At 66.8% G+C, this 108,539-nt stretch carries 106 protein-coding genes, 1 tRNA gene and 1 pseudogene (1 of these 108 running past the window's edge); 57 read left to right on the forward strand and 51 right to left on the reverse strand.

The genetic code is table 11. The features are described from left to right. The 4 genes from dmeF to ACFZCE_RS19410 all read right to left on the reverse strand — a co-directional run. Window positions 1-303, reverse strand: partial view of a CDF family Co(II)/Ni(II) efflux transporter DmeF gene (dmeF, locus tag ACFZCE_RS19395; protein ID WP_390941972.1) — the 5' portion only. The gene continues 618 nt to the left of window position 1, outside the view; 303 of the gene's 921 nt are visible here — the first part of the coding sequence; the start codon lies at window positions 301-303; its stop codon lies beyond the left edge, outside the window. Next, on the reverse strand, window positions 300-575 hold the full coding sequence (locus ACFZCE_RS19400) for a metal-sensing transcriptional repressor (protein ID WP_390941974.1): 276 nt from the start codon (window positions 573-575) through the stop codon (window positions 300-302). The genes dmeF and ACFZCE_RS19400 overlap by 4 nt, the downstream gene beginning before the upstream one ends. Before the next feature lie 79 nt (window positions 576-654). Next, window positions 655-1,026, reverse strand: coding sequence for a copper homeostasis periplasmic binding protein CopC (copC, locus tag ACFZCE_RS19405; RefSeq protein ID WP_390941976.1), 372 nt, complete (start codon window positions 1,024-1,026; stop codon window positions 655-657). After that, window positions 1,011-3,074, reverse strand: coding sequence for a TonB-dependent copper receptor (locus tag ACFZCE_RS19410; protein WP_390941978.1), 2,064 nt, complete (start codon window positions 3,072-3,074; stop codon window positions 1,011-1,013). The genes copC and ACFZCE_RS19410 overlap by 16 nt, the downstream gene beginning before the upstream one ends. A gap of 247 nt (window positions 3,075-3,321) precedes the next feature. Here ACFZCE_RS19410 and ACFZCE_RS19415 point away from each other — a divergent pair, with 247 nt between their 5' ends. From ACFZCE_RS19415 to ACFZCE_RS19425, 3 genes are all read left to right on the forward strand, one after another. Further along, window positions 3,322-3,834 (forward strand): sigma-70 family RNA polymerase sigma factor, encoded by a 513-nt coding sequence (locus ACFZCE_RS19415; protein WP_390941980.1) that lies wholly within the window; start codon window positions 3,322-3,324, stop codon window positions 3,832-3,834. Continuing rightward, window positions 3,828-4,739, forward strand: a complete 912-nt coding sequence (locus tag ACFZCE_RS19420; protein ID WP_390941982.1) for a FecR domain-containing protein — start codon at window positions 3,828-3,830, stop codon at window positions 4,737-4,739. Before ACFZCE_RS19415 ends, ACFZCE_RS19420 begins: the two co-directional genes overlap by 7 nt. 202 nt (window positions 4,740-4,941) lie before the next feature. Next, window positions 4,942-7,278 (forward strand): TonB-dependent siderophore receptor, encoded by a 2,337-nt coding sequence (locus ACFZCE_RS19425; protein WP_390942168.1) that lies wholly within the window; start codon window positions 4,942-4,944, stop codon window positions 7,276-7,278. 40 nt (window positions 7,279-7,318) lie between these two features. On the opposite strand, the gene ACFZCE_RS19430 is transcribed toward ACFZCE_RS19425, so the two are convergent. Further along, a complete protein-coding gene (locus ACFZCE_RS19430; RefSeq protein ID WP_390941984.1) occupies window positions 7,319-7,639 on the reverse strand; it encodes a hypothetical protein in 321 nt (106 codons plus the stop codon). A 257-nt stretch (window positions 7,640-7,896) separates the two neighbouring features. Between ACFZCE_RS19430 and ACFZCE_RS19435 the strand changes: the two genes are divergently transcribed. Continuing rightward, the gene (locus ACFZCE_RS19435) at window positions 7,897-8,997 is read left to right on the forward strand and encodes a nucleoside hydrolase (RefSeq protein WP_390941986.1); all 1,101 of its coding nucleotides are present in this window, start codon (window positions 7,897-7,899) and stop codon (window positions 8,995-8,997) included. Between the two features lie 384 nt (window positions 8,998-9,381). Here the strand turns inward: ACFZCE_RS19435 and ACFZCE_RS19440 are convergent, their stop codons facing one another. The 5 genes from ACFZCE_RS19440 to ACFZCE_RS19460 form a co-directional block, all read right to left on the reverse strand. Next, window positions 9,382-11,799: a membrane-bound PQQ-dependent dehydrogenase, glucose/quinate/shikimate family gene (locus ACFZCE_RS19440; protein ID WP_390941988.1), complete on the reverse strand. Its 2,418-nt coding sequence runs from the start codon at window positions 11,797-11,799 to the stop codon at window positions 9,382-9,384. 214 nt (window positions 11,800-12,013) lie between these two features. Further along, window positions 12,014-13,405: an MmgE/PrpD family protein gene (locus ACFZCE_RS19445; protein WP_390941990.1), complete on the reverse strand. Its 1,392-nt coding sequence runs from the start codon at window positions 13,403-13,405 to the stop codon at window positions 12,014-12,016. A gap of 18 nt (window positions 13,406-13,423) precedes the next feature. Continuing rightward, window positions 13,424-14,101, reverse strand: coding sequence for an ABC transporter permease subunit (locus ACFZCE_RS19450; protein ID WP_390941992.1), 678 nt, complete (start codon window positions 14,099-14,101; stop codon window positions 13,424-13,426). 2 nt (window positions 14,102-14,103) lie between these two features. Continuing rightward, the gene (locus tag ACFZCE_RS19455; RefSeq protein WP_390941994.1) at window positions 14,104-14,880 is read right to left on the reverse strand and encodes an ATP-binding cassette domain-containing protein; all 777 of its coding nucleotides are present in this window, start codon (window positions 14,878-14,880) and stop codon (window positions 14,104-14,106) included. Then, complete coding sequence (locus ACFZCE_RS19460; protein WP_390941996.1) at window positions 14,877-15,668, reverse strand: transporter substrate-binding domain-containing protein; 792 nt, start codon at window positions 15,666-15,668, stop codon at window positions 14,877-14,879. Before ACFZCE_RS19460 ends, ACFZCE_RS19455 begins: the two co-directional genes overlap by 4 nt. Before the next feature lie 96 nt (window positions 15,669-15,764). On the opposite strand from ACFZCE_RS19460, the gene ACFZCE_RS19465 reads away from it, so the two are divergent. Next, a complete protein-coding gene (locus ACFZCE_RS19465) occupies window positions 15,765-16,652 on the forward strand; it encodes a LysR substrate-binding domain-containing protein (RefSeq protein WP_390941998.1) in 888 nt (295 codons plus the stop codon). A 50-nt stretch (window positions 16,653-16,702) separates the two neighbouring features. Here ACFZCE_RS19465 and alkB read toward each other — a convergent pair whose 3' ends face one another. Beyond that, window positions 16,703-17,359, reverse strand: a complete 657-nt coding sequence (gene alkB, locus ACFZCE_RS19470) for a DNA oxidative demethylase AlkB (RefSeq protein WP_390942000.1) — start codon at window positions 17,357-17,359, stop codon at window positions 16,703-16,705. A gap of 8 nt (window positions 17,360-17,367) precedes the next feature. Further along, the gene (locus ACFZCE_RS19475) at window positions 17,368-19,902 is read right to left on the reverse strand and encodes a penicillin acylase family protein (protein WP_390942001.1); all 2,535 of its coding nucleotides are present in this window, start codon (window positions 19,900-19,902) and stop codon (window positions 17,368-17,370) included. Window positions 19,903-20,101: 199 nt separating this feature from the next. Between ACFZCE_RS19475 and ACFZCE_RS19480 the strand changes: the two genes are divergently transcribed. The 6 genes from ACFZCE_RS19480 (at window position 20,102) to ACFZCE_RS19505 (ending at window position 25,721) form a co-directional block, all read left to right on the forward strand. Beyond that, on the forward strand, window positions 20,102-20,347 hold the full coding sequence (locus ACFZCE_RS19480; protein ID WP_390942002.1) for a hypothetical protein: 246 nt from the start codon (window positions 20,102-20,104) through the stop codon (window positions 20,345-20,347). 191 nt (window positions 20,348-20,538) lie between these two features. Further along, on the forward strand, window positions 20,539-20,880 hold the full coding sequence (locus ACFZCE_RS19485; protein ID WP_390942004.1) for a ribonuclease E inhibitor RraB: 342 nt from the start codon (window positions 20,539-20,541) through the stop codon (window positions 20,878-20,880). Window positions 20,881-21,240: 360 nt separating this feature from the next. After that, window positions 21,241-22,650, forward strand: coding sequence for a circularly permuted type 2 ATP-grasp protein (locus ACFZCE_RS19490; RefSeq protein ID WP_390942005.1), 1,410 nt, complete (start codon window positions 21,241-21,243; stop codon window positions 22,648-22,650). 42 nt (window positions 22,651-22,692) lie between these two features. Next, entirely contained in the window at window positions 22,693-23,643 is a 951-nt protein-coding gene (locus tag ACFZCE_RS19495) for an alpha-E domain-containing protein (protein WP_390942007.1), read from the forward strand. Continuing rightward, complete coding sequence (locus tag ACFZCE_RS19500; RefSeq protein ID WP_390942008.1) at window positions 23,640-24,428, forward strand: transglutaminase N-terminal domain-containing protein; 789 nt, start codon at window positions 23,640-23,642, stop codon at window positions 24,426-24,428. The genes ACFZCE_RS19495 and ACFZCE_RS19500 overlap by 4 nt, the downstream gene beginning before the upstream one ends. Before the next feature lie 579 nt (window positions 24,429-25,007). After that, the gene (locus ACFZCE_RS19505) at window positions 25,008-25,721 is read left to right on the forward strand and encodes an amidotransferase (protein ID WP_390942009.1); all 714 of its coding nucleotides are present in this window, start codon (window positions 25,008-25,010) and stop codon (window positions 25,719-25,721) included. Between the two features lie 18 nt (window positions 25,722-25,739). Here the strand turns inward: ACFZCE_RS19505 and ACFZCE_RS19510 are convergent, their stop codons facing one another. From ACFZCE_RS19510 to ACFZCE_RS19520, 3 genes are all read right to left on the reverse strand, one after another. After that, a complete protein-coding gene (locus ACFZCE_RS19510) occupies window positions 25,740-26,711 on the reverse strand; it encodes a CorA family divalent cation transporter (RefSeq protein ID WP_390942011.1) in 972 nt (323 codons plus the stop codon). Window positions 26,712-26,741: 30 nt separating this feature from the next. Next, window positions 26,742-27,485, reverse strand: a complete 744-nt coding sequence (locus tag ACFZCE_RS19515; RefSeq protein ID WP_390942013.1) for a 1-acylglycerol-3-phosphate O-acyltransferase — start codon at window positions 27,483-27,485, stop codon at window positions 26,742-26,744. Window positions 27,486-27,560: 75 nt separating this feature from the next. Further along, complete coding sequence (locus tag ACFZCE_RS19520; RefSeq protein WP_390942015.1) at window positions 27,561-28,256, reverse strand: crotonase/enoyl-CoA hydratase family protein; 696 nt, start codon at window positions 28,254-28,256, stop codon at window positions 27,561-27,563. A gap of 201 nt (window positions 28,257-28,457) precedes the next feature. On the opposite strand from ACFZCE_RS19520, the gene ACFZCE_RS19525 reads away from it, so the two are divergent. The 3 genes from ACFZCE_RS19525 (at window position 28,458) to ACFZCE_RS19535 (ending at window position 31,182) form a co-directional block, all read left to right on the forward strand. After that, window positions 28,458-28,547: transfer RNA gene (locus ACFZCE_RS19525), tRNA-Ser, on the forward strand. Between the two features lie 273 nt (window positions 28,548-28,820). Next, the gene (locus ACFZCE_RS19530; RefSeq protein WP_390942170.1) at window positions 28,821-29,549 is read left to right on the forward strand and encodes a gamma-glutamyl-gamma-aminobutyrate hydrolase family protein; all 729 of its coding nucleotides are present in this window, start codon (window positions 28,821-28,823) and stop codon (window positions 29,547-29,549) included. A gap of 190 nt (window positions 29,550-29,739) precedes the next feature. Further along, a complete protein-coding gene (locus ACFZCE_RS19535) occupies window positions 29,740-31,182 on the forward strand; it encodes a sodium:solute symporter family protein (protein ID WP_390942017.1) in 1,443 nt (480 codons plus the stop codon). Here the strand turns inward: ACFZCE_RS19535 and ACFZCE_RS19540 are convergent. The 4 genes from ACFZCE_RS19540 to ACFZCE_RS19555 form a co-directional block, all read right to left on the reverse strand. Beyond that, a complete protein-coding gene (locus ACFZCE_RS19540) occupies window positions 31,172-31,351 on the reverse strand; it encodes a hypothetical protein (RefSeq protein WP_390942019.1) in 180 nt (59 codons plus the stop codon). The two genes, ACFZCE_RS19535 and ACFZCE_RS19540, sit on opposite strands and share 11 nt — an antisense overlap. A gap of 80 nt (window positions 31,352-31,431) precedes the next feature. Then, a complete protein-coding gene (locus ACFZCE_RS19545; RefSeq protein ID WP_390942021.1) occupies window positions 31,432-31,812 on the reverse strand; it encodes a hypothetical protein in 381 nt (126 codons plus the stop codon). A gap of 140 nt (window positions 31,813-31,952) precedes the next feature. Next, window positions 31,953-33,443, reverse strand: a complete 1,491-nt coding sequence (gene glpK / locus ACFZCE_RS19550; RefSeq protein ID WP_390942023.1) for a glycerol kinase GlpK — start codon at window positions 33,441-33,443, stop codon at window positions 31,953-31,955. A gap of 47 nt (window positions 33,444-33,490) precedes the next feature. After that, window positions 33,491-34,339, reverse strand: a complete 849-nt coding sequence (locus tag ACFZCE_RS19555) for an MIP family channel protein (RefSeq protein ID WP_390942025.1) — start codon at window positions 34,337-34,339, stop codon at window positions 33,491-33,493. A 220-nt stretch (window positions 34,340-34,559) separates the two neighbouring features. Here ACFZCE_RS19555 and ybaK point away from each other — a divergent pair, with 220 nt between their 5' ends. Both ybaK and ACFZCE_RS19565 read left to right on the forward strand, forming a co-directional pair. Beyond that, a complete protein-coding gene (ybaK, locus tag ACFZCE_RS19560; protein ID WP_390942027.1) occupies window positions 34,560-35,030 on the forward strand; it encodes a Cys-tRNA(Pro) deacylase in 471 nt (156 codons plus the stop codon). A gap of 59 nt (window positions 35,031-35,089) precedes the next feature. Continuing rightward, window positions 35,090-35,875 carry a PhzF family phenazine biosynthesis isomerase gene (locus ACFZCE_RS19565; protein ID WP_390942029.1) on the forward strand — a complete coding sequence of 262 codons (786 nt, stop codon included), beginning with the start codon at window positions 35,090-35,092 and terminating at the stop codon, window positions 35,873-35,875. 8 nt (window positions 35,876-35,883) lie between these two features. On the opposite strand, the gene ACFZCE_RS19570 is transcribed toward ACFZCE_RS19565, so the two are convergent. Beyond that, on the reverse strand, window positions 35,884-36,909 hold the full coding sequence (locus ACFZCE_RS19570; RefSeq protein ID WP_390942031.1) for an ATP-binding cassette domain-containing protein: 1,026 nt from the start codon (window positions 36,907-36,909) through the stop codon (window positions 35,884-35,886). After that, entirely contained in the window at window positions 36,906-37,826 is a 921-nt protein-coding gene (gene argF / locus ACFZCE_RS19575) for an ornithine carbamoyltransferase (protein ID WP_390942033.1), read from the reverse strand. Before argF ends, ACFZCE_RS19570 begins: the two co-directional genes overlap by 4 nt. A 383-nt stretch (window positions 37,827-38,209) precedes the next feature. Here argF and ACFZCE_RS19580 point away from each other — a divergent pair, with 383 nt between their 5' ends. Both ACFZCE_RS19580 and grxD read left to right on the forward strand, forming a co-directional pair. Further along, the gene (locus ACFZCE_RS19580; protein WP_390942035.1) at window positions 38,210-38,506 is read left to right on the forward strand and encodes a hypothetical protein; all 297 of its coding nucleotides are present in this window, start codon (window positions 38,210-38,212) and stop codon (window positions 38,504-38,506) included. An 89-nt stretch (window positions 38,507-38,595) separates the two neighbouring features. After that, window positions 38,596-38,934 carry a Grx4 family monothiol glutaredoxin gene (gene grxD / locus ACFZCE_RS19585; protein WP_390942037.1) on the forward strand — a complete coding sequence of 113 codons (339 nt, stop codon included), beginning with the start codon at window positions 38,596-38,598 and terminating at the stop codon, window positions 38,932-38,934. Between the two features lie 78 nt (window positions 38,935-39,012). On the opposite strand, the gene bfr is transcribed toward grxD, so the two are convergent. Then, window positions 39,013-39,492, reverse strand: coding sequence for a bacterioferritin (gene bfr / locus ACFZCE_RS19590; protein ID WP_390942039.1), 480 nt, complete (start codon window positions 39,490-39,492; stop codon window positions 39,013-39,015). A gap of 201 nt (window positions 39,493-39,693) precedes the next feature. After that, window positions 39,694-39,915 carry a (2Fe-2S)-binding protein gene (locus ACFZCE_RS19595; RefSeq protein WP_390942041.1) on the reverse strand — a complete coding sequence of 74 codons (222 nt, stop codon included), beginning with the start codon at window positions 39,913-39,915 and terminating at the stop codon, window positions 39,694-39,696. A gap of 211 nt (window positions 39,916-40,126) precedes the next feature. Here ACFZCE_RS19595 and ACFZCE_RS19600 point away from each other — a divergent pair, with 211 nt between their 5' ends. After that, entirely contained in the window at window positions 40,127-40,945 is an 819-nt protein-coding gene (locus ACFZCE_RS19600) for an RHS repeat-associated core domain-containing protein (RefSeq protein ID WP_390942043.1), read from the forward strand. Between the two features lie 4 nt (window positions 40,946-40,949). Here the strand turns inward: ACFZCE_RS19600 and rnt are convergent, their stop codons facing one another. Then, complete coding sequence (rnt, locus tag ACFZCE_RS19605) at window positions 40,950-41,624, reverse strand: ribonuclease T (protein WP_390942044.1); 675 nt, start codon at window positions 41,622-41,624, stop codon at window positions 40,950-40,952. Next, window positions 41,621-42,667: a dihydroorotase gene (gene pyrC, locus ACFZCE_RS19610; protein WP_390942046.1), complete on the reverse strand. Its 1,047-nt coding sequence runs from the start codon at window positions 42,665-42,667 to the stop codon at window positions 41,621-41,623. The genes rnt and pyrC overlap by 4 nt, the downstream gene beginning before the upstream one ends. 127 nt (window positions 42,668-42,794) lie before the next feature. On the opposite strand from pyrC, the gene ACFZCE_RS19615 reads away from it, so the two are divergent. Together ACFZCE_RS19615 and ACFZCE_RS19620 are read left to right on the forward strand one after the other, a co-directional pair. Continuing rightward, window positions 42,795-43,781 (forward strand): OmpA family protein, encoded by a 987-nt coding sequence (locus ACFZCE_RS19615; protein ID WP_390942048.1) that lies wholly within the window; start codon window positions 42,795-42,797, stop codon window positions 43,779-43,781. Window positions 43,782-43,886: 105 nt separating this feature from the next. Then, window positions 43,887-45,104 carry an argininosuccinate synthase gene (locus tag ACFZCE_RS19620; RefSeq protein WP_390942050.1) on the forward strand — a complete coding sequence of 406 codons (1,218 nt, stop codon included), beginning with the start codon at window positions 43,887-43,889 and terminating at the stop codon, window positions 45,102-45,104. Between the two features lie 41 nt (window positions 45,105-45,145). Here the strand turns inward: ACFZCE_RS19620 and ACFZCE_RS19625 are convergent, their stop codons facing one another. After that, complete coding sequence (locus ACFZCE_RS19625; RefSeq protein ID WP_390942052.1) at window positions 45,146-45,511, reverse strand: hypothetical protein; 366 nt, start codon at window positions 45,509-45,511, stop codon at window positions 45,146-45,148. Window positions 45,512-45,869: 358 nt separating this feature from the next. Between ACFZCE_RS19625 and ACFZCE_RS19630 the strand changes: the two genes are divergently transcribed. Beyond that, window positions 45,870-46,499: a response regulator gene (locus tag ACFZCE_RS19630; RefSeq protein ID WP_390942054.1), complete on the forward strand. Its 630-nt coding sequence runs from the start codon at window positions 45,870-45,872 to the stop codon at window positions 46,497-46,499. On the opposite strand, the gene ACFZCE_RS19635 is transcribed toward ACFZCE_RS19630, so the two are convergent. From ACFZCE_RS19635 to metG, 4 genes and pseudogenes are all read right to left on the reverse strand, one after another. Beyond that, window positions 46,496-46,675 (reverse strand): PA3496 family putative envelope integrity protein, encoded by a 180-nt coding sequence (locus tag ACFZCE_RS19635; protein WP_390942056.1) that lies wholly within the window; start codon window positions 46,673-46,675, stop codon window positions 46,496-46,498. The genes ACFZCE_RS19630 and ACFZCE_RS19635 overlap by 4 nt on opposite strands. A 104-nt stretch (window positions 46,676-46,779) precedes the next feature. Continuing rightward, a complete protein-coding gene (nth, locus tag ACFZCE_RS19640) occupies window positions 46,780-47,418 on the reverse strand; it encodes an endonuclease III (RefSeq protein WP_390942058.1) in 639 nt (212 codons plus the stop codon). A 21-nt stretch (window positions 47,419-47,439) separates the two neighbouring features. After that, window positions 47,440-48,189, reverse strand: a pseudogene (locus tag ACFZCE_RS19645) (RnfABCDGE type electron transport complex subunit B); the annotation flags it as partial. 70 nt (window positions 48,190-48,259) lie between these two features. Continuing rightward, complete coding sequence (gene metG / locus ACFZCE_RS19650; protein WP_390942060.1) at window positions 48,260-50,296, reverse strand: methionine--tRNA ligase; 2,037 nt, start codon at window positions 50,294-50,296, stop codon at window positions 48,260-48,262. A gap of 141 nt (window positions 50,297-50,437) precedes the next feature. On the opposite strand from metG, the gene apbC reads away from it, so the two are divergent. The 9 genes from apbC to ACFZCE_RS19695 all read left to right on the forward strand — a co-directional run bounded on the left by apbC (window position 50,438) and on the right by ACFZCE_RS19695 (window position 60,431). Continuing rightward, entirely contained in the window at window positions 50,438-51,532 is a 1,095-nt protein-coding gene (gene apbC, locus ACFZCE_RS19655) for an iron-sulfur cluster carrier protein ApbC (RefSeq protein WP_390942062.1), read from the forward strand. Between the two features lie 160 nt (window positions 51,533-51,692). Further along, window positions 51,693-52,610, forward strand: coding sequence for a myo-inosose-2 dehydratase (gene iolE, locus ACFZCE_RS19660; protein ID WP_390942064.1), 918 nt, complete (start codon window positions 51,693-51,695; stop codon window positions 52,608-52,610). 18 nt (window positions 52,611-52,628) lie between these two features. Further along, window positions 52,629-53,645, forward strand: coding sequence for a Gfo/Idh/MocA family oxidoreductase (locus tag ACFZCE_RS19665; RefSeq protein WP_390942066.1), 1,017 nt, complete (start codon window positions 52,629-52,631; stop codon window positions 53,643-53,645). 48 nt (window positions 53,646-53,693) lie between these two features. Further along, window positions 53,694-55,253 (forward strand): ATP-binding cassette domain-containing protein, encoded by a 1,560-nt coding sequence (locus tag ACFZCE_RS19670; protein ID WP_390942068.1) that lies wholly within the window; start codon window positions 53,694-53,696, stop codon window positions 55,251-55,253. 27 nt (window positions 55,254-55,280) lie between these two features. Then, a complete protein-coding gene (locus ACFZCE_RS19675) occupies window positions 55,281-56,303 on the forward strand; it encodes an ABC transporter permease (RefSeq protein ID WP_390942070.1) in 1,023 nt (340 codons plus the stop codon). A 16-nt stretch (window positions 56,304-56,319) separates the two neighbouring features. Beyond that, window positions 56,320-57,432 carry a Gfo/Idh/MocA family oxidoreductase gene (locus tag ACFZCE_RS19680; protein ID WP_390942072.1) on the forward strand — a complete coding sequence of 371 codons (1,113 nt, stop codon included), beginning with the start codon at window positions 56,320-56,322 and terminating at the stop codon, window positions 57,430-57,432. Window positions 57,433-57,463: 31 nt separating this feature from the next. Then, on the forward strand, window positions 57,464-58,285 hold the full coding sequence (locus ACFZCE_RS19685; protein WP_390942074.1) for an oxidoreductase: 822 nt from the start codon (window positions 57,464-57,466) through the stop codon (window positions 58,283-58,285). A gap of 11 nt (window positions 58,286-58,296) precedes the next feature. Continuing rightward, on the forward strand, window positions 58,297-59,451 hold the full coding sequence (locus ACFZCE_RS19690; protein WP_390942075.1) for a phytanoyl-CoA dioxygenase family protein: 1,155 nt from the start codon (window positions 58,297-58,299) through the stop codon (window positions 59,449-59,451). A 56-nt stretch (window positions 59,452-59,507) separates the two neighbouring features. Next, window positions 59,508-60,431 carry a substrate-binding domain-containing protein gene (locus ACFZCE_RS19695; RefSeq protein ID WP_390942076.1) on the forward strand — a complete coding sequence of 308 codons (924 nt, stop codon included), beginning with the start codon at window positions 59,508-59,510 and terminating at the stop codon, window positions 60,429-60,431. Here ACFZCE_RS19695 and ACFZCE_RS19700 read toward each other — a convergent pair. Continuing rightward, window positions 60,415-61,476: a substrate-binding domain-containing protein gene (locus ACFZCE_RS19700; protein WP_390942078.1), complete on the reverse strand. Its 1,062-nt coding sequence runs from the start codon at window positions 61,474-61,476 to the stop codon at window positions 60,415-60,417. The genes ACFZCE_RS19695 and ACFZCE_RS19700 overlap by 17 nt on opposite strands. 186 nt (window positions 61,477-61,662) lie before the next feature. Here ACFZCE_RS19700 and ACFZCE_RS19705 point away from each other — a divergent pair, with 186 nt between their 5' ends. From ACFZCE_RS19705 to ACFZCE_RS19720, 4 genes are read left to right on the forward strand one after another with little or no spacing between them, the layout of a single operon-like run. Next, window positions 61,663-62,745, forward strand: a complete 1,083-nt coding sequence (locus ACFZCE_RS19705; protein WP_390942080.1) for a fatty acid desaturase — start codon at window positions 61,663-61,665, stop codon at window positions 62,743-62,745. After that, window positions 62,742-63,083: a MocE family 2Fe-2S type ferredoxin gene (locus tag ACFZCE_RS19710; protein ID WP_390942082.1), complete on the forward strand. Its 342-nt coding sequence runs from the start codon at window positions 62,742-62,744 to the stop codon at window positions 63,081-63,083. Before ACFZCE_RS19705 ends, ACFZCE_RS19710 begins: the two co-directional genes overlap by 4 nt. A gap of 10 nt (window positions 63,084-63,093) precedes the next feature. Continuing rightward, window positions 63,094-64,329 carry an FAD-dependent oxidoreductase gene (locus ACFZCE_RS19715; protein ID WP_390942084.1) on the forward strand — a complete coding sequence of 412 codons (1,236 nt, stop codon included), beginning with the start codon at window positions 63,094-63,096 and terminating at the stop codon, window positions 64,327-64,329. Further along, window positions 64,322-65,173, forward strand: a complete 852-nt coding sequence (locus tag ACFZCE_RS19720) for a TIM barrel protein (protein ID WP_390942085.1) — start codon at window positions 64,322-64,324, stop codon at window positions 65,171-65,173. The genes ACFZCE_RS19715 and ACFZCE_RS19720 overlap by 8 nt, the downstream gene beginning before the upstream one ends. Before the next feature lie 59 nt (window positions 65,174-65,232). Here ACFZCE_RS19720 and ACFZCE_RS19725 read toward each other — a convergent pair whose 3' ends face one another. Continuing rightward, the gene (locus ACFZCE_RS19725; RefSeq protein ID WP_390942087.1) at window positions 65,233-65,442 is read right to left on the reverse strand and encodes a cold shock domain-containing protein; all 210 of its coding nucleotides are present in this window, start codon (window positions 65,440-65,442) and stop codon (window positions 65,233-65,235) included. Window positions 65,443-65,701: 259 nt separating this feature from the next. Here ACFZCE_RS19725 and dcd point away from each other — a divergent pair, with 259 nt between their 5' ends. Together dcd and ACFZCE_RS19735 are read left to right on the forward strand one after the other, a co-directional pair. Continuing rightward, window positions 65,702-66,268 (forward strand): dCTP deaminase, encoded by a 567-nt coding sequence (gene dcd / locus ACFZCE_RS19730; protein WP_390942089.1) that lies wholly within the window; start codon window positions 65,702-65,704, stop codon window positions 66,266-66,268. A 75-nt stretch (window positions 66,269-66,343) separates the two neighbouring features. Next, complete coding sequence (locus ACFZCE_RS19735) at window positions 66,344-66,577, forward strand: hypothetical protein (protein ID WP_390942091.1); 234 nt, start codon at window positions 66,344-66,346, stop codon at window positions 66,575-66,577. A gap of 46 nt (window positions 66,578-66,623) precedes the next feature. On the opposite strand, the gene pdeM is transcribed toward ACFZCE_RS19735, so the two are convergent. The 9 genes from pdeM to ACFZCE_RS19780 form a co-directional block, all read right to left on the reverse strand. Further along, window positions 66,624-67,283 (reverse strand): ligase-associated DNA damage response endonuclease PdeM, encoded by a 660-nt coding sequence (pdeM, locus tag ACFZCE_RS19740; RefSeq protein WP_390942092.1) that lies wholly within the window; start codon window positions 67,281-67,283, stop codon window positions 66,624-66,626. Further along, window positions 67,280-69,748, reverse strand: coding sequence for a ligase-associated DNA damage response DEXH box helicase (locus ACFZCE_RS19745; RefSeq protein WP_390942094.1), 2,469 nt, complete (start codon window positions 69,746-69,748; stop codon window positions 67,280-67,282). The genes pdeM and ACFZCE_RS19745 overlap by 4 nt, the downstream gene beginning before the upstream one ends. Window positions 69,749-69,842: 94 nt before the next feature. After that, window positions 69,843-70,607 carry an ATP-binding cassette domain-containing protein gene (locus ACFZCE_RS19750; RefSeq protein ID WP_390942096.1) on the reverse strand — a complete coding sequence of 255 codons (765 nt, stop codon included), beginning with the start codon at window positions 70,605-70,607 and terminating at the stop codon, window positions 69,843-69,845. A gap of 13 nt (window positions 70,608-70,620) precedes the next feature. Continuing rightward, entirely contained in the window at window positions 70,621-71,736 is a 1,116-nt protein-coding gene (locus tag ACFZCE_RS19755; RefSeq protein WP_390942098.1) for a succinylglutamate desuccinylase/aspartoacylase family protein, read from the reverse strand. Window positions 71,737-71,745: 9 nt separating this feature from the next. Beyond that, window positions 71,746-72,456 carry a histidine ABC transporter permease HisM gene (locus ACFZCE_RS19760; RefSeq protein ID WP_390942100.1) on the reverse strand — a complete coding sequence of 237 codons (711 nt, stop codon included), beginning with the start codon at window positions 72,454-72,456 and terminating at the stop codon, window positions 71,746-71,748. Beyond that, window positions 72,453-73,181 carry a histidine ABC transporter permease HisQ gene (locus tag ACFZCE_RS19765; protein WP_390942102.1) on the reverse strand — a complete coding sequence of 243 codons (729 nt, stop codon included), beginning with the start codon at window positions 73,179-73,181 and terminating at the stop codon, window positions 72,453-72,455. Before ACFZCE_RS19765 ends, ACFZCE_RS19760 begins: the two co-directional genes overlap by 4 nt. 69 nt (window positions 73,182-73,250) lie before the next feature. Then, complete coding sequence (locus tag ACFZCE_RS19770) at window positions 73,251-74,033, reverse strand: transporter substrate-binding domain-containing protein (protein WP_390942103.1); 783 nt, start codon at window positions 74,031-74,033, stop codon at window positions 73,251-73,253. 234 nt (window positions 74,034-74,267) lie between these two features. After that, the gene (locus ACFZCE_RS19775) at window positions 74,268-75,959 is read right to left on the reverse strand and encodes an ATP-dependent DNA ligase (RefSeq protein ID WP_390942105.1); all 1,692 of its coding nucleotides are present in this window, start codon (window positions 75,957-75,959) and stop codon (window positions 74,268-74,270) included. Between the two features lie 33 nt (window positions 75,960-75,992). Continuing rightward, window positions 75,993-77,225 carry an acyl-CoA dehydrogenase family protein gene (locus tag ACFZCE_RS19780; RefSeq protein ID WP_390942107.1) on the reverse strand — a complete coding sequence of 411 codons (1,233 nt, stop codon included), beginning with the start codon at window positions 77,223-77,225 and terminating at the stop codon, window positions 75,993-75,995. A 191-nt stretch (window positions 77,226-77,416) separates the two neighbouring features. Here ACFZCE_RS19780 and ACFZCE_RS19785 point away from each other — a divergent pair, with 191 nt between their 5' ends. Both ACFZCE_RS19785 and ACFZCE_RS19790 read left to right on the forward strand, forming a co-directional pair. After that, window positions 77,417-77,815, forward strand: coding sequence for a nucleotidyltransferase domain-containing protein (locus ACFZCE_RS19785; RefSeq protein WP_390942109.1), 399 nt, complete (start codon window positions 77,417-77,419; stop codon window positions 77,813-77,815). Further along, on the forward strand, window positions 77,805-78,218 hold the full coding sequence (locus ACFZCE_RS19790; protein WP_390942111.1) for a HepT-like ribonuclease domain-containing protein: 414 nt from the start codon (window positions 77,805-77,807) through the stop codon (window positions 78,216-78,218). The genes ACFZCE_RS19785 and ACFZCE_RS19790 overlap by 11 nt, the downstream gene beginning before the upstream one ends. A gap of 205 nt (window positions 78,219-78,423) precedes the next feature. Here ACFZCE_RS19790 and ACFZCE_RS19795 read toward each other — a convergent pair whose 3' ends face one another. From ACFZCE_RS19795 to arsC, 7 genes are all read right to left on the reverse strand, one after another. After that, a complete protein-coding gene (locus ACFZCE_RS19795; protein ID WP_390942113.1) occupies window positions 78,424-79,470 on the reverse strand; it encodes an HlyD family efflux transporter periplasmic adaptor subunit in 1,047 nt (348 codons plus the stop codon). Then, the gene (locus tag ACFZCE_RS19800) at window positions 79,467-81,557 is read right to left on the reverse strand and encodes a TolC family protein (protein WP_390942115.1); all 2,091 of its coding nucleotides are present in this window, start codon (window positions 81,555-81,557) and stop codon (window positions 79,467-79,469) included. Before ACFZCE_RS19800 ends, ACFZCE_RS19795 begins: the two co-directional genes overlap by 4 nt. A gap of 33 nt (window positions 81,558-81,590) precedes the next feature. Continuing rightward, entirely contained in the window at window positions 81,591-82,919 is a 1,329-nt protein-coding gene (locus ACFZCE_RS19805; protein ID WP_390942117.1) for a glycosyltransferase, read from the reverse strand. Further along, window positions 82,919-84,295 carry a diguanylate cyclase domain-containing protein gene (locus tag ACFZCE_RS19810; RefSeq protein WP_390942119.1) on the reverse strand — a complete coding sequence of 459 codons (1,377 nt, stop codon included), beginning with the start codon at window positions 84,293-84,295 and terminating at the stop codon, window positions 82,919-82,921. Before ACFZCE_RS19810 ends, ACFZCE_RS19805 begins: the two co-directional genes overlap by 1 nt. A 378-nt stretch (window positions 84,296-84,673) precedes the next feature. After that, window positions 84,674-85,345: a DNA-3-methyladenine glycosylase I gene (locus ACFZCE_RS19815; RefSeq protein WP_390942121.1), complete on the reverse strand. Its 672-nt coding sequence runs from the start codon at window positions 85,343-85,345 to the stop codon at window positions 84,674-84,676. After that, window positions 85,345-85,944, reverse strand: coding sequence for an NAD(P)H:quinone oxidoreductase (gene wrbA / locus ACFZCE_RS19820; protein ID WP_390942123.1), 600 nt, complete (start codon window positions 85,942-85,944; stop codon window positions 85,345-85,347). Before wrbA ends, ACFZCE_RS19815 begins: the two co-directional genes overlap by 1 nt. Continuing rightward, window positions 85,941-86,294: an arsenate reductase (glutaredoxin) gene (gene arsC, locus ACFZCE_RS19825; RefSeq protein WP_390942125.1), complete on the reverse strand. Its 354-nt coding sequence runs from the start codon at window positions 86,292-86,294 to the stop codon at window positions 85,941-85,943. Before arsC ends, wrbA begins: the two co-directional genes overlap by 4 nt. A gap of 71 nt (window positions 86,295-86,365) precedes the next feature. Between arsC and ACFZCE_RS19830 the strand changes: the two genes are divergently transcribed. From ACFZCE_RS19830 to ACFZCE_RS19900, 15 genes are all read left to right on the forward strand, one after another. Continuing rightward, window positions 86,366-86,830 (forward strand): redoxin domain-containing protein, encoded by a 465-nt coding sequence (locus ACFZCE_RS19830; RefSeq protein ID WP_390942127.1) that lies wholly within the window; start codon window positions 86,366-86,368, stop codon window positions 86,828-86,830. A gap of 105 nt (window positions 86,831-86,935) precedes the next feature. Further along, entirely contained in the window at window positions 86,936-87,448 is a 513-nt protein-coding gene (locus ACFZCE_RS19835; protein WP_390942129.1) for a sigma-70 family RNA polymerase sigma factor, read from the forward strand. Window positions 87,449-87,775: 327 nt separating this feature from the next. After that, window positions 87,776-89,167: a diaminobutyrate--2-oxoglutarate transaminase gene (locus ACFZCE_RS19840; protein ID WP_390942131.1), complete on the forward strand. Its 1,392-nt coding sequence runs from the start codon at window positions 87,776-87,778 to the stop codon at window positions 89,165-89,167. A gap of 49 nt (window positions 89,168-89,216) precedes the next feature. After that, window positions 89,217-90,977 carry an IucA/IucC family protein gene (locus ACFZCE_RS19845; RefSeq protein WP_390942172.1) on the forward strand — a complete coding sequence of 587 codons (1,761 nt, stop codon included), beginning with the start codon at window positions 89,217-89,219 and terminating at the stop codon, window positions 90,975-90,977. Next, complete coding sequence (locus ACFZCE_RS19850; protein WP_390942133.1) at window positions 90,970-92,166, forward strand: alanine racemase; 1,197 nt, start codon at window positions 90,970-90,972, stop codon at window positions 92,164-92,166. Before ACFZCE_RS19845 ends, ACFZCE_RS19850 begins: the two co-directional genes overlap by 8 nt. Beyond that, window positions 92,163-93,572 carry a DHA2 family efflux MFS transporter permease subunit gene (locus tag ACFZCE_RS19855; protein WP_390942135.1) on the forward strand — a complete coding sequence of 470 codons (1,410 nt, stop codon included), beginning with the start codon at window positions 92,163-92,165 and terminating at the stop codon, window positions 93,570-93,572. The genes ACFZCE_RS19850 and ACFZCE_RS19855 overlap by 4 nt, the downstream gene beginning before the upstream one ends. A gap of 13 nt (window positions 93,573-93,585) precedes the next feature. Continuing rightward, window positions 93,586-95,430: an IucA/IucC family protein gene (locus ACFZCE_RS19860; RefSeq protein ID WP_390942137.1), complete on the forward strand. Its 1,845-nt coding sequence runs from the start codon at window positions 93,586-93,588 to the stop codon at window positions 95,428-95,430. Continuing rightward, the gene (locus ACFZCE_RS19865; RefSeq protein WP_390942139.1) at window positions 95,417-96,208 is read left to right on the forward strand and encodes an aldolase/citrate lyase family protein; all 792 of its coding nucleotides are present in this window, start codon (window positions 95,417-95,419) and stop codon (window positions 96,206-96,208) included. The genes ACFZCE_RS19860 and ACFZCE_RS19865 overlap by 14 nt, the downstream gene beginning before the upstream one ends. Continuing rightward, a complete protein-coding gene (locus ACFZCE_RS19870; protein ID WP_390942141.1) occupies window positions 96,195-98,063 on the forward strand; it encodes an IucA/IucC family protein in 1,869 nt (622 codons plus the stop codon). Before ACFZCE_RS19865 ends, ACFZCE_RS19870 begins: the two co-directional genes overlap by 14 nt. After that, the gene (locus tag ACFZCE_RS19875; RefSeq protein ID WP_390942143.1) at window positions 98,056-98,970 is read left to right on the forward strand and encodes an ABC transporter substrate-binding protein; all 915 of its coding nucleotides are present in this window, start codon (window positions 98,056-98,058) and stop codon (window positions 98,968-98,970) included. Before ACFZCE_RS19870 ends, ACFZCE_RS19875 begins: the two co-directional genes overlap by 8 nt. Continuing rightward, the gene (locus ACFZCE_RS19880; RefSeq protein ID WP_390942145.1) at window positions 98,967-99,956 is read left to right on the forward strand and encodes an iron chelate uptake ABC transporter family permease subunit; all 990 of its coding nucleotides are present in this window, start codon (window positions 98,967-98,969) and stop codon (window positions 99,954-99,956) included. The genes ACFZCE_RS19875 and ACFZCE_RS19880 overlap by 4 nt, the downstream gene beginning before the upstream one ends. Further along, on the forward strand, window positions 99,949-100,980 hold the full coding sequence (locus tag ACFZCE_RS19885) for an iron chelate uptake ABC transporter family permease subunit (protein ID WP_390942147.1): 1,032 nt from the start codon (window positions 99,949-99,951) through the stop codon (window positions 100,978-100,980). Before ACFZCE_RS19880 ends, ACFZCE_RS19885 begins: the two co-directional genes overlap by 8 nt. 11 nt (window positions 100,981-100,991) lie before the next feature. After that, window positions 100,992-101,783, forward strand: a complete 792-nt coding sequence (locus ACFZCE_RS19890; RefSeq protein WP_390942149.1) for an ATP-binding cassette domain-containing protein — start codon at window positions 100,992-100,994, stop codon at window positions 101,781-101,783. Further along, window positions 101,780-102,559: an IucA/IucC family C-terminal-domain containing protein gene (locus ACFZCE_RS19895; RefSeq protein WP_390942151.1), complete on the forward strand. Its 780-nt coding sequence runs from the start codon at window positions 101,780-101,782 to the stop codon at window positions 102,557-102,559. Before ACFZCE_RS19890 ends, ACFZCE_RS19895 begins: the two co-directional genes overlap by 4 nt. Next, window positions 102,556-103,167, forward strand: coding sequence for an RraA family protein (locus tag ACFZCE_RS19900; protein ID WP_390942153.1), 612 nt, complete (start codon window positions 102,556-102,558; stop codon window positions 103,165-103,167). Before ACFZCE_RS19895 ends, ACFZCE_RS19900 begins: the two co-directional genes overlap by 4 nt. A gap of 13 nt (window positions 103,168-103,180) precedes the next feature. On the opposite strand, the gene ACFZCE_RS19905 is transcribed toward ACFZCE_RS19900, so the two are convergent. Continuing rightward, complete coding sequence (locus ACFZCE_RS19905; protein WP_390942155.1) at window positions 103,181-103,720, reverse strand: cytochrome b/b6 domain-containing protein; 540 nt, start codon at window positions 103,718-103,720, stop codon at window positions 103,181-103,183. Between the two features lie 69 nt (window positions 103,721-103,789). Further along, window positions 103,790-104,974: a 4-hydroxybenzoate 3-monooxygenase gene (gene pobA / locus ACFZCE_RS19910; RefSeq protein WP_390942157.1), complete on the reverse strand. Its 1,185-nt coding sequence runs from the start codon at window positions 104,972-104,974 to the stop codon at window positions 103,790-103,792. Between the two features lie 141 nt (window positions 104,975-105,115). Here pobA and ACFZCE_RS19915 point away from each other — a divergent pair, with 141 nt between their 5' ends. Beyond that, complete coding sequence (locus ACFZCE_RS19915; RefSeq protein ID WP_390942158.1) at window positions 105,116-106,018, forward strand: helix-turn-helix domain-containing protein; 903 nt, start codon at window positions 105,116-105,118, stop codon at window positions 106,016-106,018. Here ACFZCE_RS19915 and gcvA read toward each other — a convergent pair. Beyond that, entirely contained in the window at window positions 105,979-106,869 is an 891-nt protein-coding gene (gene gcvA, locus ACFZCE_RS19920) for a transcriptional regulator GcvA (protein ID WP_390942160.1), read from the reverse strand. The two genes, ACFZCE_RS19915 and gcvA, sit on opposite strands and share 40 nt — an antisense overlap. 202 nt (window positions 106,870-107,071) lie before the next feature. Between gcvA and ACFZCE_RS19925 the strand changes: the two genes are divergently transcribed. Beyond that, window positions 107,072-107,923, forward strand: coding sequence for a DUF2242 domain-containing protein (locus ACFZCE_RS19925; protein ID WP_390942162.1), 852 nt, complete (start codon window positions 107,072-107,074; stop codon window positions 107,921-107,923). Window positions 107,924-108,294: 371 nt separating this feature from the next. Then, window positions 108,295-108,539, forward strand: a 245-nt coding sequence (locus ACFZCE_RS19930) for a hypothetical protein (RefSeq protein ID WP_390942164.1), incomplete at its 3' end; no start/stop codon positions are given.

Raw genomic sequence — 108,539 nt, forward strand, 5'->3', positions numbered from 1 at the left:
CGAGGCAAAGCCGCCGAGGTCACCCACCTTGCCGGTGCCGAAGCTGAAGCGCGGGCTGCTGGCGTGGCGCTTGGCGAAGGCATAGGCGGCCGCGGCGATGCCCAATGCGCCAGCGTGGGTGGCCATGTGGAAGCCATCGGCGAGCAGGGCCATGGAACCGGTGAGGTAGCCGGCGGCGATTTCGCCGGCCATCATCACCACGGTCAGGGCCACTACCCACAGGGTGCGGCGGGCGTTTTGCTCGTGAGCCGCGCCGAGAAACACGTGGCTGTGGGTATGGGTGCTGGAGAGCGGCGGGTTCATTTGGCGTACCGGCGGATGGCTTCGAGCAATTCTTCAACGCCCTGGTTGCGTTGCTCGGGGGTGAGGGCCGGGTCGGCCACGTGGGCGCGGGCGTGCTCTTCGATGATTTCGTCCATCAGGCCGTTGATGGCGCCACGGGTGGCCGCCACCAGGTGCAGGGTTTTCGCGCAGTCGGCGCCGGTGTCGAGCGCGCGCTCGACCGCCTGGATTTGCCCGGCGATGCGCCGCACGCGCTTGAGCAAGTCATCCCGATTGGCTGCAACATGGCCCATACCATACTCCCCCTACCTATAATGGGCGGCATCATACGCATACCCCACCCCCCTATACAAGGGGGTAGGGCCGGGTGGCTCAGTCTTTCACGGTAAAGCTGTAGCGGCCCTCGCTTTTGTGGGTATCGACCGACACCACGCGCCATTGCACGCTGTAGTTGCCGGCGGCCAGTGGCTTGGCCGGGGTGACCAGCAGCACGGTCAAGTCGTTGGGCGCGGTGGTGACCTTGCTCACCTCAACCGGCTGGCCGTTCAGGCTGAGGTTTACGCTGGAGAAGCTCGCTTCGACGCCCTCGGAAAACTTCAATTGCAGGGCGGCGGGGCTGGGCACCGTGGCATTGGCCGCGGGGCTGGCGCTGGCCAGATGGGCGTGGGCCCAGGCGCTGTTGGCGAACGCCAAGGCGCTGAGCAGGGCAGTGGTGGCAATAAGGTTTTTTACGGCAGCGGGCATGCGCTTGGCCTCTTGGTTATAACAGCGAAAGGGTTCAGAAGGTGAAGTCCACCCTTGCTCCAGAGTGTGCGGCCCGGCTCGTTCAGCGGGGTGCCCGCGGGGTAGCCGAAGGCGGCGTTGCCGGCCAGGTTCAGGTGCTCGGTATAGCGCTTGCCCAGCAGGTTATCCACCCCGGCGCTGAGCTTCCAGTGGCGATCGACCCGGTAGGCGGCATTGGCCGAGAGCACGCCGAAGCCGGCCGAGGGGCCGAAGTCCTGGCCGACCACGTTGCCGCTGCCCACCGCCACCCGGTGTTGCGCCGCCACCAGGCGCCAGAGCACACCGCTGCTCCAGCGCTCGCGGCTGTAGTGCAGGCCAAGCCGCGCCTCCAGCGGTGGCTGTTGCGCCAGGGCGCGGTGGTCGGTGCTGTTGCGGCCCCAGGCGTAGGCCAACGTGGCGTCGCCGTTAACCTGCTCGGTGAAGCGATAGCTGGCGCCCAGCTCGCCGCCCCAGATGTGCGCGTCGACGTTGCGCGCCTGGCTGCCGGGGTTGTAGCTGAACAGGATGAAGTCCCGAACCACCCCGGCATAGGCCGACACCCAGGCCTCGAGGTGTTCGCCGCGGTACTGGGCGCCGGCGTCCAGTTGGGTGGTTTTCTCCGGCTGCACGCCGCTGAAGGCGTTGGCCGTGCCATCCGGCCCGCGGCGGGCGGAGAACAGCTCCCAGTAATCCGGGAAGCGCTGCACATGGCCCAGGCCCGCGTACAGCGTGGCGCTGCCGAGGTCGTGTTCATAGCGGGCAAAGCCACTGGGCAGGGTGCTGGCGCGGCGCTGGCCTGCACCGGCGGTGGGCCGGTAATCGGTGGTGTCGGCGTGGTCCAGGCGCACGCCGCTGACTATTCGGCCCTGGGGGCTGGCGTGCCAGGTGCTTTCGGCGAAGGCGCCGTAGTTGTGCATCGTGGCGTCGTGCAGCCAGGGGAAGTGGCCGCTGCCGGTGTAGGCGCCGCTCACAGGGTTATACGCCGACGCGCGCCGGCGGTGCTCGCTGCGCAGCGCGTCCATGCCGGCGACCAGTTGCCAGTGCTCGCCCTCGAAGGTTGCCGCCAGGCGCCCGCCACTGGTGCGGCGGTCTACTTCCGACGCCCGCGGGTAGGCCCCGGGCGGGGTGTTGCGCAGGCGGAAGTTGTCCATCACATGGTGGGCGTAGTTGTAGTACAGCTGGCCTTCGAGTGTATGCAGCAGGCCGCCCGAGAAGCCCTGCTCGGCGCGCAGGCCGAAGCTGTCACGGGCGAAGCGGCTGCCGTCCATGCCACGCGCGCCGTAGCGGGCTTCACCGTTGCCCTTGCCGGCACTGAGTTCCAGCAGGGTATCCGGCGCGGGCGCCCAGCCCAGGGCGAGGTCGCCGTTCCACTTGCGCCAGCGCGAGGGCACCGGCTGGCCGGCACCGTCGCGGTAGTCGTCGGCCTGGGCCTGGTTGCCGACCAGCCGTAGGTAGCCCTCGGGGCCGCCCAGGGCGCCGTCGAGCACCCGGTCGAAACGGCCGTTGCTGCCCGCCAATACACTGCCGGCCAGGCGGCTGCCGGATTGCTCGAAGGCCTCGCGCTCGCGTTCGAACAGCACCGTGCCAGCCGAGGCGCCGGGGCCCCACAGCACGCTTTGCGGGCCTTTGATCACGGTGAGGGTGTCGAAGGTTTCCGGGGCGATGTAGGCGCTGGGGGCGTCCATGCGCCCGGGGCAGGCGCCGAGCAGCAGCCCGCCGTTGGTGCGCAGGTTCAGCCGCGAGCCGAATTGGCCGCGCAGCACGGGGTCGCCGTTGCTGCCGCCGTTGCGGATGGCGTTGAAGCCGGCGAAGGTTTTCAGGTAGTCGGCGCCATCGCTGGCCGGCACCGGCTGGCGCGCCTCTTTGGGGAGGGTGGTGAAGGTCAGTGGTGACTGCGGCGCCACCGCGGTGATCACCGTGGGGCCGAGGGTAAGCGGGCTGCCCGTGAGGGGCTCGGCAGCGCCCAGCGGGGTGGCGAAACCCAGGAGGGCGCAGAGCGGCCAGCGGGCGGAACGTGACGCAGTGTGCATGAGGGTGTTCTTTTTTTAGGCAATAAGCCGCCCCACAGCGGGGTGCCGTGTGCAGCGAAAAGGGTTTGGGCAGCCGATGGCCCGGCTTCGAGCGCGGAAACTACCACCCAGGGCAAACCCTGCCTACGCGGCTTTTGTAACAGCGCTTGGCTGCCGTTGTCCGGGGGCTTATGGGGTGAAAGGGTAGTGTTACAAAGCTTATATAAAATATAATCGATCTCATTACGCATTTGCATGGGGCAAACCGATGGCTGAACAGGCGGCAACCGAGGCGCGGGCGTTCCACGCCCTGTACCAGGCCAACCGTGGCTGGCTCGAGCAGTGGCTGGCGCGCCGCCTGGGCAGCGCCTGGGATGCCGCCGACCTCAGCCAGGATGCCTTCATGCGGGTGCTCGGCAGCACCCAGCGGATCACCGAGCTGCACGAGCCGCGCGCCTACCTGAAAACCATCGGCAAGCGCTTGCTGGTCAACTTCTACCAACGCCGCAGCCTGGAACAGGCCTACCTCGACGCCTTGGCGCAATTGCCCGAGGCCTGCGCGCCGTCGCCCGAACAGCGCTGGCTGTTGCTCGAAACCTTGCAGGCGCTGGACGAACTGCTCGGCGGCTTGCCGCCGCGGGTGCGCCGGGCATTTTTGCTGAGCCAGCTCGAGGGCCTGGGCTACCGCGAGATCGGCGAGCGCCTGGGGGTGAGCGAGCGCAGCGTGAAACGCTACATGGCGCTGGCCTACGAACACTGCCTGTTGGTGGAACTGTGCTGAGCCCGGAGGTCGCCCGGGCGGCGGCGCGCTGGCAGGTGTTGGTCGAATCTGGCGGCGCCAGTGAGCGCGACCTCGCCGCGCTGCAGCGCTGGCGGGCCGCCAGCGAGGCCCACGAGCAGGCCTGGCATGCCTTGCAGCGCTTGCATGGGCGCTTCGAGGGGCTGCCGGCGCCACTGGCGATGGCCAGCCTCGACCGCCCCGAAGCGGGGCGCCGGCAACTGCTCAAGGGCATGTTGGGGCTGGCAGTGGCGGCCCCGGCCGCCTGGGTGGCCTGGCGCGAGCTGCCACTGGCGGCCTGGCGCGCCGACTACAGCACCGGTACCGGTGAGCGCCGGCGGGTGGTGTTGGCCGATGGCAGCCTGCTGCAGCTGAACACCGCCTCCGCGGTGAACGTGCGCGCCCAGCAGCTGCGTTTGCTGCGCGGGGAAATCGCCCTGCGCCTGGGCGCCGCCGCGCCTTGGCGGGTGGACACCGCCCTGGGCCGCGCCACCTTGGCCAGTGGTGAGTTGTGTGTGCGCGAAGACGCCAGCGGCTGCGAGTTTGCCCTGCTCAGCGGCCAGGCGTTGATCGAAGCGGGTGGGCAAAACCGCCTGGCGCTCAGCGCCGGCCAGCGGGTGCGGCTCGAGGCGGGTGGCTTTGGCCCGGTCAGCCTGTTCGACACCAGGCAGCCCGGCTGGCGCGACGGGGTGATCGTCGCCCTCAACCAGCCCTTGGGCGACTTTTTACGCGACCTCGACCGCTACCGCCCAGGCCTGTTGCGTTGGGCCCCTGAGCTGGAGCCATTGCGAGTGACCGGCAGCTTTCGCCTCGACAACACCGACCAGGTGCTCGAATTGCTCGCCGCCAGCCTGCCGCTGCGGGTGCAGTGGCGCACGCGTTATTGGGCCACGTTGTTGCCGGCATGACCTGCGGGCCCTTCCGGCTGGGGCCGGGCGAAGGGCCAAAAAAAGGCTCAGCGGGCTGTCCCCTTTTTTCCACTCGCCTGTCATGGGTAACAAGCCCACTTCGATAGAGAGCGCGTCAATGCCCGTTTCGTACCGCCCCCGCCTGCCCGCGCTGTTGCCGGGCCGCACCCTGTGCCTGAGCCTGCTGCTCGGCTGTGGCGCCATGGCGCCGCCACTGGCGCTGGCCGAGGCCGAGCCCCGCGGCTTCAATGTGCCCAGTGGGGACCTCGCCGCGGCGCTGACCCGCTTCGCCAGCCAGGCCGGCGTGAGCCTGTCGCTGGACCCCGCCCTGGTCAGCGGCCGGCGCAGCCCCGGGCTGGCCGGCAACTATAGCGTGGAGGGCGGTTTCGCCCAGTTGCTGCAAGGCAGTGGCCTGCAACTGCGCCCGGTCGGGCCGGGCGCCTATACCCTGATGGCCAGCCCCCAGGGCGCTGGGGTGCTGGAAATCGCCCCCACCACCATCACCGGCACCCACACCGCCTTTGCCGATGACGAAGGCCAGGCCTATGCCGGCGGCCAGGTGGCGCGGCGCAGCTCCCAGGGCCTGCTCGGCTCGCGGGACTTCATGGACACCCCGTTCAGCCTCACTACCTACACCAGCCAGGCGGCGAAGAACCAACAGGCACGCACCCTCGGCGACCTGGTTGCCAGCGACCCGGCGGTACGCGCGACCAACCCGGCCGGCGGGCGTTACGAGCAGTTCACCATTCGCGGCTTCAGCCTGTTCAACAGCGATGTGGCCTACAACGGCCTGTACGGCATCCTGCCGACCTATTCGATTGACATGGAAATGGCCGACCGGGTCGATATCCTCCGTGGCCCCAGCCAGTTGATCAACGGCATTTCGCCGCGCGGCAGTGTGGGCGGTGGCATCAACGTGGTGCCCAAGCGCGCCACCGACAAACCGATCACCGAGTTCACCGGCAGCTATGCCTCGAACAACCAGATTGGCGGCGCCGTGGACATCGGCCGGCGCTTTGGCGACAGCAACCAGTTCGGCCTGCGCTTCAACGGCGTGAAGCAAGGCGGCGACACCGAATGGGACCACCAGAGCGTCGACCGCGAGATGGCCGTGCTCGGCCTGGACTTTCGCGGTGAGCGGCTGCGTTTGTCTACCGACATCGGCCACACCGAACGGGCCACCGACGCGCCGCAGGAGCGTGTGCAGATCGGCGCCGCGGCCAAGGTGCCCAACGCCAACGACGTGCACAGCAACTACGCCCAACCCTGGAGCAAGGCGCGCACCCACGACACCTTCGGCGCCATCAATGGCGAGTTCGACGTGAGCGACGCGGTGATGGTCTACGGCGGGGTAGGGGCGCGCAAAAGCAACCATGACTTCCTTCGCCACGGGGTGCCGATCACCAACGACGCCGGTGATTTCATCGTTTCCCCGCGCGACTTCACCCGCGATGAAAACGTGCGCACCGCCAACTTCGGCATTCGCAACTGGTTCCAGACCGGCCCGGTCAGCCATGAGCTGAACCTGGCCGCCAGCTACTTCTACATGGACTTCACCAACGGCGGCGCACGCTATGCCACCGCGCCGAGCAACCTCTACGACCCGGTGACCACCCCCACCCCCAGCAACCCCACCCGCCAGGACGCCAAGGTGTACACCGAAAACCGCTTCAGCGGCGTGGCGTTGTCTGACACTTTGGGCTTTTTCGAAGACCGCCTGCTGGTCACCCTCGGCGGCCGTTGGCAGCGGGTGAAGGTGGACGACTGGAGCGACGGTGTCAAAGGCGAGACCAACTACGACGAAGAGAAACTCTCACCCTCGGTGGGCGCGCTGTACAAGGTTACCGACCAGTTCTCGGTGTACGCCAACTACATGGAAGGCCTGAGCCAGGGCAAGATCGCGCCGTCTACTTCGAACAACGAAGATGAGATCTTCCCGCCGTTCATCAGCCGCCAAGTCGAAGTGGGCGCCAAGTACGACTTCGGTGTGCTCGCGCTGACCGCGGCGGCGTTTCAGATCAAGCAGCCGGCCTATGAGACCAACAGCACCACGCGGCTTTTTGGCCCCAACGGCAAGCGAGTCAACCGCGGCGTGGAGCTGAGCGTGTTCGGCGAGCCGCTCAAGGGCGTGCGGGTACTGGGTGGGGTGATGTACATCGACAGCGAACTGACCGGCACCGTGGGCGGCGCCAATGATGGCAACCGCGCCCCGGCCACGCCCAAGTATAACGTTAACCTGGGCGCCGAATGGGACGTACCGGGTTTGGCCGGGGTGACCCTCACCGGGCGTGGGATTTACTCCAGCTCGCAGTACCTGGACCAAGCCAATAGCAAGCAGATCGACGCTTGGGAGCGCTTTGACGTGGGCGCGCGCTACGCCTTCAAGGTTGATGGAAAAGACGTGACTTTGCGTGCTTCGGTGGAGAACGTACTGGACAAACGCTACTGGGCTTCGGCCGGTGCCTCGGATGACAGCGAGCCGGGGCTGACCCTCTCCACGCCGCGCACCTACTTGTTGTCTGCCACCGTGGGGTTCTGATCGCGGCGCGCCGTGGGCGCCGGCGGCGAGGCCCCGGCGCTCAGCAGGCCTTGCCCAGCGGCAGGGCGGCGAATGGCGTGGCGCGGGGCAGCGGCAGCGGCGTGTCGCCGGCGCGGCGGCAGGGCGCCAATGGCGCCGGCTCGGGTAATTCGCGGGCCTGCAGCTCTTCGAGGTAATGCTCACCGCGGCGGGTCAGCGACAAGCGGGTCTTGCCCGGGTGGCCGGGTACCGCCTTGGCCGAGAGAAAACCACCATAAACGAAGGCACGCAGCAGGCCTTCGTCTTCGCTGTTGAACGCACCCCAGCGTTGCTGGGCCACCAGCGTCAGCAAACGCTCATGATCATCGCGATAGTGCGGCATGGTGCATCCTTGGCGAGCCGTACGGCGGCTCACTATAGCGGAGTTCGGTTGGGGTTTAAGAGCACCGCTGATCGCAACAGCGCCGGGGGTGCGAGATTTTCAGACAGCAGTAATACGGCAAAGTGCTATACCCGCCGCTGGCGGCCGGCGCGATCATGGGCAATAGTCACTGCAACCGCTTTGCAATGCGGCTGCAACGCGGGTTGGCCAAGCTGCTGCCCCTTCCATGACCGTTACAGGATAGACAAGGAGTGCGTGTGCGCCATTCTTCCCCCCTGCCGCCGTTGGCGCGGTGGCTCGCTGTGTGTGCAATGGCCGTGTTGGCCTGTGTGGCCCAGGCCGCGGAACCCAAGCGCAAGGTGATCGTCGACCAGGATGCCCTCGGGCCGGCGGGTTCGAACCTTAAATCCTTGCTGATGCTGCTCAATTCGCCAGATGTCGACGTGCTTGGCTTCACCGTCACCAGCGGCGATGGCTGGCGCGACGAGAACGTCGCCAGCCTGCTGCGCCTATTGGAGGTGGTGGGGCGCACGGACATCCCGGTGTACGCCGGCGCGGTGTTCCCGCTGGTCAACAGCCAGGCGCGCACCCAGCGCTGGGAAGCCCAGTACGGCGCGCTGGTGTACAAGGGCGCCTGGAGCCAGGGCGTGCCCGGCAAGCACCCCGATACCCCGTTCGAAGTCCCGGCCTTCGCCCAGGGCCTGCCGAAAACCCCGGTGGCCAGCCTCAACGCTTCGCAGTTCATGGTGCAAACGGTGCGCAAGTACCCGGGGCAGGTGACCATCTGGGCGGGCGGCCCGCTGACCAACGTGGCCCTGGCGGCGCGGCTCGACCCGCAGTTCGCCAGCCTGGCCAAGGAGCTGGTGTTCATGGGCGGCAGCTTCCTGCCGCAGGCGGCGGACAACCCCTTCGCCGCCGAATACCGGCTCAACCCGCGGCTGGAATTCAACATGCGCTTCGACCCCGAGGCCGCCTCGCTGGTGCTGCATGAGCCGTGGCGGCGCATTACCCAGGTGCCGGTAGACCCTTCCACCGCCACCCTGTGGACCAAGGCCGACATCGCTGACATCGCCCGCAGCGGCTCGAAGCTGGGGCAGTACCTGGAGCACTACGACGAATCGCTGCCGATGTGGGACGAAATCGCCGCGGCGGTGTGGCTCGACCCCACGGTGGTCAAGCACCACAGCACCTTGCTGGTGGATGTCGACACCTCGCCCACCGCCGGCTACGGCAACACCCTGGCCTGGCAGCCGGGCAAGGGCCCGGGGCTGGGCGAGCAGGCGGTGGATGTGGTGAGCGAGGTGGATGTGCCGGTGTTGATGCAGCGGGTGAAGGGGTTGTTGTTGAAGAGCCGTTAGGGTTGAGGCCGGCAAAGCCCTAATGCTGTTCACTGAAGCCATTTTACGGCTTCGTGGAAGGATCAATCTGTGAGCTCTGCCGATTCTGTGCATGACCTGACTGGCCTATCGCCCGGCCCAGCCGGCCTCCCACGGGTTTTGTGTTGCCTAGGAAATCAGGGACCACACAGGTCTGGCGGGAGGCCGTGGTCCGGCACTCCGGCTGTGCCGGGCGATGGGCCAGTCAGGTCATGCGCTCAGTAAAACCATTTGAGAAATCAGGAGCTTTTTACCCTCGATTTAACGCGCTGGTTGCTTAAGTGAACAGCATTCCGCTAAACCCCACCCATAAAAAAACCGCTGCCACCCTCGCGGGCGCAGCGGTTTTTCATCTTGCGCTGAAGCTTACTTGTCGCCAGGCAACGCGTAGGCAATCACGTAGTCACCGCGGTCAGGCGACTGGCGGGCGCCACCGGCGGTGATCACCACGTACTGCTTGCCGGTCTTCGGCGAAACGAAGGTCATCGGGCCACCCTGGCTGCCGACAGGCAGGCGGGCTTTCCAGATTTCGTCACCGTTGGCGGTGTTGTAGGCGCGCAGGTAGTAGTCCTGGGTGCCGGCGATGAACACCAGGCCGCCCTGGGTCGACAGCGTACCGCCGAGGGTCGGCATGCCGATCGGCAGCGGCAGGTGCATTTTCACGCCCATCGGGCCGGTGTCTTGCACGGTACCGACCGGTACTTGCCAGGCGATCTTCTGGGTTTTCATGTCGATCGCCGACAGGGTGCCGAACGGCGGCGCCTGGCACGGAATGCCGGCTACCGACAGGAAGCGGTTCTTGTTCACCGCGTACGGGGTGCCCTTCAGCGGTACAGCGCCCATGCCGGTGTTGATCGACTCACCGCCAGACGAGGTTTTCGCGTCTTTCTGCTGGGGGACCATCTGCACCCACAGGCCCAGGCGCATGTCGTTGACGAAGATGTAGCCGTGGACTGGGTCCGTCGAGATACTGCCCCAGTTCATGCCACCGAGCGAGCCCGGGAAGCTCAGCGAAAGGTCGGTACCCGGTGCGGTGTACAGGCCTTCGTAGCGCATTTTCTTGAAGGCAATGCGGCAGAGCATCTGGTCGAACGGGGTGGCGCCCCACATGTCCGACTCGGTCAGGGTTGGCGCGCCGATCTGCGGCATGCCCACCGATTTCGGCTGGGTCAGCGAGTACGGCTCGTTGGGGATGTTCGACGGCTTGACCGGAACTTCCTCAACCTTGGTCAGCGGCTGGCCAGTGTGGCGGTCGAGCACGTAGATCTGCCCGGCCTTGGTGCCGATCACCACTGCCGGCACCTTGCTGCCGTCGGCCTTGGTGAAGTCGATCAGGCTCGGCTGCATCGGCAGGTCGAAGTCCCAGAGGTCGTTGTGAACGGTCTGGTACACCCACTTCTCTTCGCCGGTGGTGGCGTTCACCGCCAGGATCGAAGCACCGTACTTGTGGTTCAGCGCGGTGCGCTCCACGCCGTAGATGTCGGTCGACGAGCTGCCCATCGGCAGGAAGACCGTGTTCATGGCCGGGTCGTAAGACATCGGCGCCCAGCTGTTCGGGGTGCTGCGCACGTAGGTGCTGCCGTCGGCCGGGGCTTTTTTGTCTTCCGGGTTGCCCGGGTCGAAGGCCCAGCGCATTTGCCCGGTGACCACGTCGAAGCCGCGGATCACGCCGCCAGGCATGTCGGTCTGGACGTTGTCGGCCACGCGGCCGCCCACCACCACCGTGGTACCGGCCATCAACGGCGCGGACGACAGTTGGTAGTAGGAGTCAGGAACGTCACCCAGGCCCGGCTTGAGGTCAACCTGGCCGTTGTTGCCGAAGCCCTGGCAGAACTCGCCGGTGTCGGCGTCGACGGCGATCAGCCGCGCGTCGATGGTGTTGGTCAGCAGGCGGCGCTGGCAGTTGGCGCCAGCCGGGACGCTGACCGGCAACGCCGGGGTGCTGCCGTCGGTGGGCTGTGCGACTGCGGCGGTGGCGTCGAAGTACGCCAGGCCACGGCAACGCTGCCAGACTTTCGACTTGGCGTTGATTTCGTTCTTCCACAGCTGTTTGCCGGTGTCGGCATCCAGCGCGATGATGTTGTTGTGCGGGGTGCAGATGAACACCTTGTCGCCCACTTGCAGCGGGGTCATCTGGTCTTCGGCGCCGTTACCATCGCTGATGGCGACATCACCGGTGTGGTAGGTCCAGGCCGGAACCAGCTTCGACACGTTCGAACGGTTGATCTGGTCCAGCGCGGCAAAGCGGCCACCGCCTTCGTCGTTACCGTAGTGTTCCCAGTTCTTCTGCGCCTTGGCCGGGTCGACCTGGGTCAGGCCTGGGCCTTCACCGCTGACCGGGGCATGCGGGATGAACATCCCGTAACCGCCGGCGACCACGCCAATGGCCAGCAGGCCGGCGAGGGCGTAGCCACCGTTGCCCGAGGCTTGGCCATTGGCCTTGCGCAGGGTTGGGTAGGCCAGGGCCACCACCAGGCTGAGTACCGCCGGGGCGAACAGGCGCGACACCAGCGGCCAGAAGTTCAGGCCGGCGTCTGCCACCGCCCAGGCCACCGACACCAGCATGACCACGGCGAACAGCCAGGCGCCGGTGACGCGGCGGGAGAACAGCAGGAAGGAGGACACGAGCATGCCGATACCGGCGAGCACGAAATACCAACTGCCGCCGAGCGAGGCGAGGTAACCGCCCAGGGCGGCGTACAGCGCACCAAACACCAGCACACCGAGGGCAGCGACCCAGATGGGCCAGCGGCTGGCGGTTGCCGTAGGTCGAGACTTAGTCATGTTGCGATAGGTCCTACGAGGGGGGATATGTCGAGTATGGCACTGCCGGCCAAGCACGCGAGCGCGGGCGAAAAACGCCGCGGCGGCAAGCGGTTGGCAACAATGTACTAATCAGTGAGTTCACAAGAATATCGAAAAAAACCCTGATGTGCGACAAATTGCCATGCGGCAACGTGGAGAAACACTGTTGTAGGCGCGGTAATAATCTCTGGCTTCATTGCACCCAGGCTTGAGCATTGGCGTAGTGCGCCGGGCTGCCTGGCTGGCCCATCAAGCGCTCGATCAGGCCGCTCGGGCCGGGCACCTGGCCGTTCAGGTTGAGCCGCGCCTTGTGCAGCACTGCGGCATCCTCCAGCGGCCGCGCGGCGCTGCCTTGCGGCGTGTTTTGCGCCTGTTGCAGGCACTCGCCGGCGCGGTTCACCAGGATCACCCGCGCCCCGGGCTGGCGGCCAACGCCGCGGAAGCGTTCATCGAAGCCGGGGTCTACCGTCACACTCACCTTGGCCGCCAAGGCCAGCACGGCCGGGGAGGTGAGGGTGGCGCCGGCGTACCACGGCGCGCCAGGGCGCAAGCCGAGGGCGGCGGCGGCCACCGTGTAGGGCAGGCTGAACTGGGCGTCGGTGGCGGTGGCGGGGCGGTAGACCATGAAGTCTTCCGCCAGCCGGCCAAAGGTTTGCACCTCGATGTGGGCAATGTCGGCCGCGCCCCAGCCGCTGCGTTGCACCAGCGCCTCGGTGCATTCCAGCGCGGTGGCCAGCCAGCGGCAGGCCGGGTAGCGCTTGAAGCTGCCAAAGCGGATGAACCAGTCCTGGCCCAGGCCATCGAGCAGGTGTTCACTGGCGAAGCGGTCGGAGCCGACCATGCGCCAGTAGCCTTGGGGGCCGTCGAAGACCTCGCGGCTGCCGGCCAGGCCCAGCTGCGCCATCAGCGCCGCCTGCACCCCGGCCTGGGCGGCGGGGGCCACGCCATCCTTGAGCGCGGCGATCGGCCGGGTTTGCCAGTTGTACTTGTGCAGGCTGGGCACGCTGGTAAGGGTGGCGGCGAAGCCGACCGCGCGGTGCAGGGTGTCTTCGTCGAAGCCGCGGGCGCGGCCGTACACCACCGCGGCGCCGATCGCCTGGTGCTGGCCCACGCCGTAGGCCTGGCTGAAGCGCTCGGCGCTGGGTTGCAGGGCGAGGATCAAGCGGTTGTTGATTTCAAAGCCGGCGGCCAGCGCCGCGATCAGGTCATCTTCACCCACCCCGCCCGGGTGTTGGTCCAGGGCCGCCATGGCCGCGGCGATGAGCGTGGCGCCGGGGTGGCCGAGGCCTTTGCCGTCGATCTCCACGCCGTCGTCGTGGTCCAGCGCGTTGATGATGAACGCGTTGGCGAACGCCGCCGCCGCCGCGCTGTAGCCGGCCGGGCTGCCGAACACCAGGCACTCGCCCTGGCCGCCGGCGAGCCGCGCCAGTTCATGGGCCTGGCGCGCCAGCGCGGTGCCGCTGGCGGCCCAGCCACAGCCGATGGCGTCGAGCAGGTGCAGGCGCAGCTTGTGCTCGATGGCCGCGGGCAGGGCATCACGGCGTAGGTGGGCGGCGAAGCGCACCAGTTGGGCGGTCAGGGTCATGGCAGGCAGGTACCGGGTTCAGCGTTGAAAGAAGCGCGCCTGGATGCGCCGTTCGATGCGGCTGGCCAGAAGCGACAGGGGCAGGATCGTGGCGACGAAAAACAGCGCGACGAAGGTCAGGGTTTCCAGCGGGCGGAAGGTCGCCGTGCTTAGGCGCTGGCCTTCGTACAGCAGCTCGCCCACGGCGATGTAACTGCCCAGCACGGAGTTTTTCACCGCCATCACGCTTTGCCCGACGAACGCCGGCAGCACCCGCAGGAACGCCACCGGCGCGGTGATCCGCAGCAGCGCCTGCAAGGGCGTCATGCCGGTGGCCAGGCCGGCTTCGACCTGGCCGGGGTCTACCGCCTGCAGCCCGGAACGGAAAATCTCGGCGAAGAACACGCTGCCGTACAGGGCCAGCGCCAGGGCGCAGGTCCAGTAGCCGGTGAGCTTCAGCCCGACCAGGATCGGCAGGCAGTAATACGCCCACACCACCAGCACCAGAGGCGGCACCGCGCGCACGCATTCGATCAGCGCCTGCGCCGGCAATCGCAGCAGGCGGCTGCGCGCGGCCCGTAGCGGCGCCAGCAGCAAGCCCAGGGCGATGCCCAGGGTCAGCGACACCGCGAGGATGCGCAGGGTAGTGAGGATGCCGCTGAACAGCAGCTCACGGTAGGTGAGCAACACGCTGAAATCCCATTGGTACGCTGGCATGCTCAAAGCGCCTCCACAGAACGGCCCGGCGGGCCGATAAAACGCCGGATCGGCGCCGTGGCCGGGCGCTGCAGCAGTTGCTGCGGCGTGCCTTGGTCGACGATGCGGCCCTGGTCGAGCAGCAGGATGCGCTGGCACACCTGCAGGGCGAAGTTCATTTCATGGGTGACCACGATCATCGTCGTGCCGCTGCGGGCGAGGTCGGTCATCACCGCCAGCACCTCGCCGACCAGCTCTGGGTCCAGCGCGGAAGTGGGCTCGTCGAACAGGATCACCTGCGGCTGCATGGCCAGCGCGCGGGCGATCGACACCCGCTGCTGCTGGCCACCGGAGAGGGTCACCGGGTAGGCGTCGGCCTTGGCCTTCAGGCCCATGCGCTCGAGCAGGGCCAGGCCGCGCTCGTTGGCTTCGTCGCGGGCCAGGCCGCGGACCACCACCGGGCCCTCGCTGACGTTCTGCAGCACGGTGCGGTGCGGCCACAGGTTGAAGTGCTGGAACACCATCGCCATCGAGGCACGCTGGCGCGCCAAGGTCCGGGTACTCACCGGCCGCCGTTCAGCGCCGCTGAAGCCGATTTCTTCGTTGCCCAGCCACACGTGGCCGGCATCCGGGCGCTCAAGCATGTTCAGGCAACGCAGCAGGGTAGACTTACCCGAGCCGCTGGAGCCGATCATGCCGAGCACCTCGCCGGCGGCCAGCTCGAAGCTGACCCCGTCGAGTACCGGGCGGCCGTTGAACGCCTTGCTCAGCGCCTCTACGCGCAATAGCGGTGCCGTCACGGGTGCGCCGCCGGGGTCACGTATTTGGCCCAGATGCGGTCCAGGGTGCCGTCCTTGGCCAGGGTGTCGAGGCGCAGGTCAAGCCAGGCGCGCAGGGCCGGGCGGTCTTTGCGCAGGCCCATGTTGGTCGGCTGCTCTTGCACCGGGGTGGGGATCACCATCACCCCGCGGCCACGGTTGGCGATGTACAGGGCCATTTGCACGTCGTTGGTGAGCAGGGCGTCGGCGCGGCCGCTTTCCACTTCCAGTTGTAGCGCGTCGTTGCTCGGCACGATCACCCACTGGGTTTGGGTGAGCTGCGGGTGCAGCAGGTTGGCCGCCGCCGAGCCGTCGATGGCCGCCAGGCGGATGCCTGAATTATTGATCTTGTCCCAGGTGGCGTAGCGCTCGGCGTCGTTGGCCAGGGTCAGTACGCCGATCTTGTGCGCGCCCATCGGCCGGGTGAAGTCCACGGCCTTGGCCCGTTCCGGGGTATTGTTGAAGCCGCCGAGCAGGTCGAAGCGGTTCGACTGCAGGCCCGCCACTGCGGTGCCCCACTGGGTGTCGACGTATTCCACCTGCACACCGGTGCCTTCGAAGATGGCGTTGACCACATCGGGCACCAACCCGGTCCACTGGTTGCTCAGCAGGTCTTTCAGGTACCACGGCGGCGCGGCCACGGCGCCGACCCTGACCGTATTGCCTCCCAGTGCGTCTTGCGGTTCGCCGGCTTGAGCCACGCCGGCGGATGCGCCGACAATGCCGAACACCAGCGTTAACACGCCGGCCAAACGGGTGATGAGCTTCATCGTTACATTCCCTGGTTGGTATATAGGCGGGCAGTTTATGGTCTATTATTTATAGACCGAAATTCATAATATGCATAAGTTTATTCCTCCATGGCAATGAGCAATAAACAACTCGAGGTCTTCGTGCGGGTGGTGCAACTGGGCTCGGTGACCGCCACCGCCCAGGCATTGGGCATGTCGCAACCCTCGGTGAGCAAGAGCCTGGCGCTGACCGAACAGCACCTGGGCTTTACCTTGTTCGAGCGCAGCGGCGGCAAGATGAAGCCCACCGCCGAGGCCAGCCAGGTGTTCGAAGAAGCGCTGCGCATGCAAGAGGGCATCGCCCGCTTCGATCGCTTCCTGGAAAACGTGCAGCGCTACCGTGTCGGCCAGTTGCGCGTGTGCGCCACCCCGGCGCTGGCGATCAACGTGCTGCCGCTGCTGGCGCCGGTGTTGCGCCAGGCCTTCCCCGACCTGGGGCTGGTGCTCGACATGTACCTGAACAACGAAATCGAAGCCGCGATCGAACGCCAGCAGTATGACCTGGGCTTTTTACTCCAACCGGTCGACCCCCAGGCGCCGCCGCCGGGGGTGGTTTGCCAGGGCCAGATGGTCTGCGTGATGAACGCCGCGCACCCGCTGGCCGGGCGCGCCGCCATCGGCTGGGACGACCTGCCGCCGCGCGAGCTGATCTACATCACCACTGACCCGCGCATCGTCGCGATGATGGCCAGCGCCATCGCCGGGTTCCGCGAGCGGCCGGTGTCGTCGCTGGAAACCAACCGCTATTCGATGGCGATCAATCTGGTGCGCCAGGGCCTGGGGGTCACGGTGGTCGATGAGTTTTCCCTGGCCGGGATCGACACCACCGGGCTGGCGATCAAGCCCTTTGCCCCGGCCTTGCCGATCGCGGTGGTGGCGGCAAGCGCGGTGCGCAGCGCCGTGGCCGAGCCGGCCGAGCGCTGTATCGAGGCGTTGCGCGGCGTGTTGCAGCCTAGGGGTTGAGGGCCTATCGCCCGGCACTCCGGCTGTGCCGGACGAAGGGCCCTGCAAGCCTACCCCGCCTGGCGAAACGTCAGGTTGATCCGCCGCGGCCCCAGGCGCGGGTGCTCGCCCGCCTTGAGCGGCATCACCCCATGAAAGCGCAAGCGATCCTCGCCACCCCAGACCACCACATCGCCATGCGCCAGCGGCACTTTTTGCGGGGTGTCGGCGCGGCGCAGGCCGCCCCACTGGAACACCGCCGGCAACCCTAGCGACACCGACACGATCGGCGCGGCCAGATTGTGTTCGTCGCGGTCCTGGTGCAGGCCCATGCGCGCGCCGGGGCGGTAGTGGTTGATCAAACAGGCGTCGGGGGCAAAGCCCTCGAAGCCCGCCTCCCGCGCCGCCGCCACCGCCAGCTCGAGGAACGCCGCCGGCATGGCCGGCCAGGGCTGGCCGGTCTGCGGGTCGAGGCGGGTATAGCGGTAGCCGGCGCTGTCGCTGGTCCAGCCGAGCAGGCCGCAACTGGTGGTGCCCACCGACATCTTGCCGCCCCCGGGCACGCTCAGTTGGCGCAGCGGCGCCAGGGTGCGCAGCCGCAGCAGCTCAGGCAGCAGTTGCTCGACCCAGGGCAAGGCAAAGCCGCCCAGCAGCCAGGCGTGGCTGCCCAGGGCCCTGCGTTCGCCGGCGGCCGGGGTGGCGCCGGCGAACAGGTCGAGGGTGTGCATCGGTCAACTCACTTGCCGGGCACCAGGGTCAGGCGCTGGTTGCCGTAGGCTTTGTCGAGGTTCTGCGATTGCATCGGGAAGGTCACGTAATTGCCCTTCAGCCAGGCGTCGATGCCGTCGGCGTAGTTGGGGCTGGCGGGGTTGCCGGACTGCCCGGTGCTGTTCAGGCCGATCATCGGCTCTGGCTGGCCGAAGTCAACCACGATGCGCATGGCCGGTACCAGCCAGGCGTCGAAGTCGCTGCCGCCCCAGTGGTACGCCGAAGCGTTGAGGGTGTCCTGGTCGCCGCCGGCCGGGTACGGGCCACGGTTGAGGTAGCCGTCCATCGCCGCCAGGCCGGCGCGCTGGCTGGCGTCGAGCCATGGCGCCAGCTTGGTGCTTTCGCTGGTAAAGCGGTAATGGTGCAGGTTGCCCCACTGCCAGGCGCTGTGGTTGCTGCCCAGTTGCGCCTCGCCCGCGCTGATGGCGGCGGCCAGGGTGCGCGCCAGGATGGTGGGTTTGTCTTCTTTTTGCGGGGTGCGCACGTCGTCCCAGAACGGGCTGTCGTCGCGGCCCAGCAGGTGGTCGGCCTGGGCCGAGTAGCTGGCGTCGGCGTTGGCGACGAAGGCTTTCCAGGCGGGGCTGGTGTCTGGGCCGAGTTCGTCGAGGAAGATCTCCCGGGCGCTCTGCTGCAGGAACAACTCGTACAGCGCGGCGTCTGCCGAGGTCGGCGCGAGGCGGCCGTCGAATGCCAGCAAGCGGTCGAGGGCTTCGCGGGCCCGGGCGCGGTCGGCGTCGGGCAGGGCGTCCATGGCTTTTTTCAGCGGCGCGGCCATGCCCGGGGCCTGGAACATGGCCTTTAGCTTGGCGGCGAAGGTGGTGGTCTGGTCGTACTGCATGGCAATCATGCTGCGGCCGTCCTGCTTGCCGTTGGCCGCCAGTTGCGCCAGGCGCTCGTAGCGGCCCGGCGAATACCACGAGCTGGACAACTGCATGCCATAGCCGGGCTGGATCACCCGTTGGTTGGCGGTGCCGAGCCAGCCTTGCGGTGGGTCCTGGTCGTAGGGGTGCAGCATCGCGTCGGCGTAGCCGTCCCAGTCGTACTGGCCGTTCCAGCCCGGCGACGGCACCAGGCCCTTGCCGTCCTTGCGGTTGGGGTAGCGCCCGGTGACCTGCCAGCCGATGTGGTTGGCGTCGGCGAACACCATGTTCAAGGCAATGGCGCGGATCTCGCGGGTGGCGTCGGAGGCTTTTTCGACGGTTTGCGCGCGCGACAGGTCAAAGAACGCGTCGAGGCTCTTGTCGCCCTTGAAGTCGGGCATCTTCAGCGCCAGGCCATAGCCGCTGCTGAACGCCTGCGGCTGCACGGCGAGCTTGCGCTCGCCCAGCGCGGGGTTCAGCAACGGGCCGTGGGCGGTGCTGTAAAGCACCTCGCGCACGGGTTTTTCACCCTTGATGAAGAAGGTTTCGTTGCGCGCGCTGGCGCGCTGCCACTTGCCATTGGCCAGGTAGAGCAGGGCGCCGTTCTCGCGTTTGACCTGCTCCAGGAACAGGTCTTGGTTGTCGCCCATGACCATGGTCATGCCCCAGGCGAGTTGGCCGTTGAAGCCGGCCACCACCGCCGGGATACCCGCCAGCGACACGCCCGCGGCCTGGTATTTCGGGGCGCGGATCTGCACGAAGTTCCACGCCGAGGGGATGCCGATCGGCAGGTGGGTGTCGTTGGCGAACAGGCTTTTGCCGCTGCGGCTGCGCGCCGGGGTGAATGCCCAGTTGTTCGAGGCGGCGAAGCCCTGCTGGCCGAGCGCGGCCAGTTGCTCGCCGACCTGGCTCAAGCCCGCCAACTGGCCGCCGAGGTTCAGGCCCTTGAGCTTGGCGGCTTCGTCGAAGGGCAGGGCTTCGTCGGGGTACACCGGTAGCAGCCAGGCGAGCTTATCGGCGCCGACCTTCTGCGCCAGGATCAGCGAGTTGATTTCTTCCTGCAGGTTGGCCTGCAGGCTGAAATTCATCAGGCAGAAAATCAGCGCGGAATCCTGCGGCTTCCAGTATTCGGGGGTGTAGCCGGCCTGGGCGAGGTCCATCGGCAGTTTGTCGCGGTAGCGGAACAGCCAGGCGTTGACCCCGCGGGCGTACACCTCGAAGAACTGCTTCATGCGTGGCGAAGCCGCCTCGTACAGCTCGTCGGCGCGGCTTTTCAGGTCGACGCTGCGCATGAACCGGTCAACGTCGAGCACCGCCGGGCCGGCCAATTCGGCCAGCCGGCCCTGGGCCAGCAGGCGCATGCCGACCATCTGGCTGATGCGGTCGCTGGCGTGCACGTAGCCCAGGGTGAACAGCGCGTCGTGAAAGTTGCTGCTTTCGATCAACGGCATGCCCAGCGGGTTGCGCCGGATCGACACGTTATTGGCCAGCCCTGTGACCGGCTGCACCCCACGGCTGGGCGGAAGGCTGTCGGCGTAATGGTCGTCGAGCCAGTTCTGGCAACCGGCCAGGCCAAGCAGCCCGGCGGCGGTGGTGGCCATGGCCAGGCGGGAAAAAAGAGGGCGCAAAACGGGCGAAGCCATGGCTACTCCTGCGGGCAGGCAACGGGAAGGCGCTAAGGTAGTGAGGCGCAGGGTTGGGTGCAAGTGGGTAAGAGTCAACTAACAAGCTGCGAGGGCCAGGCGGTGGGCTAGAGTTATTCGGAACATCACCGCTGGGGCCGGGTCAACATCAGTGCGGGGTCGTGCACCCTATTCGTCCATCGTCTTGAGGGAGCTGCCAATGAAAACAGAGTGGGAAGTCACCTTCGTCGATCAGAAAGGCGTACCCACCCGCCTACCGACCCACATCCGCTCGGAAGAACGCCCCAGCGACGAGCAAGTCGCGCGGATGATCCGATCACACCTGTTCCCGGTGATCGACAAGGTCGACCTCAACGACTTCGAGAACCGCTCGCCGTCGCCCACGGCCAAGTGGCTGGAAGAACAAAACGGCGTGCGCATCACCTCCATCACCCAGGTCGCCTAGCCTCTGGTGCGCCACGGGGTTTTCACCTACTCTCTGCTGCAAGGCGTTGCGGTATCCAGGCAACGCCTTGTGGGTCATGCTCCACGTTCAGTCCATGCTCCAAGCGGTGCAATCGCCGCTTCGCCCTAACCTGCAAGGGAGGTCCTGGCAACAACGGAAGGTCTATCCATCGCCAATGAGGAGGACGTTTCATGAGCAATGCCTACCAGGAAGACATCAGCACCGCGGTGCTGCGCCGCATGAAAGAGGGCGGTTTCGACTTCGCCCGCATCCACCCGATCGAGTTCTACGCAGTGTTCCCCGACGAGCGCCGCGCGCGCGCCGCTGCCGGGAAGTTCCGGGGTGAATCACTCAACGCCCAGGTCTGTGAGCGTGACGACGGCGCCTGGCACCTTGAACTGTCCAAACTGATGTACGCCACCCATACCGGTATCGACGAGTTCGAACGGGATTTCGCCTTGCGGGTACGCCCGCTCGATGGTGAATTCGAAGGCTGGGGTGTGAAACAGCGCGTTCGCAAGCTCAACGCGTAGGGCGTGCCCGGTTCAAGGCCAGCTTCGGCTGGCCTTTTTCATTCCCGGCATTCTTCCAGGCTATGTGCTCCTCCCGCGGGCCGTTCGTAGCGGGCGAAGGCCCCCGAGCCCTCAGCAAAAACCTGCCTTTATTCACCCTCATGCTTCCTGCGTGAAATCAACTGTGGCTATGCTGGTCATACCCAGCACCCCGTTGCGTTGCTTCGCAATGAGGCGTGGCTGGCCGCTTTCGCCGTGGTGCGCGCGCCATTGTGGTGCGCGGGCAGCGATCAGGGCATGCAATACACTGTTTTTACGGGGTTTATGCCGATGGCACGGGCCTTGCGACAGGCCTTGTGTCCAGGTGACAAGGAGTGCGGCATGAGCCGAACCTATTTTGATGAAATGTACGACGCCGACGGCAAGGTCCGCCCGCACTACCGCGAATTCGCCCGGTGGCTCGCCGAGACGCCCGAAGAAACCCTGGCGCAGCGCCGCCGTGAAGCCGACCTGCTGTTCCACCGGGCCGGGATCACCTTCACCCTCTACGGCGACGAGCAAGGCACCGAGCGGTTGATCCCGTTCGACACCATTCCGCGCAGCATCCCGGCCAGTGAATGGCGGGTGGTCGAAAAGGGCTGCATCCAGCGGGTCAAGGCGCTGAACCTGTTCCTCGCCGACCTGTACCACGACCAGCGCATCATCAAGGCCGGGGTGATCCCCGCCGACCAGGTACTGGCCAACGAGCAATACCAACTGGCGATGCAGGGCCTGAACCTGCACCGTGGCATCTACTCGCACATTTCCGGGGTGGACCTGGTGCGCGACGGCGACGGCACCTATTACGTGCTCGAAGACAACCTGCGCACCCCCAGCGGCGTGAGCTACATGCTCGAAGACCGCAAGATGATGATGCGGTTGTTCCCCGAGCTGTTTTCGGCCCAGCGCGTGCTGCCGATTGACCACTACCCCAACCTGCTGCTCGACACCCTCAAGAGCGCCAGCCCGCTGGACAACCCCACCGCCGTGGTGATGACCCCGGGCCGCTTCAACAGTGCTTACTTCGAGCACGCGTTCCTGGCCCGCGAAATGGGCGTGGAGCTGGTCGAGGGCGCTGACCTGTTCGTGCGTGACGACAAAGTGTTCATGCGCACCACCGACGGCCCCAAGCAGGTGGATGTGATCTACCGCCGCCTCGACGACGCCTTCCTCGACCCGCTGGCCTTCAACCCCGATTCGATGCTTGGCGTGCCTGGGCTGTTGTCGGCCTACCGCGCCGGCAACGTGGTGCTGGCCAACGCCATCGGCACCGGCGTGGCCGATGACAAATCGGTTTACCCGTTCGTCACCGACATGATCCGCTTCTACCTCGACGAAGAGCCGATCCTGAAGAACGTGCCCACCTGGCAGTGCCGCAAGCCCGAGGAGCTCTCCCACGTGCTGGCCCACCTGCCGGAACTGGTGGTGAAAGAAACCCAAGGCTCTGGCGGCTACGGCATGCTGGTGGGGCCGGCGGCCAGCAAAGAGGAAATCGAGAATTTCCGCGCCCGCCTCAAGGCCAAGCCCCACGCGTACATCGCCCAGCCCACGCTGTCGCTGTCGACCTGCCCGACTTTCGTTGAAAACGGCATCGCGCCGCGGCACATCGACCTGCGCCCGTTCGTGCTGTCGGGCCGGGAAACCCGCGTGGTGCCCGGTGGGCTGACCCGCGTGGCGCTGCGTGAAGGCTCGCTGGTGGTCAACTCCTCCCAGGGCGGTGGTACCAAGGACACTTGGGTTGTCGAAGATTAAAGGTTGCGTGCCCCGGGTGCCGGGGCTGAAGGAAAACGACCCATGCTAAGTAGAACTGCCTCAGATCTTTACTGGATGTCGCGTTACCTGGAACGTGCCGAGAACATGGCGCGGATGCTCGATGTGAGTTACTCGCTGTCGATGATGCCGCAAGACGGCCGTGACGGGCTGGACGAAATCGCCATGCCGCTGCTGATCACCGGCACGCTGGAGGATTACCTGGCCCGCCACGGGCAGATGCACGCCGAGCGGCTGCTGCACTTCTTTGCCCTCGATGCCGACAACCCGGCCAGCATCTACAGCTGCCTGGGCGCGGCGCGCGCCAGCGCCCACGCGGTGCGCGGGCGGATCACCGCCGACATGTGGGAGAACATCAACGCCAGTTGGCTGGAGATTCGCGGCATCGCCGCCCAGGGCCTGAACCGCTACGGCATGAGCCGCTTCTGCGAGTGGCTCAAGGAGCGCTCGCACCTGTTCCGCGGCGCCACCTACGGCACCATCATGCGCAACGATGCGTTTCGCTTCATCCGCCTGGGCACCTTCATCGAGCGCGCCGACAACACCTTGCGCCTGCTCGACGCCCGCTACGAGATGATGAGCATCAAGGCCCTGGCCAGCGTGGCCGATGATTCCGCCTGGAGCTACTACCAGTGGAGCGCCCTGCTGCGCGCGCTGTCCTCATTCGAGGCCTACACTGAAATCTACCGCGACGCGCCTGCCGCCCGGCCGGTGGCCGAGTTGCTGCTGCTGCGCGCCGACGTGCCGCGCTCGTTGCGCGCCTGCACCGAGGAAATCGACCAGATCCTCTCCTCGCTGCCGGGCCTGAACGGCCGCCCGGCACAACGCATGGTCGCGGAAATGGACGCGCGGCTGCGCTACACCGGCATCGACGAAATCCTCGAGGCCGGGCTGCATGAATGGCTCAATGACTTCATCGCCGCGATCCGCGACCTCGGTGACGCGGTTCACTCTTCCTACCTGGAGGTCGTATGAGACTCTCGATCAGCCACGAAACCGCCTACCACTATGACGATGAAGTGCGCGCGAGCATCCAGTACCTGCGCCTCACCCCCCACGACAGCGAGCGCCAGCACGTGGTCAGTTGGCAGCTCGACCTGCCCAAACCGGTGCGCGCGCAGATCGACCCGTTTGGCAACATCCTCCACGTGCTCACCCTCGAAGGCCCGCACGACCACATCGTGATCAGCGCCCGCGGCCTGGTCGACATCGACGAGCAACGCGAGGCCGAGCATGAAGACGGCTCGCCGCTGCCCTACCGCCGCTTTACCCGCCTGACCGAGGCTGACGACGCCCTGCGCGCGTTCGCCCGCCAGCACGCCGGCGCGGCCGACCGCGAGGGCCTGATCGGCCTGATGGCGGCCTTGGGTGAGCACCTGGTGTACACCCCGGGCGTGACCGAGCTCGACACCACCGCCGCCCAGGCCTTCAGCCTTGGCCAAGGCGTATGCCAGGACCACGCCCACGCCTTCGTCGCCTGCGCGCGCAGCCTGGAGGTGCCGGCGCGTTACGTGGCCGGGTATCTGTTCACCGAGGGCAGTGAGCAGCTTGAAAGCCACGCCTGGGCCGAAGCCTGGATCGACGGCGCCTGGTACAGCTTCGACGTGACCCACCAGTTGGCGCGCCCGGAGCGGCACCTGAAGGTTGCCGTGGGCCTGGATTACCTCGACGCCTGCCCCGTGCGCGGGGTGCGCCGTGGCGGCGGTTTTGCGCAGATGCATGCGAAGGTGGTGGTGTCGCCGACGGTGTTGGATCAGTAACGAGTAGGGTTGCTAGGCTGCGTTCGAAATTGATTGAAACGCAGGTTAGGCAAGGCGAAAACCGGCGAGGAAGCGGAGTTGACGGGTTGTCAATGAGCATTCCGAGCTGGTTTTCAACGCAGCATAAACAAGTTTCAAGCGATTTCGTACACAGCCTAACCCAGCCAGCGCCCCAGATTGGGCAATATCAGCAACAGGGTAGTGGCGACCACGATCAGGCCCGCCTGGCGAAATTTGGGGTGCTTGAACATAAATGCTGGCCTTTGTTGTTTTTATTGCCTGCACGGCCGGGGCCGTAGCGGCGCAATTCGGTAAGGGCATTGGGCCGCAGTGCGCGCGGCCTCCATGGCTTCAGAGTAGCCGCTTTGCCTGTTTGCTCAGCCCGGTTTGTCGGCGATGGGCAGGTTTTCTTGCCGTGGCCGGCACATCCTCCCGGCCTTATCGTTTCAGTCCACCGCCCTAGACTGCCCGCAGCGGCCCCGGCCGACCATTGACCGTTCGTCAGGGCTTGCCAGGCTGGTCGGTTTCGATGCAGGCTTGCGCGCTCACCCACCCTGCCGAGAAGCGAGAGCCCGCCCCATGTCGTTGCGCATTTGCATCCTGGAAACCGATCACATCCGCCCGGAACTGGTCGAGCGCTACCAGGGCTATGGGCGGATGTTCGAGCAGTTGTTCGAACGCCAGCCCGTGCCAGCAAGCTTCGAGATCTTCAACGTGGTCGAGGGCCATTACCCGCCGGCCGGCGAGCGCTACGACGCCTACCTGGTCACCGGCAGCAAGGCTGACTCCTTCGGCAGCGACCCGTGGATCGCCCCGCTCAAGGCCTTCCTGCTGGCCCGCTACAACGAAGGCGCCAAGCTGCTGGGCGTGTGCTTTGGCCACCAGTTGCTGGCGCTGCTGCTCGGTGGCAAGGCCGAGCGCGCGCACCAGGGCTGGGGCGTGGGCACTCACCAGTACAGCGTGGGCGCCAAGGCCAGCTGGATGGCCCCGGCGGCCGATGGGCTGACGCTGCTGATCAGCCACCAGGACCAGGTCACCGCGCTGCCCGAGGGCGCCACCGTGGTCGCCTCCAGCGCGTTTTGCCCGTTCGCCGCGTTCCAGCTCAACGACCAGGTGCTGTGCTTCCAGGGCCACCCTGAGTTCGTTCACGACTACTCCCGCGCACTGCTCGAACTGCGCCAGATGAACCTCGGCGAGCAGGTGTACAAGGCCGCGGTCGACAGCCTGGTGCACGACCACGACGGCGCGACCGTGGCGGAGTGGATGATGCGCTTCGTCGCGCAGGGCAAGTAACGGTTCGGCGGCCCGCCGCTACAACCACCCCGAGCGCTTGAACACCGCGAACAAACTGCTGCAGCCCACCGCGATCGTCCCCAGCACGGCAAAGTAGCCGTAATGCCAGTTCAGCTCTGGCATGTACTGGAAGTTCATCCCATAGATGCCCGCGATCGCCGTGGGCAGCGCCAGGATCGCCGCCCAGGCGGCGAACTTGCGCTGGGTCACGCTTTGCCGCGCCGACTCCAGCAACATGCCGATCTCGATGGTCTGGCTGGCGATGTCGCGGGCGCCGGCGAGGTCTTCCATCTGCCGGTTCACGTGGATCTGCACATCCCTGAAGTACGGGCGCATGTGCTTGTCGATGAAGGGGAAGTCGAGCCGGCGCAGCTCATCGCTGATTTCCAGCATCGGCGCGATGTTGCGGCTCAGCCGCAGCAGTTCGCGGCGCAGGCAGTGCAGGCGCTGGATGTCGGCTTCGTCGAGCTTGCGGGTCAGCACCCGTTGCTCGAGCAGCTCGATTTCGTCGTGGATGTTTTCAGTGACCGGCTGGTAGTTCTCGATCACGAAATCCAGCAGGGCGTACAGCACGAAATCCTCACCATGCTCGAGCAGCAGCGGCCGCGCCTCGCAGCGTTGGCGCACCTGGGCATAAGAGGCTGAATGGCCGTTGCGGCAGGTGATCACATAGCCCTTGCCGGCGAAGATGTGGGTTTCGATGAACTGCAGCGTGCCGGCCTGCTGCACCGGCGAATAGGTGACGATGAATAGCGCATCGCCGAAGGTTTCCAGTTTGGGCCGGCTGTGCCGCTCGAGGGCATCCTCGATGGCCAGCTCGTGCAGGTTGAACTGGCCCTTGAGCACTTCCAGCGTTTGCGCGTCGGGCTCTTCCAGGCCGATCCAAACGAAGTGCCCCGGCTGGCTGGCCCACTGATGGCCTTCGTTGAGTGTTATGTCCCGCACTTTGCGCCCGCCGGCATACACCGCGGCCGCGACGACTCTACCCATGATGATGCCTGGTGGTTGCCTGTGTGGCAGTTATGACCGAACCGGCGCCGGAGAATTCTGTGGCGCCTCACGGCTCAGGTCGTCGATGCAATGCTGCATCTGCTCCCGGCAGCGGGCCATCAGCTCGGGTACGTCCTTGGCGGTCAGCCCGCGGGTGGGGATCGGCGGCAGCGAGCGCACCCGCAGTTCGCCGCTGCGCCAGCGGTTGAAGTTCAGCCGCCCGGCGTAGCGGCTGACACACAGCGGCACGATCGGCACGCCGGCTTCGATGGCCATCTGGAAGGCGCCCTTCTTGAAGGCTAGCAGGGTGCTGCCGGGGTTGCGCGTGCCTTCGGGGAAGATCCAGATCGAGGTGTTCTGTTCGGCCAGCACCCGCGAAGTGGTTTGCAGCGAGCGGCGCGCCTGGTAGGCGTTTTGCCGGTTGATCAGCACGTTGCCGCCCAGCCAGAACAGCTGGCCGAACAACGGCACCCACTTCAGGCTTTTTTTGCCGATGCAGGCCATGCGCGGCGGCACCACGGTGCCGAGCAGGAACAGGTCCCAGTTCGACTGGTGGTTGGCGATGATCACACAGCCGGGCGGGTGGTCGAGCAACGGGCCGACCTCGGCGCGCAGCTTCAGGCCCAGGATGCGCAACGCCGGGTGGCTGTACATGCGCCCGAACAAGCGGTTGTTGTCGGGGTTGAAGGGCCGCGCCAGGCCCACGAACAGGCCGATGAAGCCCGTGAGGAGGAAGTTCAGGCCCACCAAGGCCATGCGCAGCAGATAGAGCATCGCGCGAGCTACCGTTGTGTCGAAGGCAGCGAGTGTAAAGGCCGCGCGTGCCCTATCGCAAATGAACGGCCCGGATCAGGCGCTGAGCAGGTGCTCGCGGTCCAGCGCGATGGCCCGCTCCAGCGCCTCGAGCAGCGGCGCGCGCACCTTGCGCTTGGTCGCGGCGTGGGCGCGCATGTTCAGCTTGGCCAATTGCTGGGCCACCGCCTGGGCATCGGCGAGCAGGCTGTCGGGGCTGCTCAGTTGGTCGAGAAAACCCACCTGCAACGCCTGCGCCGGGCTGAACATTTCAGCGTTGTTCACCGCCCGCTGCAGGCCGCTGGGGCTCAGGCGGTCACGGGCCAGGGCGATGCCAGCGTGGTGCATGGTCATGCCGATCAGGACTTCGTTCAGGCCGATCTGGAACGGGCCGTCCGCGCCCAGGCGGTAATCGGCGGCCAGCAGCAGGAAGGCGCCCTTGGCGATGGCGTGGCCGCTGCAGGCGATCACGATCGGGTAGGGGTGGGCGAGCATGCGCCGGGTCAGCGCCGAGCCGGCGGCTACCAGGTTGGTGGCCTGCTGTGGGCCACTGGTCATCACCTTGAGGTCGTAGCCGCCAGAAAACAGCCCCGGCTGGCCGGTGAGCACGACCACTGCCTTGTCTTGCTCGGCGCGGTCCAGGCATTCGCCGATCGCCTCGATCAAGGCCGGGGAGAGGGCGTTCACCTTGCCGTTGCACAGGGCCAGGGTGGCCACGCCATCGTTGAGTTGGTAGGTGATCAGTTCGCTCATCGCGGGCATCCTTTGTGGTGGTGCAGCGGACCTTACCCGCGCCCCCACGCGGGGTAAAGCACCAAGGCTGACCGCCCAGTCACGGCGCGTGGCCCAGCCGCCAGGTTAACCGCATGAAAACTTTGCAAAAAACCTTTGCCAACTGGAGCGCTTTCGACTAAATTAGCGCGCCTCGACAGGGTGCATGCCTTGTTGGAGATTGGTGAGGTGTCCGAGTGGTTGAAGGAGCACGCCTGGAAAGTGTGTATACAGGAAACTGTATCAAGGGTTCGAATCCCTTCCTCACCGCCACATTCGATTCAACGCAAAACCCCCGGTGTTCGCTAAGAGCCCGGGGGTTTTGTGTTTTTGGGGATTCATTTGGGGCCCCTCGACGCCTTCCACTCTCCCTCCGCCTCGTCTATTATGTTTTACAAAATCACGCTACATACCCCGTCTCAATTCCCGGGTAAGCCATCCACGGCCTTGTGTGATTGAAATATTTTACAATTAAACGGCGGGCGGTGAATCGTGAGTGTAACCAACGCAACAACAGCAAAAGCCCACGGCAAGCCGGTGGTGCTCATGACCATGGGCAGCCAGGAGCGCAAAGGCCACCCTTACCAGGTGATGACCCACAAATACATCATCCCGTTGGTAGAGCTGGCCGGCTGCGTGCCGTTGCTGGTGCCCACCTGCTGCGGCGATGAAGACCTCGCCCAGTACCTGGCGCTCGCCGACGGGGTGTACCTCACCGGCGCCGGCTCGAACATCGACCCGGCCCACTACGGGCAGAGCAACCTCACCCCGGACAAAGGCCAGGACCGCGACCGCGACCACTTCGACCTGCCGCTGATCCGCGCGGCGATCGACCGGCGCTTGCCGCTGTTTGGCATTTGCCGCGGCATGCAGGAGATCAACGTAGCGCTGGGGGGCACCATCCACCAGAAGCTCTACGCCCAGCCAGGCCTGCTCGACCACCGGGAAAACCCCGAGGCACCGGTGGAGGTGCAATACGGGCCGGCGCACCCGGTCACGGTGCAGGCCGGTTCCTGGCTGGCCGAACGCCTGGGCCGGCAAACCTTCGACGTGAACTCGCTGCACGGCCAGGGCATTGACCAGTTGGCCGCTGGCCTGCGGGTGCTCGGCAGTGCCCCGGATGGGGTAATCGAGGCATTCGATGCGCCGGAGCTTTCACCCTTCCTGCTCGCGGTGCAATGGCACCCAGAATGGCTGGCAGCGCAGAACCCGGTGTCCATCGCCCTGTTCGAAGCCTTCGGCGACGCCTGCCGCACCCAGCGCGCCCAGCGCTGATCGCCCCGGGCGGCCCCAGTGCGTGGGGCCGCCACGCTTGTAAAATTTAATCATCATATTTCATAATTTGTTTGACATATTTTACGCTCGTGGCAGGCTGCCCCAGGCGAGCGGGTTGCCGCGCGGCCCACAATAACAACATGCCCCCGGTGCGCCGCTGGCGCCCCGGCCCGAATCATGGAACGCACCCATGCTGATCTGGTTTGTCTCGATCTACCTGTTGATGACTGTGCTGGTGGGCTTCTACGCCTCTACCCGTGTCAAAAAGGCCGCTGACTTCGCTTCGGGCGGGCGCAGCATGTCGTTCCCGCTGGTGGTGGCGATGGTGTTCGCCACCTGGTTCGGCTCCGAAGCGGTGCTGGGCATCCCGGCCACCTTCCTGCAGGAGGGCTTCGCCGGCATCATCGAAGACCCGTTCGGTTCGTTTGGCTGCCTGATGCTGGTGGGCCTGGTGTTCGCCCGGCCGCTGTACCGGCTGAACCTGCTGACCATCGGCGATTTTTTCCGCAAGCGCTTCGGCCCCCAGGTCGAAACCTTCACCAGCCTGGTGATTATCGCCTCCTACCTGGGCTGGGTCGCGGCCCAGCTCACAGCGCTAGGGGTGATCTTCAACGTGCTGTCCGACGGCGGCCTCACGCTCACCCAAGGCATGCTGCTGGGGGCGTTCATCGTGTTGCTGCACACCTTGTTCGGCGGCATGTGGTCGGTGGCGATGACCGACTTCCTGCAGATGATCATCATCGTCGCCGGGCTGTGTTACCTGGTGTGGCTCATCGGCGGCATGGCCGGTGGGCCGGGGGTGGTGATCGCCCAGGCGGCGGCCGAGGGCAAGTTCCACTTCTTGCAGGGCACCAGCGCCAAAGACATCGTGGCGTTTCTGGGTGCGGCGGTAACCATGATGTTCGGTTCGATCCCGCAGCAGGATGTGTATGCCCGGGTGATGTCGGCGAAAAACGAAACCATCGCCGCCCGCGCTTCGATGACCGGGGCGTGCTTTTACCTGTGCTTCTGCATGCTGCCGATCTTTTTGATCTTCGCCGCGAAGATGATCGACCCGGCCATGGTGCAGCAACTGCTTGGCGAGGATTCACAGTTGATCCTGCCGCGCCTGGTGCTGGAGCGCACGCCGCTGTTTGCCCAGGTGATGTTCTTTGGGGCTATCCTCTCGGCGATCATGTCGACCGCGTCAGGCACCTTGCTGGCGCCGTCGGTGACCTTCATCGAGAACATCCTCAAGCGCTTGTGGCCGAGCATGAGCGACCGCCAGGCATTGCTGGCGATGCGTTTGAGCGTGCTGGGCATGACCGCCGCGACCATCACCTTCGCGTTGCACTCCCATTCGAGCATCTACGAGATGGTCGGCAACGCCTACAAGGTGACCCTGGTCGCCGCGGTGGTGCCGCTGTTCTTCGGGCTGTTCTGGAAGCGCGCCACCACCCAGGGCGCGCTGCTGGCCATGCTGGCCGGCGTGGCCAGTTGGGGCTGGCTGGAGCATACCTACAGCAGTGAGGCGTTCTGGCCGCCGCAATTGGGCGGCTTGCTCTGCAGCGCGCTGGCGATGGTGCTGGGCTCGTGCATGCCGCAGCTGAGCCGCCACCGCGGTGAAAGCCTGGAGCAGGCGTTCAGCAACTGACCTTTTGGCACAGTTCGGCGGCGCCGCGCTCACGCTGCGGTGTGCCGTTGCCGGGATGGACGTGCACGGCGGGTGCATCGGCCATGCCTGGCTCCGCGGCTGGCGTGGCGACGAAGGTTGCGCCACAGCCGCTGAGCAGTAGCAGGGAAATGAAATAGTACGGGCGCATACACAGGCCTCCTCGGCAGAGGGGGCTACGGTATCGCCGCCCGTGCGGCGGCGCGACCGTGCAATTGCTTCAGAATGTTCTTAATGCAGCGCCAGCCGCCGGTTGCTCGGCCCGAGCGTGCCGCTGATCTGGGTGAAGGTCTTGCGGTCGGCGGTGGCCTGCAGCTTGCGGCCGTCCTTGAGGGTGGCGATGAAGGTGATTTCTTCTTCCTTGCCGCCCAGCCAGAAGCCGGCAATAAAGCCGATCGGCCCGGCCAGCAGCGCGCCGGCCATGCCCCAACCCAGGGAGGTGCCGAAGTGGCGGTTGGTTTCCTGGTTGGCGACGGTCATGCGCTGGATGCGGTCCAGCGGGATGGTTTCACCCATCGAAGGGTTGTTGACGGAGCGAAGGGTAAAGGCAGCGTTTTTGAATTCCCCGGTACCTTGCAGAAAATCGCCCGCCTGGACGTTGAGCTTGGCCATGTGAGTTGTCTTTTATTGGCAGTGGGACACTCTCTTGGCATAGCTGATCGGCAGGTGCCGTCAAACCGGGGGCGACGGAATGCTGCTTTATACACGTACCGTTACAAAGAAGCGCCCGGAGCTACCCGGGCGCGCTGTTTTCAGGCGTCAGGCGCGGCATAACCCTGGGTGCGGCCCACGGCGTTTTTCCAGCCACGGTAGAGTTTTTCTCGCTCATCTTCGGCCAGCTCCGGTTGGAACTCACGCTCGATCACGGCCTTCTCGCGCAGCTCGTCGAGGCTGCTCCAGAAGCCAGTGGCCAGGCCCGCCAGGTAGGCCGCGCCGAGCGCGGTGGTTTCGCGCATTTGCGGGCGCTCCACACGGGTGCCGAGGATGTCGGCCTGGAACTGCATGAGGAAGTTGTTGGCCACCGCGCCGCCGTCGACGCGCAGGGCGCTCAGGCGCTCGCCAGCGTCCTGCTGCATGGCTTCAAGCACGTCGCGGGTCTGGTAGGCGATCGATTCCAGCGCGGCGCGGATCAAGTGGTCGACCTTCACCCCGCGGGTGAGGCCGAACAGCGCGCCACGGGCGTATGGGTCCCAATAGGGCGCGCCAAGGCCGGTGAAGGCCGGTACCAGGTACACGCCGTTGCTGTCTTTGACCTTGGTGGCGAAGTATTCGGTGTCGTGGGCGTCGTTGACCACTTTCATTTCATCGCGCAGCCACTGCACGGTTGAGCCGCCATTGAACACCGCGCCCTCCAGGGCGTAGGCGACTTCACCGCGAGGCCCGCAGGCGAGGGTGGTGATCAGGCCGTGGCGCGAGGCCACCGCGTGTTTGCCGGTGTTCATCAGCATGAAGCAACCGGTGCCGTAGGTGTTCTTCGCTTGCCCTGGTTCCACGCACATCTGGCCGAACAGCGCGGCTTGCTGGTCGCCGGCGATCCCGGCCACGGCGATGCCGCTCTTGGTGTGGCCGTACACCTCCGAAGACGACCGCACCTCGGGCAGCATCTGCTCGGGAATGCCCAGCACCTCGAGCATGCGCGCGTCCCACTGCAGCGTATGGATGTTGAACATCATCGTCCGCGAGGCGTTGGTGTAGTCGGTGACGTGCACCTTGCCGCCGGTGAATTTCCAGATCAGCCAGCTATCCACCGTGCCGAACAGCAGCTCACCGCGGCGGGCGCGTTCGCGGCTGCCTTCGACGTGGTCGAGAATCCACTTGGCCTTGGTGCCCGAGAAGTACGGGTCGATCACCAGGCCGGTGGTCTGGCGAATGTAATCCTCGAGCCCGTCGCGCTTGAGCTGCTGGCAGATTTCGGTGCTGCGCCGGCATTGCCACACCACCGCATTGTGGATCGGGCGGCCGGTTTCTTTGTCCCAGATCACCACGGTTTCGCGCTGGTTGGTGATGCCGATGGCGGCCACTTGGGCGTGGCTCAGCCCGGCTTGGGCCAGGGCTTCGACCATGGTCGCGCTCTGGGTGGCGAAAATTTCCATCGGGTCGTGTTCGACCCAGCCCGGTTGCGGGTAATGCTGGGCGAACTCGCGCTGCGACACGCCGACCACATTGGCGTCGCGGTCGAAGATGATGGCGCGGGAGCTGGTGGTGCCTTGATCAAGGGCGATGAGGTAATGCTTGTCGGTCATGGCGTATGGCCTTTTGTTGTCATTCGGGAGTGCGCGACGCGGGCGCCTCAGGCGCGGGCGTCGGCTTCTTCTTCGTTATGTGAGGTGCTGGCCGCTGCCGTGTGCCCTGGCAGGTGCCGGGCGATCAGCAGTTTGTAACCGGCGGCACCCAGGCAGGCGCCAACCAGCGGCGCGAAGACCGGTACCAGGAAGTATGGAAGGTTTCGCCCGCCGGTGAAGGCCATTTCGCCCCAGCCGGCGATGAACGCCATCAGCTTGGGCCCGAAGTCCCGCGCCGGGTTCATCGCAAAGCCGGTGAGCGGGCCCATCGAGGCGCCGATCACGGCGATCAGCAAGCCGATCAGCAGTGGCGCCAACGGGCCGCGGGGCAAGCCATTGCCGTCGTCGGTCAGGGCCATGATCACCCCCATCAGGATGGCGGTGATCACCAGCTCCACGGCAAACGCCTGGGCGGTGCTCAGCGACGGGTGCGGGTAGGTGGAGAACACCCCGGCCAGCTCCAGGCTCGCCTGGGTGCCGCGGACCATGTGGTGGGCTTGTTCGAAATCGAAGAACAGGTTGGCGTACAGCACGTACACCAGCGCCGCGCCAGCGAAGGCGCCGGCCACCTGGGCGACGATGTAGAACGGTAATTTATGCCGCTCGAAACCGCCGAACAGGCACAGCGCGAGGCTCACCGCGGGGTTCAGATGGGCGCCGGAAACGCCGGCGGTAAGGTAGATGGCCATGCTGACCCCCACCCCCCAGATGATACTGATTTCCCAAAGGCCCAGGCTGGCACCGCCGACCTTGAGCGCGGCGACACAACCGGTACCGAAAAAGATCAGCAGCGCCGTGCCGAGGAATTCGGCCAGGCATTGCCCGGTCAGGGTAGGGCGTTGTTGCGTGTCAGTCATCGGTATCTCACTTCTTGTTGTTGTTGGCCTGGGCCCGCCCGAGCGGGCCGACGAAGCCGTTCGAGGCCTTGCCGGAGCAAGGTGGTATCTTCGTAAACGAAAAAATATAGACATAAAGTGAGGCTGTCAAAGGTCGAAAATGAACAAAATACGTACATTCGCGAACAACGGGCCCGCGCCGTTACAATGGCCGGGCCTTTGACCGCCCCTGGAGCTCACCGTGACGCCCGCCCTGGACCTGCTGAAAAAAGCCCGCGCCGCCCACACCGTGCACAGCTACGCGCACGACCCGAACGCGCCGAGCTACGGGCTGGAAGCCGCGCAAAAGCTTGGGCTGGACCCGGCCCGGGTGTACAAAACCCTGCTCGCCGCCAGTGAGCGCAACGAGCTGCTGGTGGCCGTGGTGCCGGTGGCCGGCACGCTTGACCTCAAAGCCCTGGCCCAGGCCGCCGGGGTGAAAAAATGCGAAATGGCCGCCCCGGCGCTGGCCCAGCGCAGCACCGGTTACCTGGTCGGTGGCATCAGCCCACTGGGGCAGAAAAAACGCTTGCGCACCTTCATCGACAGCAGCGCGCAGGCGTTCGACACCATTCACGTCAGTGCCGGGCGCCGGGGCCTTGAGGTAGAGCTGGCGGCCGCGGTTCTGGCCGAGCACACCCAGGGGCAGTTCGCCGAGATTGGCCGCGCCTGAGCTACCACTTTGGCCGGCACCGCACTAGGCTTGGGGCATCACCCTAGCGAGGCGGCCCCATGCAACTGGACTTCTTTCAGGTCGATGCGTTTACCGAGGCGCCGTTTTCCGGCAACCCGGCCATGGTCTATTGCCTCAGCCACTGGCTGGCCGACGCGCTGATGCAGCGCATCGCCAATGAACACAACCTCGCCGAAACCGCGTTCGTGGTGCCAGAAGGGCAGGGCTGGCGGATCCGCTGGTTTACCCCGCTGACCGAGGTGCCGCTGTGCGGGCATGCCACGTTGGCTGCTGCCCATGTACTGAGGGTGATTCACCAGGTCGACGCCGCGGTGATGCTGTTCCACAGCCACAGCGGTGAGTTGCGCGTGAGCGAGGAGCAGGGCCGCCTGTGGCTCGACCTGCCGGCCGAGCACCTGATCGAAGAAGGGGTGTCGCTGGGGGTGCAGCGCGCGGTGGGCGGCGATGTGGTCGATGTGCTCGGCGGCAAGCACCTGCTGGTGGTGCTGCCGTCGGAGCAACATGTGCGAGATTGCCAGCCGGATTTCGCGGCCATCGCCCAGTTGCCCTGGCCGGGGGTGATCATTACCGCGCGCGGCGAACAGCATGATTTCGTCTCGCGCTTTTTTGCCCCTCAGTTGGGCATCGCAGAAGACTCGGTCACCGGCGCGGCACACTGCGCGTTGGTGCCGTATTGGTCGCAGCGGTTGAACAAAACCCGCCTGCGCGCGCGGCAGTGTTCCGTGCGCGGGGGGGAGCTGTGGTGCCGGTTCGAGGGGGACCGGGTGGTGCTGGGCGGGGATGCGACCCTGGTGGCGAAGGGGCAGTTGTTGACCCAGGGCTGATCAGCGCCCTACAACAGCACCGCTGGCGCATCGACCCGCGCCAGCGCCAGCGTCGCCCCTACCGGCACATCCACCTGGCTTGGCAGCAGCGCCTGCAACTCCAGGCCGGCCGGGGTCGTGACCTGGTAGCGCGTATGCGCCCCGAGAAAACTGCGCTGGCGCACGGTGCACGGCAGGCCGCCGCTGGCTGCCCGCAGGTGCTCGGGGCGCAGCAGCAGGCGCAGCGGCGCAGCGCCCTGGGCAAGGTTGGCCGGCAGCGCCACGCTGCCCAGCTCGGTGTGCAACTGGCCTTCGGCCAAGTGCCCCGGCAGCCAGTAACCCTGGCCGACAAAGCTCGCCACGTACGCCGTGGCCGGTTGATGGTAAAGCGCGCGCGGGGTGGCCCACTGCTCCAACAGCCCCTGGCGCATCACCCCCACGCGGTCACTCACGGCAAAGGCTTCGTCCTGGTCGTGGGTGACCAAGAGGGCGCTGGTGCCCTTGGCCTTGAGCACGTCGCGCACTTCCAGGCTGAGGCGCCGGCGCAGTTCGGCGTCAAGGTTGGAGAAGGGTTCGTCGAGCAGCAGCAGGCGTGGCTCGGGCGCCAGCGCGCGGGCCAGTGCCACGCGCTGTTGTTGCCCGCCGGAGAGCTCGTCAGGGCGGCGTTCGCCGAGCCCGCTGAGGTTCACCCGCTCCAGCCATTCGCCCACCACTCGCGCCGGCGCCGGGTGCTTGCCGAGGCCGAAGGCGATGTTCTGCGCCACGCTCAGGTGCGGGAACAGGGCGTAATCCTGGAACACCATGCCGATTTTGCGTTTCTCGGCCGGCAGGCTGAAACCCGGCCCGGCCAGGCGCTCGCCGGCCAGGTGAATCTCCCCGGCGGTGGGTGTTTCAAAGCCGGCGATGGCCCGCAACGTGGTGGTTTTGCCGCACCCCGAGGCGCCCAGCAGGCAGCCGATTTCGCCGGCTTGCAGGCCCAGCGACAAACCGCTGACCACCGGCTGGCCGGCGTAACCGCAGGCCAGCCCGGCCAGGCTGAGCAGGGCGGAGGTCATGCCGGGCGCAGGCCCGGGGCGACCAGTTTTTCCAGCAGCGCCTTTTGCGCGTGCAAGCGGTTTTCCGCTTGGTCCCAGGCCACCGAACGTGGGTCGTCGAGCAGGTCTTCGCTGATCTCTTCACCCCGGTGGGCCGGCAGGCAGTGCAGGAACAGCACGTCGTCGGCGGCCAGGTCGAGCAGCGCCTTGTTCACCTGGTAGGGCGCGAAGCGCGCCAGGCGTTGGGCGGTTTCTTCTTCCTGGCCCATGGAGGTCCATACGTCAGTGCTGACCAGGTGCGCGCCGGCCACGGCCTCGCGCGGGTCACGCAGCACGGTGACGCGTGGGCCGGCCATTTCGACGAAGCGAGGGTCTGGCTCGTAGCCGGCGGGGCAGGCCACGCGCAGCTGGAAATCGTACTGGATGGCCGCTTCGATATAGGTATTGCACATGTTGTTGCCGTCGCCGATCCAGGCCACGGTTTTACCCTTGATCGCGCCGCGGTGCTCGAAGAAGGTTTGCATGTCGGCCAGCAGTTGGCACGGGTGCAGGTCGTCAGACAGCCCGTTGATCACCGGCACCCGCGAGTTGGCGGCGAATTCGGTGAGGTTGCTGTGGGCAAAGGTGCGGATCATCACCACGTCGAGCATGCGCGACATCACCTTGGCGCAGTCGCCGATCGGTTCACCACGGCCCAGTTGCGTGTCTCGCGGCGACAGGAAGATCGCCTGGCCGCCGAGCTGGATCATGCCGGCTTCGAAAGACAGCCGCGTGCGGGTCGAGGATTTTTCGAAAATCATGCCCAGAACCCGGCCCTTGAGGGGTTCGAACAACACGCTCTGGTCACGCAGGTGCTTGAGCTCCACCCCTCGGCGGATCACGGCGGCCAGTTCGTCCGGCGTGAAATCCATCAGGGAGAGAAAGTGCCTAGCGCTCATCATTAACTACCTTTTTTGCAACGAACCGCGGAAATCTTCGCGAACGGCAAGACCCGCGACGAAGGCCGCTTCAGGCGGCAAAGTACAGGGGGAAAGGCGCAATCCTATAAAGAATTGTCGCCTGAGTTCAAGCATGGGGTTTGTTTCCAGGGTTTTCAGGCAGCTCAACGTCGCTTGCCAGCCTGTGGCCGCCGCTGCTTTGGCGCCGAGGGCCTGGCACTGGCCATTCGTCGTACGCCGCGTGAACTCTCGCTCAGGCGCCCGTGTCAGTTGCATAACGCGCTATGGTCAAAGCCAGGGCGCCACTTGATCGACGGGAGCGGCATTCCACAAATCCGGGACGTGGGTGATAATGTTTCCCCAGCGATACAGGGAGTCACGCAATGGATGCAAGAGAAAAACAACTGATGGACCTGCTCGGGCTTACGTCCCGCACGCTGACCCATCTCACCGCCGCTATGACGACCATGTCGTTCGAACTGCTGCGCAGTGACGACGAAGTGACGCGCAATGCCGGCAAACGCATGATCGACCGCATGGCCACCATCAGCACGGAGCTCGATGGCCATTGGCAATTGATTGGCGAACTGACTGGCGAGCACGTGGGCCAGGAAGAAGTCGAAACCATCACGGAAATCCAACTGTTGGGGCCGCCTCCGGTGGTGCCGTTCAACTCCTGACGCGCCTGTTTCAATGCCCAAGCATCGCACTCGGCTTTACGCTACAATGGCGCACCGTGTCGACGTTTACCGTTCTAGCCGAGGTCCCCATGGATATCATCGAAACCATCAAAGATCAGATCGCCAACAACACCGTCCTGCTGTACATGAAGGGCTCGCCGAACGCACCGCAGTGCGGTTTCTCGGCTCGCGCCTCGCAGGCGGTAATGGGCTGCGGTGAAAAGTTCGCCTATGTGGATATCCTGCAAAACCCGGAAATCCGCGCCAACCTGCCCAAGTACGCCAACTGGCCGACCTTCCCGCAACTGTGGGTGGGTGGCGAACTGGTCGGCGGCAGCGACATCATGCTGGAGATGTTCGAAAAGGGCGAACTGCAAACCCTGATCAAGGCCGCCGCTGAAAAAGCCAAGGCCGAAACCAACGCCTGATCGGCGCTGGCCACAAAAAAGCCCCGCCCCTCGATGAGGGAGCGGGGCTTTTTCGTGCCGGCCGGGCGCTGCTGAAACTCAGTGGCCTTCTTCGCCCATGGCCGATTGCAGGTAGTTCTCGATACCCACTTTGTCGATCAGGCCGAGTTGGGTTTCAAGCCAGTCGATGTGCTCTTCCTCGGACTCGAGAATGTCTTCGAGCATCTCGCGGCTGCCGAAGTCGCCTACCTGTTCGCAATGGGCGATGGCCGCCTTGAGGTCTTGCAGGCCTTTTTGCTCCAGCTTCAGGTCGCACTCGAGCATCTCGCGGGTGTGCTCGCCGATCAGCAGCTTGCCCAGTTCCTGGACGTTAGGGATGCCTTCGAGGAACAGGATGCGCTTGATCAGCTTGTCAGCGTGCTTCATCTCATCGATCGACTCCTTGTACTCGTGCTTGCCGAGTTTGTTCAGGCCCCAGTCTTCATACATGCGCGCATGCAGGAAGTATTGGTTGATCGCGATCAGCTCGTTGCCGAGGATGATGTTCAAGTGCCGAATGACGCTGACGTCGCCTTTCATGGAAGTACCCGGTCCGTGTGCAAGTTTCAGATGCCGGCAAGTGTGCGCGCCAGCCCCGGCACTGTCAAACCTAAGTGTTTGAATAATAAGTGAATTTTAATGGGAATAAGAATGTTTGTGTCTCGCGTCTTGGGCCTAACTTGTTGAATCGCGGGCATAAAAAAACCGGGCGATGCCCGGTTTCTTCGAAAAAATGCGTGATTACGCGGCGGTAAATTCTACCGGGTAGGGCAGCGCCGCGTTGCGAGCAGTTTGCAGCTCGGTGAGCGTATCGCGAACCACTTCCTTTGCCAGGCACGCGCACTTGCCGCATTGGGTACCCACACCGGTGGCCTCACGGACTTCACGGTAGCTGCAGCAGCCATCGTAGATGGCATCGCGGATCTTACCGTCGGTGACTCCAAGGCAGAGGCATACATACATGGCGCGTGTACCGTCGCTGTAAACTGCTGATGCCCGGATCTTAATGTTAATGAGAATGCTTGTCAAAATAGGATGCGGGTGAGAAACGTGGGGAGCGACGAACGGTTGCCGCGGCGCAGGGTGGCGGCGGCCCTACCTATCAGATCTGCCAGGTTCGCACTGCGCTCGGCCTGGTTATGCTAGCGGTTGAACGCACACCTGGGGGGTGGCTATGCCGCGCGCATCGCTATTGGCCTGCGACAGCGCCACAACGGCCCTGGCGCGCCAGGCCGGCGGGCGAACGCTGATCACCCATTCGCCTTTCGGTACCCGGCGCCCGCTCGCTGAGGTGCCGCATAGCGGCTTTACAGGGGTATTGCTCGAGCCAGACAAACAAGGCTATTTGCTTGGGAATGGCTATCGCTATTACTCGCCCACGTTGCGCAGGTTCCATCAGCCAGACCGCTTCAGCCCGTTCGCCGCGGGTGGATGCAACGCCTACGCCTACTGCAGCGCGGACCCGGTCAACCGCGTGGACCGCAATGGCGCGTGGGCATGGGCACTGGTAGAAGCATTCGCCGGCCTTTCCCTCGCTGCCGGCACGATGCTGGACACCGCATCCGGGATTCTCAGGCACTCCATGCCAGGCGCTGCCGCGAAGGTAAGCCCGTGGGGCAGGCTCACCACCTCGATGTTCTTTTGGAGCGGTACGCTAAGCTTCACGGCCGCGATCGCGATGGCGCCCCTGCAACTCTCCGAGGACCTGCCCAGCGTGTTGCTGTACACCGCGGTGGCGATGGGGGCAATCGGCGGCGGTATCGCGGGGGTGCGGGGCGCCCATGGGATTCGCAAGGTTCATCGGCAGTGGGCGTTCAGCAAAAGGGAGTTGCTGGGGGCCACGTTTTTAGAGGCTACGGGGGTGAACCTGTTACGCCGCGCACCCTTTCCAAAAATTGCTGCCACTGAGCGGTACCCACTTTTCGTACGGGGCGGCCCATACCGGCAGCCCATTCGAACGCCGCCGGCGCAGTTACGAGAGACGACTGTCTAACCCCTCAGCGATTCCGATCGTCCCACCCACCCATCGCCTTCCAGCGGTTCACAATCCCGCAGAACAGCTCAGCGGTTTTTTCGGTGTCGTAGCGCGCCGAGTGCGCCTCGCGCCCGTCGAAGTCGATATCGGCGCTCTGGCAGGCCTTGGCCAGCACCGTTTGCCCGTAGGCCAGCCCCGCCAGGGTGGCGGTGTCGAAGCTGGAAAACGGGTGGAACGGGTTGCGCTTGAGGTCGTTGCGCGCCACCGCGGCGTTCAGGAAGCCCAGGTCGAAGCTGGCGTTGTGCCCCACCAGGATCGCGCGCTTGCAGCCGTTGGCTTTGATCGCCTTGCGCACGCCACGGAAGATGTCGCCCAAGGCGCTTTCTTCACTGACGGCCATGCGCAGCGGGTGGTCGAGCTTGATCCCGGTGAACTCCAGCGCGGCGGCTTCGATGTTCGCGCCCTCGAACGGCTCGACCCGGAAGAACCAGGTGTGCTCGGGGAACAGAAAACCCTTTTCGTCCATGCCGATGGCGGTGGCGGCGATCTCCAGCAGCGCGTCGGTGGCGGCGTTGAAGCCGCCGGTCTCGACGTCTACCACCACCGGCAGGTAGCCGCGAAAGCGCGCCGCCATGGGGTGGCGCGGGCCGCTTGGGGCGGGTGGGTCAAGGTCGTCGTCGTAGAAGTCTTCGCTCACGCGGTTTCCTCCAGCAGGCGCCAGCGCAGCTGTTCGCCCGCGCGCAGCGGCACCACGCCGTGTTCGCCCAGGGGCAGGGTGGCCGGCACTTGCCAGGTTTCGCGCAGCAGGGTGATGCGTTCGCTGTTCGGCGCCATGCCATAGAAGGCCGGGCCGTGCAGGCTAGCGAAGCCTTCGAGTTTGTCCAGCGCGCCGCGTTGCTCGAACGCCTCGGCGTACAGCTCGATCGCGGCGAAAGCGGTGTAGCAGCCCGCGCAACCGCAGGCCGCTTCCTTGGCATGCTGGGCATGGGGCGCCGAATCAGTGCCGAGGAAGAACTTCGCGCTGCCACCGGTGGCGGCATCGAGCAGCGCCTCCTGGTGGGTGTTGCGCTTGAGGATCGGCAGGCAATAGAAGTGCGGGCGAATGCCACCGACCAGCATGTGGTTGCGGTTGTACAGCAGGTGGTGGGCGGTGATGGTCGCGCCCACATTGGCCGGGGCCTGGTTGACGAACTGCACGGCGTCGGCGGTGGTGATGTGCTCGAACACCACTTTCAGCGTGGGAAAGCGCTCGACCACCCGGCGCAGGTGTTCATCGATGAAGGCTTTTTCGCGGTCGAACACGTCGATCTCGGCGCGGGTGACCTCGCCGTGCACCAGCAGCGGCATGCCGACTTCGGCCATGGCCTCAAGCACTGGGAAGATCAGGTCGATACTGGTCACGCCTGAATCGGAGTTGGTGGTCGCGCCGGCCGGGTACAGCTTGGCCGCGTGCACGAAGCCACTGGCCTTGGCGGCGTGGATGTCGGCCGGCTGGGTGCGGTCGGTGAGGTACAGCACCATCAGCGGTTCGAAGCGGCTACCCGCCGGGCGCGCGGCAAGGATGCGCTCGCGATAGGCGGCGGCCTGCTCGGCGTTGCGCACCGGCGGCACCAGGTTGGGCATGATGATCGCGCGGGCGAACTGGCGGGCGGCATCGCCAACGGTATGAGGCAGCGCCGCGCCGTCGCGCAGGTGGATGTGCCAATCGTCGGGGCGCAGGAGAATAAGGCGGTCGGTCATGAAAGGTACCCAGGGGCGAACTGACCACGAATGCTACCGGAAAAGCCCCGCGCAGGCATCCGCTATCAAGTTTTCCCGGCAGCGTCCGATACCTTGCAGGTAAGTCATCAATACCGTGGAGCCCACCGTGCGCCAGCCTCGTTTCGCCCTTCTCAGTGTGTTCGCCGCGAGCCTGTTCGCGGCGCCCGCCATGGCGTTCACATTCCAGACCCGCCTGGAGAACGTCCAGTGGAAGGTCGACGGTGACCAGTTCGAGTGCCGCCTGAGCCAGCCGATCGCCGATTTCGGCAGCGGTGAGTTCGTGCGCCGTGCTGGCGAAAAAGCGATTTTTCGCCTCAACGCCAACAGCGCCGCGCTTGGCACCGGCAGCGCGACCTTGCTCGCCGCCGCCGCGCCGTGGCAACCCGGGCGTAGCGATGTGAACCTCGGCGCGGTGCGCCTGAGCAGTGGCGAGGTAGCGCTGGCCAGCAGCCAAAGCCAGGCCGCGGGCCTGATCAACGGCCTGATGGAAGGGCGCAGCACGGTGGTGCGGGCGGTGGCCAACGACACCGGCCGGCCGGTCGAAGTGCGGGTGCTGCCGGTGAAGTTCAGCCAGGCCTGGGCCGACTACCAGGCCTGCACTGCCAAGCTGCTGCCAATGAACTTCGACCAGGTGCGCATGACCCAGATCGGCTTCCCCAGCGGCATCGACCTGGACGCCGCCGGGCGCCGGCAGCTCGATACGATACTGGCCTTCATGAAGGCCGACCCGAGCGTTAACCACATCGAGCTCGACGGCCATTCGGACAACAGCGGCAACCGCCTGACCAACCGCGAGCTGTCGCGGCGCCGGGCGATGGCGGTGTCGGACTACCTGACCCAGCACGGTGTCAGCGAGAGCCAGATCGAAGTGCGTTTCCATGGAGAGCAGTACCCGGTGGTACCGAACAATTCGCCGGCCAACCGCGCGCGCAACCGCCGGGTGAACATCCAGCTCGACCGCGTGGCCGCCGCGCCGGCACCAGCACCGGCACCGGCGGCCGCGCCAGCCCCGGCCAGCGCGCCAGCCCCGGCGGCCGCGCCCGCAGCCGCCTCGGCAGCCCCGGCAGCGGCCGCGGCCAAACCCGCGGGCTGAACAGCGAAGCGTCGCCTGGCCAACATTCGTTGTCGCGCCCCTGTAAATTCCACGGGGGCGGGGGTAGAATCACGGGTTTTCCGTACAACCCCGTGGAGTGATGGCATGGCGGACGTAAACAAGGTCGTTCTGGCGTATTCCGGCGGCCTGGACACTTCGGTAATCCTGAAGTGGCTGCAGGACACCTACAACTGCGAAGTGGTGACCTTCACCGCTGACCTCGGCCAGGGCGAAGAGGTCGAGCCGGCCCGCGCCAAGGCCCAGGCAATGGGCGTGAAGGAAGTCTACATCGACGACCTGCGCGAAGAGTTCGTCCGTGACTTCGTGTACCCGATGTTCCGTGCCAACACCGTCTACGAAGGCGAGTACCTGCTCGGCACCTCCATCGCCCGCCCGTTGATCGCCAAGCGCCTGATCGAAATCGCCAACGAAACCGGCGCCGACGCCATTTCCCATGGCGCCACCGGCAAGGGCAACGACCAAGTGCGTTTCGAACTGGGCGCCTACGCGCTCAAGCCGGGCGTGAAGGTCATCGCCCCCTGGCGCGAGTGGGACCTGCTCTCGCGGGAAAAACTGATGGACTACGCTGAAAAGCACGCCATCCCGATCGAGCGCCACGGCAAGAAGAAGTCGCCGTACTCGATGGACGCCAACCTGCTGCACATCTCCTACGAAGGCGGCGTGCTGGAAGACACCTGGACTGAGCACGAAGAAGACATGTGGCGCTGGACCGTCTCCCCGGAGAAGGCCCCCGACACCCCGCGCTACCTCGAGCTGACCTACCGCAACGGTGACATCGTCGCCCTCGACGGCGTTGACATGTCGCCGGCCACCGTACTGGCCACGCTCAACCGCATCGGCGGCGAGAACGGCATCGGCCGCCTCGACATCGTCGAGAACCGCTACGTGGGCATGAAGTCCCGCGGCTGCTACGAAACCCCCGGCGGCACCATCATGCTCAAGGCGCACCGCGCCATCGAGTCGATCACCCTGGACCGCGAAGTCGCTCACCTCAAGGATGAGCTGATGCCGCGTTACGCCAGCCTGATCTACACCGGCTACTGGTGGAGCCCGGAGCGGGTGATGCTGCAACAAATGATCGACGCCTCCCAGGCCAACGTGAACGGCGTGGTGCGCCTGAAGCTGTACAAAGGCAACGTGATCGTGGTCGGCCGCAAGTCCGACGACTCGCTGTTCGACGCCAACATCGCCACCTTCGAAGAAGACGGCGGGGCCTACAACCAGGCCGACGCGGCGGGCTTCATCAAGCTCAACGCACTGCGCATGCGCATTGCCGCCAACAAGGGCCGCTCGTTCCTCTGAGCCCCCTCTGGTAGAAAAAACCCGGCCTTGGCCGGGTTTTTTTATGGCTGTTCATTGGCCGGCGGGGCATCGGGCGGCTGCATGACCACGATCACCGGGCTTTGCCCCGGCACGCCGCCGTGTTGGCGAAGCGCTTCACTGAGCGCGGCCTCATTCAGCCCCGGGGGCGCTTGGGCGGGAGCGCCGGCTTGAGGAGCGGGTGGCTCATAAAGCGCTCGGTGGTTGAAATTCAAGGTCACAAAAAAGAGGGTTACCAGAAACGGTGGGAACCCAATCAGAAACCACACATACACGCGCTTGCTTTCATCATCGAGCAGTGGCAATGACGCCAGCGCGGACGCTTCTATCATCCCTGTGAAAATGGCGATCAGGGCCAATGGGGTTGTGACCGGCGGTTGATTGATCATCTTCGGCCTCCTTGATAAGGCTCGGCTGCCTTGCGGTATAGGGCGTAAGACTAAATTAACCGTGCCTGCAACTCGGATATTTATTTAGCCCTCAAGTGCGGGGCGTAGCCTTTCGCGCTCTTATTTTGTCGCGAATTGGCAGATTGCCGGGCCCGCGGCTTTATGCAAGGATCACTTCATGGATGTGGATGCTTCGGCGGTGAGTGTGTACTAAAAATTATTTCTTATTGTTTATTAGTTGCCACTTCATCAAGAAAATCGGTGCTGAATGTTTCAGCTCTCTTCTATGCGGAAGTTCCATTCTGGGTGTTTTCGTATGGGCGCCCGTCATGATTAAAACAGTGGTAGTACTTATATTATGAACAAAGTCCTTGTCGTCGATGACCATCCGGTCATTCGCCTTGCCGTCAGGATGCTCATGGAGCGCCATGGCTATGACGTAGTGGCCGAAACCGACAACGGTGCCGACGCCCTGCGCCTGGCGCGGGAGCATCAACCTGGCATCGTCATTCTCGACATCTGCATTCCGCGGCTCGATGGCCTGGAGGTAGTCGCCCGCCTCACTGCCGCGGCCGGCTCGCAGTGCCGGGTGCTGGTGCTGACCTCGCAGCCCCCCGGGCACTTTTCCATGCGCTGCATGCAGTCCGGGGCAGCGGGCTATGTGTGCAAGCAGCAAGACCTCACCGAACTGCTGAGCGCGGTCAAGGCGGTATTGTCGGGCTACAGCTATTTTCCCAACCAGGCGCTGCACGCGTTGCGCTCGAGCATGGGCAGCGTCACCGAGATGGACCTGCTCAAGTGCCTGTCACGGCGGGAGATGTCGGTGCTGCAGCAACTGGCGGTGGGCAAGTCGAACAAGGAAATCGCCGAAGGCATGTTCCTTTCGAATAAAACCGTAAGCACCTACAAAACCCGGCTGCTGACCAAGCTCAACGCCAAGTCGCTGGTCGAGCTGATCGACCTGGCGCAGCGTAACGAAATCGTCTAGAGGTCGAAGTCGTAGTCCGCCAGCTGCCGCTGCAGGCGGCGCTCTTCGAGCAGGTTATCGATGGTGCGGCGTTTGCTGAGGTTGGTCTTGGCCGGCTCCACCGGGGCCTCGGCGTCGTCGCTGTCCGAGGGGGTGAAGTCTTCGTCTACATCGATATCGTCTTTATCCGAGCTCATTCGTCACTCCAGGCAAAGGTGCCAATGGCGCACCTTATAGCGACAAATATCACGAGGGTACAAAAGATTTTTTCAATCGCCTTGACACAAAAAAACCGGTGCGATCAATCGTCCGAGGTTTTCGCCTTGTACTCGCAGAGGTCCTCGATCCGGCAACTGCCACAACGTGGCTTGCGCGCTTGGCACACGTAGCGCCCATGCAGGATCAACCAGTGGTGGGCATCGAGCAGGTAAGGCTTGGGCACGAACTTCAGCAAGGCTTTTTCCACCTCCACCACGTTCTTGCCGGGGGCAAGGCGGGTGCGGTTGGCCACCCGGAAAATATGCGTGTCCACGGCCATCGCCAGTTGCCGGAAGGCGGTGTTCAGCACCACGTTGGCGGTTTTGCGGCCAACCCCGGGTAGCGCCTCGAGGGCTTCGCGCTGCTCGGGCACTTCACCGCCGTGCAGCTCCAGCAGCAGGCGGCAGGTTTCGATCACGTTCTTGGCCTTGCTGTTGTACAGGCCTATGGTCTTGATGTACTCGCTCAGGCCCTCCACACCGAGGGCGTGGATCGCCGCCGGGGTGTTGGCCACCGGGTACAGCTTGGCAGTGGCCTTGTTCACCCCCACGTCGGTGGCCTGGGCGGAGAGGATCACCGCGATCAACAGCTCGAACGGGCTGCTGTAGGCCAGTTCGGTCTTGGGCTCGGGGTTGTCTTCATGCAACCGGCGGAAAATTTCCTGGCGCTTGGCGGCGTTCATCGGGAGGGCTCACGGTGGGGGCAGGGCGGCCAGGCGCGCTTCGGCGTCTTGCAGGCCTTTTTCAAGGCTGGCCAACAGGGCGTGTTGCTCGGCGCTGGGGGTGGCGCCAAAGGCTTTTTGCGAGCGGGCCAATTGGGCGCGGCCCATGGCCACGGCGATCTTCGCTTGCTTCAGGGCCTGGTCGCTGCTGGCCGGCGTGGCGGGCTGGGGCAGCGCCGGGCGCGTGGCCCGTTCGGCGCGCCGGCGTTCTTCATCCCGGCGCAGGCGCGCGGCACGCTGCTCGAAGCGCCGCCGGGCGCGCCCGCGGCGCAGTTCACGGGCCTGGTTTGCGGCGGCACTGGGGGCGCTGCCGCCGGTCATGGGCGCCACCTCGGCAGGCACCGGCAGCAGGTCGATGCAATCGACCGGGCAGGGCGCCAGGCACAGGTCGCAGCCGGTGCATTCCTGCACCAGCACGGTGTGCATCAGCTTGGGCGCGCCCACGATGGCGTCGACCGGGCACACCTGGATGCACTTGGTGCAACCGATGCACTCGGCCTCGCGGATGTACGCCACCTGCGCGGGCGCCAGGCCGCGGCCGGTGTCCAGCGGGAGCAGCGGGCGGCCCAGCAACCGCGCCAGCGCGCCAAGGGTTTCTTCGCCGCCGGGCGGGCAACGGTTGATCGGCTCGCCGGCGGCTATGCCTTCGGCGTAGGGCCGGCAGCCGCCGTGGCCGCATTTGCCGCATTGGGTTTGCGGCAGCAGGGCGTCGATGCGCTGGATCAGGGTCATGGTGGTCATCGTGGCTAACGGCCCTTCACCCGGGGCGGCGGCCGCCCCCGGGTGTTGGGCCCCGCGCGGGTTACTTGATTCGCTGCCCCGGCTTGGCGCCGCTGTCGGGGCTGAGCAGGTAGATGTCAGCACCGCCCGGGCCCGCCGCCAGCACCATGCCTTCGGACATCCCGAAGCGCATTTTACGCGGCTTGAGGTTGGCGATCATCATGGTCAGGCGGCCTTCGAGCTCGGCCGGGTTCGGGTAGGCGCTCTTGATCCCGGAGAACACGTTGCGCTGCTCGTCACCCAGGTCGAGGGTCAGTTGCAGCAGCTTGTCGGCACCTTCCACGGCCTGGGCCTTGAGGATTTTCGCCACGCGCAGGTCAACCGCGGCAAAGGCATCGAAGTCGATTTCCGCGGCCAGCGGGTCGGCCAGCAGCTCGCCGTTGCCGGCCGGCGCGCTGGCGGTGGCGGCCAGGCTTTCGCGGGAGGCTTCGACCATGGCTTCGACCTTGGCCGGTTCGATGCGGGTCATCAGCGGCTTGAAGGGGTTCAGCGGGTGGTCGCGCAACAGGCTGCCGACGTCGCTCCACTGCAGTGGTGCCACGTTGAGGAAGGCTTCGGCGTCGCGCGCCAGGCCCGGCAGCACCGGCTTGAGGAAGATCACCAGCAGGCGGAACAGGTTCACCCCGGTGGCGCAGATCGCCTGCACGCGCGCCTGTTGGCCCTCCTGCTTGGCCAGCGCCCACGGTGCCTGGTCGGCGATCCAGGCATTGGCGCGGTCGGCCAGGGCCATGATTTCGCGCATGGCGCGGGCGAAGTCGCGCTGCTCGTAGGCGTCGGCGATCGACGGCGCGGCGGCCAGGAACGCTTCGGTCAGCTCGGGCGCGGCGTTTTCCGCCACCAGCAGGCCGTTGTTGCCCTTGTGGATAAAGCCCGCGCAGCGGCTGGCGATGTTTACGACCTTGCCGACCAGGTCAGAGTTGACCTTCTGCACGAAGTCATCGAGGTTCATGTCGATGTCATCGACGCTGCGGCCCAGCTTGGAGGCGTAGTAGTAGCGCAGGTACTCGGGCGAGAGGTGGTCGAGGTAGGTGCGCGCCTTGATGAAGGTGCCGCGCGACTTCGACATCTTCTGCCCGTTCACGGTGAGGTAACCGTGCACGTTCACCGCCGTGGGTTTACGGAACCCGGCGCCTTCGAGCATGGCCGGCCAGAACAGCGCGTGGAAGTTGACGATGTCCTTGCCGATGAAGTGGTACAGCTCGGCCTTGGAGTCCGCCGCCCAGAAGGCGTCGAAATCCAGCCCCGGGCGCTTGGCGCAGAGGTTCTTGAAGCTGGCCATGTAGCCGACCGGCGCATCGAGCCACACGTAGAAGTACTTGCCCGGCGCATCGGGGATTTCAAAGCCGAAGTACGGCGCGTCGCGGGAGATGTCCCACTCCTGCAGGCCGCTGTCGAGCCACTCGGCGAGCTTGTTGGCCACCGCTTCGTGCAGGGTGCCGCTGCGGGTCCATTGCTCGAGCATCTGCTGGAACGCCGGCAGGCGGAAGAAGAAGTGCTCGGAATCACGCAACACCGGGGTGGCGCCAGACACCGCCGAGCGCGGGTTCTTCAGCTCGGTGGGGGCGTAGGTAGCGCCGCATTTTTCGCAGTTGTCGCCGTATTGGTCCTCGGCCGCGCACTTGGGGCAGGTGCCCTTGATGAAACGGTCGGCCAGGAACATGTTTTTTTCCGGGTCGAAGTACTGCGTGACCGAACGGGTAGAAATGTACCCGGCGGCGCGCAGGCGCCCGTAGATCTCGCTCGACAGCGCGCGGTTCTCTTCGGAGTGGGTGGAGTAGTAGTTGTCGAACTCCACGCCAAAATCGGCGAAGTCGGTGCTGTGTTCCGCCCAGACGCCGTCGATCAGCGCCTCGGGGGTGATGCCGCGTTTTTCCGCCAGCAGCATGATCGCCGAGCCGTGGGTGTCGTCGGCGCACACGTAGTAGCACTGGTTGCCGCGCATTTTCTGGAAGCGCACCCACATGTCGGTCTGGATGTACTCGACCATGTGGCCAAGGTGGATCGAACCGTTGGCATAGGGCAGGGCGCTGGTAACGAGAATCTGGCGGGGCTCGGACATGGTGTTCGGCTACTGTCGTGTGGAACGGGGACCGACAACTATATAGCCCCGGCAGTTTTTTTTCACCCCATGGGGGCAGGCGCGTGGCGGCTTTGGCGGTAGCATAGGCGGCTATTCGTTTTTCAGTTGCCAGGAGAGTCCATGAGCGCCGTTACCCGGGCCGCGGTTGAAGCCGTGCTTCGCCAGTACACCGACCCCTACCTGAACCAGAACCCGGTCAGCGCCGGTTGCGTGGAGCACATCGAGGTGCAGGGCGGGCAGGTCACCGTGGCCCTGCGCCTGGGCTACGCCGCCGGGCTGTTCCAAGGCGGCTGGGCACACACGCTGGAAGCCGCTTTGCAGGGCCTGGAGGGGGTCACCGCGGCGAAGGTCACGGTGCGCAGCGAAATCACCGCGCACAAGGCCCAGGCCCAGGTGCCGGCGATGGCCAACGTGAAGAACATCATCGCCGTGGCCTCGGGCAAGGGCGGCGTGGGCAAGTCGACCACCGCCGCCAACCTGGCCCTGGCGCTGGCCCGCGAGGGCGCCCGGGTGGGTATCCTCGATGCCGACATCTATGGCCCCAGCCAGGGCATCATGTTCGGCATCGCCGAGGGTACCCGCCCGCAGGTCAAGGAGCAGAAGTGGTTCGTGCCGCTGCGCGCCCATGGCGTGGAGGTGATGTCGATGGCCTTCCTCACCGACGACAACACCCCGGTGGTGTGGCGCGGGCCGATGGTCTCCGGGGCGTTGCTGCAGTTGATTACCCAAACCGCCTGGGACAACCTCGACTACCTGGTGATCGACATGCCGCCAGGCACCGGCGACATCCAACTGACCCTGGCGCAAAAGGTCCCGGTGGCCGGCGCGGTGGTGGTCACCACCCCGCAAGACCTCGCCTTGCTCGATGCGCGCAAGGGCGTGGAGATGTTCCGCAAGGTCAACATTCCGGTGCTGGGCGTGGTGGAGAACATGGCCGTGCACCTGTGCTCGAACTGCGGCCATGCCGAGCACCTGTTCGGTGAAGGCGGCGGCGAGAAACTCGCCGCCCAGTATGGCGTTGGCCTGCTCGCTTCGTTGCCGCTGGCGATGGAGATCCGCGAACAGGCCGACGGCGGCCGGCCCACGGCGATCGCCGACCCCAGCAGCCCGATTGCCCTGATCTACCAGCAACTGGCCCGCCAGGTGGGCGCGCAGATCGCCCTGCAGGCCGCGGCCGCGCCGGCGATGCCGAGCATTACCGAGAGTGATGACTAACCCTTGAGAGGGCCAAAACGACCGCCTTCGGGCGGTTTTTTTTGCTACACATTCAGAATAAAAATTCTAAATAAAAAATTTATGGAAAAATTGTTGATGGAATCCTCGCCACGATCTAGCCTCATCACACGCCTTCCATAACAAGAACCAAGGAACGCCCATGCACGCATCCCCGGTCAGCATCGGCATCAACCCGATCTCCTGGAGTAACGACGACATCCCCTCGCTGGGCGGCGAAACGCCGTTGGCCACGGCCCTGAGCGAAGGCACTGAAATCGGCTACGAAGGGTTCGAACTCAACAGTAAATTCCCCCGCGACCCACAAGCCCTCGGCGCGCTGCTCGGTGGCTATGGCCTGCGCCTGGTCTCGGGCTGGTATTCCGGCCAGTTGGCCAGCCGCTCGGTCGAGGCAGAAATCGCCGCGGTCGGCCCGCACCTGGAGCTGCTGGCCCGCAACGGCGCCACGGTGATGGTCTACGGCGAGGTCGCCGGCTCCATCCAGGGCCAGCGCCGGCCGCTGATCGAACGCCCGCGCTTCGCCAGCCTCGAGCAGTGGCGTGGCTACGCCGCCAAGCTCGACGCGTTCGCCGAATACACCGCCGCGCGCGGGGTCAAGCTGGCCTACCACCACCACATGGGCGCTTATGTTGAATCCCCCGAAGACATCGACCAGTTGATGGCCCTGACCGGGCCGCAAGTGGGCCTGCTGTTCGACTCCGGCCACTGCTACATGGGCGGGGGAGACCCCCTCGCGGTGCTGCAGCGCCACGCGCGGCGGGTGTGCCATGTGCACTTCAAGGACGTGCGTGCCGCGGTGGTGCAGCGCGCCCGTAACGAAAAGTGGAGCTTCCCCGACTGCATCGTCAACGGCACCTTCACCGTGCCCGGTGATGGCGCGCTGAACTTCACCGCGCTGCTGGCGGTGCTCTACGCCCACGATTACCACGGTTGGCTGGTGGTCGAGGCCGAGCAGGACCCCGCCGTCGCGCCCAGTTACGAATACGCCAAAAAAGGCTACGACCACCTGCGCCAACTGGTGGCCGATGCCAACGCCCAGCGCGCCCGCGCCACGGCCTGACCCTAAAGGAGCGCAAAGATGACCTTGAGATTCGCCGTGATCGGCACCGGCGCCATCGGCCGTGAACACATCCGCCGCTGCAGCCACACCCTGGTGGGGGCCAGCGTGGTCGCCGTGAACGACATCGACCCGGCCGCTGCCGCCCGCGCGGTCGACCAGTTGCAGATCGACGCCACGGTCTACGAAGACCCACACGCGCTGATCCGCGCCGCCAACGTCGACGCCGTGCTGGTCACCTCCTGGGGCCCCAGCCATGAGGAATTCGTGCTCGCCTGCATCGCCGCCGGCAAGCCGGTGTTCTGCGAAAAACCCCTGGCCACCACCGCCGAAGCCTGCCGGCGCATCGTCGAGGCCGAGGTCGCCCACGGCAAGCGCCTGGTGCAGGTTGGCTTCATGCGCTCGTTCGACGAGGGCTTCCGCCAGCTCAAGCAAGTGATCGATGCCGGCCAGATCGGCGCCCCGCTGATGGTCCACGCGATCCACCGCAACCCCCAGCCGGCGCCCAATTACCAGACCAGCATGGGCATCACCGACACCTTGATCCACGAACTCGACGGCCTGCGCTGGCTGCTCGAAGACGACTACAAAAGCGTGCAGGTGGTGTTCCCGCGCAGCAGCAGCCAAGCCGCCGCCGGCACCCGTGACCCGCAAATCATCTTGCTCGAAACCCGCCAGGGCATCCGCATCGACGTCGAAGTGTTCGTCAACTGCCGCTACGGCTACGACGTGCAGTGCCAGGTGGTCGGTGAAACCGGCGTGGCCGCGCTGCCCGAGCCTGCCGCAGTCAGCCTGCGCAGCCAGGCGCGGTTCAGCACGCCGATCCTCACCGACTGGAAAGACCGCTTCATCGCCGCCTACGACGTCGAGCTGCAGTTTTTCATCGACGCGCTGCGCCGTGGCGAGGTGCAGGGCCCTTCGGCTTGGGATGGCTACGCCGCCGCGGTGGCCGCCGACGCCTGCGTCAAGGCCCAGGCCAGCGGCGCCATCGAGCCGGTCGAGCTGCCAGAGCGCCCGGCCTTCTACAACCCCCATTAAAGGCGGTGGGCCGCTGCCCACCCCCGGCTGAACAAGGAGAACAAGAACATGCCGATTGCCTACTCCTCCCCCCACGCCAGCGCGCCGCTGGCGCCCAACCCGCCACCGGCCGGGCCCTGCCTGCTGGAAATCCGCGGGGTGAGCAAACGCTTCCCCGGCGTGGTTGCCCTCGATGACGTACAACTGAAGGTGCAGCCCGGCTCGGTGCTGGCGCTGATGGGCGAGAACGGCGCGGGCAAATCGACGTTGATGAAGATCATCGCCGGCATCCACCAGCCCGACGCCGGGGAGATCCTCCTGCGCGGCGAGCCGGTGACCTTCGCCCAGCCGCTCGACGCGCTCAAGGCCGGGGTAGCGATGATCCACCAGGAACTGAACCTGATGCCGTTCATGACCATCGCCGAGAACATCTGGCTGGGCCGCGAACCGCTCAACGCCCTGCACATGGTCGACCATGCCGGCATGTACCGCGCCACCGAACAACTGCTCACGCGGCTGCGCATCGACCTCTCGCCAGACGAAACCGTCGGCAGCCTGAGCATCGCCGAGCGGCAGATGGTCGAGATCGCCAAGGCGGTGTCTTACGATTCGGCGATCCTGATCATGGACGAACCCACCTCGGCAATCACCGAGCGCGAGGTGGCCCACCTGTTCGCCATCATTGGCGACCTCAAGGCCCAGGGCAAAGGCATCGTCTACATCACCCACAAGATGGACGAAGTGTTCGCCATCGCCGATGAAGTGGCGGTGTTTCGTGACGGCAAGTTCGTCGGCAGCCAGCACGCCAGCGAGATGAACAGCCACAGCCTGATCACCATGATGGTCGGCCGCGAGCTCAACCAGTTGTTCCCCGAACGCACCCCGGTGCGCGAAGAGGTGGTGCTGAAGGTCGAGGGCCTGGCCTTGGCCGGGGTGTTCGAGGGCGTGAGCTTCGAACTGCGCGCCGGTGAAATCCTCGGCGTTGCCGGGCTGATGGGCTCGGGGCGCACCAACGTGGTCGAAACCCTGTTCGGCATCACCCCGGCCACCGCTGGCAAGGTTTGGCTCAAGGGTGAGCAAGTGGCCTTCACCGAGCCACGCCAAGCCATTGGCCGCGGCCTGGCGCTGCTCACCGAAGACCGCAAGGACACCGGCATCTTCCCCTGCCTGTCGGTGCTCGAGAACATGGAAGTGGCGGTGCTCTCGCAGTACGCCGGCAAGGGCTTCGTGCAGCAAAAAACCTTACGCGGGCTGTGCGAAGACATGTGCCGCAAGCTACGGGTGAAAACCCCGGACCTGGAGCAGTGCATCGCCAACCTCTCCGGTGGCAACCAGCAAAAGGCCCTGCTGGCGCGCTGGCTGATGACCAAGCCCAAGGTGCTGATCCTCGACGAGCCCACCCGTGGCGTAGACGTCGGCGCCAAGGCCGAGATCTACCGGCTGATCGCCTTTCTCGCCAGCGAAGGCATGGCGGTGATCATGATCAGCTCCGAGCTGCCCGAAGTGCTTGGCCTGGCCGACCGCGTGCTGGTGATGCACGAAGGCCACGCCATGGGCACCCTGCCGCGTGGGCAGGCGACCCAGGAAAGCATCATGCACCTGGCCTCGGGCCTGCACACCACCCACTGACCCGTTCCGCCCAGAGGGATAATAAAAATGACAGTCCTTTCGGAAAACAACCTCGCCCCGGCCCGCCCCAGAACCCGCCGGCGCCTGCCCACTGAAGTCGGCATCCTGCTGGTGCTGGTCGGCATCGGCCTGGTGTTCGAACTGTGCGGCTGGATGATGCGCGACCAAAGCTTCCTGATGAACTCCCAGCGCCTGGTGCTGATGATCCTGCAGGTGTCGATCATCGGCCTGATCGCCATTGGCGTGACCCAGGTGATCATCACCACCGGCATCGACCTCAGTTCGGGCTCGGTGCTGGCGTTGTCGGCGATGGTCGCCGCCAGCCTGGCGCAGGGCTCCGACTACACCCGCGCGGTGTTCCCCTCGCTGACCGACCTGCCGATGTGGGTGCCGCTGATGGCGGGGCTGGCGGTGGGGCTGTTGGCCGGCGCGGTGAACGGCAGCCTGATCGCCATGACCGGCATCCCACCGTTCATCGCCACCCTGGGGATGATGGTCTCGGCCCGCGGCCTGGCGCGCTTCTACACCGAAGGCCAGCCGATCAGCATGCTCTCGGACAGCTACACCGCCATTGGCAGTGGCGCCATGCCGGTGCTGATCTTCCTCGGCGTGGCGGCGGTGTTCCATGTGGCGCTGCGCTACACCAAGTACGGCAAGTACACCTACGCCATCGGCGGCAACATGCAGGCCGCGCGCATCAGCGGGATCAACGTCAAGCGCCATTTGATCATCGTCTACAGCATCGCCGGGTTGCTCGCCGGGCTGGCCGGGGTGGTCGCGTCGGCGCGCGCCGCCAGCGGCCAGGCCGGGATGGGCGTGAGCTATGAGCTGGACGCCATCGCCGCCGCGGTGATCGGTGGCACCAGCCTGGCCGGCGGGGTAGGGCGCATCACCGGCACGGTGATCGGCGCGCTGATCCTCGGGGTGATGGCCAGCGGCTTTACCTTCCTGGGGGTAGACGCCTACATCCAGGACATCATCAAGGGGCTGATCATCGTAGCCGCGGTGATCATCGACCAGTACCGCAGCAAGCGCAAAATCAAACGCTGAGCGTCAGGAGGCGACCATGCAAACGATTGGACTGGGCCTGATTGGCACCGGCTTCATGGGGCGCGCCCACGCCCTGGCATTCCACAATGCCCAGGCGGCCTTCGACCTGCCGCTGGCGGTGCGGCCGCTGCTGGTAGCCGACGCCAACCCGGCCAAGGCCCGCGACTGCGCGCAGGCCTGGGGCTTCGAGGGTGCCGCCGAGAGCTGGCAGGCGTTGGTGGCAGACCCGCGCATTGGCCTGGTGGCGATCACCACGCCAAACCTGCTGCACCACCCCATGGCCTTGGCGGCGCTGGCCGCGGGCAAGGCGGTGTACTGCGAAAAACCCCTGGCCACCACCTTCGCCGAGGCCACGGCCATGCGCGATGCCGCCCGCGCCGCCGGGGTGGTGACCCGGGTGGGCTACAACTACCAGCAAAACCCCACCCTGTTGCTGGCCCAGCAATTGATCGCCAGCGGCGAGCTGGGCGAGATCACCGGCTTTACCGGCGACTTCAGTGAAGACTTCATGGCCGACCCGGCCGGCGCCTTCACCTGGCGCTGCCTGGCCGAGCAGGGCGGCGGCGCCCTGGCGGACCTCGGCAGCCACCTGCTGGCCCTGACCCGCCTGCTGCTCGGCGATGTCGCCGCGGTGTGCGCCGACCTGCACCACTGCCACCGCCAGCGCCCGGCCGAGGGCGGTGGCACGCGGGCTGTGGAGGTCGACGACCAGGCCCATGTGCTGGTGCGCCTGGCCAATGGCGCGCGCGGCACCCTCGGCACCAGTTGGCTGCGCCATGGGCGCAAGAACCGCCTGGCGTTCGAGGTCAACGGCACCCGCGGCACGCTGTGTTACGACCAGGAGCGGCTCAACGAACTGCGGCTGTTTCGCGCCCAACCCGGGCAGCTACTGCAAGGCTTCCAAACCCTGCTGGCCGGGCCGCACCTGCCGGCCTACGCGGCGTTCTGCCCGGCCGCCGGGCACCAACTGGGCTACAACGAGCTGAAAACCCTCGAGGTGCGCGGGCTGATCGAAGCCCTGGCCGGGCGCGCCGCGCCGGGGGTGGATTTCGAAGAAGCCTGGCAGATCGAACGCCTCGGCGCGGCGTGCCGTACCTCGGCCGCCGAGCAGCGTTGGGTCACCCTCTAACCCCATTGAATACGTACAAGGAGTGCACGGCATGGCTGATTTGTCTTCCTTGCAAGGCCAATACTTCGTGGTCACCGGCAGCACCCAGGGTTTGGGCGCAACGGTGGCCCACCTGCTCGCCGAACGCGGCGCCGCCGGCCTGGTGATCTGCGGGCGCAGCCGCGGCAAGGGCGAGCAACAGGCGCGGCAACTGGCCGAGCTGGGTACCCAGGCGCACTTTGTCGAGGCTGACATGGAGCGGGTGGAGGATTGCCGCGCGGTGATCGCCGCCGCCGAGCGCCATTTCGGCACCCTGCACGGGCTGGTGAACTGCGCCGGCATGAGTGACCGCGGCAGCATCGTCGACACCTCGCCCGAGCTGTTCGACCGGATCATGGCGGTCAACGTGCGCGCGCCGTTCTTCCTCACCCAGGAGGCGATCAAGCTGATGCTGCGCACCGGCGTGGCCGGCTCGATCGTCAATATCATCAGCGTCACCGGCCACGGTGGGCAGTCTTTCCTGTGCGCCTACGCGGCCTCCAAGGGCGCGTTGCAGATCCTCACCCGCAACGTGGCGTTCAGCGCGCTGCGCGACCGGATCCGCGTGAACGGGCTGAACATCGGCTGGATGAACACCCCCCATGAGGACGAAATCCAGCGCCAGTACCACGGCGCCGAACCCGGCTGGCTGGCCAAGGCCGCCGCCGAACAGCCCTTCGGGCGCCTGTTGGAGCCGGCCGAAGTGGCCCGCGCCGTGGCGTTCTTGCTGAGCGCAGAGTCCGGCCTGATGACCGGCGCCTTGATCGACCTGGACCAGAGCGTGATCGGCTGCAGCGATGCCGCGCCGCGCCCGGCCACTGCCCTGCCACGTTGAAGGAGGCCACCATGGCTAGCCTGTTTGCCGATGCCAGCGATTGCCAACTGGCCGATTTTTCCGCGCTGTGCCAGCAGCAAGTGAACCCGGGCGATTACCCGCTGTGCGAGCGGGTGCAGCACAACGTGGTGGTGTTCGCCGGCGAGCGCCTGCTCGCTGCCGCCCAGGGCGACCGCCGGGCGGTGCTCGGCGAGCTGCACCGGGTGCTTTCCAGCGGGCCCGGGGTGCTGGTGATCGAAGGCGGCTACAGCGACACCGCGGTGGTCGACCGCCACAGCCAGGTGTTCGAACAGATCCTCGAACGTGAGCGCCTGAGCAACAGCGGCGGCGACCACTTTGCCGCCGCCGGCAGTAACGGGCGCATCTGGAACGCCCTGCAAAAAGCCGCGCTGCTGTCGCCCGATTCGTTCATCGAGTACTACGCCAACCCCTTGCTGGCCCTGGCCAGCGAGGCCTGGCTGGGCCCGGCCTACCAGGTCACGGCGCAAGTCAATGTGGTGCGCCCCGGCGGCAAGGCGCAGGCGCCGCACCGTGATTACCACCTGGGCTTCCAGGTGGCCGAGGAGGTGGCGCGCTTCCCGCTGCCGCTGCACCAGTTGTCGCAATACCTCACCCTGCAGGGCGCGGTGGCGCACACCGACATGCCGCTGGAGTCCGGCCCCACCCAGCTGTTGCCGTTCTCTCACCAGTACCCGCTGGGCTACCTGGCCTGGCGCCTGCCGGCGTTTGCCGAATACTTCCAGCGCCACCTGGTGCAGTTGCCGCTGCGCAAGGGTGATTTGCTGTTCTTCAACCCGGCGCTGTTCCACGCCGCGGGCAACAACCGCACCGAAGCCTTCCACCGCATGGCCAACCTGCTGCAGGTGTCCAGCGCCTTTGGCAAACCGATGGAAAGCATCGACCGCCCGGCCATGGCCCGGGCGGTTTACCCGGCGCTGCTGCGGCGCTTCCAGGGCGGCGAGCTGAGCCCAGCGCAGTGCGACGCGGTGATCGGCGCGGTGGGCGACGGCTATGCCTTCCCCACCAACCTCGACACCGACCCGCCGCTCAAAGACCTCGCCCCACCCAGCGAACAAGCCGTGCTGCACCAGGCCCTGGCCGAAGGCTGGGCGGCCAACACCCTGGGCGGCGCCCTGGCCGCGCGCGCCAAGGCGCGGCAACCCTGACCCCGCCACACCCCGCAAGCCGAACGTCATGACAACAACAAGACAGGAGCTACACCATGAAACGCATACTCCTGGCCCTCGGGGCCTGCCTGCTGTCCAGCGCTGTACTGGCCGACCTGCGCATCGGCGTGAGCATCGCCCAGGTCAACGACGTGTTCCTCGCCGCCGAGCGTGACTACCTCGACCAATACGCCAAGAAACAACAGGGCGTGAGCCTGCAGTTCGAAGATGCCCAGGGCGACACCGTGCGCCAGCTCAATCAGGTACAAGGGTTCGTCAGCCAAGGCGTCGACGCGATGATCATCAACCCGGTCGACACCGCCGCCACCAAGGGCATCACCGAGGCGGCGACCAAGGCCGGCATCCCGCTGGTGTACATCAACCGCCGCCCAGACCAAGCCACCTTGCCCGCCGGGGTCGGCTACATCGGCTCGGATGAAGTCGAGGCCGGGCGCCTGCAGATGCAGTACCTGGCCGACAAGATGGGCGGCAAGGGCAACCTGGCGATCATCCTCGGGCTACTGTCGAACAACGCCACCTACAACCGCACCAAGGGCGTGAAGGAAGTGCTGGCCAAGTACCCAGACATCAAAGTGGTGGCCGAACAGAACGCCGACTGGGAACGCCAGCGCGGCATGGACCTGATGAACAACTGGCTGACCAGCGACAAGAAAATCAACGCCGTGGCCGCCAATGCCGATGAAATGGCCATCGGCGCGGCGATGGCGATCAAGCAGTCGGGCCTGACCCCGGGCAAGGACATCCTCGTCGGTGGCAGCGACGGCGGCCCCGATGGCCTGGCGGCGATCAAAAGCGGCCTGCTGGCCGTCACCGCCTTCCAGGACAACAAAGGCCAGGCCGAAGGCGCCGTGGACATGGCCATGAAAATGGCCAAAAAAGAGAAGGTCGAGCAGGAAGTGACCATCCCTTACCGGTTGATCACCCCGGATAACCTCAAGGAGTTCACCGCCAGCAAGTGACCTGCTGCAGGTTCTCCGGCGTTACCAGCCGAAACGGCACATGCCACGCCCGGCCATCGTCCTGATGCCCGGGCGTGGCCAGGCCCATCATGCGCTTGACCAGCGCCTGGCCCAGGGCCTGGGTGTCGGTGTCGAACACCACGCTCAGCAGCCCATCGGCCAAGGCCTGGGCGTGCACCGCGGTGAGTTCGTGGGTGATCACGTGGATCGCCGGGCGTGCCGGCAATTGCCGCAGCGCCCGCACCAGCCCCTCCGAGCCGCCACCGGTGATGTACACCCCACCCAAACCCTCGTGGCGCGCCAGCAGTTCAAAGGTGGCTTCTTCGGCCATGGCCGGGTTGTCGAGGTTGATGATCGGCGCCAGCACCTGCAGGTGCGGCGCATGGCGGTGCAGGTATTCCCTCAAGGCCCGGTCGCGGGCCTCATGGCCCACGAAGCGATGGCCGCCGAGCAAGGTGGCGACCCGCGCCGCCCGGGGGCCGATCAGGTGGCTGAGCAACCACCCGGCGGTGCGCCCGCAGGCGGTGTTATCGCTGCCGATGTACGGGCTGAGCCCGGGCGTGGCGTTCTCCGACAGCACCGACACCACCACCACCCCCGCGGCCCGCGCGTTGGCCATCGCCTGGCTGATCAACGGGTGCTCGTAGCTCACCACCGCCAGGCAATCGCACTGCGCCGCCAGCTCGCCGATCTGCCCGGCGATCGCCTCCGGGCTGCGTTCGCGCTGGCGGGCGAAGTGGCACAGCACGTTGGCCTCGATGCAGGCCCGCGCCGCGGCTTCGATGCCCTGTTGCAGCTGGGTGTAGAAGGGGCTGTCGTGGGCCATCAGCAAGAAGCTCAGGCGGAACCCCGGCTTGTGCTTGGCAATGCGTTGCGACATCAACCGCGCGGCGTAATAGCCCAGCGCTTCGGCGGCTTCATAGACCTTTTGCGACGTGTGCGGGTTGACCGGCGCGCGGGCATTGAGCACTCGGTCAACGGTGGCCACGGATAACTTCGCCTGCTCGGCGATACGGGCAATGGTCGGGCGTTTATTATTGTGCATGTGATAGAAACTATCATGAGGGCCGTGGCATTGATGATAGCTTGAGAGGTTATATCTTCCAGCCCTTGGCGCTGAAACTTTCAGCCCTATACTGAAGTTCACACGTTGCTGCTGTTTTGGAAACGCCCTGATACCGGGCCGGGCATCGTGTTGCCTTGTATTTGATAGCCCAGGAGAACAATAAAGATGGCGGATCAAACGGCTTTCAACGGCGCCGCCGCGCGCCGTGACTATCGCCTCACCGGCGCCGAAGCCCAGCGCGCCCTCGACCGCGGCCTGGCCTCGGCCCAGTGGTACCAGTGCCCGGTGCCGCGCAAGCGGATGAAAGAACTGATGCAACGCAGCGACGCCCGCGCCGCCCGCGACCTCGGCCTGTGGCTGGTGCTGCTGGTGGCCACCGCCAGCGGCGCGGTGCTGGCCTGGGGCAGCCTGTGGTGCGTGCCGTGGTTCATCGCCTACGGCGTGCTGTACGGCACGATGTCCAACCCGGTGTGGCACGAAACCGGCCACGGCACGGCGTTCAAAACCCGCTGGCTGAACAACGCCTTTTACCAGTTGGCCTGCTTCATGATTGGCTTTGAGCCCGACCGCTGGCGCTGGAGCCATGCCCGCCATCACACCGACACCATCGTGGTCGGGCGCGACCCGGAAATCGTCGAGCCGCGCCCGCCGCACCTGTGGAAGATGGCCCTCAGCCTGTTCCAGTTGCCCCACCTGTATGCCCTGGCACACAGCCTGCTGCGCCATGCCGGCGGCCGCCTGAGCGCCGAAGAACAGCTGTTCATCCCCCGCGGCGAGTGGCCGCGGGTGTACCGCACCGCGCGGGTGTGGCTGGCGATCCATGCCGCGGTGGTGGCGCTGGCGCTGTGGCAGCACAGTTGGCTACCGGTTTTGCTGGTCGGCCTGCCGACCGTCTACGGCGGTTGGTTGAGCTATGTATTCGGCCTCAGCCAACATGTAGGCCTGGCCGAAGATGAACTCGACCACCGCAGTAACTGCCGCACTATCTATATGAACCCGGTGCTGCGGTTTTTATACCTGAACATGAATTACCACCTCGAACACCATATGTTTCCGATGGTGCCGTATTACCGCCTGGCGGAACTTCACGAAGAAATTCGCGGGGACTGCCCGCCGCCGTATCCCAGCCTCTGGGCCGCCTACAAAGAGATTCTTCACGTGGTATGGCGCCAGCAGCGCGAGCCGGGTTACTTCATCCGCCGGCCGCTTCCTACCCCCACCCCCACCGCCGAGGAGGCTGCCGCATGATCCCGCTCACGGTTGTGAACGATGAACAGTGGGTGCTGGTCTGCGCGGCCGATGCCATCGACGAAGAAGACGTGATGCGCTTCGACCACCAGGGCCAGAGCTACGCCATCTACCGCTCGCCGGATGACCGCTACTTCGCCACCGCCGGCCTGTGCACCCATGAAGCGGTGCACCTGGCCGATGGCCTGGTGATCGACCACGTGATCGAATGCCCCAAGCACAACGGCCGCTTTGACTACCGCGACGGCCGCGCCTTGGGTGCACCGGTGTGCGTGAACCTGAAAACCTACCCGGTGCGGCTAGACGGCGGCCAGGTGTGGTTGAACCTGGCCGGATGAGGAGGGCGCCATGCAACAGCCCTTTGTGATAGTGGGCGCCGGGCATGCCGGCGGGCGCGCCGCGCTGGCCCTGCGTGAAGCCGGCTTCGGCGGCCGCGTGCTGCTGATCGGTGAAGAACCGCACCTGCCCTATGAGCGCCCGCCGCTGTCCAAGCAGGCGCTGCTGGAAGGCGGCGCGCTGCCAGCGCTGGCGCCGGCCGGGCATTACGCCGAACAGGGCATCGAGCACCTGGCCGGCACCCGCGTGCTGGCCCTGGACACCGCCGCGCGGCGCCTTACGCTGAGCGCGGGCGCGCCGCTGCACTACGACCGCTTGCTGCTGGCCACTGGCGGCCAGCCACGGCGCTTGGCGCAAGCACCGGCGCACTTGGCCGGCGTGCACTACCTGCGCAGCTGGGACGACGCCCAGCGCCTGCGCGCCGCCTTGCGGCCCGCGGCGCGGGTGGTGGTGGTGGGTGGTGGCTTCATCGGCCTGGAGGCGGCGGCTGCGGCGCGCCAGTTGGGTTGCCAGGTGAGCGTGCTGGAAGCTGGCGAGCGCCTGGCCGCGCGGGCATTGCCGGCCAGCGCCTCGGCGGCCTTGCTGGCCTTGCACCAGGCCGAAGGCACCGAGGTGTACCTGGGCGCCAGCGTGCTGGCGGTCGAGGGCCGCCGGCAGGTTGAAGCGGTGCGCCTGGCCGATGGCCGCAGCCTGCCCTGCGAGGTGCTGCTGGTGGGCATCGGCATCGCCGCGAACCTGGCGCTGGCCGAAGCCGCGGGGCTGGCGCTGGGCAACGGCATCCGCGTCGACGCCTGCCTGCGCAGCAGCGCGCCGCAGGTGTTTGCCGCCGGCGATGTGTGCGAGTTCCCCTGTGCCCACAGCGGCACCTGGCAACGCCAGGAAACCTGGCGCAACGCCGAAGCCCAAGGCCGCCTGGCGGCGTTGAACATGCTCGGCGCCGAGCAGGCGTTCGAGGGCCTGGCCGGGTTCTGGTCCGATCAATACGGCTGGAGCCTGCAGTTGGTCGGCCATCAGCCCGGCGGCGCTGAGGTGGTCAGGCGGCGGCTCGGCGAGGGCTGGCTCGACGCTTACCTGGATAGCCGCGGGCGGCTGTGCGGTGCCTGCGCCTTTGCCCCGGGCAATAGCGGGGCCAAGGCACTGCAGCTGCTCGAACGCTTGATCCTCGCCGGCGCCGCCCCCAGCCCGGCGGCCTTGGCGGACCCGGCCACGCCGCTCAAGCAATTGCTCAAGGAGGCCGCCCATGCCTGAGTTGCACGTGTTCCAGTCGATGTGGGCGATGCAGAACGCCCAGGGCCAGTTGCCGGTGCCGCTGGAGGTGGCCGTGCGGAACATCCGCGAGGCCGGCTTCGATGGCCTGACCGACCACTTCAGCGAGCGCGCCGCCGCCCGGCGCTTGGCCGGGTTATGCGCCGAGGCCGGGTTGCAGATCGAGGCCCAGGCGTTTCCGGATTCGCTCGAAGCGCTGAAGCCGGCCCTGGCCAACGCGGCCGAGTTCGGCTGCCACCACCTCACCGTGCAGGCCGACGTGCGCCCGCGCAGCCTCGGCGAGGCGCTGGCATTGCTCGAGGGCTGGCAACGGCTGGCCGAAGATGCCGGTGTGCCGATGCTGATCGAAACCCACCGCTACCGCCTGACCAACGACCTGCACTTCACCCTCGACCTGCTCGAGCACATGCCCCAACTGCGTTTGCTGGCAGACCTCTCGCATTACGTGGTGGGCCGGGAAATCCCCAACCCGCCCGCGGCCGCCGATGACGCCGCGATCAGCACCGTGTTGCGGCACAGTTGGGGGTTGCACGGGCGGGTGGCCAGTTGCGAGCAGGTGCAACTGCCCCTGAGCTTCGCCCAGCATCAAGGCTGGGTGGCGTTGTTCATGGGCTGGTGGCGCCAGGCCATGGCCCTCTGGCTGGCACGGCCACAGCACCCGCACAGCCTGAGCTTTACCTGCGAGTTGGGCCCACCGCCCTATGCCATCACCGGGCCGGACGGTGGCGATGTCAGTGACCGCTGGGAGGAGGCGCTGTGGCTCAAGGGGCAGGTGCAGGCGCTGTGGGCGGCGTGCGTGGCCCAGCACGCGCGCACCGCAACCTGAAGGGCGCCCATAAAAAAACCCGCCACCAGGGCGGGTTTTTTCGAGAAGCTCAAGCAGCCTTAGGCGACTTGTACTTCCTCAGCCTGCATGCCTTTCTGGCCGCGGGTAGCGACGAAAGTCACAGCTTGGCCTTCTTTCAGCGATTTGAAGCCGTCGGATTTGATGGCTTTGTAGTGCACGAACAGGTCATCGCCGGATTCTGGGGTGATGAAGCCGTAGCCTTTCTCATCGTTGAACCACTTGACGGTGCCGTTTTGGCGATTGGACATGGTGAGTCTCCTTGGACAAAGTTTACAGCGGCGAGGAACATCCCGCGCCGAGACTGAGTGCAAAGAGCGTGAAATTCTTGTAGATGGTGGGGTCGAAACCTAACATCGTGGAGTAATTCTCGGCGACACAAGCAACACAGTGCCGCCACCTTAACCGTTTTCCACGCACCTGCCAATGGCCTTGTGCGCGCGGCTTTTGATCCTGGGCGCTAGCACCGGTAAGATACGCGGCTAACCTTAGGTATTTCAGGACCGCGCCATGAGCATCAAATCGGACAAGTGGATTCGCCGCATGGCGCAAGAGCACGGCATGATCGAGCCCTACGTCGAGCGCCAGGTGCGCGGCGAGGAGGCCCAGCGGGTGATCTCCTTCGGCGTTTCGAGCTACGGCTACGACGTGCGTTGCGCCAACGAATTCAAGGTGTTCACCAACATCAACTCGGCCATCGTCGACCCGAAGAACTTCGACGCCAAGAGCTTCGTCGACATCCAGAGCGACGTGTGCATCATCCCGCCGAACTCCTTCGCCCTGGCCCGCACCGTCGAGTACTTCCGCATCCCGCGCAACGTGCTGACCATCTGCCTGGGCAAAAGCACCTACGCGCGCTGCGGCATCATCGTCAACGTCACCCCGCTGGAGCCGGAGTGGGAAGGCCACGTGACCCTGGAATTCTCCAACACCACCAACCTGCCGGCGAAGATCTACGCCAACGAAGGCGTGGCGCAGATGCTGTTCCTGGAATCCGACGAACCGTGCGAGGTGAGCTACAAGGACCGCGGCGGCAAGTACCAGGGCCAGCGCGGCGTGACCCTGCCGCGTACCTGATGCCGACGAGGGGCGGGAATTTGTGACGGTTTTTGCACTCTACTGGGTGAACTCCCCGTTCTCCCAGGAGTGCCTATGAAGCTCGACCCGAACATCAGCGCCACGCTCGCCGCCTTGCAGCCGAACCAGATCGGCCAGCTTGCCTGGACGCTGCTCTCCAACCCCTTTGCCGACGCGCAAGCCGTCGCCATGGGTGGCGTGCCGGGCCAGCCTGATCCGGACGTGCCGTACCCGGCACAGCCCGACCAACCCTCCGAACCCGGAGAACCGACGATCCCCGACCAGCCACCGCCGGTGCCCGTGGCCTGATCAGGGCTTGAGAGCCCCGCGCCTGGCGTCGCCGCGCGGGGCCCCCTCAAGAAGGCAAGCACCACACCCCTTCATCCCCCACCAACACCAGTTGTACTCCCGCCTTGCGCGCCAGCGCATAACCCCCGGTAAACGCGCCGAACGCCGGCAACAGCGTGACCTGCTGGCCCACCTGAAAACACGGCAGCCGCAGGCGCTGGCGGCCGCGCCCGCGCAGCAGGTACACCGGGTGCACATGCCCGGCCAGCACCGCGTGGGTAGGGTGCGGCGCGGGCTCATGGCGCAGCGCCAGCGGGCCGCGTAGCAGCGGTTCCGCGCACACCTGGATGCCCAGCGCGGCGGGCGGGTCGCCGGCGCGCAGGTCGTGGTTGCCGCGCACCAGGGTGATGCGCAACGCCGGGTGGCGCGTGCGCCAGGCGCCGAGGGCGCCTAGCGTGGCGCTGCCCTGGGCCGCCGGGCCGTGAAGAAAGTCGCCGAGGAAAATCAACTCGTCAACGCCATAGCGCGCCAGCAGCCGGTCCAGCGCGGCGAGGTTGGCGGCGGTGGTGCCGTGGGGTACCGGCTGGCCTAGGGCGCGGTACACCGCGGCCTTGCCGAAGTGCACGTCTGCCACCAGCAACGCGCGCTCGGCCGGCCAGTACACGGCTTTTTCCGCCAGTAGCCAGAGCTCGGCGCCGCCGATGTTCACCGCCAGGTACGGGCTCATGCCGCCGGCCCCGCGGCGTTGTCGAGGTCAGCGACCATCCGCGCGATGCGGTCGGCGAGTTTTTCCGAGCTGAGGCTTTCGCGCAGGCGCTCCACCAGCAGCGGGAACGCCAGCGGCGTAGGCCGGGCGATACGGTGCACGGCCAGGCTGCCACGGCCAATCTGCTCCAGCGTCGCCGCCAGGCGGGCGGTGTCCAGTTCCTCGCCGAGCACCTCTTGTTCGGCCTGGCTCAGCAACAGGTTGCCAGCGTCGTACTGGCGGAACACCTCAAAAAACAAACTGCTCGAGGCCTGCACCTGGCGCGTGCTTTTTTGCGCACCGGGGTAGCCCGCGAACACCAGCCCGGCGATCCGCGCGATCTCGCGAAAGCGCCGCTGCGCCAGCTCGCCGGCATTCAGGCTGGCGAGCACGTCGGCCAGCAGGTTGGCCGGGCTGAGCAGGCCGCCGTCTAGCGCCGCTTGCCAGTCCACCTCGCGCGGGCAGAGCAGCTCCAGGCCATAGTCGTTCACCGCCAACGAGAAACTCGCCGGCGCCCGCTGGGCCAAGCGCCACGCCAGCAGGCTGGCCAGGCCCAGGTGCACCAGGCGCCCGGCGAAGGGGTAGAGAAACAGGTGCCAGCCCTCGCGGGATTTCAGCTGTTCAATCAGCAGGCAACCCCGCGCCGGTAGCGCCGACCAGGCCTGTTGCACCTCCAGCAGCGGCCGCACCGCGCGCAGCGGGGCATGGCTGTACTCGCCCCGGGCGGCAGCCTCGAATTGCCGCACTAGGGCGTCTGCCAGCTCGCTGGACAGCGGCATGCGCCCGCCATTCCAGCGGGGTACGGCGGGCTTTTTGCCGCTGCTGCGTTTCACGTAGGCGGTCATTTGCTCCACCCGCACCAGCTCCAGGGTGCGCCCGCCAAAGAGGAACAGGTCTCCCGGGCGCAGGCGGGCGATAAAACCCTCCTCGATGCTGCCCAGCGACTTACCCCCGCCGCCCTTGCTCCAGAACTTCACGTTCAGCGCCGCGTCGCTGACGATGGTGCCGATGTTCAGCCGGTGGCGCCGGCCCAGGCGGGCGTCGGGCACCCGCCACACGCCCTCGGCATCCGGCTCTACACGCTGGTAGTCGGGGTAGGCGGTCAGCGACAGGCCACCGTGGCGCACAAACGCCAGCGCCCATTGCCAGGCGTCTTCGCTCAGCCCTCGGTAGGCCCAGGCGCCGCGCACCTCCGCGAGCAGTTCAGGCGGGCGGAAGCCGCCGCCCAGGGCCACGGTCACCAGGTGCTGCACGAGTACGTCGAGTGGCGCCTCGGGGGATTGCCGCGGCTCGATGCGCCGCTGCGCGACGGCCTCTTCGGCGGCGGCGGCCTCGACCAGCTCCAGGCTGTGGGTGGGCACCAGGGTGACCCGCGACGGCCGCCCTGGCGCATGCCCCGAGCGCCCGGCGCGCTGGATCAGGCGCGCCACGCCCTTGGCCGAGCCGATCTGCAACACCCGCTCCACGGGTAGGAAGTCTACGCCCAGGTCCAGGCTGGAGGTGCACACCACGGCCTTGAGCTGGCCCTGCTTGAGCGCCAGCTCCACCCACTCGCGCACCTCGCGGCTCAGCGAGCCATGGTGCAGGGCGATCAGCCCGGCCCAGTCCGGGCGCGCCTCGAGCAGCGCCTGGTACCAGGTTTCACTCTGCGCGCGGGTGTTGGTGAAGACCAGGCACGAGGCGCTGGCGTCGATCTCGTCGACCACTTGGGCGAGCATGCGCAGGCCGTAGTGGCCGGCCCAGGGGAAGCGCTCGACGGAACTGGGCAGCAGGGTGTCGACCCGCAGCTGTTTGTGGTTGGCGCCCTCGACCTGCACCCCTTCGGGCATCAGCGCGGCCTGGGCGTGGGCGAGGTTGCCAAGGGTTGCGGAAATCCCCCAGGTCATCAGTGCCGGTTGCCACTGGCGCAAGCGTGCCAAGGCCAGCTGCACCTGCACGCCACGCTTGTTGCCGAGCAGTTCGTGCCACTCATCGACCACCACTAGGCGCAGGCTGGCCAGCTCGGCCTGGGCCTGCTCGCGGGCGAGCATCAGTGACAGGCTTTCCGGGGTGGTGACCAGCACCGTGGGCAGGCGCCGGCTTTGCCGCGCGCGTTCGCTGCTGGAGGTGTCGCCGGTGCGCAGGCCGAGGCTCCAGCCAAGGCCGAGTTCTTCCACCGGCACCTGCAGGGCACGCAGGGTGTCGGCCGCCAGGGCGCGCATGGGGGTGATCCACAGCACCGTCAGGGGCGCCATCAGCGCCCGGCGCTTGCCCGTGGCGGGTGGCGCCGGCTTGGCCCAGGCCTGCAACGCGCCGAACCACAGCGCATAGGTTTTGCCGGCGCCGGTGCTGGCATGCAGCAGCCCCGACTGGCCCGCGGCCAGCGCTTTCCACACCGCGCGCTGAAAGGCGAAGGGCTTCCAGCCGCGAGCGGCGAACCAGGCTTTGGCGTAGGAGGGCGTAGGCATGGAACAGTGGACAGCAGGGGCCGCTGGAGGGTTCGGGCCACCACCGCCCTTAACTTGCCGCTTGCAGCTTGCAACTTGCCCCTCCCCAAAGGGCCTATTTCAAGTTCCCACTCAAAAACTGCCGCAAGCGCTCGCTCTTCGGGTTGCCCAGCACCTGGTCGGGCTCGCCGTGTTCTTCCACCCGGCCCTGGTGCAGGAACAGCACCTGGCTCGACACCTGGCGGGCGAAGGCCATTTCGTGGGTGACCATGATCATGGTGCGGCCTTCCTCGGCCAGGCCCTGGATCACCTTCAGTACTTCGCCGACCAGTTCTGGGTCCAGCGCCGAGGTGGGTTCGTCGAACAGCATTACCTCTGGTTCCATCGCCAGCGCTCGGGCGATCGCCACCCGCTGCTGCTGCCCGCCGGAGAGGAACGCCGGGTATTGCTCCGCCACCCGTGCCGGCAGGCCGACCTTGTCGAGGTAGGCGCGGGCGCGTTTTTCCGCGTCTTCCTTGCTGACGCCCAGCACCCGCCGCGGCGCCAGGGTGATGTTCTCCAGCACCGTCATGTGGCTCCACAGGTTGAAGTGCTGGAACACCATCGCCAGGCGCGTGCGCAGGCGCTGCAGCTCGGCCGGGTCGGCCGGGTGCATGCCTTCGGCGGTCGAGACCATGCGGATCGCCTGGCCGTCGAGGGTCATCGCGCCGTCGTTGGGGGTTTCGAGGAAGTTGATGCAGCGCAGGAAAGTACTCTTGCCCGAGCCGCTGGCGCCGATCAGGCAGATTACGTCACCGCTCTTGGCCTTGAGCGACACGCCCTTGAGCACTTCGTTGTCGCCGTAGCGCTTGTGCAGGCCGTCGATGGTCAGTTTGTACATGCGAAAAAGGCTCTCACGGAGAAAGAAGGTAGCCGCTGCGGAACGCTTCGGTGCCGGCAACGTGTGCGACGACCATGCCCGCGGTGGCCATGCGCCGCAGCGAGCGGGCATAGAGCAGCCCGGCCTGGCGGTTGTGCACCGGGGTAACACGGTCGGTGAGGGGGTCGATCACCTCGGCGATGCGCTGGCCGGCGTCGACGTACTCCCCCGGCAGCGCGCAGAACACCAGCACGCCACCCTCGGGGGTGGCCACCGGCTCCACGGCCGCCAGCGGCGTGGCCGGGTACAGCAGCTCGGGCAGGGCATCGGCCACGCCGCTGATCGCGCCGTAATGGGTGAGGTAATTGAGGATCGCCTGGCTGTCGCGGCTGGCCAGGGCATGGCTCACATCGCCTTGGCCGCGCAGCTCGAGGGTGACCGAAAAGCTGCCCATGGGCAGCTCGAACTGCCCGGCGAAACGCTGCGCCAACTTGTGCCACACCAGGGTGAAGCACTCATCGAACGATTGCCCGCCCGAATCGGTGGCCAGCAGGCTGGCTTGCGAGCCGAGGTAGCGCGCCAGTGGCTCGACCTGTGGCCAGGCTTCGGGGGTGGTGTACAGGTGCTCCACGGCCTCGAAGTCGCAGTGTAGGTCTAGCACCATTTCGGCGTCGCAGGCCAGCCGCTGCAGCACCAGGCGCTGGGCTTGCAACTGCGTGGTGGGCTGTTGCGCCAGCAGCGCGGCGCGCAGCGCCTGGCGCACGTGTTGCTGGTTTTGTGCCGGGTCCGCGCCGAGCAGCGGCGCCACGGCATCGCCCACCGCGTCGGTGACGTCGGCGAAGTGGCGGTTGAAGTTCTCGCCGCTTTCGAGCTGGTAGCGCCCCAGTGGGGTGTCCATCAGCACCTGTTCCAGGCCGATCGGGTTGGCCAGTGGCACCAGCACGATGTGGCGGTTCAGCCGGCCGGCGTTTTCCAGCTCGGCCAGGCGCTGCTTGAGGTACCAGGCCACCAGCATGCCGGGCAGCTCGTCGGCGTGCAGCGAGGCCTGGATGTACACCTTCGGCGCCGCCGCCGGGCCGAAGTGAAAGCTTTCGATCTGCCGCGCGGTGCCCGGTACCGGCGAGGGCAAGGGGTGTGACTGTTGCTGCATGGCCGCCTCCTAGCGAGCAGGGCCGAGAAAGGCCAGCCAGCGGCGCTCCGCCAGGCGAAACAGCCCCACCAGCGAAAAGGTAATGGCCAGGTACAGCACCGCGGCGATCCCGAACGACTGGAAGGTCATGTAGGTGGCGGAGTTGGCATCCCGAGCGACCTTGAGGATGTCCGGCACGGTGGCGGTGAAGGCTACCGTGGTGGCGTGCAGCATCAGGATCACTTCATTACTGTAGTACGGCAGCGCGCGGCGCAGCGCCGAGGGCATGATCACGTGGGCGTACAGCTTGAAGCCCGACAAACCGTAGGCCTTGGCCGCTTCGATTTCGCCGTGGGCCATGCTGCGGATCGCCCCGGCGAAGATCTCGGTGGTGTAGGCGCAGGTGTTCAGCGCGAAGGCAAGGATGGTGCAGTTCATCGCGTCGCGGAAGAACGCGTTGAGCATGGGTTGGTCGCGCACCCCTTCGAGGCTGTAGATGCCGGTGTAGCAAATCAGTAGCTGAATATAGAGCGGCGTGCCGCGAAACACGTAGGTATAGAACTGCACCGGCCAGCGCACCCAGGGCCGCCGCGCCACCCGGGCGATCGACAACGGGATCGACAGCACGAAGCCGATGCCCACCGAAGCGATCAGCAGCCACAGGGTCATGGCCAGGCCGGTGACGTTGTTGCCGTCGCTGTAGAGAAACGCCTGCCAATACTCTTGAAGCAACTCGATCATCGCGTCGCCTCCCGGCTACCCACGTTGAAGCGGCGCTCGAGGCGGCGCATGACGAAGTTCGAAGCGCTGGTGATGGCCAGGTAGATCAGCCCCGCCAGGACCAGGAAGTAGAACAGCTGGTAGGTGCTCTTGCCGGCGTCTTGCGCGGCCTTGACCACGTCGGCCAGGCCGATGATCGACACCAGCGCGGTGGCCTTGAGGATGACCATCCAGTTGTTGCCCAGCCCCGGCAGGGCATAGCGCATCATCTGCGGGAACACCACGCAGGCGAAGCGCTGGCGGCGGGTCAGGCCGTAGGCGGTGGCTGCCTCGACCTGGCCGCGCGGCACCGCGAGGATCGCCCCGCGGAAGGTTTCGGTGAAATACGCCCCATAGATGAAGCCCAGGGTGATCACCCCGGCGATGAACGGGTCGATTTCGAAATAGTCCCAGTCCATCGCATCGGTCAGGGAGTTCAGCCAGATCTGCAGGCTGTAGAAAATCAGCAGCATCAGCACCAGGTCGGGTACGCCACGGATCAGCGTGGTGTAGGCCTGGGCGAGCACGCGGAACACCGCCACGCGCGAGAGTTTGGCACTGGCGCCGATCAGCCCCAGCACCACGCTGACGGCGAGCGACAACAGTGAAAGCTTGATGGTCATCCAGGTGCCCTGCAGCAGCAGGGGGCCGAAGCCTTTCAAGCTGAATGCCGAGAGCCCGAGGCTCTGCAACAGTTGGTCGAGCATGTATCAACCCTTTTGCGGTCAATAAAGCGCCCGCCCCCTTTTGGGGAGCGGGCGCCGGGGTGCTGCAGCTTACTTGCCGCTGTACAGGTTCAGGTCACCGAAGTGCTTCTTCTGGATTTCGGCGTAGGTGCCGTCGTCATGAAGGGCCTTGATGCCTTTGTTGAGCAGGGCTTGCAGGTCTTTGTTGCCTTTTTTGATGCCGATCGCGGTCTTGGCCGGCAGCAGGTCGCTGTCGAACGGCTTGGACACTTCGTAGTCAGCGCCTTGTGGCGACTTCAGGAAGCCCAGCTCGGCTTGCAGCATGTCTTGCAGCGAGGCGTCGAGGCGGCCAGACACCAGGTCGGCGTAGACTTGGTCCTGGTTCTGGTAGGCCTGGGTTTTCACGCCGGCTTTTTCCAGTACGGCCTTGGCGTAAGCCTCCTGGATGGTGCCTTGCTCGTAACCCACGGTTTTACCCTTGAGGTTGGCCGAATCCTGGGCGAAGCCCGCGCCCTTCTTGAACACCAGCGCGGTCGGGCCGGAGAACAGCTCATCGGAGAAGTCGATGGCTTTTTCACGGGCCGGGGTGACCGTCAGCGAGGAGATCACGCCGTCGAATTTGTTCGCCTTGAGGCCCGGGATCATGCCGTCGAAGTCGTTTTCAACCCATTTGCAGGTGACTTTCAGCTCTTTGCAGATGGCGTTGCCCAGGTCGATGTCGAAGCCAACCAGGCTGCCGTCATTGGCCTTGGACTCGAACGGGGCGTAGCTCGGGTCGACGCCAAAGCGCAGCTCTTTGTAGTCTTTCGCCATGGCAGCGCCAGCAGACAGTGCCAGTGCAAGGGCGGAAAGGGTCAGCCATGCTTTTTTCATTGTGCAATCCTTAAAAGACAAAGATGCGTGGGTCTCACGCGGGCTCGTTACCGGCAGGTGCCAGACATCATCGTGATAGCAAATTTCGCACCATCGTGCCTAAAAGGCCACAGGTTGGACGCGTGGGGATCCCTTTACGTCGCACATCTGACCGAACGGCGAAATTTCATACAAAGCCCGTGCACCGAAATGGGCCGGGCCAGGAAGGGGCGCTATTGTGGTGCGCGAATCGACTCAACTCAACAGCGCTTGTAACGTGGCCAGGGTATCGGCTTCGGCTACGGGCTTGTCGTGGCGCCAGCGCAGCATCCGCGGGAAACGCACGGCAATCCCGCTTTTGTGGCGCTTGGACAGCGCGATGCCCTCGAAGCCCAGCTCGAACACCAGGGTGGGGGTAACACTTCTCACCGGGCCGAATTTTTCCACGGTGGTGCGGCGAATAATTGCATCAACCTGGTGCATTTCATCGTCGGTCAGGCCGGAGTACGCCTTGGCGAAGGGCACCAGTTGGCGCTCGCTGGCGTGGGCCGGGCCGTCCCATACGGCGAAGGTGTAGTCGCTGTACAGGCTGGCGCGGCGGCCGTGGCCGGCCTGGGCGTATATCAGCACCGCATCGATGCTGAACGGGTCGACTTTCCACTTCCACCAGGTGCCCATGTCTTTGCTGCGGCCCACCCCGTAGAGGGCGTCGCGGGCTTTGAGCATCATGCCTTCCACGCCCAGGCTGCGTGACTGCTCGCGCAGCGCCGCCAGCGCGGCCCAGCTCTCGGCCGGCAACACCGGCGAGGGCCGCAGCAGCGGCGTGGCGCACTGCGCCAGTAGCCGGTCGAGTTGGGCGCGCCGTTCGCTTTGCGGGCGGTTGCGCCAGTCGTGGCCTTGCCATTCGAGCAGGTCATAGGCCAGCAGCACCGCCGGCACCTCGGCCAGCAGCTTTTTACTCAGGGTTTTGCGGCCGATGCGCTGTTGCAGCAGGGCAAACGGCTGCACCCCGGGGCTGAACGGCGCCTCGGCGGGCATGCCGGGCAGCGCCGCGGCCGGGGGCTGCTCACGCCACACCACCAGTTCGCCGTCGAGCACGCAGCCGTCGGGCAGCACGCTGGCCAGCGCCTGGAATTCCGGAAAGCGCTCGGTGATCAGCTCCTCGCCACGGGACCACAACCACAGCTGGCCGCCACGCTTGATCAATTGCGCGCGGATGCCGTCCCACTTCCATTCCGCCTGCCACTGCTCGATCGGCCCGAGCAACGCGTCGAATTGCTCACTGCCTTGCTGCAGCGGGTGGGCGAGAAAAAACGGGTAGGGCTGGCCGCCGCGCTGGGCGTGTTCGTCATCGCTTTCGGCGGCGACCAGGCGCTGGTAGCTGGCGGCGGCCGGGCGGTGGGAAAGGTCGGTGTAGCCCACCAGGCGCTGGGCCACGCGCTTGCTGTCGAGCCCGGCCAGTTGCGCCAGGGCGCGGGTCACCAGCAGCTTGGACACCCCCACCCGCAGGCTGCCGGTGATCAGCTTCACGCAGAGCATCAGGCTCGCCCGGTCGAGCTCGCCCCACAGTGCCGCGAGGCGTTCGTGGAGCACCTGCGGAGGTTGGCCGCGCAGGGGCAGCAGGGCGCTTTCGACCCACCAGGCCAACCCCTGCTCGCTGCGGTAGGGCCGTTCGGGCAGCACCAGCGACACGGTTTCCGCCAGGTCGCCGACGGCCTGGTAGCTGTCTTCGAACAACCATTCGGGCAACCCGGCCATGGCCTGCGCCACCTCGCGCAGCACCCGGCTGGGCACCAGCTGGCGCGGCCGCCCGCCGGCCAGAAAGTACACCGCCCAGGCGGCGTCGGCGGCCGGGGCCTGGGCGAAGTAGTCCTGCAGCGCTTGCAGCTTGGCGTTGCTGGAGGTGGTGGCGTCGAGGCGCGCGTAGAGGTCGGCGAAGGCTTTCATGCCTATCTGGACCGCGCGGCGCCGCGCTTTGCTTCACACGGTGCCGATCTTCCACTGCTCCGGCGGCGGCGTGCCGTTGACCGCGTAGTCACCGACGATGCGCGCCTTGTACACCCGCGGGTTGTGCGAGGCCAGCGTGCGCGCGTTGCGCCAGAAACGGTCGAGCGCGTTGGGTTGCAGCGTGGCCGAGGCGCCGAGGGCGTCGAACAGCCGGCCGCCGGCGTTGATGATCAGGTCGGCGGCGATGTTCAGGGCCTGGCACACCTCCAGCTCGGCCACCTGCACGGCCTGTTCCTGGTCCGGGCTTTGCCGCGCCTGGTAGGCCCGCTCCAGCGCCAGGGCGTTCTGCGCGGCAATCGCCCCAGCGGCGTAGGCCGCGCTGCGCACTTCGCCGACCACGGCGAGAATCTGTGCGTCCTGCGCGGCGCGGTCGGCGTTGCCGATGCTGAAGGTGCGGGTGCGTACCGCTACCGCCTGGGCCACTTCGTCGGTCATGGCGCGGCCGATCCCGGCCAGGTTGGCGATGTGAAACAACTGCAGGTAAGCCGGCGAGTAGGCAAAGCGCTGTTCCTTGTCGAGCACCTCGTCGGCCTTGACCGCGACTTCCCTGAAGTGCGCGGTGCCACTGGCGGTCAGGCGCTGGCCGAAGCCGTTCCAGTCATCCAGTACTTCCACGCCCGCGGCGTCGCGGCGCACCGCGGCCATTACCCGCACACCGTCGGGGGTGGTGGCACCCACATCGATCCAGTCGGCGAACAACGCCCCGGTGCTGTAGAACTTGGTGCCCTCCAGGCGCCAGGCATTGCCATCGGCGATCAACCGGGTGGAGTAAGCATCCCGCTTGGCATCGCCGGTCTCGCTGTTGGCCGGGCCCACGGTTTCACCGCGGCCGAGGCGGGTCAGCCAGCGTTCGCGGTATTGAGGGTCGCGGTGCACCAGTGCGTTTTCGCTAAAGGCAAAATGGCTGCGCAGCGCCTGCACCAGGTTGGAGTCCGCATGGCCCAGCTCGGTGAGCAGGCCGAACAGCTCCGGCAGGGTCGCACCGGCGCCGCCGTACTCCACCGGCACCCGCAGGGCGGTAAAGCCGCTGTCTTTCAGCCAGCCCAGTTCGGTGGCCGGCAGCACCCGCTCCACCTCGCGCTGCACCGCGCCGGCAGCGATCTTGGCGAACAACGGCCGAAACGGCGCGGCCAGGCGCTCATAGCGCTCCGAAGGCGGCGCGCCCCAGGCGCGGGCGGTGGGGGAGGCAGGGGAGAATGCGGGCATAAGCGGGCCTTTGAGTGAGGTTGCGCGAAAAGGCCACGCTACTGGAGGGTGCAAGGGCGGGTTAAAGAACGATTGGGTATGAGGCTATTCCTGGCGTTTGTATAAGGCTTAAGGGCCCTTCGCCCTCCAGCGGCTGCTCGGATGGCGTACACTGGCGGCTACCTTGCCCCGTTGCCTTGAACCCCCTGCCCATGGATCTATCGCCCCTGCTGGCCCAGCTAGAGCAGCAACTGCCCCACTGGCTTGCCATTTACCTGTACGGTAGCCATGCCCGCGGCGAGGCGGGTGCTGGCAGCGACCTCGACCTCGCCGTGCTGGCCGACGGCCCGCCGCTGGACACCCTGCGCCTGTGGGACCTGGGCGAGCAGTTGGCAGCACTGGCCGGGTGCGATGTGGACCTGGTCGACCTCAAGGCGGCGTCGGTGGTGATGCGCTATCAGATCGTCGCCCATGGCCGCTGCCTCAAGGCCCGGCAGCCGGCGGCACACCTGTTCGAAGCGCGGGTAGTGCAGGATAAACTCGACCTTGACGAACTGCGCCGAGAACAAGTGGCCGACATACTGCAAAGGGGGTCTGTGCATGGCCGATGATGTATTGCTCAACAAGGCAGCGACCATCGAGCGCTGCGTGGCGCGGGCGCGTGAAGAGTATGACAAGGGCCCTGAGACCTTCGGCGAAGACTTTACCCGCCAGGATGCGGCGATCCTCAACCTGCAGCGTGCCTGCCAGAGCGCGCTGGACATGGGGCAATACCTGGTACGCCGAGAAGGGCTAGGGTTGCCGCAGAGCGCCCGAGAGGTCTTCGACCTGCTAGCTGCCGCGGGCATCCTGCCCGCTGACCTCGCGGCGGCGATGAAGCGAATGGTGGGGTTTCGCAACATTGCCGTGCATGAGTACCAGAAGGTTCAATTGCCCATCACCGTTGCAATCATCACTCAGCACCTGGGTGAGTTCCTGGCGTTCGCCAAGGTCGTTTTGGCGTACCCGGCGTGAGGCAGTTCACTCAAGCAATCAGAGCGTTCAATCGAGGATTAAAAGCCCTGATTTCTTTAACTGGTTTTACTGAGCGCATGGCCTGACTGGCCCATCGCCCGGCACAGCCGGCCTCCCACCAGATTTGTGTAAGTGCTTGATTTACGAGGAAATACAGAACTGGTGGGAGGCCGGCTGTGCCGGGCGAAGGGCCCTCGATGGCCCTCTAAATCTCCCAGCCAAAGATATGAAACCGCTCGCCCGGGAAGCGCACCCGGACCGGCAGCGAGTCCACTCGCCATTCGGCCGCCAGTGGCTGGTCGAACTGCGCCGGCACCAGCAGGCCGCGGGCGGGGCTGGAGAACGGCTGGCGCAGGTCGGTGGGCAGCGGGTTGGCGCTTTCCGCCGGGCTGATCACCGTGGCGCTGGCCCAACTGCCGTCGGGCAGGCGCACTTCCAGCTTGGAGCCGGGCGCGGAGTGGTCGACGTCTTTCGGGTCGAGGTAGATCCACAGCTGCGCCGGGCCGGTTTTCTCCAGGCGCAGCAGCGGCGTGCCGGGGCCGACGTTCTCACCTTCGGCGGCGATCACCTCGGCCACCCGGCCGTCGTAGGGCGCGGCCACGTTGAGGCTGGCCATCTGGCCTTGCAGCCACTTGCGCTCGGCTTCCTGTTGCTGGGCGTAGCGCGCCGCCTCGCTGGTGCCGGCGCCGCCGAGCTGGGCGCGCTGGAACTGCAGCAACTCGGCCTGGCGGTTATCCAGGGCGTTTTGCGCATCGACCAGTTCGCCACGGGTGGCGGCGTTGTCGTTGTACATCCGGCGCACTTCGCTGACCCGCTGCTGGGCGCGGCCGACCAGCGCTTGCAGGGTACCCAGCGCGCGCTGGTCGAGGGCCGCCAGGTTGCTGCCCGGCGCCGGCGCGGCCTGGCTGCCGTTGAGGATCGCCAGGCGCAGGTCCCACTCGGGGTTGTCGAGCTCGACCAGGGCCTTGCCGGTGTTTACGTGGTCACCGGCCTGCACGTGGATGGCCTGGATGCGCCCGGCTTGCCGCGCGCGGATTTCCAGCACCTGCAGGCGCACCAGCGCTGGCGCTTCGATGCGGATCAGGTCAAGGCCGTAGCGGCCAGCCAGCCACAGCGCCGGCAGCAGGATCAAGAACAGGATGAAGTACCAGCGCAGCTTGAACGCCAGGCGCTTGCCCGGGGCATAGAGCACTTGCAGGCCGCTGTCCTGGGTGGGGTGGCTTTCTTTCGGGCTGTTGAAGCGTATCTTCATGGGGCGCTCGGGTAGTCGTTCCAGGATTGCCAATCGATGCCGCCGACATTGGCCGGGGCCAGGGTGCTGCCCCAGTCGCGCGCCTGGCGCTGCAACACGGGGGCGGGGGCGTCATGCCAGGAGAGGTCGGCGGGTTGGTCGGCCTCGATGCTTTGTGCCAGGCGCATGTGCAGCCTGGGCCAGCGCTTGGCCAGCTCGGCGGCGCGGCGCGCGCTGTTCTGCGGGTTGCGGGTGTAGATCATCAGGCTCACCTGTTCCACCCCCACCCCGGGCAGCTCGCACGGCACGCACGGCTGGCGCCCGGCTTCCTCGGCGAACCAGCGCGGGTGGCTGGAAATCCGCAACGGCCAGGGGCTGGCCTGCTTGGCGGCACGCAGGGTGGCCAGCCAGTCGCGCAGGCGCTCGTCGGGCACCGGCCAGCCCAGTTGTTCCACTTCGAGGTCCAGGTGCAGGGCGTCGAACGGCAGCGCTTTGAACTGCCCGATCAACCCCAGCAAGGCCGGGCGTTGGCTGGGCTTGATCCAGCTAGGGTCGCCGAGCAGCAGGTTGACCTTCAGGCCCTTGGCGTGGGCGTCGCGCAGCAGTGCCTGCAACTGGCCACGGGTGGTGGCGGCGTTGGCCACCTGCACGGCGTTCAGGCCCAGGTTCAGTTCAGTGATTTGCGCCCGTTGCAGCGCCGCCAGTTGCCCGGGGCGCTGGCTGGCGTCGAGCAGCGGCTGGCTGTTCCACACGTACACGCCCTGGGTCCAGCGCGCCAGGCCCTGGCTCGGCGGGCTGTCGCTGCCCGGTGGCAGCGGCGCTTGCCAGCGCAGCAGGTCGGCGCCCATCAGTTGGGCGAAGTCCGGGCTGTCGTCGCTGAACAGGCGCAGGGCGGAATCCTGCAGCCACACCGCGTGCCAGGCGGAAATCTGCGCAAAGCCCGCGTTGTAGTGGTCTACCTGGGCCTGCAGCAGGCGCAGGCTGGCTTCGCCGGCATCCAGCGCGGTGCGCTGGCGGCGTTCGGTGATGATGTTGTCCAGCGCCTCGCGGCGTTCGCTGCGCCACACGTATTCGTTGAAGTTGCGCCGCTGTTGTTCGAGCACCTTGCCCAGCTCGCGCAGCAGGGTCGCGCGTTCGTTTTCCAGGCCGCGCAGGGCCGCCTGGTAGCGCTGCTCGCCTTCGTGCTGGCGGGCCGAGCCGTAGTCGAGCAAATCCAGCGGCGCGGAGAAGGTCACCCCGGCGCTCAGGCCGCTGCCGGCCTCGCTGGAATCGTTACGCTCCTCGCGGCTGCCGGACACGCTGAAGTACGAGTCGATCGCGGTGTACCACGGGCGCTTGCGGTCTTGCTCGGCGCTGGAGAGCTGGGCCTGGCGCTGGGCCATGCGCGGGTTGCTTTCAAGCAGGTCTTGCCAGGCGGTGAGGGGCTTGGGGTGCTCGGCCAGCGGTTCGGCCACCGGGGTGTCGCCAGGCTGCACGCTCACGCCCAGGCTGGCCAGGGCGGCGCGGGTGTCGGCGAGCAGGTCGGCCTGCATCTCGCAGCGGCGCGCCACGGCGGTCCATTCGCTGCGCATCAGTTGCGCGTCGGAGGGCAGTATCCATTTGTCGCGCAGGCGTTCATCCACCGTGGCCAAGGCTTGGCGCTGGGCCTCGCTGGCGCCCTGGCAGAGCTGCTGCTCCTGGGTGGCGCGCCACCAGTCGGCGTAGCTGCTGCGCAGCGCCAGGTGCTGGCGGGCGCGGGCCAGGTCGCGGTCGATCTCGCTGATGCGCGCGTCGCGGCTGGCCTCGTGCAAGGCCTGCACCCGGCGCTGCAGGGCGCCGAGCAACGGGTAGCGCACGCCGATGGCGTAGTTGCGGCCGTAGTAGTTGTCGCGCACGTCGCTGGTCACCAGCTCGTTGTAGCGGCCCACCCCGGCGCTGGCGAAAGCCTCCCAGCCGGTTTCGGCGTCACGTTGCTGGCCGATGGCCTGGCGTGCCTGGAATTCGGCGTCGGCGGCGGCCACGCCAGGGCCGTCACCGGCCTGCTTGAGCACCTGGTCGAGCGGCAGCGGCGCGGCCAGGGCGGTGAGGGGGGCTGCCAGCAATAGCGGCAGTAACGAGCGATAGGGCATGCGATAGGGTCTTGTACCGGTCATGGGGAAGGGTCAGAAACGGGTGGCGCGTTTGAGTACCCACCACGGCGCCATGCTGCTTTCCTCGTGGCCGCGGCGCAGGGTCTCGTTGAGGATTGCCACCGTGCTCCACAGGCGCAGGCCGTACATGGCCAGCGGGTAAATCGGCAAGATCCACAACAGCCGCAGGTCTTCGCGCTGGCGCTCGCTGACCATCACGATCAGCCCCAGGTAGAGCAGGGCGCACAGGGCGAAGTACAGGCAGTAGATCAACAGCCCATAGAACACGAAGGCCGAGAACGGCAGCACGAACAGCGCCACCAGGCTGTAGCCGAGGATGATGTACGGCAGCACCAGTTGGAAAAACAGCCCGCTGAGCAGCAGCATGAAGAAGTTGCGCCAGCCCACCAGCTTGGGGTTGAAGGCGTGGCGGTGCTTGCGCATGTAGACGAAGAACAGGTCGCCGTCCCAGCGCAGGCGTTGCTGCAAGAAGCCCAGCAGGGTGTGCGGGGCGTCGGTGTGGCCGATCGCCTGGGGCTCGAACGGCACGCGCAGGCCGTACTGGCGGAAGTAACTCTTGATCCGCAGGGTCAGGTCGAGGTCTTCGGCGGTGTGGGTGTCCCAGCCGCCAATGTGCTGCAAAAAGCTTTTGCGAAAGGCGCCGAAGGCCCCCGACACGTTGTTGACCAGGTTGAACTCCGACAGGCCGATCTTGGCCATGTGGATCGACAACAGATACTCCAGCGCCTGGACCCGCGCCACCAGCGACTGGCGGGCGTTGCGCACGCGCAGGCTGCCGGCCACCGCCGGCACCTTGGGGTCGGCGAAGTGGCGCACCATGCGCACCACCATGTCGTTGTCGAACGAGGTGTCGCCGTCGACGTTGATGATGATCTCGCCGGTGCTCAGCGCCAGGCCGGCGTTCAGGGTAGACACCCGCCCGCCACGCTGCCATTTGGCGATCGGCCGCACCAACCGGTTGGCCGGCAGCCGGGTGTTCTGTTTGAAGCGCCGCACCGCCGCGGTAGTGGCCTGGTTGGCGGCGGCGCCGTCGACCACCGGGATGATCTCAATGGTGCCGGGGTAGGTTTGCTCGGCCAGGGTGCGCAGGGTCAAACCGACGGCCTCGCCTTCGCCGTAGCAGGTGATCACGCAGCTCACCCGCGGCTGGTAGGTGCTGTGCAGCGGCACCGCGCTGCGGGTGCGGGTGAACCAGCGCAGGGTGCCGAGCAGCACCAGCAGGTTCATCGGCACCTCGAACAGCAGGAAGTACGGGAACACCATCAAGAACAGCCGCCAGTGGCCGTTGGGCCCGTAGATCTCCCCCAGCCAGGCGTTCCAGTGATCGAGCAACGCTTGCATCAGAGTTCTCCTCCGAGCCTCGCCAGCAATAGGTCGGCGTCTTCTTTTTCGATCAGGTCGCGCGGCGCGATGCAGCCCACCGTGCGCACCTGGATGTCTTGCAGGTCCTTGCCCACGAACAGCTCGCTGATGCGGTTCAGGCGTTCGGTCACCAGGCGCAGGCCTACGTCGTCGGTGTGCATCAACAGCAGCCAGAGGTGTTCTTCACTGGTGCGGGTGCAGCGGTCGGTGTCGCGGATCACTTCCTGGATGCGCTCGACCAGGCTGTCGAGCAGCGCGTGGCCACGCTGCGGGCCGAGCCGCTCGAGGGTGCGCCCGAGGTTGCGAAAGCGCACGCCCATCAGCACGAAGCTCGGCGCCTTGTGGCGCTGGATCAGTTCGATCTGCCAGTCGAGCAGGGTCTTGAAGGTGTTGGCGCCGACCATGGCGATGCGGCTGAAGTACTCCTGGGTGGTTTGCTCCAAGCCCTGGCGCGACACCAGCATGGCGGTTTCCGACAGCCGATAATGGTGCACCTCGCGCATCAGCAGTTCGTCCGGCGCGTGGTGGGTGCCGCAGTCCAGGCAGCGCGCTTCTACGTCAGCGTCGACGAAGAACGCCTTGCAGTTGTTGCAATGGTAGTTCTCCAGCGGCCGGTCGTAGTCGGTGCCGATGTGGCGCAGGCGGGTCAGGCAGTTGGGGCAGAGCAGCGCGCCGTCCTTGAGGAACTCGCCCTGCGGGCCTACGTGGCCGCAGGTGAAGCAGTGCATCGAGGGCTGGCGCTGGATGTCCAGCGAGTTGCACTCCACGCACACGTCGATGTAGTTCAGGTGGCCGGAGCCGCACTGCTTGCACAGGCGGATGCGGTCGATCAGCTCGGTGCTTTCGATCAGGTTGCGCTGGCGCAGGTTGGCGATCCAGATCTGCCCGTTGATCGGCCCGTCGGCCATGGCTTCGAGCAGCGGGTACACATAGTGCTGCGGCGAGTGCGGGTCGCGCACGGCGAGCAGCCGGCCGGGGGCGCGGATCCACAGGTAGGCCAGCAATTGCGCTTCGATGCCTTCGGGGTTGCGGCCGCGGTTGAACAGCTCATGGCGCTCGTGCCATTGCGCGTACTGCTGGTCGATGGCGCCGCGCGAGGCCGGCGGCTGGCCATCGCTGAGGGCGAGGACGTTGGCGCTGGCGCCGTCGGCGTAGATCAGCCGCAGGCGGTAATGCGGGTGGCGCCGCAGCGCCTGCAGCAGGGCCAGGGTGTGTTCGCCGGTGCCGTCGAGCAGCACCACGTCGAAGGGCCCGGCTTCGAGCAGCGCCTCGAGCTGTTCAAAGCGCTGCGAGGCGGGAAACAGCGGCACAGGGCGGCTGCCAAGTTCGGCAATACGGGGGGCTTGGGCGGCCATAAACGACAAATTCCAGTAGCAAAGTCCGCTGAAATTGACGCTGCGCTGGGGGGAAAGTTCTTAGTTCGCTAATTATTCTGTAGAGGTTTTGTATAGAAAATCGGATCCGCGGGCCCTGCGGCGCGGGGTGGTTCCGTGGCAGTGAAGGTATTTCCGACGGTTGGTTCGAGGGCCCTTCGCCGGCCTCCCACCAGGTTTGTGTAGGCCCCGGATTCACGAAAAACCCGTGGGAGGCCGGCTGTGCCGGGCGATGGGTCAGTCAGGTCATGCGCCCAGCAAAACCATTTAAAGAAAACAGGGCGTTTTATCCTCAATTCAGCGCTCTGATTGCTTAAGTGAACAGCACTCCGGCTGTGCCAGGCGAGAAACCCTCGAAGCCTAGTGATTCACCGTATGCGCCAACATCACCGACAACTGGCACAGCGGCCGGCCACTTTGCGCCTGCCAGTGGTTGAACGCCGCCTGCACCAGGGCGAGGTCTTTCTGGCTGGTCGGCCGCTTGTTCACCACCCCCTGCGCGACCAGCGCGGCGACCACGTCATCGCTGAGGATGAAGGTGTCTTTGCCAACCATTCGCAGGAACCGCGGCGCCGACAGCCCGCCCAACTGGTTGCCGTGCTTGGCCAGGTAGCGCCACAGGCCGACGATGTCCTGCTCGGGCCATTCGGCGATGAACGCGCCGAAGCTGCCGTGGGCGTGGGCCACGTCTAGCACCAACTGGGCATTGCGCGGCACGCTCTTGAGCTTGCCCAGGTGGCGGATGATGCGCGCATCCTGCATCAGCCGCTCGAGGCGTTCGGCGCCCATCAGCACGACTTTTTCCGGGTCGAAGGCAAAGAACACCTCTTCGAACGCCGGCCACTTGGCATCGACCAGGCTGTGCTTGAGGCCGGCGCGGAACACCCGCAGGCTCAGGGTAGACAGGTAACGCGCATCGGGCAGGGCGCGCAGCGCCGCGGCGCTTTGTGGCTGCGGCAGCCAGGCGTCGAGGGCGGCCTGCGAGCCAAAACGGTTGAGGGCGAAAGCCTGCAACCAGGCGTAGTCCTGCATCAATGCCCCCCGAGGGTTTTCGCGGTGTTCGCCAGGCGCAGGCCGAGAGCCCGGCACAGGGCGATTTCGTGTTCGTCCAGCGCGCGCTTGCCATCGGCGCCGGCGTGGTGGCTGGCGCCGTAGGGCGTACCACCGCCGCGGGTGTCGAGCAGCGCTTGTTCGCTGTAGGGCAGGCCGGTGATCAGCATGCCGTGGTGCAGCAGGGGCAGCAGCATCGACAACAGGGTGCTCTCCTGGCCGCCGTGCAGGCTGGCGGTCGAGGTGAACACCGCCGCCGGTTTGTTCACCAGCGCGCCGGTCAGCCAGAGGTTGCTGGTGCCGTCGAGAAAGTACTTGAGCGGCGCCGCCATGTTGCCGAAGCGGGTCGGGCTGCCGAGGGCCAGCGCGGCGCAGCCGGCGAGGTCGTCGAGGCTGGCGTACACCGCGCCTTCATTGGGCACCTCGGGCGCGCTGGCCTCGCAGTCGGCGCTGACCGCCGGCACCGTGCGCAGCCGCGCGGCCAGCCCGGCTTGTTCAACGCCGCGGGCAATCTGCCGGGCCATCTCGGCGGTGGCGCCGTGGCGGCTGTAATACAACACCAGAACGTAGGGCTCGCTCACGGCAGGATCTCCAGTACGGTTTCTGGCGGGCGGCCGATCACGGCTTTGTCGCCATTGACCAGGATGGGCCGCTCGATCAGCTTGGGGTGGGCGGCCATGGCCGCCACCAACGCAGCGTCATCCAGCGCCGGGTCGGCCAGGTTCAGCGCCTTGTAGTCGTCTTCACCGCTGCGCAGCAGGGCCCGCGCCGGCAGCCCCAGCTTGCCCAGCAAGGCGCGCAGGGTGGCGGCGTCGGGCGGGGTTTCGAGGTAACGCACCACGGTCGGCTCCAGGCCGCGGGCCTGGAGCAATTCCAGCGCCGCGCGTGATTTAGAGCAACGCGGGTTGTGGTAGAGGGTCAGGGATGGCATGGAAGGCTCGCCTGGGCAATGAACAGGCGGCTATTCTACTCACCCACACGCTGAAAACGAGGGCAAACCCCGTGTTGCATCGCTTCTATCGGCCGCTGCTGCTGAGCGCGGCCTTGCTGCTCGCGGCTTGCGGCGGTGACTACGGCCCCGACGAGAATGGCAACAAGGTCGCCCGTAGCGAGCTCAACGGCCACTGGCTGGTCCTCAATTACTGGGCCGAATGGTGCGGGCCGTGCCGCACCGAGGTGCCCCAGCTCAACGCCCTCGCCGAGCAGCTCAAGGGGCAGGGCGTGCAGGTGGTGGGGGTGAACTTCGACAACCTGCAAGGCGCTGAACTGCGCCAGGCCATGGACGCCTTGGGCATCCGCTTCCGGGTGCTGGCCAGCGACCCGGCGCCGCGCTTCGACCTGCCCAGCAACCAGGGCCTGCCGGTGACCTACCTGATCGACGCCGACGGCAAGGTGCGCGCCCAGTTGTTGGGCGAGCAAACCGCCCCCGGGCTGCTGGCGAAACTCAAGGAACTACGAGGTAGCTAACGCCCCGCCAACCACCCATTCATCGCGCGCGCAAGCCATGGCAAACATTTTTATCACAAATGGTGGATATAATCGTTCTCATTAACACGGTATGAGATGGATCCCATGGTTGAACGCGCGCTGTCTGACACACAAGCCTTTCACACCCTCTACTGCGAGAACCAAAGCTGGTTGCGCCACTGGCTGAGCCGCCGGCTGGCCTGCCACGGCGATGTGGCTGACCTCACCCAGGACACCTTCCTGCGGGTGCTCGCCAGCGCCCAGCCCATCGCCGACCTGCAAGAGCCCCGCGCCTACCTGAAGACCATCGGCCAGCGCTTGCTGGTCAACCTGTACAAGCGCCGCAGCCTCGAGCGTGCCTACCTCGAGGCCGCCGCGCGGTTGCCCGAGGGCTGCGCGCCCTCGCCCGAGCAGCACTGGGCGGTGATCGAAGCCCTGCAGGCGCTCGATGCGCTGCTCGACGGCTTGCCGCCAGCGGTGCGCCGGGCGTTTTTGCTCAGCCAGCTCGAAGGCCTCGGTTACCGCGAGATCGCCCAGCGCCTGGCGGTGACCGAGCGCAGCGTCAAGCGCTACATGGCCCAGGCCTACGAGCACTGCCTGTTGCTGGAGTTGTACTGAGCCGCGCGCCGCGCCGGCAGGCCTGAAATCCTTCGGGGGGCTGTCCCCTTTTTCGCGCTCGGTTGTCATGGCTAGTAACAAAACCATTGAGAGCGTGCCCATGGCCCCTTTGCCTGCTTGCCTGCCCCCCGCTGAACGCCCCGCCACCGTGCAGGGTTGCTCCAGGCCCTAGGCCCACCCGCTACCGCGACCTACAACCCTACGTTCAAGGATGACCGGGGCGCCCGCCGTCGCCCCTGCGTTTACGCGCCGCTTCACCCCCTGATGAGTGCAGCACCCACTTAAGAAGGCCGCGCAAGCGCCTTTGAACAGCGAGAGGAGAGCACCATGCCTAGCCCTGCCTTGGCTTCGCGCGCCAGTACCGAGCGCGCCGTGGCCACCTTTGACAATGCCGCCTACCTGAGCCGCCAGGGGCGGTTCGAATCCAACGTGCGTAGCTACCCGCGCAAACTGCCCCTGGCGATCGCCGAGGCGCAGGGGGTGTGGGTCACCGATGTCGACGGCCGCCGGTTCCTCGACTGCCTGGCCGGCGCCGGCACCCTGGCCCTGGGCCACAACCCCCCAGTGATCGTCGAAACCCTCAAGGCCTTTTTGGCCTCCGGGGCGCCGATGCACACCCTGGACCTCACCACCCCGACCAAAGACGCCTTCAGCGAAACCCTGCTCGGCCTGTTGCCCGGGCGCGGCGAGGATTACTGCCTGCAGTTCTGCGGGCCGTCTGGCGCGGATGCGGTCGAAGCCGCGCTGAAGTTGGCCAAGTTGGCCACCGGGCGCAGCAACGTGATCGCCTTCAGTGGCGGCTTTCATGGCATGACCCACGGCGCCCTGGCGGCCACCGGCAATACCGGCCCCAAGGCCGGTGTCGGGCCGCTGATGCCGGGGGTGCAGTTCATGCCTTACCCGCATGCCTACCGCTGCCCGCTGGGCATCGGCGGTGAGGCCGGTGAGCGAGCGCTGGCGCATTTCTTCAGCCAGTTCATTGAGGATGTGGAAAGCGGCGTGTGCCTGCCGGCGGCGGTGATCGTCGAGGCGCTGCAAGGCGAGGGTGGCGCCAACCCGGCGCCGCCCGCGTGGCTGAGGAGCGTGCGTGAGGTCACCGCGCGGCATGGCATCGTGCTGATCCTCGACGAAGTGCAGGCCGGCTTTGGCCGTACCGGGCGGATGTTCGCCTACGAGCACGCCGGCATCGAGCCCGACATCGTGGTGATGTCTAAGGCGGTCGGCGGCGGCCTGCCGCTGGCGGTGCTGGGCATTCGCCGTGGCCTCGACGCCTGGCAGCCCGGGGCCCACAGCGGCACCTTCCGCGGCAACCAGATGGCCATGGCCAGTGGCCTGGCGACCCTGCGGGTGCTCCAGGAAGACGGCCTGGCCGAGCACGCCCGCCAGCGCGGCGACTGGCTGCAGCAACAACTGCGGCTGTTGGCGCAACGTTACCCGGCGCTTGGCCAGGTACGCGGGCGCGGGCTGATGCTCGGGGTGGAAATCGTCGATGAGCGCCAGCGCGCCGACGCCACCGGGGCCTACCCCATGGATGTGCCGCTGGCCGCGGCGATCCAGCGCCAGTGCTTCGAACAGGGCTTGTTGCTCGAGCGCGGTGGCCGCCACGGCAGCGTGGTGCGCTTGCTGCCGCCGTTGATCATCGACCCGGCGCAATGCGCCGAGGTGGTGGCGCGGTTCGAGCGGGCGCTGCGCGCCGCGTTGGGTGAAACCCGTGGCTGAGCGCGCGCGGTCTCGCACCGCACCCGCCGCCACCGCGCCGCTGGCGAGCATGGCCCAGGTGGTCAGCGAGCTGGCGGCCACCCACGCCCTGTTCAACTGCCTGGTCAAGGAGTTTGCCTTGCCCCAGGGCTGCCTGCGCTACAGCTGGCCGCCGCATGTGCGCGGCATGGCGCCGGGCAGCTACCTGCGCGCCTTGCAGGGCGGCGGCATGCCGCTGCTGGTGGCGTTGCCCGAGGGCCGGCAATTCTTTGTGCTGGTCGACCGCCAAGACGGCCTAGGCAGCCAACGTTATCTGGGCGATGTGTACAGCCGCAGCGGTGAAGGGCTGTGGGCCTGCCCGGGGTTTGCCGAGCTGGCCGCGCAAGTGCTGGCCGCCTGCGAACAACTGGCCGGCGGCGGCAACCCCGAACTGCATGCCCAGGTGCTGCAGAGCCAGCGCATCACCGCGGCCATCGTTGCCAGCCAATGGGCCCAGCCGGCGCCCAGGCCGCTGCGCAATTACCTCGCCAGCGAGCAAGGCCTGTGGTTCGGCCACCCCAACCACCCGGCGCCCAAGGCGCGGCTCTGGCCCGCGCACCTGGCGCAAAGCACCTATGGCCCGGAGTTCGGCGCGCGGGTGCGCTTGCACCTGCTGCAGGTGCCACGGGCCGGTTTGCAGGTCGAAGGCAATGGCCTGGCGCCGGCGCAGGTGCTCAACGGCTTTGCCGACCAGCGCCTGGCCGCCGAAGGGCAGGCGCTGATCAGCCTGCACCCGGTGCAGGCCCAGCTGTTTTTGGCGGACCCACGGGTGGCCCCGCTGCTGGCCAGCGGCGAAGTGGTCGACCTCGGCGCGCAGGGGCCGATGGCCAGCCCCACGGCGTCGATGCGCACTTGGTACGTCGAAGGCCACGGCTACTTCATCAAGGGCTCGCTGAACGTGCGCATCACCAACTGCGTGCGCAAGAACGCCTGGTACGAACTGCGCAGCGCACTGGTGATCGACCGCCTGTTCCAGCGCCTGCACGCCGAACACGCCGCCTCGCTGGGCGGCGCGGCACTGGTGCGTGAGCCCGGCTCGGTGAGCTGGGCGCCGGCCCAGGCCAGCGAACAGGACGCCCATTGGTTCCGCGAGCAAACCGGCGCGCTGCTGCGCGAGAACTTCTGCCAGCAACTGCCGGCGGCCCAGGTGCTGATGGCCGGTACGCTGTTCGCCCGCGACCTGCACCTGCGCCCGCTGCTGCAACCGTGGCTGCAAGGCTTTAGCGGTACGGCGGCCAGCGACCAGGCCCTGCTGGGCTGGTTCGAGCGTTACCAGGCGCTGTTGCTGCGCCCGGTGCTGGCGCTGTTCTTCAACCACGGCGTGGTGATGGAGCCGCACCTGCAGAACACCCTGGTGGTGCACGCCGAGGGCCAGCCCAGCCAAGTGCTGCTGCGCGACTTCGAAGGGGTCAAGCTCACCGACGACCTCGGCGCGCGGCACCTCGAAGCCGGCGTGCCCGAGCGCGTGCGGCAGTCGTTGCTGTACCCGCGGGCCCAAGGCTGGCAGCGCATCGCCTACTGCCTGTTCGTCAACAACCTGGCCGAGGCGGTGCTGGCGCTCAGTTGGGAGCGGCCACACCTGGCCGCGCCGATGTGGGCCAGCGTGCGCCGGCAACTGGAGGTGATACGCGGCGAGCTGGCCGGCCCCGCGCCGGAGCTCGACGCCCTGCTCGCCGGCCAGGCGATCCCCTGCAAAACCAACCTCAAGGTGCGCCTGGCCGCCCAGGCCGACCGCCACGCCGCCTACGTCGAACTGCACAGCCCCTGGGGCCGGAGCCTGCCGCATGAGTAACCTGCCCGCCCCCGTACTGGGCGCGATCGCCCGTGCCCAGGCCGCCAGCAGCGACCCGCTGGCGGCCTTCATCTACGACCTGGCCGCGCTCACCGAGCATGTGCGCGGCGTTATGGCGCAACTGCCGCCCAAGGTCGAGCTGTACTACGCGATCAAAGCCAACAGCGAGGCGCCGATCCTCAAGGCCCTGGCGCCTTGGGTCAGCGGCTTCGAGATTTCCTCCGGTGGCGAGATCGGCCGCTTGCGGGCCGCCGGCAGCGAGCGCCCGTTCGTGTTTTCCGGCCCTGGCAAACTGGACTCGGAACTGCGCGAAGCCATGGCCCAAGGGGTGGCGGCCATCCACCTCGAAAGCCTCGGCGAAATCGACCGCGTGCAGCGCATCGCCCAGGCCCTGGGCCGGGTGCAAACGGTGTTCATCCGGGTTAACCCGGAGCTGCCGGCGGCGTTGTCCAGCCGCCTGGCGATGGCCGGTACCGCCACCCCCTTTGGCCTCGACGAGGCCGAAGTGGGCGTTGCCGTGCAGCGCGTCGAGGCCTGCAGCCACCTGCGCTTGCGCGGCTTCCATGTGCATGCGCTGTCGCACCAGTTGCAGGTGCAGCGGCACGAGCAATTGCTTGAGCTGTACCTGGCCCGCTGGGCGCAATGGAAGGCCCTGGCCCGCCGCCCCGAGGGCATTACCCACCTGAACGTGGGCGGCGGGCTGGGGGTGGACTACCTGCACGGCGAGCGCTTCGATTGGCCGCGGCTGTGCCGCTACCTTGAGCAGCGCCTGGCCGCGCAGGCGGATGCGCCAGTGCTGCGCTTCGAGCCGGGGCGTTTTATCAGCGCGTTCTGCGGTTACTACGTGATCGAGGTGCTCGACATCAAGGCCAGCCACGGCCAGCACTTTGCGGTGTGCCGCGGGGGTACGCATCAGTTTCGCCTGCCCGCCGCGCAAAGCCACGACCACCCGGTGCTGCACCTGCCCGCGCAGGCCCGCGCCAACCCCGGGCCGGCACAACGCTACACGGTGGTGGGGCAGTTGTGCACGCCCAAGGATGTGCTCAGCCGTGGCTGCGCCCTGGCCGGGCTGGCGGTGGGCGACCTGCTGGTGCTGCCGTTGGCCGGGGCCTATGGCTACAACATCTCCCATGCCGACTTCCTCTGCCACCCACGCCCGCCGCAGTACTTCGTGGGAGGTGAAGGGTGAGCCCGCGGGTACCGCGCGCGCTGGTGGTGGTCAACGTGTTGCTCGGGACGATCACCGTCAGCCTCAACAACAGCTCGTTGAACCCGGCCCTGCCGGCGTTCATCGACGCCTTCGCGCTGGGCCCGGTACTGGCGACCTGGATCGTCGCGGCGTTCATGGTCAGCATGGGCATGGCCATGCCCTTGACCAGCTACCTGGCCCAGCGGCTGGGGCGCAAGCGCGTGTACCTGGGCGGGCTGGTGCTGTTCGTGGGCGGTTCGCTGCTGGGCGCCGAGGCCGGTTCGATCGGCATGGTGATCGCTGCGCGGGCCGTGCAAGGGGTGGCCAGCGGGCTGATGATCCCGCTGTCGCTGGCGATCATTTTCGCGGTGTACCCCAAGGGTGAGCGCGGCCGGGTGACCGGCCTGTGGGGCGCGGCGGTGATGCTCGCCCCTGCGCTCGGGCCGCTGTGCGGCAGCCTGGTGCTGCAGGCCTTCGACTGGCGCGCGTTGTTCCTGGTCAACGTGCCGATCGGCTTGCTCGCGCTGGGCATGGGCTACTCGGTATTGCCCGCCAGCGAAGCCGCGCCGCCAGCGCCACTGGACTGGGCCGGCTACCTGCTGGCGGCCGGCGGCATCGGCCTGCTGATGGTCAGTGTCGGCCAACTGCACACGCCGCGGGGGGTGGCCGCCCCCGGCACCCTGGCCGGGCTGCTGGGCGGTATCGGCTGCCTGCTGGCGTTCGTTCGCCATGAGCTGCGCCACCCGGCGCCGCTGCTGCAATTGCGGGTGTTCGCCCTGCGCGGCTACCGCGCCAGCGTGGTGATCGCGGTGGTGCAGTCGGTCGGCATGTTCGAGTGCCTGGTGCTGGTGCCGCTGCTGGTGCAGATCGTGATGGGCCACAGCCCGTTATGGACCGGCATCGCGCTGCTGTGCACGGCGCTGGCGGCCAGTGCCTGCGGGCAGTGGGGCGGGCGCTGGCTCGACCGCCACGGCCCGCGCGGGCTGGTCGCCAGCGGCTTGCTGCTGACCGGCGCCGCCACCTTTGCCCTGGGCAGCATCGGCCATGACGTGGGCATGCCCCTGGTGTGCCTGCTGATGGTGCTGCGCGGGGCCGGGCTGGGGCTGTCGTACATGCCGGTGACCACCGCCGGCCTCGATGAGCTGCCCGAGGCCTTGGTGACCCAGGGCGCGGCGATGAACAACATCTCGCGGCGCTTGCTGTCGTCGCTGGCCATTGTGCTGGCCTCGCTGTGGCTCGAGCTGCGCGCCGGGGCCGGCTTTGCCAGCGCACCGGCGGCCACCGCCAGCGCCGTGGGCGAGGTGTTCTTCGCCACCGGCGTACTCATTCTACTGGCGCTGCCACTGGCACTGCGCTTTCCGCTTCCCCCTGCCCAGGGCGCGCCCGCCGCCCCTGAGCAGCGTTGAAAGGTACCTTCAGATGACTTCCCTGACCCCTTTGCACACCCCGGCGCCAGCGGCGCACAGCCTGGCCTGGCTGGCCACCGTGGCGCCGGCCACCCGCGAGCGCGTGGCGCGGCGGGTGGTGGCGCAACTGCTGCAAACCTTGCTGTATGAAAACGTGCTGCCCTACCAATGCCAGCCCAACCCGGCCGGCGGCCAGCATTTTTGCGTGGAGGGCCGTGATGCCGAGCAGGCACCGGTGTACTACCGCTGCGCCGGGCTGCTGAGCGAGAGCTTCGCGATCATCCGCCTGCGGCCCGATACCCTCGAGCGCGTCGATGCCCAGGGCCAGGCCAGCGCGCCTGAGCTGCACCAGGCGTTGGCCGAGCTGCTGGCGGCCTTCCATGAGGCGCCGCACTGGGCGCGCTTCGTTCAGGAGCTGGAGCACACCCTGCTCAAAGACCTGCAAGCGCGCGCCCAGGGCTACCAGCCGGCGGGCCCGAGCCAGGCGCTGGATGCCGACGCCCTCGAGCGGCACTTCATGGATGCCCACAGCTACCACCCTTGCTACAAGTCGCGCATCGGCTTTTCCCTGGCCGACAATCAGCGCTACGGCCCGGAGTTCGGCCAGGCGTTGGCGCTGGTGTGGCTGGCGATCGCCGAGCCGCTGGCCTCGGCCGCCTTCAGCGCCCGGGTCGACGGCCAGGCATGGCTGCGCCAGGCCTTCGGCGCCGAGCGCTGGGCGGCGTTGCGGCTCGACGGCTACACGTTGATCCCGGTGCACCCCTGGCAATGGGCCGAGGTGATCGCGCCGGCCTTCGCCGCCGAACTGGCCAGTGGGCAACTGCGCTACCTCGGCGAGGGCGCCCCGGCCTACCGCGCGCAGCAGTCGATCCGCACCCTGGCCAACGTGGCCGAGCCGGCCGCGCCCTATGTGAAGCTCGCCCTGAGCATCACCAACACCTCCAGCACACGCATCCTGGCCCGGCACACGGTACTCAATGGCCCGCGCATCACTGACTGGCTGCAAGGCCTGATCGCCACCGATGCCACGGCGCAACGCCTGGGCTTCGTCATCCTCGGCGAGGTGGCTGGGGTCAGCTTCGACTACCGCCACTTGCCGCTCACCCGCCAACCCCAGGCCTACGGTACCCTCGGGGCGATCTGGCGGGAGAACCTCAACACCTACCTCAAGCCGGGCGAGCAGGGCGTGCCGTTCAACGGCCTGAGCCAGCTCGACCACCTCTACGGCGGCGCTACGCCAGCGCCGTTCATCGCGCCGTGGCTCGAGCGTTATGGCGTGCAGGCCTGGGCCGAGCAGTTGCTGCGGGTCAGCGTGGCGCCGATCATCCACATGCTTTATGCCGAAGGCATCGGCATGGAGTCCCACGGCCAGAACATCGTGCTGATCCACCGCGACGGCTGGCCCGAGCGCATCGCCTTGAAAGACTTCCACGACGGCGTGCGCTATGCCCCCGCGCTACTCGCGCGGCCGCAGCGGGCCCCCGAACTGGTGCCGCTGCCGGCCAGCCACGCGCGGCTGAACCGCAACTCGTTCATCCTCACCGACGACGCCAACGCCGTGCGGGACTTCTCCTGCGATGCGTTTTTCTTCGTTTGCCTGGGGGAAATGGCGATTTTCCTGCACCAGCAGTTCGGCCTCGCCGAAGCGGCCTTCTGGCGCATGGCCGCCGAGGTGGTGCTGGCGTACCAGCACGCGCACCCCCAGCATGCCGCGCGCTTTGCCGCCTTCGACGTGTTCGCCAGCCACTATGAAGTCGAGGCGCTGACCCAGCGCCGCCTGCTCGGCGATGACGAGCGCCGCTTCAAGGCGGTGCCCAACCCGCTGCACGCCTACCGGGGGCCGCATGCTCAGAACTAACCTGCTCAAGGCCAAGCTGGCGGCCGGGGAGGTGGTGCATGGCTTGATCGCCTCGATCCCCAGCGCGGTGGCGATAGAACTGATCGCCGAGGCCGGCTATGACTTCGCGATCATCGACCTGGAACATGTGCTGATCAACCCGGAAACCGTCGAGCAGATGATCCGCACCGCCGAGAGCTACGGCCTCACCCCGCTGGTGCGGGTGCCCGACCTCGACCCCAAGCGCATGCTGCGCCTGCTCGACGGCGGCGCCCAGGGCATCGTGTTGCCGTGCGTTGAACACGAGCAGCCGTTGGCCGCCGCAGTGCGCGCCTGCAAATACCACCCCGAGGGCCAGCGCAGCCTCAATGCCGGGCGCCCTGGCGCCTTTGGCAAGCACAGCCTGGCGGAGTACGTGGCCCTGGCCAACGCGCAGATCATGCTGGTGGCGATGGTCGAGAGCCGCGCCGGTGCCGAGCGCGCCCGCCAGTTGGCGGCGGTGCCCGGGGTCGACATGCTGCTGGAAGGCGCGGCCGACCTGTCGCAATCGCTGGGCATGCCCTGGCGCATCGACCAGCCCGCCGTGCAACAAGCCCTGGCCAGCACCTGCGCGGCCGCGCGGGCGGCCGGCATCGCTTACTGCGCGATCCCGCGCCAACCCGGCGACTACCGGCGCTGGCGCGCCGAGGGTGTGAACGCCTTTGTACTGGGTGACGAGCGCGGTATCGCGTTTCGTGCCCTTCAGGCCAGATTGGCCGCCACCTCCCAACCCGAGGATTGCCCCAATGCCCAGCCATGACCTTGCCCGCGCCGAAGCGCAGGTGATGCAAGACCTGTTCGACTGCCTGCTGGCCGAAGACTTCTTCGGCGACCTCAGCGCCCACCTGGTCACCCCGCAGCGCTGGCAGGCCGCCCACCCGCACAGCCGCTTCGACCTCGACCCGCAACACGGGCGGGTTTGGGAGTGGTGCTATGACGCCGCCGAACAACGCTGCCTGGCCGCTGCCTTGCGCCCGGGCATCACCCAGCAGTGGGAGTTGGTCCCCGGCAGCGCGGTGCTCGCCCTGCAGGGCGACAGCGCCGTGGTGCTGGGCCCGGAGGCCTTCATGGCGCTGGCCCTGAAAGGCCTGGCCGGCACCCGTGCCGCGCCGGAGCAAGGCGTGGCGCTGTTTCTCGAGGTGCTGCGCACCAGTGTGCGGCAAACCGCGTTGTCGCAGGCCCACCGGGTGGCCAGCGAAGGCCTGATGGCCAAGGGCGGGGCAGCGTTTTTTCTGGCGATGGAGCAATGGGCGGCGTTGCGCGACCGGCCGTTCCACCCGCTGGCCAAGGCCAAGCAGGGGCTGGGCGATGAGCAGTACCAGGCGTACCAGGCCGAGTTCGACCAACCGGTGGCGCTGAACTGGGTGGCCGTGGCCCGCGGCAGCCTCAGCTTCGGCCAAGGCGTGGGCAGCCTCGGCGGCCCGCAGCCGGCGGATTACCTCCTCACGCCGGCGCAGCGCCAGGCCCTGGCCGCGGAACTCCACGCGTTGGGCATCGGCGCCAGCCACGTGGCGCTGCCGGTGCACCCTTGGCAGTTGCGCGAGCGCCTGCCTGAGCTGCTGGCAGGCGCATTCGAGGCGGGTGAATGCCGCGCGCTGGCATTTGACCAGGGGCTGTTCTACCCCACCTCGTCGTTGCGTTCACTGGCCGCCGCGGCCTCCCTGGCCGACCAGATCAAGCTGCCGATGGCGGTGTATTCGCTGGGTGCCTCGCGCTACCTGCCAGCGGTGAAGATGATCAACGCCGAGGCCAGCGAAGCCCTGCTGCGCCAGGGCCGCGAGCGTGACCCCGAGCTGCGCGAGCGCCTGCACCTGTGTGACGAAAGCAAGTGGTGGGCGTTCATGCCGGCCGGCGCCACGCTGTTCGACGAAGCGCCCCGGCACCTGGCGGCGCTGGTGCGCAGCTACCCGCCGGCGCTGCTGGGCGATGAGTACCGGCTGCTGCCAATGGCCGCGCTGGCCACGCCGTTGCCTGGCAGCGGCGGGCACTTCTTCGACGATTGGCTGGCGGCACGCGGCCTGGCGCGTGGCGCCGAAGGCGTGTTGCAGCTGTTTGGCGAGCTGTGCGAGCGGTTTTTCGACGTGAACCTGCGGATGTTCCGCCTCGGCATGCTCGGCGAGGTGCACGGGCAGAACGCGGTGCTGGTGTGGCGCGCCGGCCATGCCGAAGGCGTGCTGTTGCGCGACCATGACTCGCTGCGGGTGTACGTGCCGTGGCTGGAGCGCAACGGCTTGCTCGACCCGAACTACCGGATCCGCAAAGGCCACGCGCAAACCCTCTACCACGAGCGCCCCGAAGACCTGCTGTTCTGGCTGCAAACCCTGGGCATTCAGGTCAACCTGCGGGCCATCATCGAAACCTTGGAGCAGGCCTACGCGGTGCCCCAGGCCGACGCTTGGCGGGTACTCAGCGCCAGCCTGGGCGAACGGATCAACGCGATCGGCTTCGATGCCGAGGCCCACGCGATGCTGCGGGCGGAGCTGTTCGATGCGCCCAGTTGGCCGCAAAAATTGCTGTTGCGGCCGATGATCGAGCGCGGCGGCGGCCCGGGTAGCATGCCGTTCGGCAAGGGCCGGGTGGTCAACCCGCTGCGCCGGCTTGGCCCTGATGCGTGAGGCCGCCGGCGGGCTGCGCCGGCGCCGGTTGCTGCACGGCGGGCTGGCCCTGGCCGCTGCCGGGCTGTGCCCGCGCTGGGCGAAGGCGGCGCCGCCGCAACGGCTGATCACCTTGTTCCAGGGCGCGACCGACACCGCCGTGGCGCTGGGCATCCGGCCCTGCGCGGTGGTCGACTCGTGGAGTGAAAAACCCACCTACCGCTACCTGCGCGCGGCCTTGGCGGGGGTGCCCCATGTGGGCCTGGAAACCCAGCCCAGCCTGGAAGCCATCGCCTTGCTGCAGCCGGATTTGATCGTGGCCTCGCGGTTTCGCCATGAGCGGGTGGCCGGGGTGTTCAACCAACTGTGCCCCACGCTGATGCTCGAGGAGGTGTTCGAGTTTCGCCAAACCCTGGCGCTGATGGGCCAGGCCACCGGCCGCCAGGGCCAGGCCAGCGCCGTGCAGGCCGCCTGGGATGCCCGCGTGGCGGGGCTGGCTGGGCGCCTGCGCGCGCGCTTTGGCCAGCAATGGCCGTTGAGCGTGGCGGTGCTCGACCTGCGCCAGGACCACCTGCGCGCCTACCTGCCGGGCAGCTTTGCCGGCGCCGTGTTGCGCCAGTTGGGGTTTACCTGGAACGCCTACAGCCAGCAGGCCAAGGGGGTGTCGCTGAAAATCAGCAACCGCGAGAGCCTGCCGGTGGTCAACGCCGACGTGTTCTTCGTGTTCGGCCATGGCGACGGCCCGGCGCTGCAGCGCCAGTACGCCAGCCTCAGCCAGCACCCGATCTGGCAGCGCCTGGACGCGCCACGGCATGGCCAGGTGTGGCCGGTCGATGGCGTGGCCTGGGTGCTGGCCGGCGGCATTCTCGGGGCGCAGCGCATGCTCGACGACATCGAACGCAGCCTGCTCGGCGAGGCACCGGCATGAGCCTGCGCGGCAACTACGCCGTGCCGCTCGGGCTGCTGTTGGCCTGCGCGCTGCTGAGCCTGGCCACGGGCCCGGCCTGGATACCGCTGCCCACGGTGCTGGCGGCGTTGTTCGGCCACGACCCGCTCGATGTGCAGCAGGTGCTGGTGCTCGCCGCGCGGCTGCCGCGCACCCTGCTGGCCATGGTGGTAGGCGCCGCGCTGGCGGTGGCCGGGGCACTGATGCAGGCGATGACCCGCAACCCGTTGGCCTCGCCGGGGCTGTTCGGGATCAACGCCGGGGCCACCTTCGCCCTGGTGCTTGGCCTGGCCGCCGCCGGGCTGGGCAACCCCCAGCACTGGTTGTGGCTGGCGTTCGCCGGGGCGGCGCTGGCCGGTGGCCTGGTGTGGGTGGTCGGCAACCTCGGCCAGGGCGCGCTGAACCCGCTGCGGATGGTGCTGGCCGGGGCGGCCATCAGTGCCTTGTTCAGCGCCTTCAGCCAGGCGCTGCTGGTGATCGACCAGCAAGGGCTGGACACCGTGTTGTTCTGGCTGGCCGGCTCGCTCAGCGAGCGCGACCTGGCGGCCGCCTGGCCGTTGCTGGCGTGCACCCTGCTGAGCCTGCTGGCGGCCTGCCTGCTGGCGCGGCAGGTGAACGTGCTCAATGCCGGCGTGCAGATCGCCACCGGCCTTGGCCAGCGCACCGGTTGGGTCCGGCTACAGGCCGGGGTGCTGGTGATCCTGTTGGCCGGCAGCGCGGTGGCGCTGGCCGGTAGCATCGGTTTTATCGGCTTGATCGTGCCGCACATGGCGCGCCGGCTGTGGGGCACCGACCATCGGCGGCTGTTGCCCGGCTGCGCGGTGTTGGGCGCCAGCCTGTTGCTGGCGGCCGATATGCTCGCGCGGGTGTTGATCTTGCCGCAAGAGGTGCCGGTGGGGGTGATGACGGCGCTGTTCGGCGGGCCGTTCTTCATCGCCCTGGCGCGGCGTGGAGGGCGTTATGGATAACTCGGTGGCCTGGCGTTGGCGGGGGTTTTCCCGGCAGGTGAACCCTACGCGGTGGCGCCGCCTGGCCTTGGCCTTGCTGTGCAGCGGCGCCACGGCGCTGCTGGCGCTGGCGGTGGGCACCCTGCCGTTGTCGCCCTGGGCGGTGCTGCAAGCGCTGGCCGGGCAGGGCGACCCGGGCCAGGTGTTTATCGTCAGCCAATTGCGCCTGCCGCGGCTGCTGCTCGCCGGCTTGATCGGCGCCGCCCTGGCGGTGTCGGGGCTGGTGCTGCAGGCGATCATCCGCAACCCGTTGGCCTCGCCCGAGTTGCTGGGGCTGAGCAGCGGCGCCAGCGCCAGCGCGGTGTTCTACCTGGGCACCCTGGCTGGCAGTTGGGGCCTGGCCTACCTGCCGGCCGCGGCCATGCTCGGCGCGGGCGCCGCGGCCCTGGCCATCTACGCCCTGGCGTTCGCCCAGGGGGTGTCGCCGTTGCGCCTGGTGCTGATGGGGGTAGGGGTGTCGGCGATGCTCGGCGCCGCCACCACCTTCATGCTGGTGTTCAGCCCGCTGGCCACCACGCTGTCGGCTTATGTTTGGCTGGCCGGCAGTGTGTATGGCGCCGACTGGGCGGCGGTGCGCGGCCTGGCCGGGTGGTTGCTGGCGCTGTGGCTGGTGCTCGCGCTGCTGGCCCGGCAGGTGCGCGTGCAGCAACTCGACGGCGCACTCGCGCTGGGCCTCGGCGCCCCACTGCAGCGGCTGCGCGCGGCGTTGCTGGCGGTCAGCGTGGCGTTGGCCGGGGCCGCCATCGCTGCCGGCGGGGCGATGGCCTTCGTCGGCCTGATCGCCCCCCACATCGCCCGCCGCCTGCTGCCGGCGGGGTTTGCCGGGCAGGCGCTGATGGCCGGCCTGGTGGGGGCCAACCTGGTGATGCTGGCCGATTTGGCCGGGCGCACCCTGTTCATGCCGCTGGACCTCCCCGCGGGCATTTTTGTCGCGGTGTTCGGCGCGCCGTATTTTTTGTACCTGTTGATCAAACAGCGGGCTTGAGGGCACCCCTTATGGCATCTATTACCAGCCGCGCACTGACCCTGGCCTACGCCGGGCGCACCATTATCCAAGGCCTCGACCTGGCGCTGCCACGGGGCCAGGTGAGCGTGTTGATCGGCAGCAACGGCTGCGGCAAAAGCACCCTGCTCAAAGCGTTCGCGCGGCTGATCGCGCCGGCCGCCGGCAGCGTGCTGCTCAACGGCGCCGACATCCACCGGCAAAGCACCGCCCAGGTGGCGCGCGAACTGGCGATCCTCACGCAGATGCCGTTGGCCCCGGAGGGTATCAGCGTGCGCGAGCTGGTCAGCCTGGGGCGTTACCCGTACCAGAGCTGGCGCCAGCAATGGTCGGCCGAGGACGAAGCCCAGGTGGCCCGGGCGTTGGCCCGTACCGACCTGCTCGGCCTGGCCGAGCGGCCGGTGGATCAGCTCTCGGGCGGCCAGCGCCAGCGCGCCTGGATCGCCATGGCCCTGGCCCAGCACACCGAGGTGCTGCTGCTCGACGAGCCCACCACCTACCTTGACCTGGCGCACCAGATCGACGTGCTCGACCTGCTGCGCGAACTGAACCGCAACGAAGGCAAAACCGTGATCATGGTGTTGCATGACCTGAACCTCGCCTGCCGCTATGCCGACCACCTGGTGGCGGTGCATGGGCGCAGCGTGGTCGCCCAGGGCGCGCCGGCGGCGATCATGAGCGAGGCGCTGGTGCAGCAGGTGTTCGGGCTGGATTGCCGGATCATCCCCGACCCGTACTTCCATACCCCGCTGTGCATCCCCTTCAGCAAGGGGCAACGGCCATGAGCGTTGCGCCTTTCAGCGAAGCCCAGTGGGCGCTGCTGGCCGGGCCGCTGCGGCTGCGCCCGGCGGCGGAGCGCGATCACCCCCGCAGCCTGCCAGCGCAGGCGTTGTTCAGCGCCGAGCAGAGCGCCCGCCTGCTGGCCGCCCTGGGCCCGCTGATCGGCGCGCGGGCGCCGCGGGTGGTGGCCTCGCTGCTCGCCAAGCGGGTGTCGTTCCTGGCCACCGGCGCCTGCCTGTACGCCCTCTCGGCCTACGACCTGGGCCTGGAGCTGGCCGCCGAAAACGCTTTTATCGAGTACGGCCACGATGCCGGGGTGTGGACCTCGTGCATGCCCTTGCGCCGCTTGCAGCCCAGCCAGCCGCTGCCCGGCCAACGCGGCGCCTGGCGCCAGGCGGTGGCCCGTGAGCTGTTTGCCGGCTTGCTGCAGCCGCTGTGGGAAAGCTTCCACCAGGCCACCCGGCTGCCCCGGCGGATTCTCTGGGAAAACACCGCCGTGCGCGTGTATTCGCTGTACGAGCGGCGCCTGGCGCAGCACCCCGACGCCGCCGTGCGCGCCCAGGCCCGTGCCGACCTGCAATGGCTGGTGGCCGAAGCGCCCGCCGAGGTGTTCGGCCTGGACCACAACCCGCTGCAGCGCTTTTACCACGCCGCCACGCCGGTGGCCGAGGGCGGCGCCTGCGTGCGGGTGCGGCGGACCTGTTGTTTCTATTACCAAGCCAGCACGCCGGTGGAGTACTGCACCACCTGCCCGCTGCTGTACCCCAGGAGTGCCCGATGACCCGCCATACCCCCTCCGCGGCCGAGGCCGATTGGCTAGCCGCTTACCGCCACATTGGCAGTTCGACCATTGGCCACTTCGGCCGCGAGGGCTGGCTGCCCGGGCTGTTACCGCTGCACCCCGGCACCCAGGTAGCCGGCCGCGCGTTCACCGTGGCGGTGCACGCCCCGGATGGCGCGATCCTGCGTGACGCGCTGTGCGCCTGCCCGCCGGGGGCGGTGCTGGTGGTGGCCTGCCAGGGCGAGCCGGGATGCGCCTGCTGGGGCGAGTTGCGCACCTTGGCTGCGTTGGTCAAGGGCCTGGCTGGGGTGGTGGTCGACGGCCCGGTCACCGACCTTCGCGCGCTGCGCGAGCTGCCGCTGCCGATCTTTTGCGAAGGCGCCAGCGCCTACACCACCCGGGCGCTGGGTGGCGCAGGGGCGATCGAGGTGCCGGTGCAGGTTCGCGGCGTGGCCATCCACCCGGGTGATTTGATAATCGGCGACGACGACGGCGTGCAGGTGCTGCGGCCCGCCCAGGCCATCGCCGGCTTGCCGGCATTCCAGCGCAAGGAACACGCCGATGCCCAGCGCCGCGCCGAACTGCGCGCGCGTTTGCGCTTGGCCTGAGGGCCCATCGCCCCTAGCGCCGCGGCAGCATCCCGCTGAGCACGCCATCGCGGTCGATGAAGTGGTGCTTGAGCGCCACCAGCGCATGCCCACCCACCATCGCGCCGCACAGCCAGGCCACGTAAGTGTGGAACACCCCCACCAGGTGCTGCACGGTGGGGTTCGGCGCCACCAGCGGCGGCAGCTTGATCAGCCCGAGCATCAGCACGTCATGGTTGCCCGATGAGCTCCAGGCCCAGCCCGACAGTGGCAGGGCGATCAATGCCACGGCGTAAAGCAACAGGTGCCCGGCGTGGGCCGCGCGCTGCATCAGCGGGCTGATGCTGGCCGGCAGCGGCGGCGCCGGGTGGGTCAGGCGCCAGGCCACGCGCACGATCACCAACACCAGCACCGTGCTGGCGATGGCTTTGTGGGTGAGGGTGATCAGGTGGTCCTGGTTGATCGCCTGCCAATGCACCGCCGAGAAGCCCAGCAGCCAGGCGCCCAGCCAGATCGCCGCCATGCCCCAGTGCAGCCATTTCGCGGTGGCGGTGTAGTGCGGGTGGTGTGCCATGGTGCAAGTCCCTGTGCGCCGGGTGATGCACAGATATATACACCCGCTAGCACGCCGCCACCAGTGGCGTCACACAAGCTTCTCGTAGGGCAGGCCCACATAGTTTTCCGCCAGCGTGCGCCGGCCCGCTTCAGAGCTCAGGAAATAGTCCAGCTCGGTGTCGCGGATGCGCTGGCTGAAGGCGTCCAGCTCGGGGAACTGGTGCAGCATGCTGGTCATCCACCAGGAGAACCGCTCGGCCTTCCACACCCGCCGCAGGCAGGTGGGCGAGTACTGCGCCAGCAGGTCGGTGCGGCCGTGCTGGTACACCTGCTCAAGAATGTCGAACAGCGTGCTCACGTCGCTGGCCGCCAGGTTCAGGCCCTTGGCGCCCGTGGGCGGGACGATGTGCGCGGCGTCTCCGACCAGGAACAGCCGCCCATGCTGCATGGGCTCGGCCACAAAACTGCGCAGCGGGGCGATGCTTTTCTCGATCGCCGGGCCAGTGACCAGGCGCGCCGCCAGGTCCTGGGGCAGGCGGGTTTTGAGCTCATCCCAGAAGCGCTCGTCGCTCCAGTCCTGCACCTGCTCGCCGGCTGCCACCTGCACGTAGTAGCGGGTGCGCGTAGGCGAGCGCATGCTGCACAGGGCGAAGCCGCGCGGGTGGGCGGCGTACACCAGTTCTTCGTTCACCGGCGGGGTGTCGGCCAGCACGCCGAGCCAGCCAAACGGGTAAACCCGCTCGAACACCTTGAGCACGTCAGCCGGTATGGCCTGGCGCGCCACCCCGTGAAAACCGTCGCAACCGGCGATGTAGTCGCAGTCCAGGCGCTGGGCTTGGCCATTGTGGTTGAACGTGACCCACGGCTGGTGGCTGTCGAGCCCGTGCAGGGCCACCTCGCTGGCTTCATAGAAGGTGCTGGCGCCACTGGCCTGGCGGGCCGCCATCAGGTCGCGGGTGACTTCGGTCTGGCCATAGATCATCACCGTTTTGCCGCCGGTCAGGCCGGCCAGGTCGATGTGCACCCGCTGGCCGTTGGCGGCGATTTCCACGCCCGCGTGCACCAGGCCCTCGGCGTCCATGCGTTCGCCGACGCCGGCCTTGCGCAGCAGCTCGACCATGCCCTGTTCGAGCACGCCGGCACGAATGCGCCCACGCACGTAGTCAGGGGTTTGCCGTTCGAGGATCACGTTGCTGATGCCAGCGCGCTGTAGCAACTGGCCAAGCAGCAGGCCAGACGGCCCACCGCCGATGATGGCGACTTGGGTTTTCATTGTTGTGGTTCCCAGCGGGTTTATTGTGGTTGGAATGCTGGTATTTTTGCGCTGGGTAACCGGCCAAAACAGGCTAAAAAACGGCTAATACCGGTACTTTTCAGCAAAGCGTTCGATCACCGGCCAGTTCAGGAGGCTGCCATGCGCCAGGTCGCGGTACCCGTGTTCAAGCTGTACGGCGAAGTGCTGCAGTGGCCCACGCCGGACTTACTGCACTGCGAGACCATCCCCAAGCGTAGCCGCTTGCACCACTGGGAGATCCGCCCGCACCGGCATGCCGACCTCGCCCAGTGGCTGTACCTGCACAAGGGCCAGGCCGAGATCGAGATCGAGGGCCAACTGCGCACGGTGCGCCAGGCCACGTTGCAGTACGTGCCGCCGCTGTGCGTGCATGGCTTCAGGTTTTCCGAAAACGTAGAGGGCTACGTGATCACCCTCGCCGCGCCGCTGGTGGCCCACCTGCAGGCCGCGGCCGGGCTGGCGGCGGCGTTGTTCGAGCGGCCGGCGGCGTACCCGGCCGGGCGTGAGCGGGGCTATCTGCAGGCGCTGTTCAGCACCTTGCACCGCGAGTACCAGGGCCAGCAGCCGGGGCGTGAGCTGATGCTGCAGTCGTGCATCCAGATCGCCCTGGTGTGGTGCAGCCGCCAGGCGCTGAACCGCCAGGCCGCGGCCGCGCCGCCGGCGCGTGGGCGTGAGTTGATGGCGCGCTTCAACCGCCTGCTCGAAGCCGAATACACCCGCCAGCCCAGCGTCGAGGCCTTGGCCCACCGGCTTGGGGTCAGCGCCGGCACCCTCAACGCCACCTGCCGGCAATGGGCCGGGCACAGCGCCTTGCCGTTGCTGCACCAGCGGCTGCTGCTCGAAGCCCAGCGGCGGCTGACCTACACCACCTCCAGCGTCAGCCAGATCAGCGACGCCCTGGGCTTTGCCGACCCGGCGTATTTCGCGCGGTTTTTCCGCCGCCTGGCCGGGGCCAGCCCGCGGGCGTTCCGCCTGGCGGGGGATCAGGCCTTGGCGCGGGCCAGTACCCACTCCACGAAATGACGCACCTTCGGCACGTCGGCGGCGTGCTCGGGGTAGGCCATGAAGTGCGCGCCGCTGCTGGGCGTGAGGTACGGCAGCGCCACCACCAGCTTGCCCTCGGCGAGCTCATCGGCCACTAGGTAGCGCGGGATCAACGCCACCCCACAGCCGGCGATGGCGGCGTAGATGCACATGTAGAAGGTGTCGAAGCGCGGCCCGTGGTAGCTGTTGGCCGAATGCAGGCCCTGGGCCAGAAACCACTCGTGCCAGGCCTCCGGGCGCGAGGTGCATTGCAGCAGCACGGTGTTGGCCAGGTCCTGGGCACTGTTGATCGGCGCCTCGCGCAGGGCCTCGGGCGCGCACACCGGCACCACGTCTTCGCCGAACAGCTCCACACAGGTAGCCCCCGGCCAGGTGCCCTGGCCGAAGAAGAACGCCACGTCCGCGCGGGACTGGGTGAGGTCGAAGGGTTCGAGCTCGTTGCGGATCTCCAGGTGGATGTTCGGGTACTGCTTGCCAAAGCCCTTCAGCGCCGGGATCAGCCAGCGCGCGCCGAAGGTCGGCTGGGTGGCCACCCGCAGCACTTCGGTTTCGCCGCCGTAAGAGAGGATGTAACGGCTAGACATGTCGATCTGGGTGAGGATCTTGTTCACCTCGGCCAGGTACAACGAGCCGGCGGGGGTGAGCTGCAAGCGCCGGCGCACGCGCTGGAACAGGTGGTGGCGGAGCATATCCTCGAGCTGCGCCACCTGCTTGCTGACCGCGCTTTGGGTCAGGTGCAGCTCTTGCGCGGCGCGGGTGAACGACAAATGCCGGGCGGCGGCCTCGAAGCATTGCAGGGCGGTCATCGAAGGGGTCAGGCGTTTGGACATAACAGCGCAGGCACGGCGGGCAGCGGAGGAGGGCACGACTATACCGCCGCCGCCGCTGGCCTGCCACGGGCGTTTGCGCAGACCGGCGTGGGTGTTGTGCGGTAGTTATCCGTAGTAAAGTCAGTTTTTTGTGACACTTGTTTCATGCGTTACGGCGCATGCTGTTGCACAATAGCCGCCGATCGAATTCCCAGGACCTGCAATGTCTCACTCCAACGGTTTCGGTGCCTCGCGCAAAGGCATCGTGCTGGCCCTGCTGCTGGCCAGCGCCGCCGGCTGCTCCTCTAAAAAAGCCGGCATCTACGAACACGAAAGCTTCGACGATTCCGGCACGTTCTCGCGCAACTACCCGGTCAGCGACCTCGCCTCCTGCGAAGCCGCGCGCCGCGCGCTGCTCAGCCAGGGCTACATCATCACCAGCAGCGACCCCAAGCTGGTGGCCGGGCACAAAAGCTTCCAGCAAACCGCCGATACGCACCTTGAAATCAGCTTCAACGTCACCTGCGCGGCAGACACCCCCAGCGACAAAAGCTCGATCGTGTTCGCCAACGCCCTGCAGGACCGCTACGCGCTGAAAAAAGTGAACAGCTCTGCCAGCCTTGGCGTCGGCGTGCTGGGCTCGGTGTCGATGCCCATCGGCTCCACCGACGATTCGATGGTCAAGGTCGCCAGCGAAACCGTCTCGGCAGACACCTTCTACGACCGCTACTTCGCCCTGGTCGAAAGCTTCCTGCCGCCTGAAGCGAAAAAAGCCGCGCACATCGAAGAAAAGCCGAAAAAAGACCTTGGCGTGCCTGAGCAACCGGCGGCCAAGGCCGCCCCCGCACCGGCGCCGGCCGCCGCGGCGGAAGCGCCGGCCCCAGCGCCCGCGCCTGAACCCGCGCCTGAAGTGGTGCAGCAGCCCGCGCCGGCTGCCGTCACCGCTCCGGCCGCCCCCGCCGCACTCGCGCCAGTGGCCCCCGCGGCCGAGTCTGCCCCGGCAGCGGCTGAAGGCAGTTCCAGCTCGGAACCGGTGGTACCTCCCGCGGATGCCGCGCCGATCAGCGCCGAGTAGCCGTTAGGCCCATGCGGTTTGGGTGATGCGGCCCTCTGGGCCGCTGCTACGCGGGGTTTCTGTTTTTTTCGGCTATTGATCCCGATCAAGTTATCCAGAATTGGTTTTTTAGTTGTTAGTGTTTGTTTCGGTAAGTGTATGTTTGGTTAACTTTCGAAAGATGCTGTAACACCTGCGCAATTGTTCTAATTCGCTTCTCATAGATAATCCTTCCCCTTCGAGTTCAGCCGTTGACCAGGAAGGTTATTTCAGTGCCCGACACTACCCCACGCGTTGTCCCTGCCCGTTATCCCTGGCATGAGCCGGAGGAGGGCACGTGCCCGGTCTGTTATCCCTATGGGGGCTGCGGCAGCCCGCAACCGAAGGTTGTGATGAATGATCGCTGGCAGAGCGTTGCGCAGTTCAAGGAGGGGCTGGGGCTGACGGGGGAGCAGTCGGTGCAGTTTGATAGGTTGAATCGCCAGTTTCAGGGCTGGCCGCTGGCCATGATTTATCCGGGTGAGGTTTTGTTGGTGGGGGATTGTAGTGGTCTACTAACCCCGGACACCTCGATAGGTGAAAATGACCCTATCGAGGAGCTTTTCATGACCAAGAAGTACAGAAAATTCGATCCCAG

The organism is Pseudomonas sp. NPDC007930 (assembly GCF_042958985.1).
Classification (GTDB): domain Bacteria; phylum Pseudomonadota; class Gammaproteobacteria; order Pseudomonadales; family Pseudomonadaceae; genus Aquipseudomonas.

Coding starts and splice junctions, on each gene's coding strand:
- ACFZCE_RS19400 (WP_390941974.1), bottom strand. CDS start 575: ATGGGCCATGTTGCAGCCAATCGGGATGACTTGCTCAAGCGCGTGCGG.
- copC (WP_390941976.1), bottom strand. CDS start 1,026: ATGCCCGCTGCCGTAAAAAACCTTATTGCCACCACTGCCCTGCTCAGC.
- ACFZCE_RS19410 (WP_390941978.1), bottom strand. CDS start 3,074: ATGCACACTGCGTCACGTTCCGCCCGCTGGCCGCTCTGCGCCCTCCTG.
- ACFZCE_RS19415 (WP_390941980.1), top strand. CDS start 3,322: ATGGCTGAACAGGCGGCAACCGAGGCGCGGGCGTTCCACGCCCTGTAC.
- ACFZCE_RS19425 (WP_390942168.1), top strand. CDS start 4,942: ATGGCGCCGCCACTGGCGCTGGCCGAGGCCGAGCCCCGCGGCTTCAAT.
- ACFZCE_RS19430 (WP_390941984.1), bottom strand. CDS start 7,639: ATGCCGCACTATCGCGATGATCATGAGCGTTTGCTGACGCTGGTGGCC.
- ACFZCE_RS19440 (WP_390941988.1), bottom strand. CDS start 11,799: ATGACTAAGTCTCGACCTACGGCAACCGCCAGCCGCTGGCCCATCTGG.
- ACFZCE_RS19445 (WP_390941990.1), bottom strand. CDS start 13,405: ATGACCCTGACCGCCCAACTGGTGCGCTTCGCCGCCCACCTACGCCGT.
- ACFZCE_RS19450 (WP_390941992.1), bottom strand. CDS start 14,101: ATGCCAGCGTACCAATGGGATTTCAGCGTGTTGCTCACCTACCGTGAG.
- ACFZCE_RS19460 (WP_390941996.1), bottom strand. CDS start 15,668: ATGAAGCTCATCACCCGTTTGGCCGGCGTGTTAACGCTGGTGTTCGGC.
- ACFZCE_RS19465 (WP_390941998.1), top strand. CDS start 15,765: ATGAGCAATAAACAACTCGAGGTCTTCGTGCGGGTGGTGCAACTGGGC.
- alkB (WP_390942000.1), bottom strand. CDS start 17,359: ATGCACACCCTCGACCTGTTCGCCGGCGCCACCCCGGCCGCCGGCGAA.
- ACFZCE_RS19475 (WP_390942001.1), bottom strand. CDS start 19,902: ATGGCTTCGCCCGTTTTGCGCCCTCTTTTTTCCCGCCTGGCCATGGCC.
- ACFZCE_RS19480 (WP_390942002.1), top strand. CDS start 20,102: ATGAAAACAGAGTGGGAAGTCACCTTCGTCGATCAGAAAGGCGTACCC.
- ACFZCE_RS19485 (WP_390942004.1), top strand. CDS start 20,539: ATGAGCAATGCCTACCAGGAAGACATCAGCACCGCGGTGCTGCGCCGC.
- ACFZCE_RS19490 (WP_390942005.1), top strand. CDS start 21,241: ATGAGCCGAACCTATTTTGATGAAATGTACGACGCCGACGGCAAGGTC.
- ACFZCE_RS19495 (WP_390942007.1), top strand. CDS start 22,693: ATGCTAAGTAGAACTGCCTCAGATCTTTACTGGATGTCGCGTTACCTG.
- ACFZCE_RS19500 (WP_390942008.1), top strand. CDS start 23,640: ATGAGACTCTCGATCAGCCACGAAACCGCCTACCACTATGACGATGAA.
- ACFZCE_RS19505 (WP_390942009.1), top strand. CDS start 25,008: ATGTCGTTGCGCATTTGCATCCTGGAAACCGATCACATCCGCCCGGAA.
- ACFZCE_RS19510 (WP_390942011.1), bottom strand. CDS start 26,711: ATGGGTAGAGTCGTCGCGGCCGCGGTGTATGCCGGCGGGCGCAAAGTG.
- ACFZCE_RS19515 (WP_390942013.1), bottom strand. CDS start 27,485: ATGCTCTATCTGCTGCGCATGGCCTTGGTGGGCCTGAACTTCCTCCTC.
- ACFZCE_RS19520 (WP_390942015.1), bottom strand. CDS start 28,256: ATGAGCGAACTGATCACCTACCAACTCAACGATGGCGTGGCCACCCTG.
- ACFZCE_RS19530 (WP_390942170.1), top strand. CDS start 28,821: ATGACCATGGGCAGCCAGGAGCGCAAAGGCCACCCTTACCAGGTGATG.
- ACFZCE_RS19535 (WP_390942017.1), top strand. CDS start 29,740: ATGCTGATCTGGTTTGTCTCGATCTACCTGTTGATGACTGTGCTGGTG.
- ACFZCE_RS19540 (WP_390942019.1), bottom strand. CDS start 31,351: ATGCGCCCGTACTATTTCATTTCCCTGCTACTGCTCAGCGGCTGTGGC.
- ACFZCE_RS19545 (WP_390942021.1), bottom strand. CDS start 31,812: ATGGCCAAGCTCAACGTCCAGGCGGGCGATTTTCTGCAAGGTACCGGG.
- glpK (WP_390942023.1), bottom strand. CDS start 33,443: ATGACCGACAAGCATTACCTCATCGCCCTTGATCAAGGCACCACCAGC.
- ACFZCE_RS19555 (WP_390942025.1), bottom strand. CDS start 34,339: ATGACTGACACGCAACAACGCCCTACCCTGACCGGGCAATGCCTGGCC.
- ACFZCE_RS19565 (WP_390942029.1), top strand. CDS start 35,090: ATGCAACTGGACTTCTTTCAGGTCGATGCGTTTACCGAGGCGCCGTTT.
- ACFZCE_RS19570 (WP_390942031.1), bottom strand. CDS start 36,909: ATGACCTCCGCCCTGCTCAGCCTGGCCGGGCTGGCCTGCGGTTACGCC.
- argF (WP_390942033.1), bottom strand. CDS start 37,826: ATGAGCGCTAGGCACTTTCTCTCCCTGATGGATTTCACGCCGGACGAA.
- ACFZCE_RS19580 (WP_390942035.1), top strand. CDS start 38,210: ATGGATGCAAGAGAAAAACAACTGATGGACCTGCTCGGGCTTACGTCC.
- grxD (WP_390942037.1), top strand. CDS start 38,596: ATGGATATCATCGAAACCATCAAAGATCAGATCGCCAACAACACCGTC.
- bfr (WP_390942039.1), bottom strand. CDS start 39,492: ATGAAAGGCGACGTCAGCGTCATTCGGCACTTGAACATCATCCTCGGC.
- ACFZCE_RS19595 (WP_390942041.1), bottom strand. CDS start 39,915: ATGTATGTATGCCTCTGCCTTGGAGTCACCGACGGTAAGATCCGCGAT.
- ACFZCE_RS19600 (WP_390942043.1), top strand. CDS start 40,127: ATGCCGCGCGCATCGCTATTGGCCTGCGACAGCGCCACAACGGCCCTG.
- pyrC (WP_390942046.1), bottom strand. CDS start 42,667: ATGACCGACCGCCTTATTCTCCTGCGCCCCGACGATTGGCACATCCAC.
- ACFZCE_RS19620 (WP_390942050.1), top strand. CDS start 43,887: ATGGCGGACGTAAACAAGGTCGTTCTGGCGTATTCCGGCGGCCTGGAC.
- ACFZCE_RS19625 (WP_390942052.1), bottom strand. CDS start 45,511: ATGATCAATCAACCGCCGGTCACAACCCCATTGGCCCTGATCGCCATT.
- ACFZCE_RS19630 (WP_390942054.1), top strand. CDS start 45,870: ATGAACAAAGTCCTTGTCGTCGATGACCATCCGGTCATTCGCCTTGCC.
- ACFZCE_RS19635 (WP_390942056.1), bottom strand. CDS start 46,675: ATGAGCTCGGATAAAGACGATATCGATGTAGACGAAGACTTCACCCCC.
- nth (WP_390942058.1), bottom strand. CDS start 47,418: ATGAACGCCGCCAAGCGCCAGGAAATTTTCCGCCGGTTGCATGAAGAC.
- metG (WP_390942060.1), bottom strand. CDS start 50,296: ATGTCCGAGCCCCGCCAGATTCTCGTTACCAGCGCCCTGCCCTATGCC.
- apbC (WP_390942062.1), top strand. CDS start 50,438: ATGAGCGCCGTTACCCGGGCCGCGGTTGAAGCCGTGCTTCGCCAGTAC.
- iolE (WP_390942064.1), top strand. CDS start 51,693: ATGCACGCATCCCCGGTCAGCATCGGCATCAACCCGATCTCCTGGAGT.
- ACFZCE_RS19665 (WP_390942066.1), top strand. CDS start 52,629: ATGACCTTGAGATTCGCCGTGATCGGCACCGGCGCCATCGGCCGTGAA.
- ACFZCE_RS19670 (WP_390942068.1), top strand. CDS start 53,694: ATGCCGATTGCCTACTCCTCCCCCCACGCCAGCGCGCCGCTGGCGCCC.
- ACFZCE_RS19675 (WP_390942070.1), top strand. CDS start 55,281: ATGACAGTCCTTTCGGAAAACAACCTCGCCCCGGCCCGCCCCAGAACC.
- ACFZCE_RS19680 (WP_390942072.1), top strand. CDS start 56,320: ATGCAAACGATTGGACTGGGCCTGATTGGCACCGGCTTCATGGGGCGC.
- ACFZCE_RS19685 (WP_390942074.1), top strand. CDS start 57,464: ATGGCTGATTTGTCTTCCTTGCAAGGCCAATACTTCGTGGTCACCGGC.
- ACFZCE_RS19690 (WP_390942075.1), top strand. CDS start 58,297: ATGGCTAGCCTGTTTGCCGATGCCAGCGATTGCCAACTGGCCGATTTT.
- ACFZCE_RS19695 (WP_390942076.1), top strand. CDS start 59,508: ATGAAACGCATACTCCTGGCCCTCGGGGCCTGCCTGCTGTCCAGCGCT.
- ACFZCE_RS19700 (WP_390942078.1), bottom strand. CDS start 61,476: ATGCACAATAATAAACGCCCGACCATTGCCCGTATCGCCGAGCAGGCG.
- ACFZCE_RS19705 (WP_390942080.1), top strand. CDS start 61,663: ATGGCGGATCAAACGGCTTTCAACGGCGCCGCCGCGCGCCGTGACTAT.
- ACFZCE_RS19710 (WP_390942082.1), top strand. CDS start 62,742: ATGATCCCGCTCACGGTTGTGAACGATGAACAGTGGGTGCTGGTCTGC.
- ACFZCE_RS19715 (WP_390942084.1), top strand. CDS start 63,094: ATGCAACAGCCCTTTGTGATAGTGGGCGCCGGGCATGCCGGCGGGCGC.
- ACFZCE_RS19720 (WP_390942085.1), top strand. CDS start 64,322: ATGCCTGAGTTGCACGTGTTCCAGTCGATGTGGGCGATGCAGAACGCC.
- ACFZCE_RS19725 (WP_390942087.1), bottom strand. CDS start 65,442: ATGTCCAATCGCCAAAACGGCACCGTCAAGTGGTTCAACGATGAGAAA.
- dcd (WP_390942089.1), top strand. CDS start 65,702: ATGAGCATCAAATCGGACAAGTGGATTCGCCGCATGGCGCAAGAGCAC.
- ACFZCE_RS19735 (WP_390942091.1), top strand. CDS start 66,344: ATGAAGCTCGACCCGAACATCAGCGCCACGCTCGCCGCCTTGCAGCCG.
- pdeM (WP_390942092.1), bottom strand. CDS start 67,283: ATGAGCCCGTACCTGGCGGTGAACATCGGCGGCGCCGAGCTCTGGCTA.
- ACFZCE_RS19745 (WP_390942094.1), bottom strand. CDS start 69,748: ATGCCTACGCCCTCCTACGCCAAAGCCTGGTTCGCCGCTCGCGGCTGG.
- ACFZCE_RS19750 (WP_390942096.1), bottom strand. CDS start 70,607: ATGTACAAACTGACCATCGACGGCCTGCACAAGCGCTACGGCGACAAC.
- ACFZCE_RS19755 (WP_390942098.1), bottom strand. CDS start 71,736: ATGCAGCAACAGTCACACCCCTTGCCCTCGCCGGTACCGGGCACCGCG.
- ACFZCE_RS19760 (WP_390942100.1), bottom strand. CDS start 72,456: ATGATCGAGTTGCTTCAAGAGTATTGGCAGGCGTTTCTCTACAGCGAC.
- ACFZCE_RS19765 (WP_390942102.1), bottom strand. CDS start 73,181: ATGCTCGACCAACTGTTGCAGAGCCTCGGGCTCTCGGCATTCAGCTTG.
- ACFZCE_RS19770 (WP_390942103.1), bottom strand. CDS start 74,033: ATGAAAAAAGCATGGCTGACCCTTTCCGCCCTTGCACTGGCACTGTCT.
- ACFZCE_RS19775 (WP_390942105.1), bottom strand. CDS start 75,959: ATGAAAGCCTTCGCCGACCTCTACGCGCGCCTCGACGCCACCACCTCC.
- ACFZCE_RS19780 (WP_390942107.1), bottom strand. CDS start 77,225: ATGCCCGCATTCTCCCCTGCCTCCCCCACCGCCCGCGCCTGGGGCGCG.
- ACFZCE_RS19785 (WP_390942109.1), top strand. CDS start 77,417: ATGGATCTATCGCCCCTGCTGGCCCAGCTAGAGCAGCAACTGCCCCAC.
- ACFZCE_RS19790 (WP_390942111.1), top strand. CDS start 77,805: ATGGCCGATGATGTATTGCTCAACAAGGCAGCGACCATCGAGCGCTGC.
- ACFZCE_RS19795 (WP_390942113.1), bottom strand. CDS start 79,470: ATGAAGATACGCTTCAACAGCCCGAAAGAAAGCCACCCCACCCAGGAC.
- ACFZCE_RS19800 (WP_390942115.1), bottom strand. CDS start 81,557: ATGCCCTATCGCTCGTTACTGCCGCTATTGCTGGCAGCCCCCCTCACC.
- ACFZCE_RS19805 (WP_390942117.1), bottom strand. CDS start 82,919: ATGCAAGCGTTGCTCGATCACTGGAACGCCTGGCTGGGGGAGATCTAC.
- ACFZCE_RS19810 (WP_390942119.1), bottom strand. CDS start 84,295: ATGGCCGCCCAAGCCCCCCGTATTGCCGAACTTGGCAGCCGCCCTGTG.
- ACFZCE_RS19815 (WP_390942121.1), bottom strand. CDS start 85,345: ATGCAGGACTACGCCTGGTTGCAGGCTTTCGCCCTCAACCGTTTTGGC.
- arsC (WP_390942125.1), bottom strand. CDS start 86,294: ATGCCATCCCTGACCCTCTACCACAACCCGCGTTGCTCTAAATCACGC.
- ACFZCE_RS19835 (WP_390942129.1), top strand. CDS start 86,936: ATGGTTGAACGCGCGCTGTCTGACACACAAGCCTTTCACACCCTCTAC.
- ACFZCE_RS19840 (WP_390942131.1), top strand. CDS start 87,776: ATGCCTAGCCCTGCCTTGGCTTCGCGCGCCAGTACCGAGCGCGCCGTG.
- ACFZCE_RS19845 (WP_390942172.1), top strand. CDS start 89,217: ATGGCCCAGGTGGTCAGCGAGCTGGCGGCCACCCACGCCCTGTTCAAC.
- ACFZCE_RS19850 (WP_390942133.1), top strand. CDS start 90,970: ATGAGTAACCTGCCCGCCCCCGTACTGGGCGCGATCGCCCGTGCCCAG.
- ACFZCE_RS19860 (WP_390942137.1), top strand. CDS start 93,586: ATGACTTCCCTGACCCCTTTGCACACCCCGGCGCCAGCGGCGCACAGC.
- ACFZCE_RS19865 (WP_390942139.1), top strand. CDS start 95,417: ATGCTCAGAACTAACCTGCTCAAGGCCAAGCTGGCGGCCGGGGAGGTG.
- ACFZCE_RS19870 (WP_390942141.1), top strand. CDS start 96,195: ATGCCCAGCCATGACCTTGCCCGCGCCGAAGCGCAGGTGATGCAAGAC.
- ACFZCE_RS19875 (WP_390942143.1), top strand. CDS start 98,056: ATGCGTGAGGCCGCCGGCGGGCTGCGCCGGCGCCGGTTGCTGCACGGC.
- ACFZCE_RS19880 (WP_390942145.1), top strand. CDS start 98,967: ATGAGCCTGCGCGGCAACTACGCCGTGCCGCTCGGGCTGCTGTTGGCC.
- ACFZCE_RS19885 (WP_390942147.1), top strand. CDS start 99,949: ATGGATAACTCGGTGGCCTGGCGTTGGCGGGGGTTTTCCCGGCAGGTG.
- ACFZCE_RS19890 (WP_390942149.1), top strand. CDS start 100,992: ATGGCATCTATTACCAGCCGCGCACTGACCCTGGCCTACGCCGGGCGC.
- ACFZCE_RS19895 (WP_390942151.1), top strand. CDS start 101,780: ATGAGCGTTGCGCCTTTCAGCGAAGCCCAGTGGGCGCTGCTGGCCGGG.
- ACFZCE_RS19900 (WP_390942153.1), top strand. CDS start 102,556: ATGACCCGCCATACCCCCTCCGCGGCCGAGGCCGATTGGCTAGCCGCT.
- ACFZCE_RS19905 (WP_390942155.1), bottom strand. CDS start 103,720: ATGGCACACCACCCGCACTACACCGCCACCGCGAAATGGCTGCACTGG.
- pobA (WP_390942157.1), bottom strand. CDS start 104,974: ATGAAAACCCAAGTCGCCATCATCGGCGGTGGGCCGTCTGGCCTGCTG.
- ACFZCE_RS19915 (WP_390942158.1), top strand. CDS start 105,116: ATGCGCCAGGTCGCGGTACCCGTGTTCAAGCTGTACGGCGAAGTGCTG.
- gcvA (WP_390942160.1), bottom strand. CDS start 106,869: ATGTCCAAACGCCTGACCCCTTCGATGACCGCCCTGCAATGCTTCGAG.
- ACFZCE_RS19925 (WP_390942162.1), top strand. CDS start 107,072: ATGTCTCACTCCAACGGTTTCGGTGCCTCGCGCAAAGGCATCGTGCTG.